Source organism: Kosakonia sp. BYX6 (assembly GCF_038449125.1).
Taxonomy (GTDB): domain Bacteria; phylum Pseudomonadota; class Gammaproteobacteria; order Enterobacterales; family Enterobacteriaceae; genus Kosakonia; species Kosakonia calanthes.
Window position 1 is genome coordinate 2917030 of record NZ_CP151800.1, and the last position, 115343, is coordinate 3032372.

The 115343-nt window shown below is 50.4% G+C and carries 105 protein-coding genes, 1 tRNA gene and 6 pseudogenes (2 of these 112 only partly in view); 46 read left to right on the plus strand and 66 right to left on the minus strand.

All coding sequences use genetic code 11. The features are described 5' to 3' along the window. Positions 1–571 (plus strand): annotated as a pseudogene (locus AAEY27_RS22440) (DUF3289 family protein) (it extends 193 nt beyond the left edge of the window). Continuing rightward, the gene (locus tag AAEY27_RS13740) at positions 564–1007 is read left to right on the plus strand and encodes a DUF943 family protein (RefSeq protein ID WP_342321163.1); all 444 of its coding nucleotides are present in this window, start codon (positions 564–566) and stop codon (positions 1005–1007) included. The pseudogene AAEY27_RS22440 and the gene AAEY27_RS13740 overlap by 8 nt, the downstream one beginning before the upstream one ends. 120 nt (positions 1008–1127) lie before the next feature. Here the strand turns inward: AAEY27_RS13740 and AAEY27_RS13745 are convergent, their stop codons facing one another. From AAEY27_RS13745 to AAEY27_RS13770, 6 genes are all read right to left on the minus strand, one after another. Next, positions 1128–1730 (minus strand): SIS domain-containing protein, encoded by a 603-nt coding sequence (locus AAEY27_RS13745; RefSeq protein WP_342321164.1) that lies wholly within the window; start codon positions 1728–1730, stop codon positions 1128–1130. Continuing rightward, entirely contained in the window at positions 1727–3364 is a 1638-nt protein-coding gene (locus tag AAEY27_RS13750) for an FGGY-family carbohydrate kinase (protein ID WP_342321165.1), read from the minus strand. Before AAEY27_RS13750 ends, AAEY27_RS13745 begins: the two co-directional genes overlap by 4 nt. Positions 3365–3380: 16 nt before the next feature. Beyond that, positions 3381–4334: an ABC transporter permease gene (locus AAEY27_RS13755; protein WP_342321166.1), complete on the minus strand. Its 954-nt coding sequence runs from the start codon at positions 4332–4334 to the stop codon at positions 3381–3383. A 1-nt stretch (position 4335) separates the two neighbouring features. Then, the gene (locus tag AAEY27_RS13760; RefSeq protein WP_342321167.1) at positions 4336–5325 is read right to left on the minus strand and encodes an ABC transporter permease; all 990 of its coding nucleotides are present in this window, start codon (positions 5323–5325) and stop codon (positions 4336–4338) included. After that, positions 5318–6817 (minus strand): sugar ABC transporter ATP-binding protein, encoded by a 1500-nt coding sequence (locus AAEY27_RS13765; protein ID WP_342321168.1) that lies wholly within the window; start codon positions 6815–6817, stop codon positions 5318–5320. Before AAEY27_RS13765 ends, AAEY27_RS13760 begins: the two co-directional genes overlap by 8 nt. A 106-nt stretch (positions 6818–6923) precedes the next feature. After that, positions 6924–7907 carry an autoinducer 2 ABC transporter substrate-binding protein gene (locus AAEY27_RS13770; protein WP_342321169.1) on the minus strand — a complete coding sequence of 328 codons (984 nt, stop codon included), beginning with the start codon at positions 7905–7907 and terminating at the stop codon, positions 6924–6926. Between the two features lie 415 nt (positions 7908–8322). On the opposite strand from AAEY27_RS13770, the gene AAEY27_RS13775 reads away from it, so the two are divergent. Beyond that, positions 8323–8718, plus strand: coding sequence for a lysozyme inhibitor LprI family protein (locus tag AAEY27_RS13775; protein WP_342321171.1), 396 nt, complete (start codon positions 8323–8325; stop codon positions 8716–8718). Here AAEY27_RS13775 and rutR read toward each other — a convergent pair. Then, the gene (gene rutR, locus AAEY27_RS13780) at positions 8715–9353 is read right to left on the minus strand and encodes an HTH-type transcriptional regulator RutR (protein WP_342321172.1); all 639 of its coding nucleotides are present in this window, start codon (positions 9351–9353) and stop codon (positions 8715–8717) included. The two genes, AAEY27_RS13775 and rutR, sit on opposite strands and share 4 nt — an antisense overlap. Positions 9354–9633: 280 nt before the next feature. Between rutR and rutA the strand changes: the two genes are divergently transcribed. The 6 genes from rutA to rutF are packed head-to-tail and all read left to right on the plus strand — an operon-like array spanning position 9634 to position 13722. After that, the gene (rutA, locus tag AAEY27_RS13785; RefSeq protein ID WP_342321174.1) at positions 9634–10725 is read left to right on the plus strand and encodes a pyrimidine utilization protein A; all 1092 of its coding nucleotides are present in this window, start codon (positions 9634–9636) and stop codon (positions 10723–10725) included. After that, positions 10725–11417 carry a pyrimidine utilization protein B gene (gene rutB / locus AAEY27_RS13790; RefSeq protein WP_342321175.1) on the plus strand — a complete coding sequence of 231 codons (693 nt, stop codon included), beginning with the start codon at positions 10725–10727 and terminating at the stop codon, positions 11415–11417. The genes rutA and rutB overlap by 1 nt, the downstream gene beginning before the upstream one ends. 11 nt (positions 11418–11428) lie before the next feature. Beyond that, positions 11429–11815 carry a pyrimidine utilization protein C gene (gene rutC, locus AAEY27_RS13795; protein WP_342321176.1) on the plus strand — a complete coding sequence of 129 codons (387 nt, stop codon included), beginning with the start codon at positions 11429–11431 and terminating at the stop codon, positions 11813–11815. Between the two features lie 7 nt (positions 11816–11822). Then, positions 11823–12635 carry a pyrimidine utilization protein D gene (gene rutD, locus AAEY27_RS13800; RefSeq protein ID WP_342321177.1) on the plus strand — a complete coding sequence of 271 codons (813 nt, stop codon included), beginning with the start codon at positions 11823–11825 and terminating at the stop codon, positions 12633–12635. Then, positions 12632–13222: a malonic semialdehyde reductase gene (locus tag AAEY27_RS13805; RefSeq protein WP_342321178.1), complete on the plus strand. Its 591-nt coding sequence runs from the start codon at positions 12632–12634 to the stop codon at positions 13220–13222. Before rutD ends, AAEY27_RS13805 begins: the two co-directional genes overlap by 4 nt. 8 nt (positions 13223–13230) lie before the next feature. Further along, positions 13231–13722, plus strand: coding sequence for an NADH-dependent FMN reductase RutF (rutF, locus tag AAEY27_RS13810; RefSeq protein ID WP_342321179.1), 492 nt, complete (start codon positions 13231–13233; stop codon positions 13720–13722). Positions 13723–13800: 78 nt separating this feature from the next. Here the strand turns inward: rutF and AAEY27_RS13815 are convergent, their stop codons facing one another. Continuing rightward, positions 13801–13974, minus strand: a complete 174-nt coding sequence (locus AAEY27_RS13815; RefSeq protein WP_342321181.1) for a general stress protein — start codon at positions 13972–13974, stop codon at positions 13801–13803. Positions 13975–14369: 395 nt separating this feature from the next. Between AAEY27_RS13815 and wrbA the strand changes: the two genes are divergently transcribed. Continuing rightward, complete coding sequence (wrbA, locus tag AAEY27_RS13820; protein WP_342321182.1) at positions 14370–14966, plus strand: NAD(P)H:quinone oxidoreductase; 597 nt, start codon at positions 14370–14372, stop codon at positions 14964–14966. 19 nt (positions 14967–14985) lie between these two features. Beyond that, the gene (locus AAEY27_RS13825; protein WP_342321184.1) at positions 14986–15213 is read left to right on the plus strand and encodes a YccJ family protein; all 228 of its coding nucleotides are present in this window, start codon (positions 14986–14988) and stop codon (positions 15211–15213) included. 35 nt (positions 15214–15248) lie between these two features. Here the strand turns inward: AAEY27_RS13825 and agp are convergent, their stop codons facing one another. The 3 genes from agp to AAEY27_RS13840 form a co-directional block, all read right to left on the minus strand. After that, positions 15249–16487 (minus strand): bifunctional glucose-1-phosphatase/inositol phosphatase, encoded by a 1239-nt coding sequence (agp, locus tag AAEY27_RS13830; protein ID WP_342321185.1) that lies wholly within the window; start codon positions 16485–16487, stop codon positions 15249–15251. 169 nt (positions 16488–16656) lie between these two features. Continuing rightward, a complete protein-coding gene (locus AAEY27_RS13835) occupies positions 16657–17496 on the minus strand; it encodes an SDR family oxidoreductase (RefSeq protein ID WP_342321187.1) in 840 nt (279 codons plus the stop codon). A gap of 10 nt (positions 17497–17506) precedes the next feature. Further along, positions 17507–18223, minus strand: coding sequence for an SDR family oxidoreductase (locus AAEY27_RS13840; protein ID WP_342321189.1), 717 nt, complete (start codon positions 18221–18223; stop codon positions 17507–17509). Between the two features lie 161 nt (positions 18224–18384). Here AAEY27_RS13840 and AAEY27_RS13845 point away from each other — a divergent pair, with 161 nt between their 5' ends. Then, the gene (locus AAEY27_RS13845; RefSeq protein WP_342321190.1) at positions 18385–19278 is read left to right on the plus strand and encodes an AraC family transcriptional regulator; all 894 of its coding nucleotides are present in this window, start codon (positions 18385–18387) and stop codon (positions 19276–19278) included. A gap of 1 nt (position 19279) precedes the next feature. On the opposite strand, the gene AAEY27_RS13850 is transcribed toward AAEY27_RS13845, so the two are convergent. After that, positions 19280–20662 carry a diguanylate cyclase gene (locus AAEY27_RS13850; protein ID WP_342325579.1) on the minus strand — a complete coding sequence of 461 codons (1383 nt, stop codon included), beginning with the start codon at positions 20660–20662 and terminating at the stop codon, positions 19280–19282. 443 nt (positions 20663–21105) lie between these two features. Here AAEY27_RS13850 and AAEY27_RS13855 point away from each other — a divergent pair, with 443 nt between their 5' ends. Further along, positions 21106–21645, plus strand: a complete 540-nt coding sequence (locus AAEY27_RS13855; RefSeq protein ID WP_342321191.1) for a helix-turn-helix transcriptional regulator — start codon at positions 21106–21108, stop codon at positions 21643–21645. Between the two features lie 58 nt (positions 21646–21703). On the opposite strand, the gene AAEY27_RS13860 is transcribed toward AAEY27_RS13855, so the two are convergent. The 17 genes from AAEY27_RS13860 to AAEY27_RS13940 all read right to left on the minus strand — a co-directional run bounded on the left by AAEY27_RS13860 (position 21704) and on the right by AAEY27_RS13940 (position 41017). Beyond that, entirely contained in the window at positions 21704–22777 is a 1074-nt protein-coding gene (locus AAEY27_RS13860; protein ID WP_342321192.1) for a hypothetical protein, read from the minus strand. Beyond that, positions 22716–23648 (minus strand): ACP S-malonyltransferase, encoded by a 933-nt coding sequence (locus tag AAEY27_RS13865; RefSeq protein ID WP_342321193.1) that lies wholly within the window; start codon positions 23646–23648, stop codon positions 22716–22718. Before AAEY27_RS13865 ends, AAEY27_RS13860 begins: the two co-directional genes overlap by 62 nt. Before the next feature lie 11 nt (positions 23649–23659). Further along, positions 23660–25048: a hypothetical protein gene (locus tag AAEY27_RS13870; protein WP_342321194.1), complete on the minus strand. Its 1389-nt coding sequence runs from the start codon at positions 25046–25048 to the stop codon at positions 23660–23662. Further along, entirely contained in the window at positions 25045–25773 is a 729-nt protein-coding gene (locus AAEY27_RS13875; RefSeq protein WP_342321196.1) for an outer membrane lipoprotein-sorting protein, read from the minus strand. Before AAEY27_RS13875 ends, AAEY27_RS13870 begins: the two co-directional genes overlap by 4 nt. Before the next feature lie 66 nt (positions 25774–25839). Further along, on the minus strand, positions 25840–27150 hold the full coding sequence (locus tag AAEY27_RS13880; protein ID WP_342321197.1) for an ABC transporter permease: 1311 nt from the start codon (positions 27148–27150) through the stop codon (positions 25840–25842). Further along, positions 27151–27807 (minus strand): hypothetical protein, encoded by a 657-nt coding sequence (locus AAEY27_RS13885; protein ID WP_342321198.1) that lies wholly within the window; start codon positions 27805–27807, stop codon positions 27151–27153. It abuts the gene before it with no gap. Beyond that, positions 27791–28498: an ABC transporter ATP-binding protein gene (locus AAEY27_RS13890; RefSeq protein WP_342321199.1), complete on the minus strand. Its 708-nt coding sequence runs from the start codon at positions 28496–28498 to the stop codon at positions 27791–27793. Before AAEY27_RS13890 ends, AAEY27_RS13885 begins: the two co-directional genes overlap by 17 nt. Next, the gene (locus AAEY27_RS13895) at positions 28495–29493 is read right to left on the minus strand and encodes an ATP-binding protein (RefSeq protein WP_342321201.1); all 999 of its coding nucleotides are present in this window, start codon (positions 29491–29493) and stop codon (positions 28495–28497) included. The genes AAEY27_RS13890 and AAEY27_RS13895 overlap by 4 nt, the downstream gene beginning before the upstream one ends. Further along, a complete protein-coding gene (locus AAEY27_RS13900; RefSeq protein WP_342321203.1) occupies positions 29490–30716 on the minus strand; it encodes a beta-ketoacyl synthase in 1227 nt (408 codons plus the stop codon). The genes AAEY27_RS13895 and AAEY27_RS13900 overlap by 4 nt, the downstream gene beginning before the upstream one ends. Positions 30717–30720: 4 nt before the next feature. Further along, complete coding sequence (locus AAEY27_RS13905) at positions 30721–33279, minus strand: beta-ketoacyl-[acyl-carrier-protein] synthase family protein (RefSeq protein WP_342321204.1); 2559 nt, start codon at positions 33277–33279, stop codon at positions 30721–30723. A gap of 87 nt (positions 33280–33366) precedes the next feature. Beyond that, positions 33367–34527 carry an aminomethyltransferase family protein gene (locus tag AAEY27_RS13910; protein ID WP_342321206.1) on the minus strand — a complete coding sequence of 387 codons (1161 nt, stop codon included), beginning with the start codon at positions 34525–34527 and terminating at the stop codon, positions 33367–33369. 32 nt (positions 34528–34559) lie between these two features. Then, on the minus strand, positions 34560–34841 hold the full coding sequence (locus tag AAEY27_RS13915; RefSeq protein WP_342321207.1) for a phosphopantetheine-binding protein: 282 nt from the start codon (positions 34839–34841) through the stop codon (positions 34560–34562). Positions 34842–34860: 19 nt separating this feature from the next. After that, positions 34861–35409, minus strand: a complete 549-nt coding sequence (locus tag AAEY27_RS13920) for a 3-hydroxyacyl-ACP dehydratase FabZ family protein (protein WP_342321208.1) — start codon at positions 35407–35409, stop codon at positions 34861–34863. Between the two features lie 3 nt (positions 35410–35412). Then, positions 35413–36168, minus strand: coding sequence for an SDR family oxidoreductase (locus AAEY27_RS13925; RefSeq protein ID WP_342321209.1), 756 nt, complete (start codon positions 36166–36168; stop codon positions 35413–35415). Between the two features lie 19 nt (positions 36169–36187). Then, positions 36188–36559: a holo-ACP synthase gene (acpS, locus tag AAEY27_RS13930; RefSeq protein WP_425294634.1), complete on the minus strand. Its 372-nt coding sequence runs from the start codon at positions 36557–36559 to the stop codon at positions 36188–36190. A gap of 17 nt (positions 36560–36576) precedes the next feature. Beyond that, positions 36577–38223: a ShlB/FhaC/HecB family hemolysin secretion/activation protein gene (locus AAEY27_RS13935; RefSeq protein ID WP_342321211.1), complete on the minus strand. Its 1647-nt coding sequence runs from the start codon at positions 38221–38223 to the stop codon at positions 36577–36579. A gap of 58 nt (positions 38224–38281) precedes the next feature. Further along, a complete protein-coding gene (locus AAEY27_RS13940) occupies positions 38282–41017 on the minus strand; it encodes a filamentous hemagglutinin N-terminal domain-containing protein (RefSeq protein WP_342321213.1) in 2736 nt (911 codons plus the stop codon). Positions 41018–42262: 1245 nt separating this feature from the next. On the opposite strand from AAEY27_RS13940, the gene ecpA reads away from it, so the two are divergent. The 7 genes from ecpA to AAEY27_RS13975 all read left to right on the plus strand — a co-directional run bounded on the left by ecpA (position 42263) and on the right by AAEY27_RS13975 (position 50080). Then, complete coding sequence (ecpA, locus tag AAEY27_RS13945; RefSeq protein WP_342321214.1) at positions 42263–42844, plus strand: common pilus major fimbrillin subunit EcpA; 582 nt, start codon at positions 42263–42265, stop codon at positions 42842–42844. A gap of 63 nt (positions 42845–42907) precedes the next feature. Beyond that, positions 42908–43576, plus strand: a complete 669-nt coding sequence (locus AAEY27_RS13950; RefSeq protein WP_342321215.1) for a hypothetical protein — start codon at positions 42908–42910, stop codon at positions 43574–43576. A 24-nt stretch (positions 43577–43600) separates the two neighbouring features. Beyond that, positions 43601–46129, plus strand: coding sequence for a CS1-pili formation C-terminal domain-containing protein (locus AAEY27_RS13955; RefSeq protein WP_425294635.1), 2529 nt, complete (start codon positions 43601–43603; stop codon positions 46127–46129). Continuing rightward, complete coding sequence (ecpD, locus tag AAEY27_RS13960; protein WP_342321216.1) at positions 46119–47762, plus strand: fimbrial adhesin EcpD; 1644 nt, start codon at positions 46119–46121, stop codon at positions 47760–47762. Before AAEY27_RS13955 ends, ecpD begins: the two co-directional genes overlap by 11 nt. Beyond that, positions 47752–48429: a hypothetical protein gene (locus AAEY27_RS13965; protein WP_342321217.1), complete on the plus strand. Its 678-nt coding sequence runs from the start codon at positions 47752–47754 to the stop codon at positions 48427–48429. Before ecpD ends, AAEY27_RS13965 begins: the two co-directional genes overlap by 11 nt. 309 nt (positions 48430–48738) lie before the next feature. Next, positions 48739–49608, plus strand: coding sequence for a winged helix-turn-helix domain-containing protein (locus AAEY27_RS13970; RefSeq protein WP_342321218.1), 870 nt, complete (start codon positions 48739–48741; stop codon positions 49606–49608). Next, entirely contained in the window at positions 49598–50080 is a 483-nt protein-coding gene (locus AAEY27_RS13975; protein WP_425294681.1) for a hypothetical protein, read from the plus strand. Before AAEY27_RS13970 ends, AAEY27_RS13975 begins: the two co-directional genes overlap by 11 nt. Before the next feature lie 376 nt (positions 50081–50456). On the opposite strand, the gene AAEY27_RS13980 is transcribed toward AAEY27_RS13975, so the two are convergent. The 3 genes and pseudogenes from AAEY27_RS13980 to AAEY27_RS13990 all read right to left on the minus strand — a co-directional run. Next, positions 50457–51101, minus strand: coding sequence for a hypothetical protein (locus AAEY27_RS13980; protein WP_342321221.1), 645 nt, complete (start codon positions 51099–51101; stop codon positions 50457–50459). A gap of 2 nt (positions 51102–51103) precedes the next feature. Continuing rightward, complete coding sequence (locus AAEY27_RS13985; RefSeq protein WP_342321222.1) at positions 51104–51403, minus strand: pyocin knob domain-containing protein; 300 nt, start codon at positions 51401–51403, stop codon at positions 51104–51106. A 540-nt stretch (positions 51404–51943) separates the two neighbouring features. Continuing rightward, positions 51944–52877, minus strand: a pseudogene (locus AAEY27_RS13990) (terminase); the annotation flags it as partial. A 184-nt stretch (positions 52878–53061) separates the two neighbouring features. Here AAEY27_RS13990 and AAEY27_RS13995 point away from each other — a divergent pair. Both AAEY27_RS13995 and AAEY27_RS14000 read left to right on the plus strand, forming a co-directional pair. Beyond that, positions 53062–53592, plus strand: a complete 531-nt coding sequence (locus tag AAEY27_RS13995) for a DUF2778 domain-containing protein (protein WP_342321223.1) — start codon at positions 53062–53064, stop codon at positions 53590–53592. Then, a complete protein-coding gene (locus AAEY27_RS14000; RefSeq protein WP_342321224.1) occupies positions 53558–53827 on the plus strand; it encodes a hypothetical protein in 270 nt (89 codons plus the stop codon). Before AAEY27_RS13995 ends, AAEY27_RS14000 begins: the two co-directional genes overlap by 35 nt. Before the next feature lie 92 nt (positions 53828–53919). Here AAEY27_RS14000 and AAEY27_RS14005 read toward each other — a convergent pair. From AAEY27_RS14005 to AAEY27_RS14025, 6 genes and pseudogenes are all read right to left on the minus strand, one after another. Next, positions 53920–54659: pseudogene (locus AAEY27_RS14005) on the minus strand (terminase small subunit); the annotation flags it as partial. Positions 54660–54732: 73 nt separating this feature from the next. Then, a pseudogene (locus AAEY27_RS22445) lies at positions 54733–54816 on the minus strand (DUF1367 family protein); the annotation flags it as partial. A 74-nt stretch (positions 54817–54890) separates the two neighbouring features. Further along, positions 54891–55550 (minus strand): hypothetical protein, encoded by a 660-nt coding sequence (locus tag AAEY27_RS14010; RefSeq protein ID WP_342321225.1) that lies wholly within the window; start codon positions 55548–55550, stop codon positions 54891–54893. Positions 55551–55833: 283 nt separating this feature from the next. Next, a pseudogene (locus tag AAEY27_RS14020) lies at positions 55834–56033 on the minus strand (DUF1367 family protein); the annotation flags it as partial. A 548-nt stretch (positions 56034–56581) separates the two neighbouring features. Next, the gene (locus tag AAEY27_RS22450) at positions 56582–56824 is read right to left on the minus strand and encodes a hypothetical protein (protein ID WP_425294636.1); all 243 of its coding nucleotides are present in this window, start codon (positions 56822–56824) and stop codon (positions 56582–56584) included. Between the two features lie 339 nt (positions 56825–57163). Beyond that, positions 57164–57535 (minus strand): DUF977 family protein, encoded by a 372-nt coding sequence (locus AAEY27_RS14025; protein ID WP_342321226.1) that lies wholly within the window; start codon positions 57533–57535, stop codon positions 57164–57166. On the opposite strand from AAEY27_RS14025, the gene AAEY27_RS14030 reads away from it, so the two are divergent. Both AAEY27_RS14030 and AAEY27_RS14035 read left to right on the plus strand, forming a co-directional pair. Next, a complete protein-coding gene (locus AAEY27_RS14030) occupies positions 57529–57732 on the plus strand; it encodes a DUF4224 domain-containing protein (RefSeq protein ID WP_425294637.1) in 204 nt (67 codons plus the stop codon). The two genes, AAEY27_RS14025 and AAEY27_RS14030, sit on opposite strands and share 7 nt — an antisense overlap. Before the next feature lie 2 nt (positions 57733–57734). After that, positions 57735–58754 (plus strand): annotated as a pseudogene (locus AAEY27_RS14035) (tyrosine-type recombinase/integrase). Between the two features lie 70 nt (positions 58755–58824). Here AAEY27_RS14035 and AAEY27_RS14040 read toward each other — a convergent pair. Next, positions 58825–58912 (minus strand) — tRNA-Ser (locus AAEY27_RS14040). 143 nt (positions 58913–59055) lie between these two features. Further along, the gene (locus AAEY27_RS14045) at positions 59056–60684 is read right to left on the minus strand and encodes an ABC transporter substrate-binding protein (RefSeq protein ID WP_342321228.1); all 1629 of its coding nucleotides are present in this window, start codon (positions 60682–60684) and stop codon (positions 59056–59058) included. Positions 60685–60957: 273 nt separating this feature from the next. Here AAEY27_RS14045 and yccA point away from each other — a divergent pair, with 273 nt between their 5' ends. Together yccA and tusE are read left to right on the plus strand one after the other, a co-directional pair. Next, positions 60958–61617 (plus strand): FtsH protease modulator YccA, encoded by a 660-nt coding sequence (gene yccA / locus AAEY27_RS14050; RefSeq protein WP_342321229.1) that lies wholly within the window; start codon positions 60958–60960, stop codon positions 61615–61617. Positions 61618–61705: 88 nt separating this feature from the next. Continuing rightward, positions 61706–62035: a sulfurtransferase TusE gene (gene tusE / locus AAEY27_RS14055; RefSeq protein ID WP_342321231.1), complete on the plus strand. Its 330-nt coding sequence runs from the start codon at positions 61706–61708 to the stop codon at positions 62033–62035. Here tusE and yccX read toward each other — a convergent pair. Then, positions 62032–62313 carry an acylphosphatase gene (yccX, locus tag AAEY27_RS14060; protein ID WP_342321233.1) on the minus strand — a complete coding sequence of 94 codons (282 nt, stop codon included), beginning with the start codon at positions 62311–62313 and terminating at the stop codon, positions 62032–62034. The genes tusE and yccX overlap by 4 nt on opposite strands. A 92-nt stretch (positions 62314–62405) precedes the next feature. On the opposite strand from yccX, the gene rlmI reads away from it, so the two are divergent. Together rlmI and hspQ are read left to right on the plus strand one after the other, a co-directional pair. Further along, positions 62406–63596, plus strand: coding sequence for a 23S rRNA (cytosine(1962)-C(5))-methyltransferase RlmI (gene rlmI / locus AAEY27_RS14065; RefSeq protein WP_342321234.1), 1191 nt, complete (start codon positions 62406–62408; stop codon positions 63594–63596). 60 nt (positions 63597–63656) lie between these two features. Next, positions 63657–63974 carry a heat shock protein HspQ gene (gene hspQ, locus AAEY27_RS14070; RefSeq protein ID WP_342321235.1) on the plus strand — a complete coding sequence of 106 codons (318 nt, stop codon included), beginning with the start codon at positions 63657–63659 and terminating at the stop codon, positions 63972–63974. Between the two features lie 26 nt (positions 63975–64000). Here hspQ and AAEY27_RS14075 read toward each other — a convergent pair whose 3' ends face one another. After that, positions 64001–64414 carry a CoA-binding protein gene (locus AAEY27_RS14075; RefSeq protein WP_342321236.1) on the minus strand — a complete coding sequence of 138 codons (414 nt, stop codon included), beginning with the start codon at positions 64412–64414 and terminating at the stop codon, positions 64001–64003. A gap of 136 nt (positions 64415–64550) precedes the next feature. On the opposite strand from AAEY27_RS14075, the gene mgsA reads away from it, so the two are divergent. Next, the gene (gene mgsA / locus AAEY27_RS14080) at positions 64551–65009 is read left to right on the plus strand and encodes a methylglyoxal synthase (protein WP_342321238.1); all 459 of its coding nucleotides are present in this window, start codon (positions 64551–64553) and stop codon (positions 65007–65009) included. A gap of 26 nt (positions 65010–65035) precedes the next feature. Here mgsA and helD read toward each other — a convergent pair whose 3' ends face one another. Next, positions 65036–67090, minus strand: a complete 2055-nt coding sequence (gene helD, locus AAEY27_RS14085; RefSeq protein WP_342321239.1) for a DNA helicase IV — start codon at positions 67088–67090, stop codon at positions 65036–65038. Positions 67091–67212: 122 nt separating this feature from the next. On the opposite strand from helD, the gene AAEY27_RS14090 reads away from it, so the two are divergent. After that, positions 67213–67659: a YccF domain-containing protein gene (locus AAEY27_RS14090; RefSeq protein WP_342321240.1), complete on the plus strand. Its 447-nt coding sequence runs from the start codon at positions 67213–67215 to the stop codon at positions 67657–67659. Positions 67660–67676: 17 nt separating this feature from the next. Next, positions 67677–69809: a YccS family putative transporter gene (gene yccS / locus AAEY27_RS14095; RefSeq protein WP_342321241.1), complete on the plus strand. Its 2133-nt coding sequence runs from the start codon at positions 67677–67679 to the stop codon at positions 69807–69809. Here the strand turns inward: yccS and AAEY27_RS14100 are convergent. Beyond that, a complete protein-coding gene (locus tag AAEY27_RS14100; RefSeq protein ID WP_342321242.1) occupies positions 69806–70426 on the minus strand; it encodes a TfoX/Sxy family DNA transformation protein in 621 nt (206 codons plus the stop codon). The two genes, yccS and AAEY27_RS14100, sit on opposite strands and share 4 nt — an antisense overlap. Before the next feature lie 218 nt (positions 70427–70644). Here AAEY27_RS14100 and sulA point away from each other — a divergent pair, with 218 nt between their 5' ends. Continuing rightward, positions 70645–71154 carry an SOS-induced cell division inhibitor SulA gene (gene sulA / locus AAEY27_RS14105; protein ID WP_342321243.1) on the plus strand — a complete coding sequence of 170 codons (510 nt, stop codon included), beginning with the start codon at positions 70645–70647 and terminating at the stop codon, positions 71152–71154. Positions 71155–71521: 367 nt separating this feature from the next. Continuing rightward, a complete protein-coding gene (gene ompA / locus AAEY27_RS14110) occupies positions 71522–72571 on the plus strand; it encodes a porin OmpA (RefSeq protein WP_342321244.1) in 1050 nt (349 codons plus the stop codon). A 93-nt stretch (positions 72572–72664) separates the two neighbouring features. Here the strand turns inward: ompA and matP are convergent, their stop codons facing one another. Then, complete coding sequence (gene matP / locus AAEY27_RS14115) at positions 72665–73123, minus strand: macrodomain Ter protein MatP (RefSeq protein ID WP_342321246.1); 459 nt, start codon at positions 73121–73123, stop codon at positions 72665–72667. A 182-nt stretch (positions 73124–73305) separates the two neighbouring features. Between matP and AAEY27_RS14120 the strand changes: the two genes are divergently transcribed. After that, positions 73306–75060 carry a Lon protease family protein gene (locus AAEY27_RS14120; protein ID WP_342321247.1) on the plus strand — a complete coding sequence of 585 codons (1755 nt, stop codon included), beginning with the start codon at positions 73306–73308 and terminating at the stop codon, positions 75058–75060. 75 nt (positions 75061–75135) lie between these two features. Further along, positions 75136–75654, plus strand: a complete 519-nt coding sequence (gene fabA, locus AAEY27_RS14125; protein ID WP_342321248.1) for a bifunctional 3-hydroxydecanoyl-ACP dehydratase/trans-2-decenoyl-ACP isomerase — start codon at positions 75136–75138, stop codon at positions 75652–75654. Between the two features lie 72 nt (positions 75655–75726). Here fabA and rmf read toward each other — a convergent pair whose 3' ends face one another. The 6 genes from rmf to rlmKL all read right to left on the minus strand — a co-directional run bounded on the left by rmf (position 75727) and on the right by rlmKL (position 83656). Continuing rightward, positions 75727–75894 carry a ribosome modulation factor gene (rmf, locus tag AAEY27_RS14130; protein ID WP_017456222.1) on the minus strand — a complete coding sequence of 56 codons (168 nt, stop codon included), beginning with the start codon at positions 75892–75894 and terminating at the stop codon, positions 75727–75729. A 254-nt stretch (positions 75895–76148) separates the two neighbouring features. Then, positions 76149–76721, minus strand: coding sequence for a membrane integrity-associated transporter subunit PqiC (gene pqiC / locus AAEY27_RS14135; RefSeq protein WP_342321250.1), 573 nt, complete (start codon positions 76719–76721; stop codon positions 76149–76151). Further along, positions 76721–78358: an intermembrane transport protein PqiB gene (gene pqiB / locus AAEY27_RS14140; protein ID WP_342321251.1), complete on the minus strand. Its 1638-nt coding sequence runs from the start codon at positions 78356–78358 to the stop codon at positions 76721–76723. Before pqiB ends, pqiC begins: the two co-directional genes overlap by 1 nt. Next, complete coding sequence (pqiA, locus tag AAEY27_RS14145; RefSeq protein ID WP_342321253.1) at positions 78348–79616, minus strand: membrane integrity-associated transporter subunit PqiA; 1269 nt, start codon at positions 79614–79616, stop codon at positions 78348–78350. Before pqiA ends, pqiB begins: the two co-directional genes overlap by 11 nt. Positions 79617–79627: 11 nt before the next feature. Continuing rightward, positions 79628–81535 (minus strand): ABC transporter ATP-binding protein, encoded by a 1908-nt coding sequence (locus AAEY27_RS14150; RefSeq protein ID WP_342321254.1) that lies wholly within the window; start codon positions 81533–81535, stop codon positions 79628–79630. Positions 81536–81547: 12 nt separating this feature from the next. Beyond that, positions 81548–83656 (minus strand): bifunctional 23S rRNA (guanine(2069)-N(7))-methyltransferase RlmK/23S rRNA (guanine(2445)-N(2))-methyltransferase RlmL, encoded by a 2109-nt coding sequence (rlmKL, locus tag AAEY27_RS14155; protein WP_342321255.1) that lies wholly within the window; start codon positions 83654–83656, stop codon positions 81548–81550. 100 nt (positions 83657–83756) lie between these two features. Between rlmKL and AAEY27_RS14160 the strand changes: the two genes are divergently transcribed. After that, positions 83757–84866: a YcbX family protein gene (locus AAEY27_RS14160; RefSeq protein WP_342321256.1), complete on the plus strand. Its 1110-nt coding sequence runs from the start codon at positions 83757–83759 to the stop codon at positions 84864–84866. Here AAEY27_RS14160 and zapC read toward each other — a convergent pair. Together zapC and pyrD are read right to left on the minus strand one after the other, a co-directional pair. Further along, complete coding sequence (gene zapC, locus AAEY27_RS14165) at positions 84863–85405, minus strand: cell division protein ZapC (protein WP_342321257.1); 543 nt, start codon at positions 85403–85405, stop codon at positions 84863–84865. The two genes, AAEY27_RS14160 and zapC, sit on opposite strands and share 4 nt — an antisense overlap. 167 nt (positions 85406–85572) lie before the next feature. Continuing rightward, a complete protein-coding gene (gene pyrD / locus AAEY27_RS14170; protein WP_342325581.1) occupies positions 85573–86583 on the minus strand; it encodes a quinone-dependent dihydroorotate dehydrogenase in 1011 nt (336 codons plus the stop codon). Positions 86584–86831: 248 nt separating this feature from the next. Here pyrD and ssuE point away from each other — a divergent pair, with 248 nt between their 5' ends. Genes ssuE through ssuB form a run of 5 tightly spaced genes read left to right on the plus strand, consistent with a single transcriptional unit; the run spans position 86832 to position 91082 of the window. Then, positions 86832–87407, plus strand: a complete 576-nt coding sequence (ssuE, locus tag AAEY27_RS14175) for an NADPH-dependent FMN reductase (RefSeq protein WP_342321258.1) — start codon at positions 86832–86834, stop codon at positions 87405–87407. Then, positions 87400–88371: a sulfonate ABC transporter substrate-binding protein gene (locus AAEY27_RS14180; RefSeq protein ID WP_342321259.1), complete on the plus strand. Its 972-nt coding sequence runs from the start codon at positions 87400–87402 to the stop codon at positions 88369–88371. Before ssuE ends, AAEY27_RS14180 begins: the two co-directional genes overlap by 8 nt. After that, positions 88368–89513, plus strand: a complete 1146-nt coding sequence (gene ssuD / locus AAEY27_RS14185) for an FMNH2-dependent alkanesulfonate monooxygenase (RefSeq protein WP_342321260.1) — start codon at positions 88368–88370, stop codon at positions 89511–89513. Before AAEY27_RS14180 ends, ssuD begins: the two co-directional genes overlap by 4 nt. Positions 89514–89520: 7 nt before the next feature. Then, positions 89521–90309, plus strand: coding sequence for an aliphatic sulfonate ABC transporter permease SsuC (ssuC, locus tag AAEY27_RS14190; RefSeq protein WP_342321261.1), 789 nt, complete (start codon positions 89521–89523; stop codon positions 90307–90309). After that, positions 90306–91082: an aliphatic sulfonates ABC transporter ATP-binding protein gene (ssuB, locus tag AAEY27_RS14195; RefSeq protein ID WP_342321262.1), complete on the plus strand. Its 777-nt coding sequence runs from the start codon at positions 90306–90308 to the stop codon at positions 91080–91082. Before ssuC ends, ssuB begins: the two co-directional genes overlap by 4 nt. Positions 91083–91172: 90 nt before the next feature. On the opposite strand, the gene pepN is transcribed toward ssuB, so the two are convergent. Beyond that, positions 91173–93785, minus strand: coding sequence for an aminopeptidase N (gene pepN / locus AAEY27_RS14200; protein ID WP_342321263.1), 2613 nt, complete (start codon positions 93783–93785; stop codon positions 91173–91175). A gap of 264 nt (positions 93786–94049) precedes the next feature. Here pepN and pncB point away from each other — a divergent pair, with 264 nt between their 5' ends. The 4 genes from pncB (at position 94050) to AAEY27_RS14220 (ending at position 99879) form a co-directional block, all read left to right on the plus strand. After that, the gene (gene pncB, locus AAEY27_RS14205; RefSeq protein WP_342321265.1) at positions 94050–95252 is read left to right on the plus strand and encodes a nicotinate phosphoribosyltransferase; all 1203 of its coding nucleotides are present in this window, start codon (positions 94050–94052) and stop codon (positions 95250–95252) included. Between the two features lie 159 nt (positions 95253–95411). After that, the gene (gene asnS / locus AAEY27_RS14210; protein ID WP_342321267.1) at positions 95412–96812 is read left to right on the plus strand and encodes an asparagine--tRNA ligase; all 1401 of its coding nucleotides are present in this window, start codon (positions 95412–95414) and stop codon (positions 96810–96812) included. Positions 96813–97413: 601 nt separating this feature from the next. Beyond that, a complete protein-coding gene (gene ompF, locus AAEY27_RS14215) occupies positions 97414–98502 on the plus strand; it encodes a porin OmpF (protein ID WP_342321268.1) in 1089 nt (362 codons plus the stop codon). Positions 98503–98688: 186 nt separating this feature from the next. After that, on the plus strand, positions 98689–99879 hold the full coding sequence (locus AAEY27_RS14220; protein WP_342321269.1) for an amino acid aminotransferase: 1191 nt from the start codon (positions 98689–98691) through the stop codon (positions 99877–99879). A 43-nt stretch (positions 99880–99922) separates the two neighbouring features. Here the strand turns inward: AAEY27_RS14220 and AAEY27_RS14225 are convergent, their stop codons facing one another. The 7 genes from AAEY27_RS14225 to cmoM all read right to left on the minus strand — a co-directional run bounded on the left by AAEY27_RS14225 (position 99923) and on the right by cmoM (position 110567). After that, complete coding sequence (locus AAEY27_RS14225; protein WP_342321271.1) at positions 99923–100570, minus strand: MBL fold metallo-hydrolase; 648 nt, start codon at positions 100568–100570, stop codon at positions 99923–99925. Between the two features lie 26 nt (positions 100571–100596). Then, entirely contained in the window at positions 100597–101145 is a 549-nt protein-coding gene (locus tag AAEY27_RS14230) for a YcbK family protein (protein WP_342321273.1), read from the minus strand. Positions 101146–101334: 189 nt separating this feature from the next. Continuing rightward, positions 101335–103140, minus strand: coding sequence for a L,D-transpeptidase (gene ldtD / locus AAEY27_RS14235; RefSeq protein ID WP_342321274.1), 1806 nt, complete (start codon positions 103138–103140; stop codon positions 101335–101337). 184 nt (positions 103141–103324) lie between these two features. Next, positions 103325–107773, minus strand: a complete 4449-nt coding sequence (gene mukB / locus AAEY27_RS14240) for a chromosome partition protein MukB (protein ID WP_342321275.1) — start codon at positions 107771–107773, stop codon at positions 103325–103327. Then, positions 107773–108477, minus strand: coding sequence for a chromosome partition protein MukE (gene mukE / locus AAEY27_RS14245; protein WP_342321276.1), 705 nt, complete (start codon positions 108475–108477; stop codon positions 107773–107775). The genes mukB and mukE overlap by 1 nt, the downstream gene beginning before the upstream one ends. After that, entirely contained in the window at positions 108458–109780 is a 1323-nt protein-coding gene (gene mukF / locus AAEY27_RS14250; protein ID WP_342321277.1) for a chromosome partition protein MukF, read from the minus strand. The genes mukE and mukF overlap by 20 nt, the downstream gene beginning before the upstream one ends. Beyond that, positions 109773–110567, minus strand: a complete 795-nt coding sequence (gene cmoM, locus AAEY27_RS14255; protein WP_342321278.1) for a tRNA uridine 5-oxyacetic acid(34) methyltransferase CmoM — start codon at positions 110565–110567, stop codon at positions 109773–109775. The genes mukF and cmoM overlap by 8 nt, the downstream gene beginning before the upstream one ends. Positions 110568–110685: 118 nt before the next feature. Here cmoM and elyC point away from each other — a divergent pair, with 118 nt between their 5' ends. After that, entirely contained in the window at positions 110686–111465 is a 780-nt protein-coding gene (elyC, locus tag AAEY27_RS14260) for an envelope biogenesis factor ElyC (RefSeq protein ID WP_342321279.1), read from the plus strand. Here elyC and AAEY27_RS14265 read toward each other — a convergent pair. From AAEY27_RS14265 to lpxK, 5 genes are all read right to left on the minus strand, one after another. Continuing rightward, positions 111442–112335 (minus strand): YcbJ family phosphotransferase, encoded by an 894-nt coding sequence (locus tag AAEY27_RS14265; RefSeq protein ID WP_342321281.1) that lies wholly within the window; start codon positions 112333–112335, stop codon positions 111442–111444. The two genes, elyC and AAEY27_RS14265, sit on opposite strands and share 24 nt — an antisense overlap. A gap of 133 nt (positions 112336–112468) precedes the next feature. Continuing rightward, positions 112469–113218, minus strand: a complete 750-nt coding sequence (gene kdsB / locus AAEY27_RS14270; RefSeq protein ID WP_342321282.1) for a 3-deoxy-manno-octulosonate cytidylyltransferase — start codon at positions 113216–113218, stop codon at positions 112469–112471. After that, positions 113215–113397, minus strand: a complete 183-nt coding sequence (locus AAEY27_RS14275; RefSeq protein ID WP_342321283.1) for a Trm112 family protein — start codon at positions 113395–113397, stop codon at positions 113215–113217. Before AAEY27_RS14275 ends, kdsB begins: the two co-directional genes overlap by 4 nt. A 53-nt stretch (positions 113398–113450) precedes the next feature. Further along, positions 113451–114680 carry a winged helix-turn-helix domain-containing protein gene (locus AAEY27_RS14280; protein ID WP_342321285.1) on the minus strand — a complete coding sequence of 410 codons (1230 nt, stop codon included), beginning with the start codon at positions 114678–114680 and terminating at the stop codon, positions 113451–113453. A gap of 45 nt (positions 114681–114725) precedes the next feature. Beyond that, a protein-coding gene (lpxK, locus tag AAEY27_RS14285) for a tetraacyldisaccharide 4'-kinase (RefSeq protein WP_342321287.1) crosses the window boundary here: on the minus strand, positions 114726–115343 show its 3' portion. Its footprint extends 360 nt past the window's final position; only the last 618 of its 978 coding nucleotides appear in the window; its start codon lies off the right edge, out of view — the gene reads right to left on this strand; it ends in the stop codon at positions 114726–114728.

Below are 115343 nucleotides of genomic sequence, written 5' to 3' on the forward strand. Positions count from 1 at the left end.
GAAAACTGACGTTACCATTCTCATTTTACGGTTCTTATAGTGGGATTATTAAGCAACTATTTACGCATATGCAGACCATGAACGGGCAAAGTTTCAGTAATGCGACTTTAAATGCAGCACTTAATCACACTATTGTTTCAGATAAGTCATCCAACAACTCCATTATAAGAATCAAAGAAATTCTTGATAAAAATATCGACTACAAAAAAAGATATTGCCTGGAGACGCTATTCCTCAAATAACATTAAATATAAAAGGCGGTATACTGCCGAAATTTACGAGGATTCAAGATAATTTCAATGGATTAGGTTTAGCTGTGCATGATACCTACAGCACAGAGATTTATCTTAGTGACCTTGATATTAACAAAAATGAGTACAAGGCATTGATAAGATACAGAGTTCAGGATCACTTTGGATTAGACCAGATTGATATTAAAAACTGGAAATTTAACCAGTTCTATTTCTTTAAAACTTGGTTTATATTACAACGTTCAAGAAATTATGGATTCAAACCTTTTTTTACCAACATGGAAACGTGTTTAGAAATAAAAGGATCAAAAAATGATTAAAACTAAAGTGCTAATTTTCACAATCTCTGTATTAGTGGCTTCCATCATCTATATAAATTTTTCCAGGCAAACTGAGATTATGATAACCGATCAAAATTTGAATTTTTCCAACGTTGCGGTGAAAAACTTCCCATTAACCGAGAAAGGAAAAATAGAGTGGTGGAAAATAAACAAAGCAACATTGCAAAAAAAATTCAATATCCCTGCCCCGGCAAAAGATGGTGATTGGTATATCAGTATATGGAACTACGGTGATGGTTTTAAGGCGAAGCCCAAAGGGGACATTAAAGTTTTCAACTCAGACACGCAAGATATGATGTGTTTTAATAATGACAGCGAAAAATGCATAGACAAAGATCTTATTATGCGAATTAAAAATAATAAAAGTGGTGGTGTTGATATTCAGCTTGGCGATAAAAAAATAAACCTCGATTAATCCATATCTGAATAGTCGAGGATGCGTTTTATTGAGAGTTATAGATTCACGCCCAACAAGCTCATGTAGTGATGATTGTGTAGGCCGGGTAAGGCGAAGCCGCCACCCGGCGTTGTGTTTTTACGGCGCTTTGGTTCGTAATGTTAAGCCGACATCGCCGCCGGGGTGCACGGCGAGCAATGTCTCTTTCGAATAACCGCTTTCGCTCATCAGGCAGCCGCAGGCGGCGTCGAAAATGGCGAGCGCCAGCACAATCGAGGTGGTGGCCAGCATATTCAGCGGATCGATCTCCCGCTGCACGCCAGTAGAGATAACCAGCCGCGACGCCAGCGCAATCGCCGAAGCGTGGTTTTCCGTTACGCAAATAATCGGGATATCTTTTACCGCCAGACCGGGCAGCAGGCGCGTCAACTCTTCGGAATTGCCGCCGCGCGACAGCATGATCACCAGATCATGCTCATCGAGAAACCCTAAATCGCCGTGCGCCGCATCGGTGGCATTGAGATAAATCGCCGGGCGCTCGACGCAGGCCAGCATATGGGCAATTTTACGTGCCGCAATGCCGGAAGTGCCGACACCCGTCACCGCAATCTTCCCTTTGCAGCCGCGCAGTTCCGCCATCAGCGCCGCCCACGTTTCCTCGTTAAGATGCTGGCTGAGCGCTGCCAACTCTTCGCTGTAAATCTGCCAGGCACCACAGGCCTGACGCCAACTGTCGGTCATGCCTCCTCCTGCATCAATTTGCGGTACTTCATATGATCCTGATACATCTCGTGGAACACGGTGTATTTGCGATCGTAATACTGCTTAATACGATTGGTCTGCGGGGTCACGGTTTTACCAATCCGGCTCATTGCCGACATCGCTTCCGGGAAACTGTCGAACACGCCCGCCGCCACGGTGCCCATCATCGCCCCGCCGAGCAACATCGCTTCACTCTCTTCCGGCAGCAACATGGCGCAGCCGGTGGCATTAGCGTGCTCCTGCACAAAGATCGGATTTTTGGTGCCGCCGCCGCTCGCCATCACCGTATCGATGCTGTAACCACTTTGATTCATGGTTTCGATGATATGCCGCGTTCCCAGAGCGATTGCCTGAATCGTCGCCAGATACTGCAGCGCCATATCTTCCGGCGTGCGCGACAGCTTCAGGCCGCTGATCACCCCGGTCAATGTCGGGTTCGCGCGTGGCGAACGGTTGCCGTGGAAGTACGGCAAAATATGAATATCGCGGGTCAGGAAAGCGATATTCTCCGGCTCGCCCGCCATCTTACGTAGCAGCGCGTTCAGCACTTCATAAATGGTTTGCCCCTGCGCTTTCGCCTGGCCGAGCAGCGTTTCATAACAAGGATGGGACTGAATAATATGATCGATAAGCGCCCCGGTGGCCGACTGCCCGCCTTCATTCAGCCAACTGCCCGGCAGCACCGCCGAGTAATAGGGCCCCCACACGCCGCTGATAAAACGCGCCTGCGGTGAAATCGCCATATGCCCGGTTGACGTGCCGCCAATCAGCGCGACGCGGCGGTCAAAATCCGCCACTTCGCCGGAAGGTCCGCTGGCGCCAAGCGTGCCGAGCGTGCCCGCGTGAGCATCAATAATCGACACACTCACCGCCGTGCCTGCCATCAAGCCCATCTCCGTCGCGGCGCGCTGCGTCAGGCCGCGCCCCAGCGGTTCGCCCATGGTTTTCACATAGCGACCAATTTTTTCCGCATCGTGTTCCAGCAGATCTTCAAGGCCAATCTGGCGGAAATAACTGGTGTCCCACTTATCTTCGTGGCCCATATACGTCCACTTACACACCGTCGAACACAGCGAGCGCGTATCATCGCCCGTCGCGCGCCAGGTGAGGAAATCCGGCAGATCAAAATAATAACCCGCGTTCGCCCACGTGTTCGGCATATGCTGTTTCAGCCACAGCAGTTTTGGCGTTTGCATCTCTGGCGAGATGATCCCGCCGACATAATCCAGCACCCGGTGATGGGTGGCATTGATGCGATCGGCCTGCGAAATCGCCCGGTGGTCCATCCACACAATGATGTTCTGCTCGCTGCGCCCGGACGGGCTAATGGTCAGCGGGTTGCCCTCTTTATCAAGCACCACCAGCGAACAGGTCGCGTCAAAACCCAGCCCTTTGACCTGAATCGGGTTGATATCCGCCTGGTTCACCGCGTCACGCACGGCGTTGCACACCGCCTGCCAGATGTTGTCGGACGATTGCTCGACAAAATCCGCCTGCGGACGGTAAATCTCAATGGCCCGGCTCGCCTGGCTGACCATCCGGCCAGTCAAATCAAAGACGCCTGCGCGCGCACTGCCGGTCCCCACATCCACACCAATAAAATAGCTCGCCATTCTTTTACTCCTGCAATCAGGCTTTACGATTCTGTAATGCGATAAAGAGGATCAGCACCGCGCCCCAGAGCGCCATCGTCAGATAACTGCTGATACCCAACAAGTTAAAGCCGCTTTCCAGCATCTGCAGTACCACCAGCGCCAGCACCAGACCGAGTACGCGACCAAAGCCGCCGTCCGGGTTAATGCCGCCGAGCACCGAGGCCAGAATGGTCACCAGAAGATAGGACTCGCCATAGCCCGCTTTCGCCGAGTTGAACTTCGCCATCATCAAAATGGCGGCCACCCAGCCGAGAATCGCCGAAATGACATACACCGCGATTTGCACGCGTACGGTGTTCACACCGCTGTAGCGCGTGGCCTGCTCGTTGGAACCCACCAGATAGAGGCTGCGCCCCAGCGTGGTGTGTTCCAGCAGCACCCACAGCAACAGCGCCACCAGCAGAAACAGCAGCAGCGCCACCGGAATGCCGGCAATCGTGGCATTTCCCAGATATTGAATAGCCGCCGGAAAACCGGAAATCACCGTGCCGTTGGAGAGCAAAATATTCAGGCCGGAAATCAGCGTCATGGTGCCAAGCGTCGCAAGAATCGGCGAGACACCGACCCACGCCACCAGCGCGCCATTCAGCGCACCAATCGCCACCGCCACCAGCAACCCGGCGAGCAGCGCCAGGCCGAGAAACAGCGGGTTATCCGGGTGGCTGACAATCACCGCCGCCATCACCAGCGAACAGGCGTTAGCGCCCGCAATGATCGATAAGTTAATGCCGCCGGTTAGCATGGTGATGCCCATGCCGAGCGCCAGCATGCCGAGGATCGGCAGTTGTGAACCGATGGACTGGAAGTTGGCGACGCTGAAAAAGCGCCCGCCAAGCAACGCGGAAAACACCACGGCAACGACGATGATAATCACGCATTGCAAGCGGATGATGGCATCACCGGGCAGAATTCGGACGATGGATTTCATCTTAAAGCTCCCTTGCGAGTTTGCGTTTTTCATGCCACGCGGTCGCGCTGATGCTCACCAGAATAATCGCGCCGCTAAATACCATGTGCCAGTAGGACGAAACGCCGAGCAGCGTTAACCCATTTTGTAAGAAGGCCAGCAGAATAACCCCGAGTAACGTGCCGGTTAAGGTTCCGCGGCCGCCGGACATGCTCGTGCCGCCAAGCACCACCGCCGCTAACACCGTCAGTTCAAAACCGAGCAGCGAGTTCGGCGCGACCGACTGGGTAATTTGCGCCTGCACCACCGCCGCCACACCGGCGAGAATGCCCATATAGCCGTAGACGTAAAAATGCAGCTTCAGCAGGTTCAGCCCGAGGCGCGACGCCGCGTCACGGTTGCCGCCCATGGCATAAATCTGGCGGCCCAGGCGGGTATAATTCATCAATACGGCGGTGAAAATAATGGTCGCGGCAAGGCACAGCAACGGCAGCGTTAAGCCGTAGTCGTAGCCATCGGATCCGGTAAAGGAGAACCAGTTAATGCCGTTCATAAACCAGTCCGGGAAGCCATACAGCCAGGTGCCTTTGGTGGCGTACACCAGCAGGCCGTAATAGACGTTCAACGTGGCGATGGTGATGATGATCGCCGGAACGCGCAGCCAGTAGACCAGAAAACCGTTGATCAAACCGAGCAGCAGCCCGACCGCCATCGACAAAGCCAGCGCCAGCGCGAAGTTGCCGCCGTGGGCAATGACCCAACTGGCCATGGCGTATTGTGCAATCGCTGTCATCGCCGGGAATGAGATGTCGATCCCACCGGAGATCAACACCACAAACAATCCGCAGGCCAGAATGCCGAGAATGGCGTAACTGGTGGCGACATCGGTCAGGTTGCCGAGGGTTAAAAACTCATCGGTACGGATGCTGAGGCCAACCGCCAGCGCAATCACCAGCAGGCCCAGCCAGAATTCGTGTTGCCCTACCAAACGGGCAAGCGAGGCGTTACGCATTGACCACCTCCGCGATCTCCTGTTCTGTACAACGGTGCGGGTTAAACTCCGCCACCAATTCCCCCTGGCGCATCACCAGCACGCGATGGCTGTTGTAATAGGCTTCCGGGATTTCATCGCAAATCATCAGCACCGCCATCCCCTGCTCCGCCAACTGGCGGGCAATCTGATAAATACCCTCTTTGTTGGCGATGTCGACGCCAACGGTGGGCGAATCGAGGATCAAAATTCGCGGCTGTGTGGCGACCCATTTGGCGATAGCGATACGCTGTGCATTACCACCGGAAAGGGTTTTAACCGGCAACTGCGGATCGGACACTTTGATATTCAGATTGCGAATCAGGTCATTGACCAGTTGCCCGGCTTTGGCGTGATCAAGCAAGCCGCTGCGGGTGTGTAATTTGTCGAAGACGGTGACGATGGTGTTGTCATAGATCGATTGCTCCATGATCAGCCCCTGTGTCAGACGGTCTTCCGAGACATAACCGATACCGTGACGGATGGCGTCATGGTTGTTGCGCAGTTTGACGGGCTTATCATTGATGCGTATTTCGCCATCTTCCGGCCTCGTCATGCCAAACAAGCTCATGCACAACTCGGTGCGCCCGGAACCCAGCAGACCGACAATTGATACGATTTCACCGCTGCGCAGCGCAAGGTTGATGTCGCGGTACTTGCCTTTGCGGCTCAAATGGCGCAGCTCAAGCATCGGCGTTTGTTCCACCGGCGGTTTTTCCGGCAGTGGGCTGTAGTGAAAGCGCTGCCCGGTCATCAGATACGCCAGCTCGTGGCTATCGAGTTCACTCGCCGGCCAGGTGCCGATCAGTTTGCCGTCGCGCATTACGCTGATGCGATCCGCCACTTCCATCACTTCGTCGAGGCGGTGGCTGACAAACACCACGCAAATACCGGCTGCTTTCAGTTCGTTGACCACGCGCAGCAAACCATTCACTTCCTGACGGGTCAGCGACGCCGTCGGTTCGTCCATAATCACCAGCCGGGCATCGGCGGCGATGGCGCGGCAAATCGCCACCAGTTGGCGGTCGGCAATCGAGAGTTTTTCGACTTTTTTATCGGGGTCGAGGCGCACGCCAATGCGCGCCATCGCCGCCAGCGCTTGCGCGCGCATTGCGCCACGGCGCACCCAAATGTCGCCGCCGGGCAGATAGCGGTGCAGAGCAATATTTTCTGCCACGCTGAAATTGGGGAATAACGACAGATCCTGGTAAATCACCTGGATGCCGTAATGGGCGGAAAGCGGCGGCGTCAGGTGGTGAAACAGCTTGCCGTCCAGTGCAATACTGGCGCCCTTTTCCGGGTGATAAACGCCGGAAATGACCTTGATAATCGTGCTTTTTCCGCAGCCGTTTTGCCCTGCCAGACAGTGAACTTCGCCTTTTTTCAGCGTGAGATTCACGTTATCCAGCGCCAGCACGCCCGGGAATTGCTTGCTGATATTCTCAAGAGTGATAAATGCGGTGGTGTCGGTCATCGACAATACCTCTGCCAGCGCCTGTGATGGACGCGAGGTTAAAATCTGCGGCGGAAGAGCCGGCCTGACGGCCGGCGTTCCGGTTCCCTGGTGTGGCCTGAAAGGCTCAGAAACCGAGTGATTGTGCGTTTTCTTTTGTAACTTCGAGGATCTTATTAAAGCGGATCACTTTCTTATCCATATCAACATCGGCTTTGCCCAACCCCTCAATGGAGAGATCGGACGTGACTTCTTTTCCTTGCAACAGCTGATCGGCGACGGTCACCAGTGCGTAACCGGCATCACGCGGGTCCCACAGCAGGGCTTTTTTGATGTCGCCGCGCATCAGATACGGCGCAGCCTGGCCCGGCATGGCGATACCGACCACAGCCAGTTTGTCTTTCGCACGTTTCTTCTGCACTGCCTGACCCGCGCCAATCGGCCCGAGCGAACCAAAACCAATCACGCCTTTCATCTGCGGATAGGTTTTCATCAGGTCGAGGGTGGTGGCGTAGGATTTATCAATGCTTTCCGCCACCGGCAAACGCGAGGTGACTTCAAACATATCCGGGTATTTTTCTTTCTGGTATTTGATAGCGTAATCGGCCCATGCGTTATGTAACGGCACGGTCAATGAGCCCACGTAAATGGCATAACCGCCTTTGCCGCCCATATCTTTCGCCAGCTCATCGACGTTCGCTTGCGCGTATTTTTCGCTGTCGATGGTTTCAATATCCCACTGACCAATTTGCTGATCCGGAGATTCGTGGGTCAGAACGACAATGCCTTTGTCGCGGGCTTTTTTCAACACCGGCTCCAGCACTTTCGCATCGTTCGGCACCACAATGATGGCGTTGACGTTTTTGGCGATCAGATCTTCAATCACTTTCACCTGCTGCGCCGGATCCGGCGTTGAAGGCCCGGTCTGGTAAGCATTGACGTCCAGTTTTTTCGCGGCTTCGTTAACGCCGGTTTCCATACGGTTGAACCACGGAATACCGGTGACTTTCGCAACGACAGCAATTTCATACTTTTCGGCGGCAAAAGCCGAACCGGACACCATGCTGGCAGAAATCAGAGCGGCGCTGAGTAAGGCGAGTTTGAATTTCATAGTTGTACCTTTCTTGTAGACAGAGGAAAGTCGCGAAAAGAAGTTAACAACGATTGGAAGAGGCAAAACAGCAGGCTTTTTAAAAATGTGATCAATGCCCACAAATGTTAATTTACAGGAAAATACTGGTTAATTTTTAGTTAAAAACAACCATAAGATAAATCAATACCCATTAGTAACTGTTAAATAATTCGCTAATCTATACATTTATTTAACAAATATTTATCATTTGTGGCTTTTAGATGTCGCTGTTGTGTCCTTTTCGTAATTTGCCTGCGGAAAAATGTTTTCAAATTTGAGAACTGAAACGAGCAAGGCAAAACCGCGAAAACGTGATTTTTCCTATTAAGTGACTTTCGACCAGGGCTATGTTAATAAATCCGCTGAATAAAACCTTGGTAAAAAGGGGAAGCGAATGAAACGAACTCTGCTGGCGCTGTCTGCGCTCTTGCTCAGTAGCCCGCTGTTAGCCGATGAGTGTGATAACGCCTCCACGCAGTCGCAACTGAACAGTTGCACCGCCGGGCAGTATCAGGCTGCGGATAAGAAACTCAACCAGACTTACCAGGAAGCGATTAAGCGCTCAACCCCGCCGCAGGCGGCGCTGTTGAAGAAAGCGCAGCAAACCTGGATTACCCTGCGCGATACGGACTGCGCCTTTGTCAGTTCGGGTGTGGAAGGCGGCAGCGTGCAGCCGATGGTGCAAAACCAGTGTCTGGCAGATAAAACCAGCGAGCGCGAAGCCTGGCTCGCCTCGCTGTTGCAGTGTGAAGAAGGCGATTTAAGCTGCCCGTTGCCGCCAGGCAACTAACGCACGCGGATGCCTTCAATAATCATGCGTTGCACATTATCAACGGTGCGCTGAAAAAAGGCCTCGTCCTGTAATGTCGCGCCGGTCACTGCTTCCACCTGGGTGGCGAAATCGGCGTAATGCTGAGTAGCGGCCCAAATCATAAAGATCAAATGATGCGGATCGACGGCGGCCAGTTTGCCGTCTTCGATCCAGCCCGCAATAATCGCCGACTTCTCATCCACCAGCACCTTAAGATCACCGGTTAACTCGGCTTTCAGCAGCGGCGCGCCTTGCAGCATCTCCTGACAAAACAGTTTCGATGCCTGCGGATTATCGCGCGAGACCTCCAGTTTCAGGCGGATGTACTCTTTGATCGCCACCAGCGGCGTAAAGTCCGCGCGAAACGCTTTCAGCGGTGCCAGCCAGATATCAAGGATTTGGCGCAGCACGTCGACATACAGCGCTTCTTTCGACGGGAAGTAATAGAGCAAATTGGTTTTCGACACGCCCGCCTGCTCCGCCACCTGCTCCAGGCGTGCGCCATGAAAACCGAGGCGGGAAAAGACTTCCAGCGCTGCCGTTAAAATTGCCTGACGTTTTTCACTGACCGCCCGTGTGCGCTTACCTGCACCCTTCCCCGTACCCTGTGCCATGTTTGCTCTCCTTTTGGTTCGCTGCAGCATAGCAAATGGCGCTGACGGACTCGACCCTGTGCACCCTGATTGCGCATCAACGCCTGTTTTTTGTGCACTGTTTTTGACCATTTAGTCCACTTTTTGAATTTCATTTTGCAAACTTTTCGTTAACACATTAATAACACTGACTTTTTCAAAACTGGCACTCCCCTTGCAACTCGTTGATTGCGAGGCTGAAAAAGGAGAGTGCAGGATGCACCGCCCCGCCAGACATTCACCTGACGATGCGAGGTATGCGATGAAAATTGGCGTTTTCGTGCCGATTGGCAACAACGGCTGGCTTATTTCGACCCATGCGCCCCAGTACAAACCGACTTTTGAGCTGAATAAAGCGATTGTGCAGAAGGCGGAGCATTACCACTTCGACTTTGCGCTCTCGATGATTAAGCTGCGTGGTTTTGGCGGCAAAACCGAATTCTGGGACCATAACCTGGAGTCCTTTACGCTGATGGCTGGACTGGCTGCCGTCACGTCGCGCATCCAGATTTACGCCACCGCCGCCACGCTGACATTGCCCCCGGCGATTGTGGCGCGCATGGCATCGACCATTGATTCGATCTCCAACGGACGTTTTGGGGTGAACCTGGTGACCGGTTGGCAGAAGCCGGAATATGAACAGATGGGCCTGTGGCCCGGCGATGACTATTTCTCCCGCCGTTACGACTACTTAACCGAATATGTGCAAGTGCTGCGCGATCTCTGGGGCACCGGCAAAAGCGATTTCAAAGGTGACTTCTTCACTATGAACGATTGCCGCGTCAGCCCGCAGCCCAGCGGCCCCATGAAAGTGATTTGCGCCGGGCAGAGCGATGCGGGAATGGCCTTCTCGGCAAAATATGCGGATTACAACTTCTGTTTCGGCAAAGGCGTCAACACGCCAACGGCCTTCGCGCCCACCGCAAAACGCATGCAGGAAGCCGCCAGCGCCACCGGCCGCGATGTCGGTTCTTATGTGCTGTTTATGGTGATCGCCGATGAAACCGACGAAGCAGCGCGGGAAAAATGGGAACACTACAAAGCCGGGGCCGATGAAGAAGCGCTTTCATGGCTGACCGAGCAAAGCCAGAAAGATACCCGCTCCGGTGCCGACACCAACGTGCGCCAGATGGCCGATCCCACCTCCGCGGTGAATATCAATATGGGCACGCTGGTCGGATCCTATGCCACCGTCGCACGTCTGCTGGATGAAGTCGCCAGCGTACCAGGTGCCGACGGCGTGTTGTTGACGTTTGATGATTTCCTGCAAGGGGTCGAAACCTTCGGCGAACGCATCCAGCCGCTGATGCAATGCCGCAGCCATATTCCTGCTCCCACCCGCGAGGTCGCCTGATGATTACGTTGAATGCACGCCCGGAAGCGCTTGATTTTTCCCCTGAGCAAAGCGCGCTGATTGTGGTGGATATGCAAAATGCCTACGCCACAGTGGGCGGTTATCTTGATTTAGCGGGGTTTGATGTCTCTGCCACCAAACCCGTGATTGAAAATATCAACACCGCCGTCACCGCCGCACGCGCCGCTGGCATGTTGATTATTTGGTTCCAGAACGGCTGGGATGACCAGTATGTTGAAGCCGGTGGGCCAGGCTCGCCGAATTACCATAAATCCAACGCGCTTAAAACCATGCGCAAACGCCCGGAATTGCAGGGCAAGCTGCTGGCGAAAGGCGGCTGGGATTATGAACTGGTCGATGAACTGCAACCGCAGCCGGGCGATATTGTGCTGCCGAAACCCCGGTACAGCGGTTTCTTTAATACGCCGCTCGACAGCATTCTGCGCAGCCGCGGCATTCGCCACCTGGTGTTTACCGGGATTGCCACCAATGTCTGCGTGGAGTCGACGCTGCGTGACGGCTTCTTTCTGGAATATTTCGGCATCGTGCTGGAAGACGCCACTCATCAGGCTGGCCCGGCGTTCGCCCAGCAGGCCGCGTTATTCAATATCGAAACCTTTTTCGGCTGGGTGAGCGATGTGCAGACCTTCTGTACCGCCCTGTCACCGCAAAAAATGGTCAACGTTGCATAAGGAGCTTCACGATGCCAAAGCAGGTCATTATTCCACCGGGCACCACCACCCCAATCGCCCCATTTGTCCCCGGAACGCTGGCAGACGGCGTGGTGTATGTCTCCGGCACGCTACCTTTCGATAAGCAAAATAACGTGGTGCATGTCGGCGACCCAAAGGCGCAAACACGCCACGTGCTACAGACCATTCAGCGTGTTATCGAGACGGCGGGCGGCACGATGGCGGATGTGACATTCAACAGTATCTTTATCACCGACTGGCAAAATTACGCCGCGATTAACGAAGTCTATGCCGAGTTCTTTCCTGGCGATAAACCGGCGCGTTTCTGCATTCAATGCGGTCTGGTCAAACCGGATGCGCTAGTCGAAATCGCAAGCGTTGCGCATATCGGTAAGTGAGGTCGCCATGAAGCTAACTGTGAGCGAGCCACCGTTCGCCAACGCACCGGTGGTCGTGCTGAGCGCCGGGCTTGGCGGCGCGGGCAATTACTGGCTGCCGCAACTGACCACGCTGGAAGCCCATTACCAGGTGGTGCGTTACGACCAGCGTGGCACCGGCAATAACCCCGACGCGCTGCCGGACGGCTACGCCATGCAGGATATGGCGGCGGAGCTGTATCACGCGCTCCAGGCGGCAGGCATCACGCGATTTTACGTGATGGGTCACGCGCTGGGCGCACTGATTGGCATGCAACTGGCGCTGGACTTCCCGCTGGCGGTGAGCGGCCTGGTGCTGGTGAATGGCTGGCTTCAGCTTCACGATCACACCCTCCGCTGTTTCCAGGTTCGCGAGCGTTTACTGGAAGCCGGCGGCGCGGAGGCCTGGGTGCAGGCACAGCCGCTGTTTCTCTACCCTGCCGACTGGATGGCGGCCAATGCGCCGCGCATGGAGGCCGAGGAAGCACTCGGGCTGGCGCATTTTCAGGGCACGCACAATTTGCTGCGTCGCCTGAGCGCGCTGAAAAACGCTGATTTCACCGCGCGCGCCGCGCAGATCCGCTGCCCGACGCAGATTATCTGTTCGCGCGACGATTTGCTGGTGCCTTCGGCGTGCTCTCAGCAATTGCATGACGCCATTGCCGGTAGCCAGCTTTGCGTGATGGAACGTGGCGCGCACGCCTGCAACGTGACAGAAAGCAGCACGTTTAATCATCTTTTACTCGACGGGCCTGGCGCGATGCAGCCCGCATTGGCCCCGGCATTGAAGGAGAAGGTATGAGCGAAGCCGTTACCCCTGCGGCACTGGACGCCCTGTTCACCGGGGCGCGCACCCACAATGGCTGGCAGGCTCGCCCGGTCAGCGATCACACCCTTCAGCAGGTTTACGACCTGCTGAAAATGGGGCCAACATCAGCTAACTGTAGCCCGGCGCGGTTTGTGTTTATTCGCACTCCCGCGGGCAAAGAGAAACTGAGCCCGGCGTTATCCGGCGGCAATCTGGCGAAAACCCTCAGCGCGCCGGTCACCGCCATTGTTGCGTGGGATAGCGAATTTTATGAGCAGCTTCCGGCGCTGTTTCCTCACGGCGACGCGCGCAGTTGGTTTACTTCCAGCCCGCAATTAGCGCACGAGACAGCGTTTCGTAACAGTTCGATGCAGGCGGCCTACCTGATTTACGCCTGCCGCGCGCTGGGGCTGGATACCGGGCCGATGTCAGGGTTTGATCGCGAAAAAGTCGATGCGGCGTTTTTTGCCGGGACGACATGGCACAGTAATTTATTGGTGAATATTGGGTATGGCGACAGCAGCAAGTTGTTTGGCCGCTTGCCGCGTCTCTCGTTTTCCGACGCCTGCCAGCTAGTGTGAGGTCTGTGATGAGCATTGATACACAAACGTTCCGCGACGCCATGGCCTGCGTGGGCGCGGCAGTGAATATCATTACCACTGATGGCCCGGCGGGACGCGCGGGCTTTACCGCCAGCGCGGTTTGTAGTGTGACTGATTCGCCACCGACGTTACTGGTGTGCCTGAATCGTAGCGCGTCGGTCTGGCCGGTCTTCAGCCAAAACCAGGCGCTGTGTGTGAACACGCTGACGGCGGGACAGGAAGCCTTATCAAATATCTTTGGTGGCAAAACAGCGATGGTTGAACGCTTTTCCGCCGCCGACTGGCAACAAGGCGAAACCGGCTGCCCGCGGCTGGTTGATGCGCTGGCCTCGTTTGATTGCCGGGTAAGCCAGGTGGTGAGCGTTGGCACGCATGATATTTTATTCTGCGAGATTATCGACATCACCCGGCATGCCACGCCAGAAGGATTAGTGTGGTTTGACCGCCGTTATCACGCCCTGTCGCGCCCGGCTGGTTAAAACGCAGGCACAAAAAACCGCCGGGTTTCCCCGGCGGTGGGCTTAGGCGACAACCATTAACGTTGCCTGCCATCCGCGCTAGCTGTTGCGGCTACCGTGGCTATTTTTGCCCCCTTTTTTACCGGCTTCCGAGGCGCGCTGAGGATCGTTTTTAAAATTACCCCCGCTTTGTTGACCACCTTTACGGCCTGCGGCTGATGCTCTTTCACGGTCTTCAGCGAAGTTACCTGAACCACCACGATGATTTGCCATGCCTCACCTCCAGCTAAGTGAAATATCAGACATCCTACTGCATTCAGTAAAAGAGGATTCTTTCACCTCACGACGTAAAGGCCGGGCCTTTATCTGCGCCGCGTGACACTAATCTTAGTAAAATGCGGCTAATCAGCCAGCGGCCATTAATATTCTGCAACAGGTTGCGCGCCTGATATCGCATATTCCCTAAGCGAAACCGATAAGCCTCTCTTATGTCTTTAAAAATACGCACCCGCAAAAATGTGTCAAATTGCAACAGAAACGCCTTTGAATTTTAATGCTTATTTATCAGCTATCTGGCGCACTCATTTGCACTCTGGCTATCACGTCATACGCTTAATAGATGGCGCAGCGAATCGCTGTGCAAATCGCAAAACAGGAGTGATGCAAAAATGGCAAAAGTGTTGGTGCTTTACTATTCGATGTATGGACACATTGAAACGATGGCGCACGCAATCGCGGAAGGTGCGCAGAAAGTGGACGGCGCTGAAGTGGTAATTAAACGCGTGCCGGAAACCATGCCTGCCGAACTGTTTTTGAAATCCGGCGGCAAGACACAAAACGCACCGGTTGCCACGCCGCAAGAGCTGGTTGACTACGACGCCATTATTTTTGGCACGCCGACTCGCTTTGGCAACATGAGCGGACAAATGCGCACCTTCCTCGACCAGACCGGAGGGTTATGGGCCTCAGGCGGATTGTACGGAAAACTGGCGAGCGTCTTTAGTTCAACCGGCACCGGCGGCGGCCAGGAACATACAATTACCTCAACATGGACTACGCTTGCACATCATGGGATGGTCATTGTTCCCATTGGTTATGGCGCACAAGAACTGTTTGATGTGTCTCAGGTTCGCGGCGGCACACCTTATGGCGCGACGACTATCGCCGGGGGGGATGGTTCACGCCAGCCAAGTGCTGAAGAGCTGGCGATTGCCCGTTATCAGGGCGAATACGTCGCCGGCCTGGCAGTGAAATTAAACGGCTAACTTCTACAGGAGGACGCAGATGCCAACTCAGGAAGCGAAAGCTCATCGCGTGGGTGAATGGGCAAGTTTACGCAACACGTCACCGGAAATCGCAGAGGCTATTTTCGAACTTGCCGACTACGACGAGGTTCTCGCGGAAAAAATTTGGGAGGAAGGCAGCGATGAAGTGCTGCTACGCGCCTTCGAGAAAACCGACAAAGACGCGCTCTTTTGGGGTGAACAAACCATAGAGCGGCAAAACGTGTGACTCCCCTGCTCCCCCGCTTTCGCGGGGGACTTTTTTTATTTCGCCGCCTCGCCCAACAGCGTATTGAATTTATCTATTGGGCAGAAACCATTGCTGTCCGTCGGGCAACCTTTCAGCGAAAGCGTAAAGCGCTGCACGGGCGAATCGAAGCCGAGTTTGTCAAAATCGCGCATCTGTTCAGCTGTGTAGTAAAGATATTCAATCTTCATCAAATCGCGGTTGCTTTGCGCATCATGCCAGCGCTGAAACATCACTTTGCCGCTAATCGGCGTCAGTTCGAACTGGCCAGGCAACTGATACGGTTGCACATCAAGCGCCGAGAGCAGTGAAGCGATATTTGAATCATGCCCTACCAGCAAAGTGACTTTCGGCGCGCTCGCCGCCTTCTTCACCAGCGTGTTGTTGAGATATTGCAGCAGCGGTTTCGCCACGTTGCGCGCCACATCCGGTGTGGTGAACAGAATTTGCTGATAGCTGTTCTTCAGCTTCTCCAGCAGTTGCCATTGTTTGTCGCTCTTAATCCCGCCCCAGGCCACCTGATCCATTGGCAACCCCTGGTAATACTGCATCGTGAACGCATCCACCAGCGAATTGCCCGCTTTTAACGGCCCGGATACATTCGGCTCCAGCCGATAATTGGCGCTAAAGGTATCTTTGCCTTGCGTGAGCGAACATTGTTGTTTCTCTTTGCAGGCAGGTGAATTGCGGTAATCAACAATGCTTTCCAGCAGTTTAAAACTGTCGTCAAGGGCGTATTTTTGCCGCTCGGCTTCCATGTCGCTGACCGCTTTCTGGCGAAACTCAGAGGAGTTTTCCGTAATAACCGGGTTAAAAAGCGGGTCCATTTTGCCCATTTCACGCTGGTGAAAGACGGGAACATCACAGGCGATAAACGTGTTGCCGACAAAAAACCGGGCGGTTTCGTAGGTGCGTTGCAGGCTGTTGGCCCATGCATAAAACTGTGCCTGCGTGGGGCATTCATCGGTCGATAACACCTTCTCTTTTACCATCCACTTGCGCAGGTTGTTCGCAAGATAGACTTCAATGACGCCGCCTCTGTTGGTCAACTCGCCACCGGCGACATCCCACGTTGGCCACGACTTTGAGGTTGATTGTTGCAGCACGCTGCCGTTATTGGCGAGCGGCGCGCGCACACCATGTCGGCTCAAAATCAGAACTTGTTGTAACGTGTAGCCCTGCGGGGTTGATTGCGCGAATGCCATCGGCGTTGCCAGGGTGGCGGCCATCGCGCCCAGCCATAATAAGGTTTTCATCCGTTTTCCTTGTCTCTGTGCCCGAAGATGAATTGTGACACAGTTATGACAATTCGTCGGTAAACGTGCCGGACAGCATTAACGTTTTAATTCACCGCCATGGCTGCGCATCCATTCAGCCAGCGGGTGACCAATGGGCAAAAGGAGCCGTTTCCAGCTCCTTTACAATTCAATAATCCGTCGACTCGGCGGTGCCTTTCCAGCATTCGAGATCGTCGTTAACAGCGGCCATTTTTTCCTGCGCCAATTGATTAGCGATGGTACCGCAGAACAGATGAAGCGGGGGGTTATCCACATTTGCTGCCTGAATAATCAGCAATGCCAACTTATCGGGATTTCCTGCCTGCCGTCCATCAAGCTCATTGAGATGCAGCTCCAGTGACGCCCGCGCCGCGCCGTAATCCGTCGGCGTATTTTGCGCGGTCAACAAAGACTGTTTTGACAGAAAACCGGTACGCGTCGGGCCGGGATAAACCACCGTCGCACGAATCCCCAACTCCGCGACTTCCGCCGCCAGTGATTCCGTCAGCCCCGCCAGCGCAAATTTGCTGGCCACGTAGCTGCCCCACCCCGCATAGCCGCCCTGAAAACCGGTGATCGACGCAATATTGATAATATGCCCACTCCGCTGCTTGCGCAGATGCGGCAGTGCGTGGCGCAGCACATGTAACGGCGCGAACACGTTTACATCAAAATTGCTGCGCAGTTCCGCATCGGAAAGCGATTCGATAGTGCCAAATTGTGCATAACCGGCGTTGTTCACGACCACATCGATTCGGCCAAATGTGGCGACAGTCGCATCGATAGCCTCTTTGACGCTGGCTTGCGACACGAGATCGACCTCCAGCGCCAGAAAGCGATCGCTGTCCGTGCCGAATGCCTGATGTAAGCTTTCGCGGGTGCGCGATGTCGCTGCGACCGCATCCCCTTGCGCCAGCACATGGCGCGCCAGCGACAACCCCAGCCCACGCGCGGCGCCGGTGATAAACCAAATTTTACGTTTTTCCATGATGATCTCCTCAGTGCGGGCTTTTGATATGGCGAACGATGATCTCGCTGACATCAACACTATCCGGCTGGGCGATGGACCAGGCGATGGCCTCAGCGATAGCGTCTGCCGGTAACGTGATGCGTCGGAAATCACGCATCGCCTCGATCGCGGTTTCGTCGGTAATGTGATCGGCCAGTTCAGATTCCACGGTACCCGGCGTGATGACCGTTACACGTATGCAATCTGTTTCCTGACGTAACGCATCCGAGATAACGCGAACGGCGAATTTGCTGGCGCAATAGACCGCCGCCAGGGGATAGATGACATGCGCGCCGATAGACGCAATGTTGATAATCTGCCCTGCGCCCTGCTGTTGCATGGCCGGTAATACCGCAGCAATGCCGTTTAAAACACCATGAATGTTGACGTCGATAGTCTGTCGCCACTCCTCTGTTTTCAGCGCCGCCAGCGGCGAGAGTGGCATGACGCCCGCGTTGTTGATCAGCACGTCAATGCGCCCATAGTGTGACAAAGCGAACATGGCCATCTGCCGCAAATCTTGCTCCTGCGTCACATCTACAGGTAAACAGTCGATGCTGCCTAACTCTTCGCTCAGCGCAACCAGGCGATCCATCCGCCGGGCGCCCAGAATCAGTTGATGCCCATCGCGTACCAGCCGCCGGACGGTGGCTTCACCAATGCCGCTGCTGGCGCCGGTAAGTAGAATAATTTTGCCGTTGTTCATTGCGTGCCTCCTGTGTTGGTCACGCAAACAGGTTAAACAGCAGCGTGCTGGCAAAATAGGCGCATTCTTATCCGATGATTGCCTGTTCCTATTTATCTTGTTCACTTGTTAAGCGTAAATGGGCAGAATGTTTGCTCAAACATCGCCAAATGGAGAGTGAAATGACAGATGAGATGGTCGCGCTGCTGCGTGAGCTGGCGCCCAACGAGGGTTACACCCGCTCATTGCTGGAAACCGTGCGCTTTATGCGCTCGGATCGCCCGCTGGGACGCACACCAGTGGTGTATGAACCTTGCATTGTAATTGTCTGTCAGGGGCATAAACGGGGTTATCTCGCAAACCGCGTCTACCATTACGACAAGCAGCACTATCTGGTGTTATCGGTACCGCTTCCCTTTTCAACCGAGACGGAAGCCAGCGCCGAGGAGCCATTGCTGGCTATCTCTATCGGACTGGATATGACGGTGTTGTCGGAACTGGTGTTGGAGCTGGATTACCCGCCAGGCCGCGCGAATGCGGCACCGGAAGGGATTATGTCGACGCCGCTAGCGCCTGCGCTGGCGCAGACGACGCTGCGGCTTTTGCAGGCGCTTTCGTCGCCTCAGGAAGCGAAAATCCTCGGACCGCAAGTGGTGCGCGAGCTGTATTACCGGGTGCTAGTCGGTGAACGCGGCGACGCCCTGCGCGCAGCGCTGGTGAATCAGGGGCAATTTGCCACGATTTCCAGGGTATTACAGCGTATTCATCGCCACTTTTCGCAACCGCTCCAGGTAACCACATTGGCGAGTGACGTGGGATTGAGCGTGCCGGCTTTCCATAAGCATTTTAAATCCGTCACCGGGACGTCGCCGTTGCAATACATTAAATCGGTGCGGCTGAACCAGGCGCGGCTGCTGATGATCCGCGATAACGTGACCGCGGCTGGCGCGGCGTTTCGCGTCGGTTATGAAAGCCCATCACAATTTAATCGGGAATTTCGCCGTTTGTTTGGCCGTAGCCCGGGTGAGGAAGCCAAAGAGATGAAGGCGGCGTTTTCGTTGTTTCCCCCGGTCTGAATTACAGCAGCGCTTTCCATAATTCCACGCAATTACGCCCTCTTTTCTTCGCGATATAAAGCGCTTCGTCCGCCATCTGGATCAATCGCTCGTAATCGGGATGGCCACTAAACATAGCGGCACCAATGGATAGTGAAAGCTGAATATTTTCACCTGTTGCTGACTGAACACTGATTTTTTCGACCCGCGAGCGGATACGTTCAGCAATTCGTAATGTGTCGAACTCCGTGGCCTCGGTTAATATGATGACGAACTCATCACCGCCATAACGGAATACATAATCACTGCTACGCACATTGTCATAAAAAGCACCGGAAACTTTACGCAATATTTCGTCACCCATATGATGACCCCAGGTATCATTAATTTTTTTGAATTTATCCACATCGATAATTAATACCGAAAGAGGGGTTCCGGCTCGATGCGCCTGGGCAATTTCGCGTTTAAAAATGGTCGGCATAAATCGTCTATTCAGGAGTTTTGTTAATACGTCCATACCGACTTCATGGCGAGAGACTTCTTCAAACAATTCGCGTAATAAAGTAATAATTTGCGAAACGGTATTCCTCACCTCTATTAAAAATTTCACGCGCAATGTTCGGTTACTTAATGCCCGAGGGGTATTGCGGGTTGAACGGAAAAGCTCATCCAATTCCTGAACCAGGCGAGAAATATGACCTACCTCGGCAATACCACTAAAATAATGCCGACCTTTATGGTTAAACCACAGCCCAAAGTCGGATTGACTCATGGACAGGCTATTCCCTATATCCGCATCCATAATAATTTTGTAGATAAGGTTGATTTCCCAGCTCAGCAGTGCGGAAATTTGCCGTTCCTTCTCTTCCTCGGCATTTTCCAACAAAGAGAAAATACGATAGTTTTCATCCTCTTTCGCCGAGCTGTGCTCATTGAATGAGAACGCGCGCGACATCACTTCCATTGCTAAATCAATACTGTTAATGGCGTAATGATACATTTGTAGTTTTTCGGTAGGTTCATAAGGCGCGGCGATAATAACCGGGTAGAGTAATTTTTTTAGTACGCGAAAGCCCATTTCCACCAGTTCAACGGAGATGCCGATGCGCGCATGGACTTCGGCAACTGCATGTTGTTCCTCAATAAGACGGTCAATATCATCAGCCTGGCATGAGAGAACTTCTTTGACCCAGCGTTCGAGCGCGGATTTCAAATGTCTTTCAACTTGCTCGTTGGAGAGAAATTCCTCGGCATGCGGATCGGTAAGAACGATACGATAGAACTCCTCACTCAGCATATAGGCATGATTTTTCGCCATGTCCGCAGCGAGAAGACGAATGGACGGATCTGTTTTTTCAAGCAGGCCGAGCCATTCACTTTTCATCGATTTAAGATAAGTTTCCATCATTCAAATCCTTACAGTGGTTAACGCATTTTCCGCTAATGATTATTCGAAGCGGCAAATCTTCGATGCAAATCCACGCAGCGAAAAATGATAGTTTTGGCCGCCTCCCCTTCTAAATAGAAAGCTCCGAATAGCGTCATAAACTATAAGACTTCAAAATTTAGAAAAATTAACGAGTTAAAATTGAATCAAACCCCACAGTTACGCATTTATCAGAAACGCACCGAGATAAAGTATAGTTCGTTCAATCGTAATCACAACATTCCGAAATCATATCCAATGTAAGAATTAAGATCTTATTTAAGACTATTTAATTACAGGTTCCATAATGTTCAACTTACAATTCAGGCTCACTTCCAACGTATTATCCAATATGGTTAATCAAAAAAATGAAGATCTATACGATAAGCGACGATATTTATTTCCAAAAAGGAATTATTTCATTGGCCGATGCGAAAAGCTGGGATATTGAAGCGCATGAATTAAACACCTTCCAGCTCGACACATTAACATTAGAAGACGTGGTTATTCTCCATCTCGACAAGAAAAACATGGCATATGCAAAAGCCATTTCCTTCCTCAATAAAACATGCAAGCTATTAGTCATTTCCGGCGCCACCAGAAATATCATTATTGATGACGCAGACATTGTTATAAAAGCGCAAGACTCACTTTGCGAAATAGGCCAAGCCATTACGCAACTGGTAATGATGAAAAAGGAAATCATCCATAAAGAGAATGTATTGAGTGATATCGAAAGGATTATTTTGAATGAATCACTGAAAGGAAAAAACATTCATCTAATAGCAAAGTTATTAAGTATCACACCCAAGCGCGTATATGCTTACCGAAATAAAGCATGTAAAAAAATGGGCGGTAAAAAGATAAACGATTTACTACTGATAAAAGATAATTTACTGGAAAGATCAAACCCTGCAATGACATATTCCTACAACAATAAAACACCCGATCGCGGCTTATAAATAATGCAAACGCTCACTGATTCCGTCTGTAGTATTTTCAACTACAGACGGATTAGGGTTACCAGAAGCTCATTTGCTTGTTGATCTCTCCCCAGCGAAAGTACATATCACACGCCATTAAAAAATCACCGTGCCACAACCTATAAATATGCAGGTAACTGTAGGCAAGACAGGGCAACAGGCAGAGTAAAAAGTACATTTCGAAAACAACCGGCCAGGCCGGCAGCGACAGCAGCATGCTGACCAATAAGATCCACACAACTTCCACAACCAGTAACAGAACCATCCTCAGCCAGAGCGGCATTTCAAGCAGTACTCTGCCCGGTAGCGAAGGTGAAAAATAGAAGTCGATCTCGTTTAAAAACAAGCGCCCAAGAAAAATATACCGCCGGGATAAGCGCACAAATAACAGATTCATTACCAGCACAATGGCGCACAACACCAGCATGGCAACCATTAATGGCGCTGAGAAGAAGCCTTCTTGCAGCGAGAAGTCCGCATGATATTTCAGCGGGGAAACGGTCAGCATATTCAAACAAACGCTCAGCAAAAGATAAGAAGCCACATAGCGATAGAGATGCTTGTAGCGAACTTGCTCAACGGACGCACTGCCCACTTGTTTTATGTAACTGGCCCGGATGAACCGAAACACAAAATATAGAAAGAGTGGCGAAATCGCCCCCAGACAAGCCAGGGCATAGACAGGTGAGGTAAACAAAAAACAGACTGTTGCCGCTGCCCAAAAGACCAGCCCAAACAGGAGGCTGGTAATGGCTGGATGGGTTAACAGCAACTCTTTTCGCCCGGCCTGCTTTCCGGCGAAACAAGAAAAATCAATATTTTTAACGACACATTTATAGGCCCAGTAAGCTTTCAACTCATATATAAACGTGAACAACACAATCACCAGTATGCCGCTGATAAACCCGGCATCACGCGCGGTGAAGGTATATCCGGCATTTTTCCAGTAGAAGCCCAGCAGGATAAAAACAATGAAAAAGAAGAACGGAATAATCTTCCTGTCCTGAAAACGAATGAATGTTAAATAATCGGGTATCACAACAGCGACCTCAATTCGATAAAAGCGTTTTGCAATGCGCGATTTTGTCCGGACTGAAGCCAATGAAATCATTAAGCATTTGCCCCAGATATGCTTTGTTGCTTATTTCGACAAACAATACCGGTGGTTCGTTTATCAAGAATTGATCCATCGAATCGGTCCATTTCACGGTGTGTGTCAGATGCAAAGACAAGTTCTCTTTGATGCATTCAGGATCTTGTTCCGCCTTGCCTGTGACATTCATCAACACAGCATGCTGCGGACAATCAATATCCACACTGGCGAGATAATCTCTCATCAATGGCACGCCGTCGGCCATCAACCGGGTATGCCAGGCACCGCTCACCCCTAACTTGACCGATTCATAACCCGTATCAAGCAACACCCGTGAGAATGCGCCAAGCGCATCACTCTCGCCACCCACTACCTGTTGATGGCGGCTATTATCGCAACTGATATCTATCGCCATTCCGCTATACGTAATCAGATTTTGCAGACGCTGGTGATCGATGCCTTTTACCGCCAGCATATGGCCTTTATTACTGTGGCTAAGGTCATTCATCACATTGGCGCGAAAATGAATCATTTGAAATAACGTTTCCAGAGAGATCGCGCCAGCTGCGTACAACGCGCTGTATTCGCCGACACTGTGGCCACAGGATCCGACGATTTCAAACGAGTGAAGTTTTTCGCGACACAGCGTAAAAAGCGTCACATTGATTGCCGTAACCGCCACCTGTTGCACCGTGGTTTGTATCAGACGATTCATTGGCCCTTTCAAACACAACCGGCGAATATCCATACCCGAAATATCGCTGGCACAATCCCAAATACGCTTTGTGGCTTGATTCAAATCCCATAGATCAGCCCCCATCCCAATGACCGGGTTGCCCTGCCCCGCAAATAGCAATGCGACAGGTTGCTCTTCTTTATTTTTATTCATCTGTAATGTCCTTATAAAAGATATTTAAACCCGAAATAGACGCCCAGGGTTTTACCAAAAAGAGAAAACTCCGCGTCATCCCTGCCCAGCGCAGCCCAGCTCCCGGCATAGAGCTCAAGGTTTTCATCAAAACGTTCCAGCGGCGTGGAATAATGCAGGCCGAGCATGGTGCTGTAATCGACCATATTCAGCACCATAAAGGGTTGAACCGTCGCACCATTTTCATACCGCAGGCTGGCGTAGGTATTAAGGTAGTGCTTCCCTTGCAGGTTTCCTCTGTTGGCGGCATTGCTTATTTCGGCGGCCATCAGATATTTATAGGCGTCAAAAGCGTCATTGAGCGAACTATATGGCGTTTCGGTATTCAGATAACGCACAAAATCAGCGTGTTGTTGCCACTGCGCGCGTGAATAACCTTCGCTCTGGAAATAATATTCCACACCCAATACATCAAAACGGTCAGTCGTATATTGGCCGCCAATGGCCAGCTCGACGCCCTCTTTATCCTGCGTGCCATAGAGTGATGAAGGAAAGGCGTAGCCCTCAACTTCAGCAGCCTTTTCTGGCGAAAAATGCCGCCATTGCTGCGTACTATGTAAAGCTAACTCAGCATTAATCACGAACTGCGGCGTAGCATTGAAGCTATCTGAAAGCGCGATGGAGCGTGAATCGCCCAACAACAGATTGACGGATGGCGTATGGCCAGCCAAACGATAATCCGTATAGCTCAACAGATAACGTTCGCTCGCGTTAGCACGCTGGTTCGAGGACCAGTTGCTGGAAGATTCATAGCGTTGGCGAATCTGCGCTAACTGCGGTGCAACGGTCAAAGACAGTGTGTAATCGCGGCTGTCTTTAATCAGCCTCGTGCCCCACAGCGACTCTGAATAGGCAGACTTCATAGCCGGATCGTACAGGCGACTCTCTTTAAACCCAGCGTAGTAATTACTTAGCAGTGATGAGGGAGATTTCAAAAAGAACATGCCCGTTTTGGGCTGAAGTTTCCCGCCTTCCAACCGAAGATCGTCTGAAAGGGTGTACTCAAGTTGTAGCTGATCGAGCAGTATGCGCGAGCGATGGTTATCTTTTTCAAACCAGCCTGGCATCTGCCACGAGTAATATGTCAGGCCATAGAGAGAAAAATCCAGGTCCAGCTTATTTTCGATAACAGCACACCGGCTGTTAAATTTTACGCCAGCATCATGAAGAACATTTTTTGCTGTATAGGCATTTTCACCCGCAATTTTCCATACCGATGGTGTCCGGTTGATATAGGAAGTTTGTAAGAATAAAGCCGCATCCCGATTCTCAATAACCTCATCGCCAGAGAGACAAGAAGCCTGGAGGTTTAATGAAAATAGAGAAAAAGGGATGACCAGAAACATCAGACGAGTTTTCATTTTATACCTCGCTGAATAGATTCCCGGGTAAATCGCGATTCTGGTAAAGATTCTAATCTGACGTCACTGTAATCCATTACGGTAAACCCTTTGCTATATCGGAGATCCTTCACAATAATTTTCATTGGTCTCTCTTTTCCCAGTACGTATTGATAGTTTTGATACAGTACGTCTTTCAGTAATTTCCCATCCTGCGCGTAGTAGCGAGCCTGATAAGGTCGGTAATCATTCTTTTCAACCTGGTAAACAATTTTCGGATAAGTGACCTCTTCGGATTTTCGCTCCAGAGATAATTCGTGGCAGATCTTTTCGCCACAAGGCACTTCACCGAGTAATGTTGCGTTATAGGAATAATCAAAATTCGTCACAATGACATCGCTATTGGATATTTGCCCGACGAGCCGTTGTTCCCTGGAGATCGGCATTGGTCGCCGCAGATCTGGCGAGTAAAACCACAACGCGTACCAATCTGACAGCATGACTTTACCTTTATCCCGTGGTGGATAAATAAAGCGAGCAATTGAACGAGCGTCTGCGGGCTTGCCATTTTCCGGTTTCATAAAACGCATAGAGATGTCGAAAATCTGCTTATTCACTTCCTGTGTTGTGTCCTCTTTATATTCGCGAACTGTCACGGTATAGCGAAAAGGCTGATTGGGGGAACGAATTTCATCTGCGCGGCGAATAATATCTTGCGCCTGGCTGGCATTTGCGGCCATTGGCATTATTGCTCCGAACACTGTCAATATTAAGAGATAAAAAGAAGAGAAAGGCATATTCACAACCTGTAATTATGAGAATTTAAATGCATCGGATAAATTAAGTTTTGCTGCCCGTAGCGACGGAAGGATAGAAGCAACCGAAGCCGTTAATACAGGCAATACAAACGTTATCCAGATAATGTTGGGATTCGATGTTTTAATAAATGCAGTATAACCTTGCGACTGGCCAGGCGAAGGTGGCATCGCAATGCCATGTAAATTGATGATATATGAAAAAGCCAAACCCATTGCCAGACTTCCCACCGCACCAATAACGCCAATAAAAATACCTTCGAGAAGAAATAGTCGCGTCACATGTCTTGATTTAAGCCCAATCGCTCGCAAGGTGGTAATTTCACGAGTACGTTCCACGATATTCATCGTCAATGAATTACCGATCATAAACACAACAATGACTGCGACCAGCAGTTTAATAAAGAAATAAATCCCTGATAATAAATCTTCAACCTGTTGATAAAACGGTGACACCTCTTTCCACTCTTTAACAATAAGAGGCAATTTTTTATCAGCAATAAATTTCCGAAGCTTAGTGGTAAAAGCAGCGACATCGTCGGTTTTTAATAGAACTAATATTTTACTAACGCCCTCAGTCCCCATTAACTGTTGGGCCGTCGCCAATGGCATTTTCATAGCTGCATCGTCATAATCTTTGATACCAGAGGAAAAAACACCCCGCAGTTTCAGTGAGATCGCCCCCTGTCCACCGTGTGCATTGACAACCATAATATCCAGCCAATCGCCATATTGGGCATTCAGCGTTTTTGCCAGCCCACTTCCCATCGTCACCTGATCAGTTTTAATACGTGAGAGGTCGCTGCCGGTAATAAGTTTATCGAAGGAGCCCAACTTCAATGCAGGTAAAGGTTCGACACCCAGCCCTGAAAAATAGCTGGATGTCTCTTTTTCATATTGTGAAAGTACACCGCTAAACTCAAGTTGCCCGGAAATAGTTGCAATATGTTCAGACAATGATTTATCTGCAAGCATCTCATTTTTCAGCGATGCGTAATCATCAATAAGACTTTGACTCTTATTAGACGTTTCAAAATAGTCCGGATTATAAATTTGCACATGGCCAATATTGGTGCGAATGGTTTGCTCTTTTAATATCCAGAAAGAGTAATCAATAAAACCGCCATACAGAAAAATCGATACACCACCTAATATAATGGCGGCAATAGTCGAGAACGAACGTCTTCGATGGCGAAAAAGGTTCAGGAAAGAAAATTTCGCATCCTGGAATTTAAACACCAGGCAAAAAAGTACAAATGCCAAAATGATGACCATGGCAAAATTAATCAATAACAAATCACGGGTCATTTACTCACCTTTTAATAGCGGCATCACAATCTGCATCACTTCGTGCATATTCCAATCCGGCGCTGATGTTGAATCTAATGTGAGATATTTTGCTGCGAGAGTTCCCTGTACCTTAATTTTCTCTAGTAACAGATTCGCCCGATGATGCTCATTACAATTCATTAATGCGCGGTAACGCATATAACGAATATGATTCACCAGGTCATTATCAAAAAGCTGCGATTTTGCTAATAACTGTTCGGTATCTTGTAACGTAACAACACAACGTCCCATATCGGCAGATAAATAAGCATCGATGCGCGCACGCAAATAGCGAACCCGCAGATTGTCTTCGTTTGCATCCACGGCTTCATCAAGATAGAACAAACCGGTTTTGGCATATTCCGCGGCGTGAATAAAATCATTTACCGTCGAGAAGGATTTTGCCTGGCGCAACAATCCATAGGAATAAAAAATGAGTGAAGCGACTGTTTTCTTGCGGGTATATTCGGCAAACAATGCCGTCGTGGTATTAGCTAGCGCTTCTGGCTGCTGCGGAAAACCCTGTTGTAATACCTTGTCGACCTCCGGCGTTATTGTGGCATGAGCCGAGTTAACCATCATGGCCAGCAACAGAGACAAAACGTAAAGCCATCGCCATTTACCTGGCTGAGTCATAAGCTAATTCTCCATCCGTGATTTCAATAACCCGCTGTGCCCGATCCTTGAGCTGGCTTGAATGTGTGGAAATAATAAATGTTGCTTTGGTTTGCTGATTTGTCTTTAACAACAGATCCAAAATGGCTTCCCCGGTCGCCAAATCGAGATTGCCTGTCGGCTCATCGGCAACAACCACACTTGGCTCATGCGCGAGTGCGCGCGCGATCGCCACGCGTTGCTGCTGGCCGCCAGACAACTGACCGGGTTTGCGGTCCACCAAATGAGCTAAGCCGACGCTGTCGAGAAAATGCAATGCCCGCGCTTTTGCCTCTTTTCTATCGCAGTGCCCATTGAGTACGAGCGGATAAAAAACATTATCAAACACACTTAACACAGGGATCAGATTAAAAAATTGAAAGATAAACCCGAGATGTTTGCTACGGATGTGCGCCAGCTTGTTCTCCGACAGGTCATTAAGCGCATTATTCAAAAAAATAACCGTTCCAGCAGAAGGTTTATCAATACCAGAAAGTATATTCAGCAGCGTACTTTTGCCGCTACCAGAGGGACCGCATAATGCAAGGAACTCCCCTTTAGCAATCTCGATGTTGATATTTTTCAACGCGTCAACGCGGTTTTCACCTGCGCCAAAGCTTTTTGAGATATCGCTTAAAAGTATTGCTGGCAGAGGTTTTACTCTGTTTTTCATACCAGTTTCTCCCCAGTCTCATACCAGGTGTCGAAATAACTGCAACCACCAAAATTATCTGGAACTATGGTGCGCATCGCTGCCGCTGAGAGAGGCTGCTGCTTGAGATACTCCCAGCTCAATGCCGGGGTCAGAAAACCGCTTGCACCAAAAATATCCGCGAGATTAATCGTCCTTGCGGCGAATTCGGGATCAATAGGATGTCGCTTATACGCTTCGCCAGCATCTGAAAAAAGTTCAATATTTGGCGCATTGAGGAAGATATCGCCATACGCATGCACACCATTTTGTGGAATAAGATAATGCCCACAGCGCACTTTAAACTCACCCGGCCGACGGCTAAAGATAAAGCATCCTGTGCGTTCAACCGTGAGATTGATACCACCTTTATGCGCTGGTTTTTTATTTTGTACCTCAGCAGAAAAATCTTCATCTGAGAAAACCAGCGTAGGGATCGCGCGATAAGCAGCGCAGATCACCACATAGTCAAAAACATCCCATTGAAGATAATCTTGTGCCCATTGCATTGCTTCGAGGAGCGACATTTTTTCGCCGCGCATTTTGCAACTCACCTCTTTCACTGAAAACTTTTTCAGCAAATTCTTAGGTAGAGTATCAATTGTTGATGTATGCAAGGCGCTGGTTATATTTTCAAAAACAGCAGACTCCCCCCATGCGTCAACATAAATAAATGCCGTGCGCGATTTTAATAACAGCATTCTTTCTTTGGTGGGCATCTCTTGTAATGCCCTATCAGATGCCTGCTCCAGCGCTTCAATGTAATTAATGTAATCAGGCTTGCGCACCATTTCCCGCGCGTAGATATCTTTGGTTGTCCCAAAGCGCTTAAAACCCCAGCCACTTTTGGATGTTGATTTCAATGCCTGGTTGTATAAATGAGACTCCCAGGCATTTAACCAACCCGGATAATAAAGATAAAACGTTTCATCCGGTTCCGTAATGGAATATGAGGTTAAGTACATTCCATTATTCATATCACTGTTCCTGCAGCGCCTATATCTGACATGACGATACCGATAATAGAACCATCTACGCCCAACCCCATTTTAAGTAAATGTTGTTTGTCGTGTGAAATAACGCCTCGGTCGAGAAGAATGTAATTCGCGAGGTCATCAATAATTTCGTCATTACCGACAGGGGTAATTAATTCACGATGGCGAACGGAATAATCGCCAATGATCAAATCAACAATACCAGAGCCGGTCGAGGTGTAACCCAGTTGCCCTTTATAGGCGAGCACAGGAAGGGATTGATTTCCCGCCAACATACTGATGGCTTTTGCCTCGGCTTTGTCACTGATTGATGAACCATTACCGTGTGGAATAATGCCGCTTAAATCGTCCAGCGTAATATCAGCGTCTTTTAAGACGTTACGCATGACTTTGAGCATATTGGTGCTAAGCCATGCGCTGTCATTGCTTCTGTTAGCGCTAATTTGCGTATAAGAAGATTTCAGACGAACACCGCCGCGCATTTTTCTGGCGCGGCGATGCCCACTACGCTCAAGCAGCATGACGGCAAAACCCTCGGCAAATAAAACCGCTCTGCTGTTTTTACCAAACGGCTGTACCTGTTCGCTGTCAAGCATCGACTGATTTTCGAGATACCAAATATCCTGGGTTTTGATTTTCGAGCAATTAATAATGCACACCAGATCAATACCACCTTGTTCTATCGCCTGACAGCCAAGATGCACAGCGGTCAGTGAAGAGTTACTGGTGCAATGCATATTCGGCGGAAAATAATTGAGGCCGTATTTACGCGCAATATTAAAAGCCAGATTATCCTGAGACATATTTCTGATATGCAGATTACTGACAGAAGTTGTTAGCGTAATATCTTCGATGTCGTTATGGTCGTAAAACGACTTATAATCCATGCCGTCAACGCGCGGACCTAACCCCGTTAAATAGACACGAACATTATCGCCGCGCAGACAATTTTTATTCAGCATTGCTTGCGCGAGCGTTTCATCGATCAATTTGTATATCAGATCAAATGCATTGTCTGGGCCAGGCTCAAGCCTGGCCACGAATGTGTTGCCCTTAAACCCGCATTTAATGGCTTCTTCATCCGAGGAAAACCAGGCGTTTTTTTTGACGCGAACGCCCTGCTTCAGATTTTCAATTAACTGCGCAGGATTTTTCGCGTACGGTAAAAAAAGATTATAGCCGGAAATAATTGTCGCATTGTCCACGGCATTATCCCTTAATTACCACGGCATAATAGTTTCCACCTTCTGTCGCGCCAATCAACAGCGCATGCTTGACGGTGATATTCAGCGGTTGGCGGACAAAATTCACACGAGAATCAAAAAATTCGCCAGTATAAGGAATAGCCGGAACCGACTGTGTTTTGATGCACTCAATAAGAACCAGCAGATTTAGCAACCCGGCAACCGACGCGACAAAGCCAAAACAGGCGTTATAGTTCACAACCGGAACCTGGGGATTTTCTTTTGCAAAAATTTCACAGAGCGCGTCTATTTCGATTTGCGAATTTTCTCGGCCGCCATTACTGCTGCCGCAGACCAGATCGATCTCTTGCGCGCTAATACCTGCATCGGCCAGGGCTCGTTCAATGGCCAACGACATGGAGGAGGATTTTTCACCCAACTGCGTTGCGTCAAAATAGCTGTTGCTACAAGATTTACCGTAACCTGCGATTTCAGCTAACACCTCGGCCCCGCGTTCGCTTGCGGCTTCGGGATCTTCGAGCAGCAACATGCACGCACCTTCTCCTGGAACAAAACCTTTCGCTTCTTTGCCATAAATTTGGTAATCGCGGGCATCAGACGTCATGTGAATTTTTTGCGTGACGGCGTCCATATAGAGCGACATTGATGGGAAGAATTCGTCCGCGCCGCCAACAATGACCTGCGGCTGCACATTTTGACGAACTATCTCATAACCATAAGTCAGCGCGCCGAGTGCGGAGTTTTCGCCTGTTGCCAGCGTTGTCGTATAGCCTTTAATGCCTTCAGAAATGCCGCAAAATGTCGCAATAGCGTTCATCAACGAACCGGGGAATTCTGAAGTGCGAACTTTGCGTGGGTCCGGTTTCAGGCTTTGCAGATATTTGTAAGTTGTTTCCTGCGGTCCACGCGACATTCCCATCACCATGCCAAGATCCTCGCCGTCACGCTTGATTTTGCGCTTCGCCGTGTTCAGCGCTTCGGATAACGCCACCAAAGCAAGGGTGCCACCGCGGGTCGCTTTACGTGAATCAAACCGGCGCAGATATTTTCGCGGGTCAAGGTTCATCACTTGAAAGGTTTTGAAGTACTCTTCATATTCCGGCAATTTTCCCGTGTCGCCCGCATAATGGCTGCCGAACATCTCCGTTAGCTGGTTCGTTTGCACCAATACCGCCAGCAACTCTCTGGCTTCCGCCAATGTATCGGCAGGGAATGTCACATTGCCGAGCGTGGCAGCGGTATTGTTTTGCCAGATATTTTGCAAAATGTCCGAGAGGCTATGACCAATAGCCGTAACCGCTCCATGCCCGGTAATTGCAACACGTTTTCGGATATAGGTGCTGACTGGAACAGAAGCAGGCTTAGTACTCACAATCATGCAGCAGTTATTACCGCCAAACGCATAATTGTTTTTCATGAAGAGATTAATGTCTTTTTCTCTGAACTCGTTTGCAACATAGTCCAGATCGCAATTCGGGCGCGCGACAGAAAAATTAAGCGTAGGCAGAATCTTATTATCCGGCAGCGTCACCAGGCAGGCGATCAATTCGACAATTCCCGCGGCGCCAATGTTGTGGCCAAAATAAGATTTCGTTGAGCTGACAAGCAGGTCTTCACGATGTGCGAAGACCTTGTTCATCGCCATCGTTTCGATTCTGTCGTTGGCTTCGGTACCGGTACCATGCGCGTTGACATAATCAATCTGCTCAGGCGTCACGCCTGCGTTTTTCATGGCTTTCAGCATGACCTGAACCGCACCGCTCGCACGCGGATCAGGCCCAGTTTCATGGTAAGCGTCACATGAGGTCGCATAGGAGAGGATTTCGCCGTAAATTGTGGCGCCGCGTGCAACAGCATGTTCATACTCTTCCAGCACCAACGCGCCGGCGCCCTCACCGATTGACATTCCGGGTTGACCAGAGAACGGCGTACAGGAATCGGGATGCATGACATTGAGCGCATAAAACCCGGCGAACGTCGGTAGGTAGATGGGCTCAGTCCCAACCGCCAACATCGTTTTGCTCTTGCCGTTTTGCAGATAATCAAATGCCATACCGATGGCATTTGGACTTGCTGTGCAGGCTGTCGCGACTAATTCAACGCCGCCTTTAAGGCCAAGTAAGGTGGACACACTGGAGCAACAGGATGAGAATCCCCCGGAATAGATGGCCTTGCGCAGCGAGAAATCCTCCATGCGCTGCTCAAAAAGAGGCAGAAAAGCTTCGGTGCCAGCAGACGATACGCCGACAATTAAGCCGGTATCTTTGAGACACGTTTTATTGTTAAATAAGCCCGCCTGACTCAGCGCATCCTTGCCGACTTTATAAGCCCACAGCGCAGCATTATCTAAAGATTGCACGATCTCGTCGGGGAGTTCTGAATAATCGATGTCGTGCAATATCTCTGCGGCGCGAGCATTCTCAAACCATGTATTAAAACGTTGGCTGTCAGCGACACCACATTTTTTATCTAATAACGCCTGCTTAAAGTCTTGAAGGTTTTCAGCCAGAGATGACAATATCCCCATCCCTGTAATAACCACTCTCTTTCTATTGGTCTTCATAATTATTCTCTGAGCTATAGCGATACACAAACTGCAAGCACGTAATAAATTGAATGATGATGCCGATACGTACTTTACTATTGCCATTTATGAGGCATGGCGGGCCTTAGAACAATCAATATAACTATGCTCAGTAGGACTAACTAACATGCTTAAGTTATAAAGAAACGGGACACTCTGCGTTTTCGCTGAAACATTACCGGCAGCGGTGTGAATATCGAAACCTTCAATATCGGACCAGGCATAATCCTGTTCAATTAACGCCAGTGCGATGAATGATTGCAAAGCCGGGGAATAGACCGATTTGACGATAATCCCAACCTCTTTGTCGCCGACCAAAACTTGGTCATCTGGAGCAATGCCGGCGCATTCAACAAGCGGACGGATCCCAATAAGTTTGCGCTTCGCATTTTCTTGAGAAAGTTCAGTTATCATGGATTTCCCGATAAAGTCCTCTTTGTCGTACTGCACGGCCCATTGCATCTGCAATTCAACGGGGTTACGGCTATAGTTGGCATAAATAGTTTCGTCCCAACTCGTATTTTCTATACGAACGGTATTTTGATATTCAAGGCCACCGGTTTTAAGAAGAAATTTTTCGCCTTTATCCAGAAGATTCGCCCATAGCTCAACAAGTGCTGTTTGCTGGCCCAACACCATATAGGCGAATTCGCCATGTTTACCGCAACGAAAAACAAGCAATCCATCGTCTTGATTAATATATTCATGGTAGGGCAAGCCGATAATATCGAAGCCATAGACTTCAGCCAGAATCTCCCATGAATAAGGACCTTCCAACATGATGGCACCCCAATCATCGTGCTCCATAGATTTAATTTCAGGGATTTCTAAAATATCCATTTCTTCAGCACGCTCTAATATTTCACTGAGGCATGCAATAATTTCTGATGCTGGAATGTTTTCGGAAATGATGTAGTAACCGTCCGGTGTGCATAATGTATAAATATCGCCACGGATTGAACCATCTTCGCGTAATACTAAAGAATACATCCCTTGCTCATCACGAATAATGGAAATATCTGCGGAGGCCATATGGTTAACTAATGCCCATGCATCGTCCCCCATCACGCTAATAATCGACATGTGAGAATAATCAACGAGTAATGCATTTTCGCGAACAGCTTTGTATTCAACGATAGCATCGTTATAAACGGCGGGAACGGTCCGATTGTTATAGACACCCATTTGGGCGTTATGCGATAAATGCAAATCATGTAGAGATTTCATAATAATCCTTATCCAAAGCTAGTTAGCAGAAATTATGCCTGTCGTTTCGTGATAACAAATGAGGCCAAATTATTGACACTGCGCATATAAGAAGGGTCATCACTTTCACTGACTTGAATGCCGAAGACTTTATCGAGCAGGACGACAATTTCTGTAGCGTCAACCGAATCTAATTTAAGGCCATTGCCAAATAACGGGGTATCATCATCAATTTGCGAGGGTTCACGTTGAATATTCAAACGCTGGATAATTTCAGTTTTAATAGTAAAGAGAACGTCTTTACGTTCATTGATTCGTTCATGCATTAATGACATATGTTTTTTCCTTTATGGTTTATTTACTTTCGCGAAAATTAACTATCGTTCCCTGACTAATGAGCTTTTTACCTACATTTGCCGTTACTGAATAATGTTTAAATCCGCCTGGATCAGAAAAAGCCAATTTGCTTACCACTTCAATGGTATCGCCTGGGTAAGCGATATCTTTGAATTTCAAATTCTGAGCGGCCAGAACACCACGCACCTGCGCGCGACGCGTACGGATAATATTAAGTAATTCCGGCTCATGGATTCGCGCAAAAATGTCACGCAATGTTTTTAGTTCTGTACCAAAACGCTCAAAATAAATATCGCAAACATCTGTTAGAAAAGAGAGATATTCACTCGCTTGACCGAATATTTCCGCAATAATGACCCCTGGCATTATTGGATCCTCTGGGAAGTGTCCGAGGAGATAAGGTTCATTGTAGGTCACATGCTTGATGACATGGACAAAACCATTTTCACCATATTTATAGTCTTCGATTCTATCGACCATTAATAAGGGCTGACGCCAGCCGCCCATTTCAAGAAATATTTTTGAAGGAATAGCATATTTGGACATAAATCACCGCATGACCAGGCCGCCATCGATGACGATGGTCTGGCCAACAATGTAACTGGACGCAGAAGAACTTAAATAAACAATGGTATTTGCAACTTCCTGGCAATTTCCCAGACGCTTGAGCGGAATCGAATTCGTCACATCCCGCACCACGGTTCTCGATACCTTCTTGACCATCTTCGATGCAATCATCCCCGGAGCTACCGCATTGACACGTACCCCGCGCGGGGCCAGTTCTGCTGCCAATGTCCGGGTAAAGCCGAGCAATGCCCCCTTGGAAGCACTGTAATTTGCTTGTCCCACGCTGGGAATAATGGCAGCGATGGAGGCGACGTTAACAATGGTTGAACTCTCAGCACACCGGAGTAATTTCAACACCTCTTTTGTGAGCCTGAAGGTACTGAGCATATTTGTATTAATGACCGTACTAAAATCATCAAAATTCATCGAAGCAAAAAGATTATCTTTAACGATGCCCGCATTATTAACCAAGACATCGAGCTGACGAATTTTACGCGCCAAATAAAGGCCTAACTCATTGACGCTGTCCGAGTCTGCGAGATCACAATGCAAAATACTTAAACACTGTCCCTGCGCGTGCTGCGCCTTTAATTCTTCGAGCGCCGTGTTGTTCGTATTATAAAGAGCATAGACATGACAACCCTGCTCAAGGAATTTTTCACAAATCGCGATACCAATATCGCCACTCGCACCAGAAACCAGGACATTTCTTTCATTCAAATCATCGTATTTATACATATCCACTTCACGTAGTTAATTAGGAAATAATGGTGACCGCAATAGCATAGGTGCGGCAGTGCGAAATACTGAGTGATATTTCTGTAATACTTCGCTCAGTGATAATCTCTTTTAAGCGCCCTGAAAAGACAAAATATGGGCACCCCATTAAGTCATGTCGAATTTCAATATCTTGGAAACTGATTCCATCACGAAAACCCAGTCCGACAGCTTTAACTATGGATTCTTTAGCGGCCCAAAATCCGGAGGCCCGTTCATAATTTGGGTTCACTGCGTCAATTAAGATAATTTCTTTTTCCGTAAACACACGATGTAAAAATAGCGCTTTTCCATTTTCTATCGCCCTGGCAATTCGTTCTACTTCAACAATATCCGTACCAATACAGATCATTACATTTACCTTGCCATTCAAAGTTGATAGGAAATATTAAAGCTTGTCGTCACCTTATCAACACTCAGGTTAGACGGGTAAATAAGTGGTACGGAGAGCGAAAAATCATACCCCAGAGATTGAAAAGTGCCTTTTATTCCTGATACTGCGCCCAAGAGGTTTTCACACCCATATGCTCCTTGCGAATATCCACTATTATTTATCAAACCATAATCTGCACCAAGATAAGCAGTCATGCTGTCGTAATTAGTGGCGAAATTAAGCGTATTTTGCATATAAAAGCCTTTATTTCCGTCAAGACCTGTGCTGTTCTCAAAACCTCTTACACTCCACCGATTACCTATCGTAAATTGATCTTGTAATGTCAGCGCGGCTTGGGTGTATTGTGCACCTAAATTTATTTCATACCAGGATTGAACAGGCAATGCATTCAACCATTTTGTATATGTCAGATTCAGGTTGAATAAATGACTGGCGCTATCTGCGTCGCCCGATAACATATCTGGCGTTTTGCTTCCGCCAAACCACGTTATAAAACGCTGCCAACTGATTGTTGAATCCAGGGTTGCATCACTGAAATTTTGCTTATAGTTTAATGCTAACCGCAGATTGCCCATATCGCGTTTTTGTAGTGCCAGCTCAATACCGTCAAGTTCATAGGCGGATTTGCGCCTCAACATTTCGAGGCTACCCGTGATCTTTTTATCCATATCACGATAAAGCGTTCGTGAACCTTTTAGGCTGAGATATTCATTTATACCTATATAGTCATAATTCCAATGACCTATTGCAATACCTTGTCGCGATTCACTATTGCTGTACAAAACCTCATAATCCCAAAAGCCAAATGGGAAATTGTACCAGGCACTGACATTTTTATATGCTCCGGTGGTACTGCTAGTACCCGATAAATAGAAAACATCGTTTAAGCCCGCAACATTATATAAATATCCGGCACCGCCCGCCAAAAATTGCCCAGTACTTTTATCTCCCCAGTTATTGTATGCCGTTCTAACGTTCCAAGCTTTCGTGCGATTAGTATTAATGACAATATTGCTGTAACCGCTCTTACTCCCTGGAACAATATTGATCTTTACATCAGAATTGGGGGTTTTCTGTAAATTTTCAAGCCCTTGCTCGATGTCTCTCAAGTTAAGTATTTCGCCTTCGATAAAAGGTAATATTATTTTTCTTACATCATCATTGCCAATCAAGACCTTTTCAATTCGCCCAGGAATGACTTGCAGTAGCAGTTTACCCGACGCTAAGTTTTGCGTAGGCGTTTCAATGCGCGTCGTCACGTAGCCAGCATTGATATAATAGTCCTGAACGAGCGTTGCAACGCGTTGAATTCCATTTACACCAAGACAAGTCTTTGCGACTTTCTTTTTTATTTCGGTTAAAGTCTGATCATCTAAAAAATCATCCTTAATAGATAACTCATCTATTTTGTAGCAGACCTCATCATTGGGTATTTTAATATTCTCGATAAAAACATCTTGCTTACTAGAGAAGACGTCTTTTCTTTCAACTCTATTTTCTCGAAGAGTATTATTATCATTTCGCTGCTGGTCTTTTACCAGACGATCAAATTGCGCTTCTGAAAATGCATTTACGCTAAAAAATAAAAAAATAAAAGTTATTAAAGAAAATCGCGATTTCATAATCTCTCTCAGAGAAATAAAGCAGCAGCAACGCTGCTGCTTTAAGAGTGGGATTTAATTACAAGCCTACAATGGTTCCTGTACCGCTTGCTTTATCAGCATTAAGTTCAAGCCCCTCCACACCACCTAATACTGCGTTGCTGCCGCTATTAGTGACGGATTTTGCATTAATAACTGCATTCCCTTTGGTATACATATTTTTGTAGTTATAGATATTACGATCGGCGCTGACTGATAAGAAGTCATCAGCAACCATATTGCCGTGGTTAGTCACATCATAATCTGCTTCGATATAGGTTGATTTACCCACCATATTGCTGCTACCGCCATTGTAGATATCATCGTCAGACTTAATAGTCAAAGCCCCACCCGAAACAATATCTTTATAGTTGGTTAATGTCTTTTTGGTATCCATATTTAATGCACCATCCGCAGTGATGGAATTATGGTTGTAGAGTGAACCTGCTACACGCACGAGACCATTTGCTTTGCTGCTAATCCAACCATAATTGGTGAAACTGCTGCCCACAATTAGAGACAGATCTTTATCTGCGGCAATAATGCCTGTGGCGTTATTGTTCTCAACTGAACCGGAACTCCGGTTGGATAAATTGGTTACATCGATATCGACATTACCAGCACTATAAATTGTGGAGTAGTTATTACTTAAGGTATCCGCTTTGATACTAGAATCACCACCACTGACCATCAAAGCATGGTTATTATAAATTGTCCCGGCGACGTTCATGTCGAGTGCGCCTTTCTCAGAAACAATGCGACTATAGGTGTTATCCACCTTATTAGCAGTGATTGAAATACCGGTGCGTCCAATCATGCCACCTAACTGGCCTTGCATACCAAAGTATTTCCCGTACCAGTTACCGAATTCATCGCCGTAAGTATTATTAATATCCGTGAGAGCGTCGATAGTTAAATACTTATTAGCCACCATCAGCCCGAAGCTGTTAACGAGATTGGAAGATGAAGTAATATCAATATTTTCACCTAACATCATGCCGCCGTCGTTATTAACACCCTTCGCTTTAATCTCAATATCACCATACTCTGAGCGGATAACGCCAATATGGTTATTGAGAGCACCAGTAAGATCAATTTTGACACCCTGATCTCCCAGTACTTGACCTACATATAAGCTATTGCTCAATGCTCCGCCTTTAATGGAGACAGTGCCTTCAGACCAGATCCTGCCACTTGAGTTCTCAATATTGCCTGTGCTAGACAATGACACATCTTTATTGGCTGAGATTTTCCCGGTATGGTTATCAATCGTGGTAGCGCTTTCTACGGAAATAGTGCCAGAAGAACCAAGTTTACCAGTACGGTTGTTTACTGTTGCAGCTTTGACTTTAATCCCGCCGACACCCGCCAATACACCTAATGAGTCTGAACTGGCGGCATCAGCTGTAATATTTTCCTTATTGATAAATGTCTTAGCAGTTTCAATATGAATGCCTCCAATTTGTGAACGGATCAGCCCTTTACTGTTATCAATATTGCCCGTGCTGTTTAAATCGATATCAGCAATAGACTCAATAATACCGCTAACGGTGTCGATCTCAGAAGATTGCACGCCAACATAGCTGCCATGGATTTGACCATTACGATTATTCAGCTTGCCCATTTGCAATGCGACGATGCCGGCTTCAATACCAGCAGTCTTGCCTTTACCAGTATTCGTCAGCGTATTGTTGTTAGTATTCAATGCAAGCAAACCGCCAGAGGAAACTTTGCCATTTGTATTATTAAATGCGCCACTGTCGACATAAATATCAGACTCTGCCGAGATATTACCTGCATTGGTGTTGGTGAGCGTATTTTTGGTCGTATTGATGTAGATTTTGCCTTTACCTGCGATGCTCCCGGTAATGTTTTCCATTACACCGTTCGTTTGGATTCGGGTATCGCCAACTGCTTTGACTTGGCCGTTGTTGTTAATGAACTTACCATGGCTATCGATAAAGATACCTTTAGCGCCACCAGCGATAACACCAGCATTTCGCACACCAATGCCACTTTCAGTACTCAACAGGCTAATGCGGTTAGCGTACATTCCACCCAGTTGGGAAACATCAATGCCGTACGTATTTCTTAGCCCTTGCGCAGGCGCTGAGCCTAATACTTTAGCATCGGTGTCAATGTAGTTATTACCCGCGACAACAGCGAGTTCGTCTGTGTTAATTTGGCCATTAATTACTACAGAACGAGCGAGGATTTCTGTTGGTGAGGCGCTTTGCAGCCCACCAACTGTCACAATTCCGCCACCCACGGAATATCCTTTGAGCTCGCCATTCTGCATATCCGGCTTAGCGGTAGTAATCGTTGCCTTCTCTGTATTGATGAAGCCACTCCCTTGCGTTGATATGCCATTCGGGTTTGCGATAATCAGATGTGCTTTATCACCAGCAACTTCCATCATGCCGTTGAGGGTACTTTTTTTATTGGAAGTGACTTCGTTCAGAATAACTTTTGCTGTACCCGCTGTAAGGTTACTGTTACCTGCAATGTCTCCGCCAAGGATAGTCTTGGCTCCCGAAGTACTGTTGTTGAAAATCACGCCGTTTTTATCGACATTAAAATCGTCGTAGATATTATGGGAAATACCATTACCATTAGGCGTGGTGATATTAATGACTGGAACACCATTTGCGTTCAGGGTTGTTCCATTTTTGATATTCAGGTTAGCGGCTTGTGCCATGAAGGGCAGAGACAGCAAAATTGAAGCGGCCACTGGATTAAACTTCATTAGCGCACGCGCATTTTTTTTACTCTTCATTATTACCTACCAATTACGGTTATGTTTTAAGTTCTGGCAAGGAGGTTCGCTCATATGACAGCAAAGTTGTTGTTATGCACGAGCCATAACATGCCGGCCATGTTAATGGTTTTCAGGCCATTAATTCTCATCATTTATTTAGATGTATTGTCAATATATGCACTATAACTATATATATTACCGATAATTTCAACCACTAATGTTGCTGGCTTATAACGCATAAGCGTTTGTTCTTATAACTACAGACTCCGAAAGCGAATAAATTGGTATTGGCATTATGTAATAACACGAGCATTCTTCAAAAAAATCGGAAGGTTATAGGATTAAAAAAACACAAATAACCATTCATTTTCAATAATGCAGGTGTCGCTAAGAATTTTTCAATTATTACTAGCAAACCAACAAAAACAAGTGAATTTTTCTTAAAAAACAAATTCAACGCCATTATCACGCTTTAAGATACACGAATTTATTCCTTTAGATTCAGTAGGATACGTATTTAAATTCATGAAATAGATCTTAATTAACACGTTCTGTCTCTTTTTAAATATTGTCAAACGCAACCGATGAACTATATGCAATCTATGCTGAAACATTTTTTCCTAATAACTATGCGTCTGTCGTGATGTTACAAACTTACTGTATTGCATTACTCCCCTGAAAAGATTCTTGAAAAAGAGAGAACCGCTGAATACTAAGGCTACAATAATTGCTTCACTCTCTATTTGCATCCTTCATGATCGCTAAATACCCTCTACGCAATCCCCCCAAAGGCCATACTCAGAACATAACAAAATATAAAATACTCGCTATCATCTACTCGCCGAAAATCTTAAATGATAATAATAAGTCGCTTTGCCACATACGTTTAAAGTTAAATTAATGTGATAAAATCGTCTCACAACCGCAGGATACAGCCTAACTGCAAATGCTGAAGTTTTTACATTTATTATTTAATCAGAGAATAATATTTTTTTACTAACCGATAATATTTACCATGACTACTATTCTGTGGCGAAACAAAGCATGTAGGTTATAGCAGCGATGAGCCGAGCAATGACCAGGTTTATTATCAGCTATGTGATAAGCATGAATTTTCATGAATGCTTTATCGATTCTTGTTCCGCTTGTAGCTATCTCTCGTTTGAAGCTGAGTTTATGTGAAAAATAAACCCAGTGAATAAAGTACCCTTGCAAGCGCAAGGATTTATCAGGATAAATAGTTTTCTAAAATAGGTACTATTAATGAAGCGTAATTTATTAATACTTGCATTAATCACTTCTTTTGGCATGGGTGTCACTCAGGCTGCAGATATCACCGCCAGTGCGGTAGCAACCTGGGCTGCTACCGCTAAAAAAGATACCACCAGTAAATTAATCGTTACTCCGCTAGGTAGCCTGTCTTTCCAGTATGCTGAAGGTGTTCGAGGCTTTAACACACAAAAAGGCTTATTTGATGTCGCAATCGAGGGGGAAACTTCCGCAACATCATTCAAGCTGACATCTCGCCTGGTGAGCAGCACCTTAACTCAACTGGATGGTTCTGGCTCAACTTTGGAAGTTGGCGTCAATTACATGGGTGAAGCGGTTGGTAAGGCATCTGATTTAGTCATGATTGACACTGCAAATGGGAAAAATGTCGGGTTGGGCGCACTGGCAAATAATTATGCACAGAGCGGACGTGTTACTGCTCAAGACGCATTCACCTTCTCCGTTGTAAACGCAACGACTGATGGTTCGACTCCGGCAAAAGATTTGAGTGTTCTGCCGGAAGGTATCTGGAGCGGTGATGTCAGCGTTCAATTTGACGCAACCTGGACCAGCTAAATCACATACCTAAATGAACAGGAGCGAGGGACTGCTCCTGTATTTATTATTGGCGATAACACAATGAAAAAACTTATCCTGGCGTTTAACTTTTTATTATGTAGTGCTATGCCGACATGGGCATTAGATGTCGGGGATATCTCTTCGTTCATATATAGCGACAGCACCATACTCAGCAAAGAAATTAGAAACGCGACGGCCACTGGACGTCTAGTGAATATACGTATCGAAAAAATTACGAATCCACTAGAGGGTGGAAAAATCATTCCTATGCAAAGGAAAGATGAGTTACTACTTAGCCCCGAAAGCGTATTGCTCCCTGCTGAAAGTAATGAAGTTATTCGTTTTTATTACAAGGGACCGGATGATCATATTGAAAGATACTACCGCATTATTTGGTCTGATCAGGCATTGAGTGAAGTACAGAAAAACAGTGCCACACGGCACGCTCTGGCTACAGCATCTGCGGTTATCAGTACCATTCTGGTCGTTGCTCCACGTAAAGTTAAATATGACTATAAATATACCAACGGCACGCTGGAAAATACAGGTAATGCAACACTAAGAATAATCGCTTATGGGCCATGCTTAAGACTCGCTGACGGAAAATCATGCAAAGAGAACTATTATCTCATGCCGGGAAAATCACGCACTTTCTCACAAGTCGACGTTGAAAATAAAAATGGCCGGGTCTCTTTCTGGCAAGCAAATCATTTTGTTTCTGTTAAATAACATCTCACTGTGGAGTTCAATATTGTGCGTATCTTGGACAATAAAACCCTGCAAGCATGCATTGCTTATGGTGCAATTTTATTTACTGGAGTAAATAATGTTGCTGCGGCCAGGATAGAAACCCTACATATCGGTGGGATCATGCTCCCTGATGCCTTTAGGAATGCATTACGTGATGGTATGAATATTCCGCTTTATATTCATTTAAACGGAACAAAGGGCACGCAGGACGATCAACGTATAGGCAACGCTTCAATTTGGTTAGATAGCAATACGCTTAGAGTTCGGCTTTTACAATTACAAGATCAAGATGGCAATGCATCACTTAATGATAATACTCGTTCAAAAATAGTTGAGCTTGCTGATACTGCTTTCGACCGTGATTTTAAAATCCCACTCACGCAACATGCTTGGCTTCATTTAAATTTCCAGCAACTCGCATTGCAGCTGGTTGTTAATCCGCAAGCACTCACGACACTTCTCCGTTCGAGGGGCGAAGATATTGGCGTATCAAGCGTGAATAATCTTAGTAGCACTCTGGGTTATAACCTTGGCGTTTATAACAACAAAATGCGTGGTGGTAATAACAATACCTCCAGCTATCTCTCCCTGGATTCGGTAACGGCGTTGCGAGAACATCATGCCATATTGGACGGAACACTCTACGGCATCGGTTCAAATAATCAGCAAACAGAACTGTATAGGGCTATTTATGAGCGTGATTTTGCTGGTTATCGCTTTGCGGGAGGGATGTTAGATACCTGGAATTTGCAATCTCTTGGTCCGGTAACAGCGCTACCCTCAGGAAAAATTTATGGCTTCTCATGGGGAAATCAGGCTCAATCGACAATATTCAATAATTCCCATTCGGTCATCCCTGTTGTTGTTTTCTTGCCCTCAGCGGGAGAGATACACCTTTCACGCGATGGCAAATTACTTAGCGTACAAAACTTCGGCATGGGTAGCCATGAAGTGGATACCACTGAATTACCGTATGGCATTTATGACGTCAATGTTGATGTCGTTGTTAATGGACAAACAGTAAGCAAAACGGTCCAGCGCATAAATAAATTATTTGCGCGTGAGGGGTCAGCAGGTCTGCCATTGAGATGGCAGATTTGGGGTGGCAATATGCATATAGAGAGTTGGGATCCTGGTTATGGGAAAATCCAACGGTCTGAAGATAGCCTCCTCATGGGTATTTCGGCGTCAGGTGGGATCCAATCTGTAGGCTGGATGGCTTCAACGTATGGGTACAACTCCACTGCCGTAGGTGAATTCCATTTTTCGTGGCCAATTGCCGATTATCTCCAGATTAATACACAAAATATGTTAGCAACTGACGGTTCATGGAGCGCCATTAATAGTCTAAATGCTACTCTGCCGGGGAACTTTAGTTCTATTTGGCTAAGCCAAGAAAAAACGTCCGCTGGCAACAAACTTCGTCGCAGCGATGCCAGCAATGTTGCTGTTGGCTCATCACTCAACTTAAGACCACTGTGGTCAAAGCTGGGCACGCTAAGCGCAAGTTATAATGAAGATCGCCAACATAATTCTCATTATTACACTGCCGATTATACCCAGACGTTATACAGCGGAGGGTATGGTTCAGTTGGATTGCGCGCAGGTTTGCAGCGTTATCAGAACAGCTTTAGTTCCAATGTAAGTACTATGCAAAAGTACATTGCACTTGATTTTATGCTCCCGCTTGGAAGTCTGTTTCGTGCGGGGCTAACGCAGCAAAATGGCTATTCAATGGCTAATCTTTCTGCACAAAATCAATTTAATGATGGAGCCATTCACGCTGTGGGTGCGGACATTTCTCGTGCCATTTCGGGTGTAACAGGCAGCAACAAGAGTTTGAATGCGGGTGCATGGACGCAATACGAAACGCGCTATTCTGCTGGTACGCTAAGCATCAATAGCGGTGTTGATGGCTACGTCAGTACCAATCTGACATCCAGTGGTAGCCTCGGCTGGCAAGGAAAAGAGTTCGGTATCAGCGGGAATAGTGAAGGTAACGCAGGTGTAATTTTGCGTACTGATGTGGAAGATGATGGACAGTTAACAGCCAAGATTAACGGGCGTGTTTTTCCATTGAAAGGTAAGCGCAACTACTTGCCATTGGATCCGTACGGTCGTTATGAGATCGAGATCCTCAATAGCAAGAATTCACTCGACAGCTATAACATTTCTGGCGGCAGGAAAAACCATCTCACACTTTATCCAGGCAATGTTGTCCTGATTAGCCCAGAAATAAAACAGATGGTAACAGTATCCGGAAGGATTCGTGCTGAAAATGGCACGTTGCTTACCAATGCACGCATAAACAACCATATCGGCAGAACCCGAACAGATAGCAATGGTGAATTTGTCATGGATGTTGATAAAAAGTTTCCAACTATCGATTTTAATTACGATGAAAATAAAGTTTGTGCGGCCGAATTTGACATTAGTAAAGCTCGCGGCGCGGTATGGCTTGGTGACATTATTTGTCAGGGACTGAAGACATTCGCCAATGTGATGTCTGATGGAGTGAACAATGAAATTTAATGACTATTCTTTTCTTCTTTTCATCCTATTATCTTTCTTAACCGAACCCGTTAGCGCTGTCGTTAATAAAACAGTATATCCTGATGCTCCAACACGAGAATATGTCTTCGTCGAAAACAGTAATGATGACAACTTTTTCGTAACCCCGGGTGATGACCTGAATCCAAGAATGACAGGAACTAATCGCTGGACTGGCCTCAAATACACAGGATCAGGTTCTATCTACCAGCAAAGCCTCGGGTATATCGATAATGGCCGCAACACCCTTTTATCGAGCAATCGAAGATTTGATATGTGGCTGGAGAATGCGCCAGCATCATATCCTATTAAGGGTCTACGTTGTATCAACTGGTACAAGGGTTGCGATATGGCGACAAGTCTGATCCTACCTGCCGCAATCGATATGCATGGATTTTATGGTGTAACGGTTCCCGCAGGCGGCGCGAAATGGATGCACGGAATGATGTCGAATCATTTTTATCAGTATCTGAATAGCGCCCCTGTTGGCAGTAATTTCACAATGACAATTAATACTTGTGAGACCACGGAATACTATAGTGCTCAGCATGGCCAGCGGTGCCGTTATATGGGATCCGGGAATTGGGATGTGCGTAAAGTATCATTTACTAAAGGCGCACATCTGAAATTCCAAAATATTAATGCAATGTCTGAAGTTTTCATTAACAGTGATGGCATACCTACGCTTGGTGAGGGAAATTCAGACTGTTATCCTCTGGTGAGAGGTCAACGCTCGGGCTTGGCTTGTAAAATGGTAAGTTACAATCTAAGTGATAATGGATTGAGCAATTCGACCATTAAAGTTTTCCCGGCAATGAATCACGCTGCTCTCGAATCAGCTATAGACACCGATGATATGCAATTTAGTCTTGATGGTGCATCCTGGAAGACAGTGAATGGTAAGGCTCATTACTACACTTTCAATGACCTAAAAAGCAAAAGTAATATTTACATTTTTTTGTCGAGTAACTTTTTTAAACAAATGGTGAAGTTGGGCATTAGCGATAACAATACTCACGATTTGTTCAATTTCCGTATGTACAATATTCTCGCACCAGAATCCGGATGGTACGAATTTTCAGCATCAAGCAAATTGATCATTAAACCACGCGATTTCAGCGTAAGTATTATTTCCACAGATCATCAGCGAAACCCTACTCGAACGGGGAAAATCGGTAAGAAAAGTCCCTCGCTAGATTTCGACTACATCGTGACAGCAAATGGCAAAACTGCCGCTGATGAAGTTTTGGTAAGTGTGACTGGCCCAACGCAAACAATCCAGGGGCGCGCGTGGTGCATATTTGCATCATCAGATGGCTTGATCCAAGTGCCCTTCCCGGCATTGCTGAGCTTTAAGACACAAAATGGCGTTAATAAAACTTATGATGTTGGCTGTGATGGCCAATGGCGCGATATGACTGACGCATTTTGGATAACAACACCCTGGATAGATACAAATGGCACTAACGGCGTAATGAATAAGTCCACGGTTCGTTTCTCCATACCTATGAATGCTGAGCAATCTTTGAACACAACAAACCAGACGTCCTGGTATGGAGACGTTAGCGCATCTGGTGAAATACGTGTAAAGGCGACATGGCGCAATGTTAGATAAACTTATCAAAACAACATGTGGTTTATTGGCTCTATGGATGCCATTTCACGCAGAGGCAATTTATGTCGGCAACCAGACATTTTCCATGGATCCGGAAAGCAGAATGGTTGCCAAATTTGTCGTTAACAATAACAAAGAGCCACGTATTTATAGAGTGGCAATCAGAGCCATCAACAGCCCTGGTGAAGATGAGATAAATACAAAACCAGCCGACGGCGAGTTATTGTTTGCTCCGCGCCAGTTGACACTGCAGCCCGGGAGCGGAGATTTTTTCAAGTTTTTTTACCAAGGACCGGAAGATGGCAAGGAACGCTATTATCGAGCTGCTTTTGAAGAGATCCCCCCCCAAAACAGGACCCTTAATCGTACTGAGGATAGTGCCGTGAGTCTGATACCCGTTGTTGTAATGGATACTATCCTCGTCGTTCGTCCTCGAGATGTTAATTTCAAATGGTTTTATAATCGCGCACAAGGCGAATTGAGCAATAGCGGAAATACATGGTTCAAGCTGCTGCTAAAACCGAGCTGTAGTTCAACTGAAGATGAGAGTGATTCATGGTATATCCGTCCAGGAGATAGACTCCGACGCAATACACTCAAATCGGCTGCGGAACTTTTCATAATTTATAATGATAGATTCATTAACATTTATGATGAATGCAGTTAATTCATGCTTTTTACTTTCACTTCTAAATAATTCCTTAATATTTATTTTTGGTACTTTAGATATGTAATATTCAAAATATGTAACAACCAGCCCTTGCATTATCGTAAAAGTTATTGCACGGAAAACTTCACCATTAGAAAAAAGATTAATATTTGTTCAGCATTGAGTGCTTTCATCAATCTTTGTTGCAAATTTAAAAAAATATGGAAATTAGTTTCCTGACGTGCTGAAATCATTAAAGGAAATAAAGTTCTTCTTAAATACGCAATGCTGATAAGGAACTCAGCCCCTGGCTGCGTTATTAAATATATGTACTGGATTATCAACGAAAACATTGAATTCAGGCCGGGAATAAAAAAATTGACTTCAGCGCACAACCCTGAAGTTAATGTCACCTTAACGACACCGGCTAGTCGTTGCCTTCTCTTATTGCTCGAAGCATCGCCCAATGTTGTATTACAGCAAGATTTTTTCAAAAAAGTCTGGGAAGAAGAAGGGATGCTGGTCCCTGCTAATACGCTATATCAGAACATTTCTATCGTTCGCCGCGGCCTGCGCGCGGTTGGCGAAACTGATCAGAAATTAATCGCAACGATACCCCGTAAAGGGTTTCAAATCGATGGCGGAGTAAAAATTGCCATAGAAGAAGAGATTGTTCAACCCACACCTACCAGCATTCACATCATTAATAATGATGTCCAGAATATGATCCCTGGCATATTTGATCCTACCGATGAACACATACATCATGAGTTACATCCCGCATCTGCAGTTGTACCAAAAAAAATTCCAGTGACATGTAACGAAAAATTCCGCAGCTGGCAGATATCTGCGCTTGTTATTGTTATTTCATTTCTTGCAGGTTTTTTTTCAACAAACGCTATCTGGAATATGAACAAAGAGTCTGCTTTTTTTGACAGTTATACGTTGGTCGAGAGTGATAATGGCTGCCATTTTCATACCAAAGATGATAGCCATAGCAGTAACACTCCTTATCTGAAATATAAGTCATTGATCTTAGATTCTGGTTTGAACTGTAAAAACTATCCTTGGGTGTATTTTCCTACATCGTTGACATCACCAACGCTAACTGCATTGGTATGCAGGCATGAATATACAACGAAGTCATCTCCAGGCTGCATTTCACTTTATATTACTGGAGTGAATGATGATAACTAAGAGAATGGCTGTGCTTATTCTGATTTTTCTAATCATCGGCTTTTCGATTGGCTGCCTCTACGCGTTGATCGTGACAAAATTCAGAACCACGGAAACATGTACAGCCTCGGTGGTTGTTTTTCATAAAGAGGTTCAAGCTAATTTCACTCTGGATTTTATGTATAACAAAAAAAAACAGAGCGGCATTGTCTCAATCAGTGGGAGTTTCCATCAGCGGAACCGTGCTGAGGGGACAATCAGAAGAGATATTTCCTACAGTTGGATAGAAAACAAGAACACCTACCACCTCTTGTCAACCAACATAGATAAAATCGAAAACGTTGAAACTTTACCTGATGAAGTGATAGCGACTGTCTTACCTGCTTTTTATGTTTATCCTAATAAAAGGGTTAACTACTCTATCAAGTCCCAAGGAAATAGTGGCTTTTTATTCACCGTCGGCAAACGCCCGATATTTATTTGTGCTCGCTAGTTAAAGGACGAAAAATCGGGTGTATTCTGGGCAGACCATAGCGGCTAAAGGGAATTTTGCGCGGTTTGCCTGGCAGGGATAGTTTATCCAAAAAACAAAGGGGTTACCTTTCGGTAACCCCTTGTCAAATATGGCGGAAGCGCAGAGATTCGAACTCTGGAACCCTTTCGGGTCGCCGGTTTTCAAGACCGGGTTAATTCATTGTAAAATAAACAACATAAGCATTATATATGATATAACTTATATTTTACACTCTTATATTTCAATGAATTACGCGCTTCCCAAGATGCCTATTCTACTGAGTTTAAGGCCATCGACGTCACAAAACTGCTCTTAGCTACCACATTTAATAAATAAAATCGACAATATAGCGACCTTATAATGACTTTTTCAGTGTAAACGGTGGGAAATTGTAATAATACCGTTGCCCACCAATGACCCATTCCCATTCCATTTTAACAAGGATTCCCAGTGGATATTCCTTGCGGCGGATTGTTGGAGGGTTGCTGGAAGTTCCTGTCATATAAGTGACCCCATTGACCACAACGTACTGGAGGATATTCAACTGCTCATCGGCAATACCATGAAGAATGATGTCAGCAGATGATGTGCCGGCTGTGCCTGTAAGTTCAGACCCTTTCCCCGTGGGGATGACCATGCCATTATTATCACGCAGGCGAAAGACACTACTCTGTAAGACGGGTATATCCGAACCGGCCAGCGGCAGTCTTGGCGGAGGAACATCATTGGTGTAATTTTCACTGTATCTGCCTGCCATGAACCCCACCTCCGCATATGTTCCTGAACCCCAGCGGAGTGGGTTCATGGAGCCCTCTGCGCCACTGACATCATACAGTGGCGAGTCTTCAGCATTTACCGGCTCAGCTTTAGGAAATACACGCTTAAATACCTTACCATCATTAATCCAGGCCGACGTAACGGACCTGAATTGCCCACCGTCATTGACGTTCACTGAGTTAACGGGAACGAAGATGCCCCCGGATTCACGAAATACCGGCATGGCTACTCCTCAACCTGAGACCATATATGACCAACAGCGTATCCGCTCGCGTCAGTGGGAGCCACGTCTGATGAAATGGTGTAACTCACCCCAATGTTTTGCCGCACCGTTTCGGCGTCGTCCACGTCAGAGAGGTTATTCCCCGCCTCAAGATAATCCCCCGCGCCATTCAGGGACCAGGCGCTGAATACCGGCGCAACCGCCATATCATCCTCACAGTAGCGGTGATAAACATCAGTATTGTTGTACGGGTAGTAAATCTGCCGGATGCCGGTCTCCGTGGTTCTGATAACGTCCAGCATACCAGCCAGCGATACCGGATAATGGCGTGCCGGAGTGGCGTTGCTCGTCAGTGACTGAAATTTACGCCCCGGAGAAACAATGGTTCCAGATCTGCCGTGCCGAGCGATTGCGCGTCCTGCGGAACCGCATCAACCTCCGGGCATCTTTCGTTGTCAGCTCCCCAGCCCCAGGTTTTCGCGCGCGTCCGCCTGTGCATCCCCGCCGCCAGCCGCAATTTCGGACAGGTTGTTGGTAATCAGAAGCCGGGTTTCCTGGATAACCTCTTCCGTTGCCGTAATCGTGATCGAATCCGTGACACCGGAGCTAACTCCGGTCAACGTCAGCGTAACCGTGCCCGCGCCGCTGATGGTCAGTGTGGCGTCCTTGTCCAGAGACGCCACACTTGAATCGGTCGTATCCGCGCTGACCGACTCGGTATAACCGGTCGGGGAGTAAGTCACCAGCACGGAATAGGTATTGCCGGCCAGGAGTTCAGTCGGTGCGCCTCCTATCGTAATGGATGTCAGATAAACCTGTTGCGTTATCGTGGCTGTGGCGGTTAGCCGTAGCAAGTCGCCGATATACTCATTCTCTGGCCAGTAAGACCAGTAACGAACGCCGGAGACCACCACGCTTTCAGTATTCTTTACAGCGAACCAGCAAAGAAAGCGAACGCCACGGCTCTGGCAGGGAATCTATATATTCCTCACTGACCAGCGCCGGGATCGTAACGTAGTGGAAATCCATGCCCATGCCGCCCGCCAGCATGAAGCCAGTGGCGTCGTCCGTTTGCAAACGCTGCTGGATGCTGACAAACGGCGTCGGATGATCTTTCGATTTATCGCCCCGGCGGGAACGTATGGTGTTCACCAGCAGGCGGTTGGCATTCTCGCGCTTTGTTGTGCTGAACATGTCCTCGGGTTTGTTGTAATCGTCGAGGCAAACAAACCCGGAAAAATCAGGACCGGGATAACCCGCGCGATCACCAGTGATTTGCCCGCCGCTGGAGCGAGAAACTGTCTAGCCAACTGTGCGCCCGAGGCGGTTTACGACTTCCCACTCTTCCGCCTGGTTGACGCCGAATTTACACGGCCACAGCGCCTAGTATTTCGCGCTGGCGATAATGTCACGCGTGCGTCGGCTGTTACGCTTTACCAGCGTGTCAGCAAACGAGATGTTCAGATTGCGGAAGCGGCGCAGCTGGCCTGTCTGCACCAGCATATTGATATACGCAGGCAGATGAACCGAAACAAACTCGGTTTTTGTCCCGCCCGGTGGCACGTTGATAATCAGGTTGCGCGGCAGCAGTCTACCCGCGACCAGATCATCAATTTTGCTGACCACCATTTTGTGATGCCAGTTCACAAGCAGCCGATCACTTTGCAGTGTTTCAAACCACAGGCGGGTGAAATTCAGGAACGATTTTTCTGATTTTGATTTCAGTGCCACCCGCGCCGGGAAATCCAGATTTTCCCATTCGAGTAGCTGTGACATTTTTCAACCTTATAATTTTCAGATAGTTGCGGGAATCTGATGAACTCACCGTTCAACGATCCACTACATACCGGCTTCGTTTCGCGCTTAATCCTCTCCATTTCTGGTAATGGTCAGCAAATAGATCATTTGCCGCTTTCAGGTTACGATAGCCGGAATGGATATTTAATAAATAAGGAATAACATGGCGTTACATGGCACGTTTGTTCTTAACGGGGCGGATTATGCTCCGCTCTTCTTTCCCGGAATAGGAACGTTCATGGCATTCTCTGGCAATGGAGCCAATCGGAACCGCGCAGGCTGCGCACACGTTCCGACAGTAGGTCCACTTCCTACCGGTAAGTACTGGATAGTCGACCGCGCTCAAGGTGGTCTGTTGTCACAGGGTCTGTCTGCATCGAAAGATATCTACAACAAATTATTCCGTGGTGCGGAGTTTGGCCATTCTGACTGGTTTGCTCTGTGGCGCGATGATATGAGCATTGACGACTGGACATGGATAAACAGCGTAAAACGAGGCAATTTTCGGTTGCACCCAGGCACGATTTCGGAAGGCTGTATCACGCTCTCACGAAATTCTGACTTTGCGATGATTCGAAATGAATTACTCAGGACACCGCTCATCGATGTTCCCTGCATGAAGAATCTGAAAGCCCGTGGCTCAATTGAGGTATCAAGTTATGCGAATGGCGACACTTGCCCGACGACTCGCTAAAACCGTTCTGTTTATCGCGCTATTTTGCCTGTTTGCCAGAATGATCGATGCGTCGCAGTTTATTAGCCTTGATACGGCGAATAACTTTGCCACATGGTTGCACGGCAATGCGAACCAGGAGAACTACGACGATCTCTGGTTTTTTACTGATGTGATTTCGTCATTGCTGGCCGCTGTTGTTGCGTATAACGTTCTGATACTGGTGGTGAGAAAGTTACGCACCTCGAGGGTATAGGTCGAGGCTAGCCCGATTATCAATATAACCCCAATTTGATTCTGCTCACCGCTCAGCAGTTAAAGGTTACGTTTCAGGCTTCAACTGCTGATTTAATCCAGGTCGGGTAATTGTTTCTCTAATTCAGTCTGCGCTTGGGCGTAATCTTCCGGCGTATAATTAACCTGGTTGATGGGGCCGCCGTCAGCACCAGTCAGTTCGGTGCGGTTTTCAGCATCCCCAAATGCTGGGCAACCATCTTCAGGGCGTCGTCCTGATTGCGCATCTGAACTTCCAAGCCGAAGCGCCCTTCTTTTACCCCAGCGTACAATCGACGAGCTGCGCCGTGTAAATCCCGAGTATCGTGGAAATAAGCCCTGCTTACCCCCATCCCGTTACAACGGGAACATTCGGGATTCGGATCAAGGGTGGCATCGAACCCGTAGCCTCCATCATCGCGCGGAGCGGCTTTTTTCTTTGCCTTTGCCTCTGTACCGGCTTCTTCGAATTCAACCGCATCGCGCCACTGATACTGGAAACCAAAACCCCAGCAATGACGGCAGCACAATCGACGATGTTCGGTGATTTGCGTTGCATCTGCTGTCGCAAGTTTCCACCACATTTTCAGCACGGCGTCTTGCGTGATTTGAGTGCACAGCTCTCTCGCTGCCTGAGCATCGCGAATCGCCCGGCTCACCTTATCGTTTCTGTACATTCGCGAGGCTGCGACATACGCAGTGTTCCCCTCACCTTTTCCACCGGCGCGCTTATAAGCCGCCACGCGGTTCATATCGATGAGGTACTCGCTAACGAACCGGGCCTGCATGTCGTTAAGCCCGTATTCATCAGGGTTTAAACTCCATTCATCGGCGGTGTTTTCAGGTGGCAAGCAATTTGAATCAATTTGATTTTCAATTTGGGGAATTAGAATGCAAGAAATCGCTGGTCTCCGGCGTCGCCGGGATCAGGATCCCTGAGAAATGCTTGATAAGTTGTAGCTGCGCCATAATGTCCCCATTTGGCGCATAAGGTTGTCAGTTGTTCAGGCTGACAACTGGCATTATGAACAGCAATTGCTGGAAAATCAATTCGACTCGGGCATTTCTATATTATGATCGATATCCAAAATTTCTCTCTTATGAAGCTCATTAATCAACCAGAACGCACCCAGCGTCGTACAACAGAAAGTGGCTGTTGTTAATTTACATATTTTAATTCTATTTAACTCAAGACCAGCTGGTAGTTCTCGCATTAACCTTACAGAATCGATACCATCATTTATCATGGGTTGAACGCGTTCCGGATTTAAGAACCCACCATGATTTATCTCTTCAATTTTAACTTTTTTGATTCCATCTGTGACCTCATTTATCATCACATCCATGGCTACAAAATCAAGGTCATGGGCGTATTTGTTCCGGATTTTATTCATACTTACTATGCAATCGGCTATGCTTACCGGCATTCCTAAAGCCACAGCAGTCTCAATGTTAGCGGAGAAATATCGCTTCACTTTAACGTAGCGTTCAGTGTTCTCGGGGCGAAGCAACTCAATAACTACTGTAATTAAATTCTCTAGAATGAGATTTAACTTAATAACCGCAGATGATTCATCATCCATATTGGCAATTGGTACAATTTTATTTACATCCAGGAAAAAATCTAATTTATGATTTATTCTAACCATCCCTGATAATTCCTTTTGGGATCTTTTGGGCATTTGCTCTATACGGCTAAATTTCATGTTTATCTCCAGTTAATGAGAATAAATACTGAATCGACACTTGGTTCAAGTTTATCAAAATTTACAAGAACAACATAATAGCTTTGATGTGTAATCGCTTAAGCTGCTTTATCTTGCTCAATGCACATTTCTAGCAAATTAGCCCTTACCAGCGCTTCAGTGAATGGCGGCGGCACTGCATTACCACAGGGGGGCCACTTGTTTATCCTTCGCATACTTCGTGCAGGTGTAGTCCTCTGGTTAATGATGTACCACTCGGGAACCCCTTGGCGCCCCAAGCTTCACCGATTGGCTCCCAGTATTCCAATCCGAGGTTTAAAGTGCGAAGAATTTGCGGTGAAAAGCAGGATCGCGGACCTTCGTAAACTCAGCCACCAACACGATACCGAGCTTAATTTTTGATTGTAGGTAATCGCTGCTCTCCGGCGTGGCTGGGATCAGGATTCCTGAAGAGTGCTTAATAAGTTGTAACTGCGCCATAATGTCCCCATCTGGCGCATAAGGTCGTCAGTTGTTCAGGCCGACACTGACATTATGAACAACTAATGAGTGAAAAGAAAAATACTAATATTACTCATTGATTTCATAAGGCTTTAGATTATGAGTAGCGATAGCCAATTCAATTTCCGATTGCCTCGGTCTCGCATCTAACCCATGAGCAATTAAATAGACCATTTCTTTACCGGGTTCAGTCAAAGAAAAGCGCCCTACTCGACGATTTTGCCACTGACCATTAACGAGGAAAGAACATCTTATTGATCTTCTCTAACTTGTATTAATTGTGGATCTTCACCGACAAAAAAACTATACAATCGTAACTCATTTGCTTTCATCCTTTTTAGTGGCATAGATTTATACGCTTTGGTTAACAGCAGCCTATTATCGCTATATCAACTAAGTCGTCATACATAAACCATGTAAATAATCATATCATTCAATAAAATCAGAAAATTAGGGGGGATTTATTTATTCTTTCTTTGTTACTTAATGAATTACCTTGTGAAAATTCACCTTATCACAGCAGGTTCATTTCAAGGGTCAACTTCAAAATATGTAACATTAGCTGTCACAAATCGGTTTCTAACATTAAACTTATTTACTAGTGCTATCATGCCAACATTTTGATTAGCAACCACCATTTTTAACAGCGTTCGCTTCTTAAGCAACTCATAAAAAACTAAAGTTCCGATTCCGTTATTCTGCATCGACTTAGCTATATGCATATCATGAATAAACAAATACACCTCGTTGGGCATTTTTATGTCAAAATCCATCCATTCAATTTCAATATAGCCAACTATATTGTTATATATACTCTATAAAATATACATTACCTATATTATTTTAATTATATGTCTTTGAGGAGAGTGTATAGCCCGCCCTATAGGCATTCAGGACAGAAAGTTTATTTGAAATAGTATCAGGATAGGAACTAAAATCGACGAAAGAAACCATGCCCCCGCACTTGGATTCATTTTTTTCGCAGATAAAGAATGGTTATGATCATTTCAATTTGATTCATCCAGTAACACTGGACTGGCATAACCACTAGTTTGCAAATACAAAAAAAATGAGAAATCTAAGAAACTCCCCTAAAACAAAAACCAAATCAATTAATGTTTATTTTTATAAAAAAACCAGCAAATAATAAAATGAATGCATTGTTTTTTTTTACGATTATCCTTGCGTGTAATTATGAGCTGCGCCGTTGCGGTCGGTACATAACGAGCCGCATGCTCAGCGGCAGCGATAAGTTGTTGATTGGTCATAATCGTAAATACTCCAAGATTTGGTGCGATATCAGGCCCGTGACGTATGAGATTACCTTTGCGAACGGCCTCTCGAATGTATTTCTCGGCGGTGCTCCGGTGGAGTTTGAACATATTCATCACATCACCGGTGACCAGCCGACCGCGATACCGCGTTTCGTCGATGGTTACGTTTATGCAGGCCTCGCGCTCCTCGGGGGTGTTTGGTCTTGGCATCTCGTTACGCCCTCCCCTTAAAACCGTGCCAGTTCCCGTCTAAGCAGTGCGAGGCGCTGGCCCGTTCTGGTATCTCATTCGTCAGGCGCCGGGACGGACGCCCGCGAGTGACATGGACACATGTAAACGCAACATTGTCAGGCGCAAGAGAACCGGCAGCCTCAATGGATGAACAACCCAACTTTGACGCAATTTGATTATGGCCAGAAGAAGAAAAAACCCTGACGACAATAAACTGCCGCCAAGAGTTTATAAAACGAAATATTGCTATTACTACAAGCCGACGTCTAAAGAGAGCATTTCACTCGGCAAGTTAACAATGACAATGGCACAGCTGTGGGCCAAACACGATGCCTTGTTGCTGGAAATGTCCGACGTAATGACGTTCGAAAAACTGTGGCGGAAGTTTCTCAACAGCCCGGCATTTGCAGACCTGAGCGCGAGAACGCAATCGGACTACCATCAGCATGAAAAAAAGCTGATCGCAGTGTTCGGCAAAGTAAAAGCCGACAACATTAAACCAGAGCATGTACGGGCCTTCATGGATAAACGAGGTATGCAAAGCAGAACTCAGGCCAACCACGAGATGAGCAGCATGTCACGCACTTATCTCTGGGGTTATGAGCGTGGCTACGTCAAAGGCAACTCATGCCAAGGCGTGAGCAAATTTCCAAAGGTTGATCGCGACGTTTATATTTCAGATGAGCACTATTATGCAATTTATGAGGCAGCAGTAAAAAAGCTAAAAATAGCAATGGAGATCTCATATCTTTGTGCAGTTCGCGAGGGTGATATTTTCGATCTTCAATGGGGAGATATCAGAAAAGAAGGGATCTTTATTGAGCAGAACAAGACAGGGAAAAAACAAATTAAACAGTAGACTGACCGGCTGGCAGTCAGCATCAATATGGCGCGCGAATGGGCAAACGGAAACATGACGGGATTTGTCATTCCGGGGCCGACCGGCGGGCGAATGAATAAACGGACCTTTAACAAATGGTGGGTAGCCGCGAAAAGAGAAGCAGAGAGGAAGCTGGGTTGCAGCATAACCGGAACCTTTCACGACATAAAAGCAAAATCGATATCGGATTACGAGGGCAGCAGCAAAGACAAGCAGTTATTCAGCGGGCATAAAACAGAAGGGCAGGCGCTGGTTTACGACCGTAAAACAAAGATCACACCAACACTACAACCAACCACTGAACGGTCGGATTTGTGAAAAATATTCTACGAACATTCTACGAAGCCAAAAAACAAGGGGTTACCTTTCGGTAACCCCTTGTTAAATATGGCGGAAGCGCAGAGATTCGAACTCTGGAACCCTTTCGGGTCGCCGGTTTTCAAGACCGGTGCCTTCAACCGCTCGGCCACACTTCCGGTGTGAGGCGCACTATAAACATCCCTGAGTCTCCTGTAAAGCTTGAGTATGTTTATTTGCCTGAAAAATCATCAAAAACGCGTTGTTCGCCTGAAATATCAACACAATGATCATTTGTGCAGCACAATTGATGCTAAATCACTCAATGCTTCTTGATGTACATATCCTTTGTCAGGAAGTAACCCAAGCTATCAGGATCAAAACCGCCTACCCAAGGCTTCACAAGATGCGTACGCACATAGTGATAGATAGGGATAGCAGGTACATCCTGGCCCAAAATCTCTTCTGCTTGCTGATAGTATTTACCGCGTTCAGTAACGTCCTTCGCTTTCGCTGCATTGTGCAATGCTTCGTCGTACGCAGGATTACTGTATTTGCTGGTGTTTTCGCTATCGCCAGTACGGAAGTTATTCAGAAAAGTCGCTGCATCATCATAATCGGCAATCCAGGCATAGCGCACCGCGTCAAAGTTACCGGTGTGCATTGTATCGAGCATGGTTTTCCACTCTTGATTCTGCAATTTTGCCTCAACGCCAAGGTTTTTCTTCCACATTGAGCTGGCTGCAATCGCAATACGCTGATGGGTTTCCATGGTGTTGTAGAGCAGATTGAAACTGAGTGGATGAACATCATTGAAGCCGGCCTCATTAAGCAGCTTTTTCGCTTCCGCGAGGCGCTTTTCCCGTGGCCAGAAGGCGTAATCCGGCGAGGCGATTTTCACACCACCGATTTCCGGCTGGCTGATCGCCCATGCCGGACGCTGCCCCTGCCCCATCACTTTATCTGCGATGATATTTTTATCCAGAGCCATATTAAGTGCGCGGCGCACTCGCGGATCGTTAAATGGCGGCTTTGTGGTATTGAACTCGTAGTAATAGGTCGCCAGTTGAGGGTCAACATGCACCTGGTCGCCCAACGTTTTTTGCAACTGTACGAACTGGTTCACGGGAATAGTATTCGTAATATCGATCTCACCGGCTTTATAGCGATTAATATCTGCCGTTTCAGCATTGATAGGAAGGTAAGTGACTTTGTTTATTACTGTTGCTTTGTTATTCCAATAACGCGCGTTGCGCTCGGCAACAATGCGTTCATTCACTACCCAGCCAGTGACCTTATAGGCGCCGCTAGTCACAATATGTTCCGGTTTCGTCCATTTTTCACTGAATCGATTAACCAACACTTTATCCACTGGCACCAGAGAGGGATGCGCCAGCATCGGCAAAAAAGAGGCTGTCGGTTGGGTTAGTGTGATTTCCAGTGTCGAATCATCCAGTGCCTTTACCCCCAGCGTATCGGGAGACATTTTGCCTTGCGCAATCTCGGTCGCATTAACGATATGCATATTGCCAGGATAACTGGCGTACGGCGATGCGGTTTTCGGATCAACCAGACGCTGCCAACTCCAAACCACATCTTTCGCGGTAATGGCGGTACCATCAGACCAAGTGATACCGGGGCGTAGGTGGAATATCCAGACAGTGTTGTCTTTGTTTTCCCATTTTTCTGCCAGCCGAGGCTCAATGGAGCCGTCTTTTCTGACCGCCACCAGCCCATCGAATATGTCGCTGATAATATTGAATTCGACATCACTCTCCACTTTATGTGGATCCAGAGATGCGGGTTCGCTGCCATTGTTACGTACCAATTCCTGTTTATCCGCCAACTCAGTCCCAGCTGGCACCGTCGCTGCATAAGTGCCAGTACAAACGCACAAGATGCTGACAGTTAATAAAGAGCGAGCAATGTGATTTCGTGTTTGTTGTTTCATGTCCCTTTCGCCTTAGAAATTAATATTATGACAATGCGTTTACACTCTTAGCGTTCTAAAGGTTAGACGGCAATAAATTTCAGTGACATATAAGACACAAATATGGATCTCGCTCACATTTACCTCTTTACGCCATTTTTTGGCAGTTTCAATACTGGAACCATTGTCGCAATGGGCTTGACGTATGAGTAAAGATGGGTAAAACAGCTTTGTCAGTAAGCGAGTCTTTCCTAGACTCCAGTGCTAATTACATCTGTCATAAGAGAGTGACTCATGGATCGTCTTATTACTTCTTCGCGTGAACGCGCATCCCTGCTGAGCACGCACAAAGTCCTTCGCAATACCTATTTTCTTCTCAGTCTAACACTGGCATTTTCCGCTATCACAGCAACGGCCAGCACAGTGCTCATGCTGTCTTCTCCGGGTTTAATCCTGACGCTGGTGGGTATGTACGGCCTGATGTTCCTGACATATAAACTGGCGAACAAACCGAGCGGCATCCTGGCTGCGTTCGCATTTACTGGTTTCCTTGGTTATATCCTGGGGCCAATCCTGAATGCTTATCTGTCGGCCGGAATGGGCGACATCATCGGGCTGGCGCTTGGCGGCACTGCGCTGGTGTTCTTCTGCTGTTCCGCTTACGTACTAACAACGCGCAAAGATATGTCATTCCTCGGCGGTATGCTGATGGCGGGCGTTGTCGTAGTGCTGATCGGTATGGTAGCGAACATTTTCCTGCAGTTACCCGCCTTGCACCTGGCGATTAGCGCGGTATTCATCCTGATTTCCAGCGGCGCAATTTTGTTTGAAACCAGCAATATCATTCACGGCGGTGAAACGAACTATATTCGTGCCACTGTTAGCCTGTATGTATCGCTATACAACATTTTCGTGAGCCTGCTGAGCATTCTGGGTTTCGCCAGCAGAGATTAAACAAAAATCCTACGCCTCAAGCCTCGCTTATGCGGGGCTTTTTTTTTTGCTACACTCCCGCCGTTATTGACTGATGTTGTGAAAACCTATGTTGATCTTTGAAGGCAAAGAAATAGAAACCGATAGCGAAGGTTATTTGAAAGACACCTCGTTGTGGAGCGAAGCACTGGCGCAAGTTATCGCTGCAAAAGAGAGTATTTCACTCTCGGCTGAGCACTGGGAAGTGGTGCGATTCGTGCGTGACTTTTACCTGGAATTCAATACATCCCCCGCCATCCGCATGCTGGTGAAAGCCATGGCGAATAAATATGGCGAAGAGAAAGGTAACAGCCGTTATCTGTATCGCCTGTTCCCGAAAGGGCCGGCTAAGCAGGCGACAAAAATCGCCGGCCTGCCAAAACCGGTGAAATGCATTTAATAGCGGATACCGAAGTCAGGCCATTCTCTATCGGGTTGATATGGTTCGCTCAGAACTCTGTCAACCCGAGCACTGCGAGGTCCACCGGCTTTCAACCACTCAATTAATTTATCGACGTTTTCCGCCTCACCGCAGGCAACAACCTCTACGCTGCCGTCATCCAGGTTACGGGCATAGCCTGTCAGTCCCAACCGCTGTGCTTCATGCTGCGTGGTATAACGGAATCCAACACCCTGCACGACTCCGTGTACCCAGGCGATTGTGCAAACTTGTGTCATCTCTATCCTCCTTTCAATGCGGGCACATTGCATTTGCCCGGCGAACCCGTGACAATAGCGCCCATTTTCTTCAGTTTTCAGAATAGCCGAATATGAGTGTACGTTTAGTGTTAGCCAAAGGGCGCGAGAAGTCATTGTTGCGTCGTCACCCTTGGGTCTTCTCCGGCGCCGTCGCGCGAATGGAAGGCAAAGCCAGTCTCGGTGAAACCGTAGATATCGTCGATCATCAAGGTAAATGGCTGGCGCGGGGTGCGTTGTCACCCGCATCGCAGATCCGTGCCCGCGTCTGGACCTTCGATAAAGATGAAAGCATTGATATCGCCTTCTTTTCGCGCCGTTTGCAACAGGCGCAGCAGTGGCGCGACTGGCTTGCTCAGCGTGATGGGCTTGATAGTTATCGCCTGATTGCAGGTGAATCCGACGGATTACCAGGCGTAACAATTGACCTCTTCGGCGATTTCCTCGTAATGCAATTACTGAGCGCGGGCGCAGAATACCAGCGTCCGGCCATAATTTCCGCGCTACAAACGCTCTACCCACAATGCGCTATTTATGATCGCAGCGATGTCGCGGTACGTAAAAAAGAGGGGCTGGAGCTGACACAAGGTCCGGTTCTGGGCGAATTGCCTCCAGCATTGCTCCCGATTGAAGAGAACGGCATGAAACTGTATGTCGATATTCAGGGCGGGCATAAAACCGGTTATTACCTCGATCAGCGCGATAGCCGGCTGGCGACTCGCCGCTACGTGGCGGACAAACGTGTTCTGAACTGTTTTTCTTACACCGGCGGTTTTGCCGTTTCCGCATTGATGGGCGGCTGTCGCCAGGTTGTCAGCGTGGATACCTCGCAGGAAGCGCTGGATGTCGCAAAACAGAACGTTACACTGAACAAACTGGATCTGAACAAAGCGGAATTTGTGCGCGACGATGTATTCAAACTGCTGCGTAAATACCGCGATCAGGGAGAAACATTCGATGTGATCGTGATGGATCCGCCGAAGTTTGTGGAAAACAAAAGCCAGTTGATGGGCGCATGCCGCGGCTATAAGGACATCAACATGCTTGCGATTCAGTTGCTGAATCCGGGCGGTGTGCTGTTAACTTTCTCCTGTTCAGGTTTGATGACCACAGATTTATTTCAGAAAATCATCGCCGATGCCGCATTAGATGCTGGTCGTGATATACAATTTATAGAGCAGTTCCGTCAGGCCGCCGATCATCCGGTGATCGCTACCTACCCGGAAGGGCTCTATCTGAAAGGGTTTGCCTGTCGCGTCATGTAACTTGAATTTTGGAGCCGCGCCCCCACATTTGAGGGTATCTAAGGTTCCCGGGAGGTGACAATGATTGCCAGCAAATTCGGTATCGGTCAGCAGGTTCGCCACTCACTGCTGGGGTATCTTGGCGTAGTGGTCGATATCGACCCTGAGTATTCTCTTGATGAACCATCAGCAGATGAGCTGGCGGTAAATGACGAGTTGCGCGCACTACCCTGGTACCATGTGGTGATGGAAGATGATGACGGTCAACCCGTCCACACTTATCTGGCTGAAGCGCAGCTCACCAGCGAAGTCACGGATGAACATCCAGAACAGCCCTCAATGGACGAGCTGGCACGCACCATTCGCAGACAACTTCAGGCTCCACGCCTGCGTAACTGAATATACCCCGCATCAGCGGGGTATATTTATTTCGCTAAACCCAGCCGTGGGATTTCAATCGCCGGGCAACGATCCATCACCACTTGCAACCCTGCTTCACGAGCCAGCACAGCAGCCTGTTCGTTAATAACGCCCAACTGCATCCACAGCGTTTTCGCGCCTACAGCGATAGCTTCCTGCGCTACGCTCCACGCGGCCTCCGAGTTGCGGAAGACATCGACCATATCAATTTTTTCCGGCACATCAGCCAATGTTGCATAACCCTGTTGTCCCAACAGTGTGCCACCCGCTACTTTTGGCGAAACGGGGATCACATGATAGCCCTGATCCAGTAAGTACTTCATTACGCGATAGCTTGGACGGTCAGGTTTGTCACTTGCCCCGACCAATGCAATTGTCTGAGTCGATTGTAAAATCTCGGCGATATCGGTTTCTTTCATGGTTTCCTCCGGGCGATTTCACAAAGTGTAAATCAAACGGGCAAACTCGACCATTTTCCGTTTTTTTTACCGGCTTCTCTTGCAGCATCAGGCGCTTCCAGTAATCTGTAGCAAAAATCACTGATGGAAGCGGATTATGGAATTAACAACTCGCACTTTACCTGTGCGCAAACATATTGCGTTGGTCGCACATGACCATTGTAAGCAGATGTTGATGAAGTGGGTGGAGCGGCATCAGCCCGTGCTGGCTGCGCATGAACTCTACGCGACCGGCACAACCGGTAATTTGATTCAGCGCGCAACCGGGCTTAATGTGAACGCGATGTTGAGTGGGCCGATGGGCGGCGATCAGCAGGTAGGCGCGCTGATTTCGGAAGGTAAAATCGATGTCCTGATTTTTTTCTGGGATCCGTTAAATGCGGTGCCGCACGATCCTGACGTGAAAGCGTTACTGCGTTTGGCCACAGTTTGGAATATTCCGGTCGCGACTAACTTGTCTACCGCCGATTTCATTATTGAATCCCCACAATTCAACAATAGCGTCGACATCCTGATCCCGGATTATCAACGCTACCTTGCCGAACGGCTGAAATAAATACGGGCGGCCACAGCCGCCTGTACTCACGGTTTTCTCGCCACAGGCACATCCAGCGATTTGAGTATTTCGACAAAGCGCGATGGCTCCTCTTTATCAAAAAGTAACCAGACACGTTTACGTGCACGCGTTAGCGCGACGTAAAGCAGCCGGCGCTCTTCCGCATCAGGAAACTCTTCCGCCTGGGGCAGCAGCGCTTGTTCCATAATCGATTCACGCGCCGGCGCAGGAAAACCGTCTTGCCCTTCTTTCAGCCCTACCACAATCACATATTCCGCTTGTTGACCTTTGCTGGCATGTACGGTCATAAAATCGAGCTGCAGTTTCGGCCAACGGGTAGCGGCTTTTTCCAGGCTGGCGGGTTTCCCGTGGTGATAGCGAGCCAATACCAGGATCCTGTCTTCCGGTGTCGCATAGCCGCTGAGCTTATCAAGCAATGCATCAAGCTGCCCCTGGGCCAACAGTGTCACGGCTTTTTTATCCCCTGCCGTCAGGCTGTTAAGGGGTTTCGGAAGTTGCCAGGGGTTTTGTTGGATAAAGCGGTTGGCAACCTCCCCAATCCGCGAGTTGAAGCGGTAAGTGGTATCAAGCGCACAGAGATCGCCTTCGCCAAAATAGTCATGAAACGCGGTCGTTAGTGAGAGTTGCGCCCCACTGAAACGGTAAATAGCCTGCCAGTCATCGCCCACGGCAAACAAAGTGGTTTGCGAATTCTGCTTGCGCAATGCCGACAGCAGAGCCGCGCGTTGTGGCGAGATGTCCTGAAACTCATCCACCAGAATGTGTTTCCAGGGACTAATAAAGCGCCCTTTCTCCAGCACATTGATCGCCTGATGAATCAGCCCAGAGAAATCCACGGCATTTTCCGATTTGAGCGCCGTTTTCCAGGCTTTCATCAATGGAGCCATCAGCTTTATGCGCTTACTAAACAGGTCGCGGACTTCTTCCGGCGCACTGGCAATCATCTCCGCCTGCGCACCGCCATGCATACGCATCAGACCTATCCAACGATCTAATCTGGGTCCAATTCGCCGTTGCAACTTGTCGTCCTCCCAGAAATTCCCTTCCGGGACGTTCCACTCCATCTCCTCTTCAAGCCACTGTCGCCAGCCTTTCGCCTGGGCTTTTTTCTCACTGCACTGCTGGCTCCAGGTTTCTGTTAACAGCGTCAAACGCACGGCAGTATTGCTTTCCAACTCGCTTAGCACGGGCACTTTTTTGCTACCTTGCTGGATGATATGTAGCGCCAGGGCATGGAAAGTACGGGCAGTAACCTCATCGGTATGCAGTCGCTCGCGGATGCGTTCATCCATCTCCTGTGCAGCTTTCCGGCCAAAGGCAAGCAATAGAATTTGATCGGCGGCCGCCTCACCACGCGCGAGTAACCATCCCGCTCTGGCAACAAGTACCGAGGTTTTACCGCTACCAGCCCCGGCAAGCACCAATAATGCCTGCTCGCCATTAACCACAGCGCGCGCCTGTGCAGGATTTAACGGTGAAGTTTCAACCTGCTCAAAAAAGGCAGCGTATTGCGTCAACATCATCTCTGTGTAGGTTTGATTGTGCTGTGCCCGGCGGCCTTCCACATCGTTAAGCCACGCCTGACATTGCCGCCAAAGCTCGCGACAATTATCGAATTCCGTCAGGCGACGGGTTGGCATCGGCAGCGCATCGAATGCCTGGTGCAACTGGCGTTGTAAGCCCAGGACCTGTTTACGCGTTAGCCATTTGGCTTGTTCGATGCGCCCGGAAATGAGTTCCAACTGTGCGGATAACACCCCTGCCGCCACCTCGCTCATCTCAGCACTCCAATTGCTCCAGCGCTCATTGAGTAGATGATAAAAACGCTGCGTCTCACTCCATTCCGTGCCGTGCAGACGGACCACTTTATTATCAGCAAGCTGGAATTCCATTTCTCCCCAAACCAATCCACGTTTGCACTCAATTGCCAGCAACTGATTGAACGGGATAAGGTATTCATGCCGGTCGCCTGCCACTTTGATACCCGCGTTTAGTATGCTCGCGCGATCGTAAGGGTGTTGCGCCAGACGTTTTCCCAGTGAAGTCGCTTTCAGTTCCATGACTTATTGTTCTCAGCTTGTGACAATAAATGCCAGTTTACCTGTCAGAGAATTGGTGCTCCAGTCTAAAAAATCGTTACAATTGCCAGGCTTCTCTACTCACAGGATTGTACTGAGGTTTTATGCGTACCATTTTGAATATACTGAACTTTGTGCTTGGCGGTTTCGCCACAACGCTGGGCTGGCTGCTGGCAACGTCGGTGAGCATTTTGCTGATTATCACCCTTCCACTAACGCGTTCCTGCTGGGAAATAACTAAACTTTCGCTTGTTCCATGGGGAAATGAGGCAATTCACGTCGATGAGCTCTCACCGCAGAGTAAAAATGGTTTACTCAACGCAAGTGGTACTTTGTTGAACATTATCTGGTTTGTCCTGTTCGGCTGGTGGCTTTGCGTCATGCATATTGTTGCCGGAATAGCTCAGTGTCTGACCATTATTGGTATCCCCGTGGGCGTGGCGAATTTTAAAATTGCCGCCATTGCTCTGTGGCCAGTGGGACGCCGTGTGGTTTCTGTCGAGACGGCCCGTGCGGCACGAGAAGCCAACGCCCGCCGCCGCTTTCAGTGATGGGATCTTCTGCCCCTATGTTAAGTCCCCTGCTTCGCCGTTACACATGGAACAGTGCCTGGCTCTATAACGTCAGGATCTTTATCGCCCTTTGCGGGACTGCCGCGCTACCGTGGCTGCTCGGCGAGGTAAAGCTGACCATTCCTTTAACACTCGGAGTCGTGGCTGCCGCGCTGGCCGACCTCGATGATCGCCTGACCGGGCGGCTAAAAAATCTCATCATCACACTGATCTCGTTTTTTATCGCCTCAGCTTCGGTGGAGCTACTGTTTCCATGGCCGTGGCTGTTTGCTCTCGGTCTTGTCAGCTCTACCATTGGTTTCATTCTGCTGGGCGGGCTTGGACAGCGTTATGCAACCATCGCTTTCGGCGCACTATTGATAGCGGTTTACACCATGCTGGGTATCTCGCTTTTTGAGCAATGGTATCAACAACCGCTGCTTCTGCTTGCCGGTGCAGTGTGGTTTAACCTGCTGACGTTAATAGGGCATTTAGTCTTTCCGGTCCGCGCACTTCAGGACAACCTTGCACGCTGTTATGAGCAGTTAGCACACTATCTCGAGTTGAAATCTCGCTTGTTTGACCCGGACATAGAAGATGCAAGCCAGGCACCGTTATACGATCTCGCACTGGCAAATGGTCAACTGGTCGCCACGCTGAATCAGACCAAGGCGACCATGCTCACCCGCTTGCGAGGAGACCGTGGGCAACGTAGCACGCGGCAGGCGTTGCATTATTACTTTGCGGCGCAGGACATTCATGAACGGGCAAGCTCATCGCATATTCAATACCAGATGCTGCGAGAACATTTTCGCTATAGCGATGTGATGTTCCGCTTCCAGCGCTTGCTATATATGCAGTCTCAGGCGTGTGCTCAACTTTCCCGCGCCATTTTGTTACGCGTGCCGTATCAACATGACGCCCGCTTCGAACGCGTTTTTGTCCATCTTGATGCCGCATTGGATCGCATCCGCGTAAGCGGGACGACCAAGACAGAACATCTAAAGGCGCTTGGTTTTCTGCTCGATAACCTGCGTGCTATCGACGCACAGCTGGCAACTATCGAATCGAGGCAACCACAGCCCCAGTTGCCAAGTGAAACCGAAAATCAGCTCGCTGATGACAGCTTGAGCGGTTTCAACGATATCTGGCTGCGGCTACGCAATAATTTTGCGCCAGAGTCGGCACTTTTCCGCCATGCAGTTCGTATGTCAGTAGTGCTCTGTATCGGCTATACCTTTATTCAGATTACCGGTTTGCAGCATGGCTACTGGATCTTGCTTACAAGCTTGTTTGTCTGCCAGCCAAACTATAATGCCACTCGCCATCGTCTGAGCTTGCGTGTTGTCGGTACGCTGGTCGGCGTTGCTGTGGGCTTACCGGTGCTGTACTTTGTCCCTTCACATGAGGGACAACTGGTGTTGATTGTCATCACTGGTGTTTTGTTTTTCGCCTTCCGCACGGTGCAATACGCCCACGCCACAATGTTCATTACCCTGCTTGTTTTGCTATGTTTCAACTTGCTGGGCGAAGGTTTTGAAGTGGCTATCCCGCGAATCATTGATACCTTGATCGGGTGCGCTATTGCCTGGGCTGCCGTCAGCTTTATTTGGCCAGACTGGCGCTTCAGGGATCTGCCACGCGTGACAGAGCAAGCTTTTGATGCCAACTGCCGTTATCTTGACGCCATACTTGAGCAGTATCACCAAGGGCGCGATAACCGGCTGGCATACCGCATTGCGCGTCGCAACGCTTATAACCGCGATGCGGAACTGGCATCTGTCGTCTCGAATATGTCCTCGGAACCCGGGACTTCGCCTGAACTTCGCGAAACGGCCTTTCGTTTATTGTGTCTAAACCATACTTTCATCAGCTATATTTCCGCATTAGGCGCACATCGCGAACAGCTAACCCAACCGGACATCTTGCGCCTGCTCGACGATGCCGTTTGTTATGTAGATGACGCACTCCATCATCTACCAGCCGATCAAGATCGTGTGCAGGCTGCGCTTATCGATCTGTCACAACGCATCAAAAACCTGGATCCGCGCCCTGACAGCAAAGAACCGCTAGTTCTGCAACAGATTGGTCTGTTGATAGCGTTATTGCCGGAAGTATGTCGCCTGAAAAGTCAGATTATTAAGAATTAGAAAGGGTTAGCCCCTTTCTTCATCACGTCGTTGAACCAATCGATCAACTCCTGGCGGCGGTTTGCCGGGAGTGCAGCCTCATGGACCCCAACGATGGCTCCTTCAAGCGCAAAGAGCACTTTCACACTCAGTTGCTTGTTCATTTTCCGTAGCCTTAGCCAGCAAACTTTCGCACCGAGCATACGAAGCGTCTGCGCATCCTGGATGCCAGCTTCGTGAAGGAGAATCTCAAGCTGGCAGGAAAGATTGGGTAAATCACGCAGGCGCAACTGAGCTTCACGCTGCGCTTTTTCGCGCCGTGCCGCATCAAGTGCAAACGTGGAAAGTTGCAACAACAACGAGCGATCGCCCCACAAGCTGTCGCTGACAAAATAGTAATTTAACGATAACTGACGGCCCCTCTTGTTGAACATCAACAAGGGAGCTTGTTTGGCTACAGCATATTGCGCACTTTCATCACAGGCGCGTAAGTAAAGTTCCCCCTCTGCTACCATCGCGAAAACAATTCTATCCACTGACAGGCTATAACCACCGAAGTGGGCTCGATAGCTAATTTGCCCGAGTGAATTGAGGTATTCGCGAGACTGATATATCCGTTGATAAGACAGGTCTTCCATGATTTTTCCTATATAAATCACCAAGTAAAGTACGATTTTTTACGAGCGGATCCAGTAATCAGGAAAATAGGCAACTGTGAGCAGGACGGCAAGCGAATTTTTCATTCCGAGTGAGAGATAAAACAAAAATGCGAGTTAGTTTCAGAAAATGAGGTTGATCTTTGAACATTCAGAGGTTACTGTACATTTATACAGTAACCCACAGGGCTGGATTGATCATGCACACTGCAAACTATGCTAACCGTTCAACAACATTCGCTTCCGCACTCAACACATTGAACCATGTTGAATCCACTAGCATTGCTACCGGGCTGATTAGCGAAGTGGTCTATCGAGAAGACCAGCCCATGATGACTCAGTTACTTTTACTACCTTTGCTACAGCAGCTTGGCCAGCAATCTCGCTGGCAGTTATGGCTTACACCCCAGCAAAAACTGAGCCGCGAATGGGTTCAATCCGCTGGCTTGCCCCTTACCAAAGTCATGCAGATCAATCAGCTCTCTCCCGGCTTGACGCTGGAGTCAATGATTCGTGCTTTGCGAACCGGCAATTACAGCGTCGTCATAGGCTGGCATGCCGATGAACTAACCGAAGAAGAGAATCTGAGATTAGCGGCGGCAGCAGAAGAAGGTAACGCAATTGGCTTCGTTATGCGTCCCATCCGCCATGATCCTCTGGCTGCGAGACAGCTTTCCGGGATAAAAATTCACTCTAATTTGTATCATTGAGTAAATTTAGGAGTTTTCCTGGCATTATTTTTATCTATTACCGGCTTTTCAAATTTATTAGTGAAATACAGCGGCAAAGCCTGTGTGGCGTGGTTTGTAGATAATCAGTGTCGTACAGTTCTTCATCACAATTGTTAAATATTGTGTACACAAAGCCTTTTTTTTCATATGCCTGACGGAGTTCACACTTGTAAGTTTCCAACTACGTTGTAGACTTTACATCGCCAGGGGTGCTCGGCATAAGCCAAAGATATCGGTAAAGATATCTGCAGAGTTGTCAGTGAGCAATGCCCCCGGTGAAGGATTTAACCGTGGCATCTCTTCGAGATTTCCATGGCGATTTTTGGATGATAACGAGGCGCAAAAAATGAAAAAGACAGCTATCGCGATTGCAGTGGCACTGGCTGGCTTCGCTACCGTAGCGCAGGCCGCTCCGAAAGATAACACCTGGTATACAGGTGCTAAACTGGGCTGGTCTCAGTTCCACGATGTTGGTAACAACCAGATCCCTAACAATGGCCCGACTCACGAAAGCCAGTTAGGTGCTGGTGCGTTCGGTGGTTATCAGGTTAACCCGTATGTTGGCTTTGAACTGGGCTACGACTGGCTGGGCCGTATGCCGTACAAAGGCAGCGATGTAAACGGCGCATTCAAAGCTCAGGGCGTTCAACTGACCGCTAAACTGGGTTACCCGATCACTGATGACTTGGATCTGTACACCCGTCTGGGTGGTATGGTTTGGCGTGCAGACGCTAAAAACAACCAAGGCTTCAAAGATCACGATACCGGTGTTTCCCCGGTCTTCGCTGGTGGTGTTGAGTGGGCAGTTACCCGCGATATCGCTACCCGTCTGGAATACCAATGGACTAATAACATTGGTGACGCGAACACCGTTGGTGGTCGTCCGGACAACGGTCTGCTGAGCGTAGGTGTTTCCTACCGTTTCGGCCAGCAGGAAGAAGCTGCTCCGGTAGTTGCTCCGGCTCCAGCCCCAGCTCCGGAAGTACAGACCAAACACTTCACCCTGAAGTCTGACGTTCTGTTCACCTTCAACAAAGCGACCCTGAAACCAGAAGGTCAGCAGGCGCTGGATCAGCTGTACAGCCAACTGAGCAACCTGGATCCGAAAGACGGCTCCGTAGTGGTTCTGGGCTTCACCGACCGTATCGGTTCCGACGCTTACAACCAAGGTCTGTCTGAGAAACGTGCTCAGTCCGTTGTTGATTACCTGGTTTCCAAAGGTATCCCGGCGAACAAAATCTCCGCACGTGGTATGGGCGAATCCAACCCGGTTACTGGCAACACTTGTGACAACGTGAAGGCTCGTGCAGCTCTGATCGATTGCCTGGCACCGGATCGTCGCGTAGAGATCGAAGTTAAAGGTATCAAAGACGTTGTAACTCAGCCGCAGGCTTAAGTTCTCCGTCAGAAAAAACCCCGCCATTGCGCGGGGTTTTTTGTTGTCTTGTTTTTAGTGTCGAAGAGCCATGGCGGCTGAGAGAATTAATACCTACTCTTTCTCTTTACCCAGCAACGCCTGCAAGTCGTGTTTCAGCGTCGACATTTTCGTTGCATACTTTTCTTTATGCTCCGCGTCTTCAATCAACTGCACAATTGTTTCAGAGAGCGTTTTACCTCGCCGCTGTGCCAGGCCCGCTAATCTTTGCCAGACAACAAACTCCAGGTCGATAGATTTTTTACGCGTATGCTGATGCTCAGCGTTAAAATGCCGCTTGCGGCGAGCGCGAATGGTTTGCTTCATCCGGTTAACCAACGCGGGGTTCATATGTTGCCCAATCCAGCTATTGACCTGCACCGGTTCATTTTCGAGGGTCAACAATACATCGACTGCATCTTTAGCAGCACTGGCTTCTATATAGCGCGTGATTAATTCCCCTTCACGATGCTTTTTGACCAGATATTTCCATTTCCAGCCGCTTTCGAGATTTTCCAGTTGTTGATATTTCATTGCTTTCTCAACGTTACCGCGTAACTCAGTTCAGAATATCAGTTTTTTCTAACTCTGCTCAGAAGAAATCGCCACCTGTGAACCTTACCCACGCTTCCCAAAGCCGAAGCGCGTAATCCGTGTGTGCTGCACGTGCGTTTACGGTATAATCCCGCCTTTTACAGCCGACTAAAAAGACGACTTTGACCATTACAAAACTCGAATGGAACGACCTGGTTCCTGATACCGACAGTTATCAGGAAGTGTTTGAATCGTCCGCATTAGCGCGCGAAACGGACTTCTCACTGGCCGATACACAACCCCGATTACAATACGCGCTGGAGCAACTGCTCTATCCGCAGGCAACGTCACGCTTTTTACTGGCCAAAGCGCCTGAAGAAGCCGAATATCTGGCGCTCATTGCCAACGCTGCCACCCAGCTGATCCCTGAAAACCGCCCACTCGCGGGTGGTGAGTATCATATCAACGGTTCGACGATCCACTTCGAACCCTCTACTGACGCGCATTCTACCTTCGCGGGCAAACAAGCCACTGCTATTGCCGATTGGGTTGAAGCTGAGCAGCTCTTCGGCTGTCTGCGCCAGTTCAATCAGGAGATCACTCTTCAACCTGGTCTGGTTCACAAGGCTAACGGCGGCGTATTAATTATTTCATTGCGCACGTTGTTGGCCCAACCGCTGCTGTGGATGCGCCTGAAAACCATGGTCACGCAGCGCCGTTTCGACTGGGTTTCTTTTGACGAGTCGCGTCCGCTACCGGTCATTGTGCCATCTATGCCGCTGGATCTTAAAGTGATTCTGGTCGGTGAGCGCGAATCACTCGCCGAATTCCAGGAGATGGAGCCTGAGCTCGCCTCACAGGCTATTTACAGCGAGTATGAAGAAACGCTGCAAATCGCTGACAGCGAAACGATGGGCGTGTGGCGTCAATGGGTTGAACAAATCGCACGCGAGGCGCAATTACCCTCCCCGGCAGCAGATGCATGGCCGACATTAATTCGTGAAGCCGTGCGTTATACCGGTGATCAGGAAACGTTGCCTCTTTGTCCATTGTGGCTGTCTCGCCAGCTACGCGAAGTGGCCGCTCTGTCTGACAGCGCTTCGTTCAGCAGTGAATCGTTGCAAGCGATGCTCGCGCAGCGCGAGTGGCGCGAAGGGTTCCTGGCTGAACGTATGCAGGATGAGATCCTGCTAGAGCAGATCCTGATTGAAACCGAAGGTGAGCGCGTCGGTCAGATTAACGCACTGTCGGTAATCGAATTTCCTGGCCATCCGCGCGCATTTGGCGAACCATCGCGCATCAGCTGCGTGGTGCATGTTGGCGACGGTGAATTCAACGATATCGAACGTAAAGCGGAGCTGGGCGGTAACATTCACGCCAAAGGCATGATGATCATGCAAGCGTTCCTGATGGCAGAACTGGAGCTGGAACAGCAGATTCCCTTCTCCGCCTCGCTGACGTTTGAGCAATCCTATAGCGAAGTCGATGGTGACAGCGCGTCAATGGCTGAACTCTGCGCATTGATGAGTGCGCTGGCAGAAGTGCCCATCAATCAAAGCATTGCTATTACGGGCTCGGTGGATCAGTTTGGTCGCTCGCAGCCCGTCGGTGGGTTGAACGAGAAGATCGAAGGGTTTTTCGCGATTTGCCAGCAGCGCGAATTGACAGGTCAACAAGGCGTCATTATTCCGTCGGCAAATGTTCGCCATCTATGCCTGCATCAGGACCTGCTGAATGCTATCCAGGCGCAGCAATTCTTCATTTGGGCAGTGGACGACGTGATGGATGCACTACCCTTATTAATGGGCCTGGCATGGGATGCCGAGGGGCAAAACAACCTTAAGCAAATCATTCAGGAACGTATCGCGCAGGCAACGCAGCAGGATGCACGCCATCGCTTCTCGTGGCCGCTGCGCTGGTTAAATTGGTTTTCGTAAAACTGATCGGACTTGTTCAGCGTACACGTGTTAGCTATCCTGCGTCCGAAATTACAAATAAGGCTTACTGAGAACATGGTAGATAAACGCGAATCCTATACAAAAGAAGATCTTCTAGCCTCTGGTCGCGGCGAACTGTTTGGCGAAAAGGGCCCGCAATTACCGGCTCCTAGCATGCTGATGATGGACCGTGTGGTCAAAATGACCGAGACCGGCGGTAACTTCGATAAAGGTTATGTGGAAGCCGAGCTGGATATCAATCCGGACCTGTGGTTCTTTGGCTGTCATTTCATTGGCGATCCGGTCATGCCGGGCTGCCTCGGTCTGGATGCCATGTGGCAGCTGGTTGGTTTCTATCTGGGCTGGCTCGGTGGCGAAGGCAAAGGCCGTGCGCTGGGCGTAGGTGAAGTGAAATTTACCGGTCAGATTCTGCCAACGGCGAAAAAAGTCACCTACCGCATTCACTTTAAACGCATTGTTAACCGTCGTTTGATTATGGGCCTGGCAGATGGTGAAGTGCTGGTCGATGGCCGCGTTATCTACACTGCAGCCGATCTGAAAGTGGGTCTTTTCCAGGATACTTCTACTTTCTGATAGAGGGTCACACACCCGCTATATGCGCGAAACCTCCGCCATGCGGAGGTTTCTTTTCCTAAAGAGACAGAATCAGGCAATTACGGCCCTGTCTTCCATGGCTTCCCGCCAGCCTCCCAGCCACTCGGACCTTTGATTCAGGGTTTGGTAAGGACACATTTCCTTAGGGCGTCCGGTAATACCAGCCTGATATCCACGTTGATGTGCCCGTTCCAGGCGATCTCGTTTTTGTCTCTTCATGCCTCGTTTCCCTCATTATGTGATCTGGTGGAAAAGAAAACAGTGGTCACTAAACGTGCAGCCACAGGTCAGAAATACCTTGAATGAACCTTGCCGTCAATGCGCAAAATTCACGCCAGTGTCATAAATGTGAGCTACACGAAAGTTCATTTGTACAAAAACTGTGAACCAGCACAAGTAATGAATTGAGCATAAAGACAAAAAAAACCGCCACAGCTTTTGCCTGTGACGGTTTTTTCATTCATAAAATCAACTTATGGCAGACGATTTAGCTCAGCCGCGATACTGACCGCTTCCTGCTGCCAACCCTGCGCCAGCATTTTAACCATATTGTCATAACCATCCTGCTGCTGCTTAAGTTCAATATGGAATGGTCGTTTGATCAGCCGTCCCTGATGTTTGAGCAGCCATTCACCGCTGACAATAACCCGCCCGTCGTAGCGCCCGTGAAAACCCGTCACCGTAACATTCAGCGTATCTTGCTCACTGCCCAGCGGCTGCGATGCAACCACCCAACCCGGCAATTGGTTGCTGAGATTAGCCACCAGCGTGTTACGTAACTGCTGATCGAGCGGGCTGGCCCAAAGATTGTTATTGGCGATAACATACTGCACATCGCTGGTTTGATACACCACGCCATTGCCTGCCAGATAATCCGGTACTGACACCTGCTCAACCCACAGTTGGCGATTTCCCTGCTCCTGCCCGGTATTAGACTGCACCGTGGTGAGCGGCGGCGAAGGCAGTTGATAGTAACTTTTGTTATCGTCACCACTGCTACAGGCAGTCAGCAGCAACGCAAGCATAGCCAATGCGCACTTTTTCATTATTTCGCCCTCTTCGGCTGCGGATCGTCTTTCCCTTTCGCTTCGAATACCAGCGCGTTGCTCTTATCGTTAAGCGTTTTCAGTACCGGCTGCAGTTCGCGCAGCACCTGATCCAGACGCTGCATATCCGCCACCATCTTGTTATAGGCGGCCGACCCAGGCTGGAAGCCCTGCATACTGCGGTTGAGTTCGCGCAGTGTCGTTTGCATATCCGCCGGAAGTTGCTGCATCGACTGGCTAGCTGTCAATTTGTTCAGATTATCCAGCGTTGTTTGCAGGCGCTTAAGCGTTTGCTGGCTTTCCGACAGTGTATTTGTCGCCTGTTGGATCATAGGGTTTAGCGGCAGATTGTTGATCTTATCCAGCGTGTCCATCAGCCTCTGCTGGATTTGCGCCAGCCCGCCGCTCATGGTCGGGATAATCGGGTAACCGGCAAACTCACGCATTCCGTCGACCGGCGGCGCATTAGTGTAGAAGTCCAGATCCACATACAGCGCGCCAGTGACAATGTTGCCCGTTTTCAGCGAGCCGCGCAGGCCGCGTTTGAGCAACGCATTCAGGTGTGCGGTCATATCCGGATCTTCGCCCAACTGGTTAGCCAGCCGTTCCGGTTCAATACGGATGAGGATCGGAATCCGGTAATCGTCGTTCAACGCCTGCCGCATGCTCGATGTAAAGAACGGCACTTTGCTCACTGTCCCCAGACGAATGCCGCGAAACTCCACCGGCGCGCCGGGTTGCAGCCCACGGATAGAATCTTTGAAGAACATCAGGTAATCGATATGGTCGGTATAGAGCGAGTCCTGAATGCTGCGCTGATCGTCATACAGTTTGAACGCAGCTTTCTCCGCTACCGGCTGGCCTAAATCCATGCCATCCGGCACATCAAAACTGACACCGCCGCCAAACAATGTGGTCAACGAACCCATCTCTACCCGCATACCTGCCGAGGTGAGATCGACCGCAATACCGCTGTCTTTCCAGAAACGCACATTGCTGGTTACCAGCCGATCGTTTGGCGCATTGATAAAAAGCTGGTAGCTCATGGTGCGTTTTTGCGTATCAAAGGTACTGGTTTCGACCGAGCCAACACGATAACCACGGAACAGCACCGGATCGCCCGCAGCCAGTTGGCCGGCTTTGTTACTGTCGAGGATCACGCGGATCCCTTTAGCATCTGGCGGTGCCAGCGGCGGTGAGTCGAGCAAATTGTAGCGTTCAGGTGCATTGCCTTTCACGCCGGGCTGGAGTTCGATATACGCACCGGAAAGCAGTGTGCCCAATCCGCTGACGCCCTCGCGACCGATCTGCGGTTTAACCACCCAAAATACCGAGTCGTTATGCAACAGCTTTTCCATGCCGGAATTCAGCCGCGCTTTGATTTCAACGTGGGTTAAATCATCCGTCAGTGTCGTGCTTTCCACCACGCCGACATCGACACTGCGACTTTTGATCGTCGTTTTGCCGCCGACAATACCTTCCGCATTATTGGTAATCAGGGTCACTTCCGGCCCCTGGTGGCTGTAGTGATAGAAAAGTATCCACGCGCCAATCAGCGCAGTCACAATCGGGAAAATCCACACCGGCGACCAGTTTCTCACTTTCTGCACGTTGGCTTCCCCATTTTTATTCCCCATGTTCTAACGGCTCCTCATGGTGCGTTTGTGGCTCACGATCCCAGCTCAGGCGCGGGTCGAAAGTCATTGCCGCAAACATCGTAATAATAACGACCAGCGCAAACATAAGCGCACCCATCGCAGGATAGATATTCATCAGTCCGCCCATTCGAACCAGCGCGGACAGTACAGCAATAACAAAGACATCAATCATCGACCAGCGCCCGACGAACTCCACCACTTCATAAATAAAGTGCATACGCTCGCAGTCGCGCTTGCCGTGACCTTTCGCATCAATACACAGCCAGGCGATACCGATCATCTTCAGTGTCGGCACCATAATACTGGCGATAAAAATGACCAACGCCACCGGATAAGACCCTTCGCTCCATAACAGCACCACGCCGGCCAGAATGGTCGAAGGCATACGGTCGCCAAGCAAATCGGTCACCATGATCGGCAAGATATTAGCAGGCAGATAAAGCATCATCGCCGTCACCAGTAGTGCCAGCGTCCATTGAACGCTATTACGCCGCCGGGCATGTCCCCGGGTATGGCAGCGCGGGCAAACCGGTTGATCAATGGCGACGATCGCCGTGCAACACGGACAGGAGCGAAGCCCCTGGCGGATCCCCGGCACACCAACTTGAACATGTTGGTCAAGCTTCGGCGCGGGCGCGATATCGTCCCACAGCCAGTGGCGATCGACGCACTGAAACGCGCGCAATTGCAGCAGGCAAAACAGGCACCAGGGGAGAAAACTGCTGCCGATCCCCACATCCCCGTACGCCATTAATTTAACGAAACTGACCAGCACACCAGCGAGAAAGATCTCGGCCATGCCCCAACTTTTTAGTTGGAACAAGATCCGCGCCAGCGCGATTTTCAGGCGAAAATCCATCCGCACACGATTAACCAGCAGCAGAATAGTGACCAGGCAGAATGCCGGGACCAGTTGCACGAATAATAGGAAGAAAGTGCCGAGGCTGGCGTAGTCTTCCGAAAACATCACGCCGGGGATTTGCAGCAGCGTCACTTCACTGGCGACGCCTGCCACTTTCATATTCACGAAGGGAAAAAGGTTGGAGAGCAGTAACATAAATAGCGCAACGATCGCATACGCGGTGGGACGCTGCCGCGGCGCGTCCCACTCGGTTGTCAATGTTGTGCCGCAGCGCGGGCAAGCCGCTTTGTGTCCATGTTGCAACGGCGGCAACGCCGCCAGCATGTCACATTGCGAGCAAAGAATATGGCGAGTGGCGTTGTGATGTTCACACATACAGGCTCCCTTTATGCGCCGTTTTTAAGAGCCTCCAGATACTCCCAGCGTTCAAACGCTTCTTCCAGCGCCTGCTCCGCCGAAGCCATATCAGCTAAGACTTTCTGCGTATGATCGTGAGGCTGGCTGAAAAAGTTAGCATCGGCCACCTGTGCCTGCAACGTTTCCAGTTGTGCTTCCAGTTGTTCCAGCTTCTGCGGCAACTGTTCCAGCTCACGTTGCAGGTTATAGCTTAGTTTGTTCGTGTTGCGTTTGACAGTTTCGCCTTTGGCAGCAGGCGCTTCCGCGCTTTTTTGCGCAGCGGCCTGTTTATAGGCTTGCGAAGCGCTCTGCTGGCCACGGGCGTCATGGTAACCGCCAACATACTGGCCGATACGGCCCTGACCTTCAAAAATCCAGCATTCGGTCACGGTATTATCAACAAACTGACGATCGTGGCTCACCAGCAACACGGTGCCCTGATAGCTGTCGATCAACTCCTCCAACAGTTCCAACGTTTCGACGTCCAGGTCGTTGGTCGGTTCATCGAGAATCAGCAAGTTGCTGGGTTTGAGGAACAGACGCGCCAACAGCAAACGGTTACGTTCCCCGCCAGAGAGCGCACGCACCGGCGTCATTGCCCGTTTCGGGTGGAACAGGAAGTCCTGCAGATACCCCAAAATGTGGCGCGGCTTACCGTTGACCAGCACTTCCTGCTTCCCTTCCGCGAGGTTATCCATCACGGTTTTATCAGGATCCAGCTCAGCACGGTGCTGATCGAAATAAGCCACTTCCAGCTTGGTACCGACGTGAACACGTCCGCTGTCTGCTTTCAGTTGATCCAGCATCAGTTTCAACAGTGTGGTTTTGCCGCAGCCGTTCGGGCCAATCAAAGCAATTTTGTCGCCGCGCAGCACCTGCGTAGAGAAATCATGCACCAGCACTTTTCCATCAACGCCGTAGTTAACGTGTTCCATCTCGAAGACAATCTTGCCGGAGCGGGACGCTTCTTCGACCTGCATTTTCGCACTGCCCATCACTTCGCGACGTTCGCTTCGCTCGTGGCGCATCGCTTTCAGTGCGCGAACGCGCCCTTCGTTACGGGTACGACGTGCCTTAATGCCCTGGCGGATCCACACTTCTTCTTGCGCCAGCTTGCGATCGAACTCGGCATTTTGCAGCTCTTCCACGCGCAGCATTTCTTCTTTTTCCAGCAAATACTGATCGTAATTGCCCGGATAAGAGACCAATTTGCCGCGATCGAGATCGACAATGCGCGTCGCCATATTGCGGATAAACGAACGGTCGTGCGAGATAAAGATAATGGTGCCGCCAAACGACTTCAGGAAACCTTCCAGCCAGTCGATGGTTTCGATGTCCAGATGGTTAGTCGGTTCGTCGAGCAGCAACACGCGCGGCCCACTCACCAGCGCACGCCCGAGCGCCGCCTTACGCAGCCACCCGCCGGAAAGCGCAGAGAGCGACATATCTGCCGTCAGCCCCAGTTGCGCCAGCACTTCGTTAATCCGGTTTTCCAGCTGCCACAGGCCGTGGTGATCCAGCATTTCCTGCACCCGCGCCAGCTCGGCGAGGTTTTTATCGCTCGGATCGCTCATCACCAGATGGGAAACTTCGTGATAACGCTTCAGGTACTCTGCCTGCTCTTCAATACCTTCGGCAACGAAATCGTAGACACTTCCGCTGACGTTACGAGGCGGATCCTGTTGCAGGCGCGCCACGACTAAATCTTGTTCATACACAATGCGACCATCGTCCAGGTTAATTTCCCGGTTGAGGATCTTCATCAGTGTCGATTTACCCGCGCCGTTACGTCCGACCAGACAGACGCGTTCGTTTTCTTCGATATGCAGCTCTGCATTATCGAGAAGCGGTGCGTCGCTGAACGACAGCCATGCGCCATGCATACTGATTAATGACATTTATTTATCCTTTCAGGCTGCGGTAATCAGCCAGCAGTTGTGGATTTGACGGTTGCGGGCAAAATCCTGCGACTGCGTTTTTTGAGTAATTTCTTGTGCCTGCAGACCCAGTTTCGCCAGCCCGTCGTGATCCATACGGAAACCGCGTTTGTTATTGGAAAACATGATGGTGCCGCCCTTACGCAGCAGACGCTTCAGATCTTCCATCAAACGCATATGATCGCGCTGCACATCGAAAGAGTCTTCCATACGTTTCGAGTTGGAGAAGGTCGGCGGATCGATAAAGATCAGGTCGAACTGCTCGTCAGTTTCGCGCAGCCAGCCGAGGCAATCCGCCTGGATCAGCCGATGTGCACGCCCGCTCAAGCCGTTCAGGCGCAAGTTGCGTTCAGCCCATTCCAGATAGGTGCGTGACATATCCACCGTGGTGGTGGAACGCGCGCCGCCCAGCCCTGCGTGCACACTGGCGCTACCGGTGTAGGAGAAAAGGTTGAGAAAATCTTTGCCTTTACTCATTTGGCCCAGCATACGGCGGGCGATACGGTGATCAAGGAACAGACCCGTATCCAGATAATCCGTCAGGTTGACCCACAGACGAGCGTTGTATTCGCTCACTTCCATAAAGTCGCCCTTCTCGTTCATCTTCTGGTACTGGTTACTGCCCTTTTGACGTTCACGGGTTTTCAGCACCAGTTTGTTCGGCGCAATACCCAGCACCTGAATGGTGGCGGCAATGATGTCGAACAGACGCTGACGCGCTTTTTGTGCATCGATGGTTTTTGGCGCGGCATACTCCTGCACGACCACCCAATCGGCATAGCGATCGACGGCGACATTGTAATCCGGCAGATCGGCATCATACAGACGGTAGCATTCGATACCTTCCTGACGCGCCCATTTCTCCAGTTTTTTAACGTTTTTGCGCAGGCGGTTTGCATAATCTTCCGCCATCGCCGGGACTTTCGCTTCGCCGGTGCTTTCCGCCAAATGGTAGTTTTTCTGCACGCAATCCAGCGGGCCGTTTTTGGCTTTAAATTGACGCTCGGCGCGCAGTTGCAAGCAGTTGAGCAGATCGACCGAAGCGCTGAACAGCGACAGGTTCCAGCCGCCAAACTGCGTTTTCAGCAGACGCCCCAGCAGGCTGTGTAAGGCGATGAGCGCTGGTTCGCTCTCCAGACGCTCGCCATAAGGGGGGTTACTGATGACCGTACCGTACGGGCCGCTCGGTAACGGATTGCTGAGTTGAGCGACATCTTTCACATCGAAGGTGATCAGTTCGCCAATTCCGGCGCGACGGGCGTTTTTACGGGCAATATCGATCACGCGCGCATCGCTGTCGGAGCCATAGAAACGGGATTCATAACCGGCGAGGCCCTGACGAGCGCGCGTTTGCGCCTCAGCCTTCACCTCTTGCCAGAGCGCTTCATCGTGCTGAGCCCAGCAGCTAAAACCCCAGTGACCACGGTGTAAGCCCGGCGCGCGATCGGTTGCCGCCATCGCGGCTTCGATCAGCAGCGTGCCGGAACCACACATCGGATCCAGCAGCGGTGTTCCCGCCTGCCAGCCGGAACGCATGACAATCGCCGCAGCAAGGTTTTCTTTAATAGGCGCAAGACCAGCACGATCGCGGTAGCCGCGCAGATGCAGGCCTTCGCCGCTCAAATCAAGGGAGATATTCGCCGTATCCTGATTCAACCAGACATTAATACGCAGGTCCGGCAATTCGCGCTCGACGTTCGGGCGCGGCAGGTTTTTGCGGGTGAAGCTGTCGACGATGGCGTCTTTTACTTTCAATGCACCGTACTGGCTGTTGCGGATCTCATCATTCAGACCGCTGAAATGCACCGCGAAGGTCGCGCCCGGATTGAAAATCTCTGTCCAGTTGATCGCCTGCACACCGAGATAGAGGTCAAGATCGCTATAAACCTTGCACTCGCCAAGCGGCAGCATAATGCGCGAAGCCAGGCGACTCCACATCAGGCTTTGGTACAGGAGCCGTGTGTCACCTTCAAAATGGACACCACCCTGAACAACGCGGCACTCTACGGCACCGAGTTTTTCCAGTTCAGTTTTTAACAGCTCTTCCAGCCCACGGGCCGTACTGGCAAACAGAGAAATCATAATGTCACTTACACTCAACGAAAATTGTTGCGCATTATAGCTAATCTGGCGTGCATGTCATAAAGTTGAGGGCCATTTTTCGTCTAACAGGGAGGAAGACGTGCCTACGCTTTCACGTCTTTATATCCATCCGGTGAAATCCATGCGCGGTATCGGCCTGACGCATGCGCTTGCCGACATTAGCGGCCTCGCCTTCGACCGTGTTTTTATGGTCACTCAGCCCGATGGCACCTTCATTACTGCACGCCAGTTTCCGCAAATGGTGCGCTTTATGCCATCACCGTTAACCGACGGTTTGCATTTGACCGCGCCGGACGGTAGCAGTGCGGTCATTCGCTTTGCGGATTTTGCGCCCGAAGGCGCGCCGACGGAAGTGTGGGGCAACCATTTTACGGCGCTTATCGCACCCGTAGAGATCAACCGCTGGCTTAGCGGCTTTTTTGGTCGCGACGTGCAGTTACGCTGGGTTGGCCCGCAATTGACCCGCCGCGTAAAACGCCACGACGATGTGCCATTATCGTTCGCCGATGGGTTTCCTTATTTATTAACCAACGAAGCTTCGCTACGCGATTTGCAAAACCGCTGCCCGGCCAGCGTGAAGATGGAACAGTTTCGCCCCAATCTGGTGGTTACGGGCGCACCAGCGTGGGCAGAAGATAGCTGGAAAGTGGTGCGCATTGGCGAGGTAGTGTTTGATGTCGTCAAACCGTGCAGCCGCTGTGTGTTTACGACCGTTAGCCCGGAACGCGGGCAGAAACACCCTTCAGGTGAACCACTCACCACGCTGCAAAGTTTCCGTACCGCGCAGGATAACGATGAAGTTGATTTTGGGCAGAACTTGATTGCGCGTAACAGCGGCGTGATCCGCGTGGGTGATGAAGTTGCCGTTCTGGCAACGGCGCCGGCGAAAGTGTATGGCGCAGGCGAAGTGGCCGAATCCTTTGAACCGGATATTCAACCGGCAGATACCGTAGAAATTGACTGGCAAGGGCAAAAGTTTCGTGGCAACAATCAACAGGTGTTGCTGGAGCAACTGGAAAACCAGGGCATTCGCGTGCCTTATTCCTGCCGGGCGGGGATTTGCGGCTGTTGCCGGATTCGTTTAGTGGAAGGTGAAGTCAATGCAATGAAGAAATCAGCGATTGCGCAGGATGGGACGATCCTCAGTTGCAGTTGCATTCCGAAAACATCGCTGAGGCTTGAAGCTTAAACGGCCTGCTCGAAACGGAGACTCGCGGCGCGAAGCTGCGGTTTCAGGCGATCGTTCATAATTTTGATGGCATCGCCCAGTTGCATTGTGCGCCCGGCAATCACCACGCCGGGTTGCGCCAGCAGGCACAATGCGGCGTTTTCGCCCGGTTCAACCACCAGCAAATTCACGCACTCTTGCGTGTCGCTTAACCAGACACAAGCACCTTCACCGGTGACCGGCGACCACAGCGCTTCGTGGGTCATAAAATGCCAGCTTTTCGGCATTTGCGGTTTGAGGAAACGAATGGCAACCAGCGCGTTGAGCACCAGTTCGGCGCGCTGCTCATTAGATAATTCTAAATCGCGGCATTTTTCATCGAAGGAGAAATAAAGTGCGGCGTCATCAACGCAAAAACCAGATGGCGAGAAAGCATCTGGTGTCAGCATTTTACGAGCGAATCGGGAGCGAAATAACATGCCATTGGCTAAATCGAGCATCATGCGGTCATGCTCATCATCGAAATACCAGCGCCAATTATCGTCAGGTTTAATTTGCATTTCTCTCTCCCCTTCCTTTAAACATCCTGTAACTTTTTCATCCTGTTTGCCGCCTCGTTAATTAATCTAATAATAAAAGACTAAAATGTTTAAATTAGCAACAGTGACGGAATATAAAACAACCAGGGCTGGAAATAAAGCCCTGGATGCAAAGGATGGGAAAAAGATTAGATATGAGTAACGATTTCTTTAATCAGCGGCGGGCCTTTAAAAATAAAACCAGAATAAATTTGCACCAGTGTCGCACCTGCCGCAATCTTCTCGCGGGCGGCGATCACCGAGTCGATACCGCCGACGCCAATAATCGGTAAGCGACCATTTAATTCCTGCGACAGTCTTCGGATTATTTCTGTACTTTTTAATTGCAGAGGACGGCCACTTAAACCACCCATTTCTTCGCAATGTTTCATTCCCTGCACTAACGATCTTTCCAGAGTTGTATTGGTGGCAATAACACCATCAATATTGTGGCGAACTAAACTATCGGCAACCTGGATCAGTTCTTCCTCAGAAAGATCCGGTGCGATCTTCACAGCCACCGGAACATATTTATGGTGGAGTTTTTGTAGATCGTTTTGCTTATTTTTAATTGCCGTCAGAAGATCGTCCAGCGCTTCGCCATATTGCAGCGTGCGCAGCCCCGGGGTATTAGGCGAAGAAATATTAATTGCGATATAACCGGCATAAGCATAGATTTTTTCCATGCAAATCAGGTAGTCATCTTTACCTTGCTCTACCGGCGTATCTTTATTCTTGCCAATATTAATCCCCAGCACACCGTCAAAATGCGACTTTTTAACGTTCTCGACCAGGTTATCCACGCCGAGATTGTTAAAGCCCATGCGGTTGATCAGGCCCTCGGCATCCACCAGCCGGAAGATCCTCGGCTTGTCGTTGCCCGGCTGCGGGCGTGGCGTAACGGTACCAATTTCGATGGAGCCAAACCCCATCGCACCCAGTGCATCAATGCATTCGCCGTTTTTATCCAGACCGGCCGCCAGGCCCAACGGGTTTTTAAAGGTCAGCCCCATACATTGAACGGGTTTTTCCGGTACGCGTTGGCGTACAAGGGCTTCAAGCGGCGTGCCGGTAATGCGGCGCAGTTGTTGAAACGTCAATTCATGAGCGCGTTCTGGATCGAACTGGAAAAGGGCTTTACGAACGAAGGGATAGTACATGAACTCTCCTGGATTCCCGGTGTGCAAACCGGGGGCGTATTATCAGCGAAAGCGCGCGGAAAAGGAATTGACCTGCGGCAAAAAAAGACAAATCGACGCAAACGTTTACCTTCTTCGCTTTCCTTTATGCAAATTTCGGCAATTTTTCTTCGAATAAATCATTTAGTGGAATAAATCGCCTCTGTCACACTGCGGCTAATTGTTATCAATGTTATCTAAAAGCAAACAATTGGTTATAAGGAGCGATTATGCGAGTTGTCACCCTGGCCGGAAGCCCACGCTTCCCTTCCCGCTCCAGCGCACTACTGGAGTATGCCCGCGAGCGGCTAAATGCGCAGGATGTTGAAGTGTGTCACTGGCATCTGCAAAACTTCGCACCGGAAGACCTGCTCTACGCGCGCGTTGATAGCCCGGCGTTGCAAACCTTTATTGAACAGTTGAAAGGCGCCGACGGGCTGATTGTCGCCACGCCTATCTATAAAGCCGCTTATACCGGCGCGCTAAAAACGCTGTTGGATCTGCTGCCCGAACGGGCGCTGGAAGGCAAAGTTGTGCTGCCACTGGCAACGGGCGGTACCGTCGCCCATATGCTCGCGGTCGATTATGCATTAACCCCCGTATTGAGCGCGCTCAAAGCGCAAGAGATCCTCCACGGCGTTTTTGCTGATGACAGCCAGGTGCTGGATTATCAGCACAAACCCCATCTCACCTCCAACTTGCAAACCCGCCTGGATAACGCGCTGGAAACCTTTTGGCAGGCACTGCACCGCCGCGATATTCAAGCACCGGATTTCCATTCCCCGCAAGGAGTCGCCCATGTTTAAGCATCTCAAACGCTCAGCGCACGGGCTCGTGCTGAGTAGTTTATTCGCTTTTTCCGCCTTGTCACACGCCGCCGAACCTGCGCCAGATGCGTTACGGATCGGCTACCAAAAAGGCAGCGTCAGTATGGTGCTGGCGAAAAGCCACGGGCTGCTGGAAAAACGTTACCCGAACACCAAAATCTCGTGGATTGAGTTCCCGGCCGGGCCGCAAATGCTGGAAGCACTGAATGTCGGCAGCATTGATCTTGGTAGCACAGGTGATATTCCGCCTATCTTTGCACAGGCTGCAGGCGCCGACCTGCTGTATGTCGGTGCTGAACCGGCCAAACCGAAAGCCGAAGTGATCCTTGTTGCACAAAACAGCCCAATTAAAACCGTCGCCGACCTGAAAGGACGAAAAGTCGCTTTCCAGAAAGGCTCCAGTTCGCACAATTTATTGCTGCGCGCGCTGCAACAAGCGGGATTGACATTCAGCGATATTCAGCCCGTTTATCTCAGCCCGGCGGATGCCCGAGCAGCGTTTCAGCAAAACAATGTCGACGCGTGGGCCATTTGGGATCCTTACTACTCCGCCGCGCTGTTGCAAGGCGGCGTGCGTGTGCTGAAAGACGGCGAAACCCTGAAGCAGACCGGATCCTTCTATTTGGCCGCGCGCCCGTATGCGGAGCAAAACGGCGCCTTTATTCAAGGCGTGCTGGATACCTTTAGCGAAGCCGATGCGCTAACCATTAGCCAGCGTGATGAAAGCGTTGCGCTACTGGCGAAAACCATGGGTCTGCCGCAACCGGTTATTGCCACCTATTTCGATCATCGTCCACCCACCAAAATCACACCGGTCAACGACGCCACCGCCGCGTTGCAGCAGCAAACCGCGGATCTCTTTTACGACAACCATCTGGTACCGAAGAAAGTCGATATCCGTAGCCGTATCTGGCAGCCAACCTCACAAGGAGCGAAATCATGAGCCTGAATCTTTTCTGGTTTTTACCTACCCACGGTGATGGTCACTATCTTGGCACCGACCACGGATCGCGACCGGTGGATCATTCATATTTACAGCAAATCGCGCAGGCTGCCGATCGGCTGGGGTTTAGCGGTGTACTGATCCCGACCGGGCGTTCCTGTGAAGATGCCTGGCTGGTGGCAGCATCGCTGATCCCGGTAACCCAGCGGCTGAAATTCCTTGTCGCTCTGCGCCCAAGCGTTATTTCACCGACGGTGGCGGCACGTCAGGCGGCCACGCTGGACAGGCTGTCGAATGGCCGCGCGCTGTTTAACCTGGTGACCGGCAGCGATCCGCAGGAACTGGCTGGCGACGGCGTGTTTCTTGATCACACCGAGCGCTATGAAGTGTCGTCAGAATTTACCCATGTCTGGCGGCGTTTGCTGGAGGGCGAGACGGTCGATTTCGAAGGCAAACATATTCATGTGCGCGGCGCGAAGCTCTTTTTCCCGCCCATCCAACAGCCGCGCCCGCCGCTCTATTTCGGGGGTTCATCGGATGTCGCGCAGGATTTGGCGGCTGAGCAAGTGGATCTCTATCTGACCTGGGGCGAGCCGCCGGAGCAGGTAAAAGAGAAGATTGCGCAGGTGCGGGAAAAAGCGGCGGTGCGCGGGCGCAAAGTGCGGTTTGGTATTCGCCTGCATGTGATTGTCCGCGAAACCAATGCCGAAGCCTGGCAGGCAGCGGACAACCTGATTTCTCATCTGGACGATGCCACTATTGAGAAAGCGCAAGCGGCTTTTGCGCGCCAGGACTCCATCGGCCAACAACGCATGGCGGCGTTGCATAGAGGCAGACGCGACCAGTTGGAGATTAGCCCCAACTTATGGGCCGGCGTCGGGCTGGTGCGCGGCGGCGCGGGAACGGCGTTGGTAGGCGATGGCCCAACCGTAGCGGCCCGCATTAATGAATATGCGGCGCTCGGCATCGACAGTTTTATTCTTTCTGGCTACCCGCATCTTGAAGAGGCGTATCGTGTGGGCGAACTGCTGTTCCCGCATCTGGATGTCGCCATTCCCGAGATCCCGCAGCCGCAACCGCTGCAGCTTCAGGGCGAAACGGTGGCGAACGAGTTTATTCCCCGCAAGGTGGCACAAAGCTGAGGCATATATGGTTGCACAGAACAAATGGTTGTTGCGCCTGGCGCCCTGGCTGTTGCCAAGCGTCATTGTGGTGATCTGGCAGATTGCCTCTTCGGTCGGCTGGTTATCTACGCGTATTCTTCCTTCACCAGAAGGCGTCGTGGAAGCATTCTGGACACTGAGCGCCAGCGGTGAATTGTGGCAACACCTGGCGATCAGTTCCTGGCGCGCACTGATTGGCTTTTCAATTGGCGGCAGCATTGGCCTGGCGCTCGGGCTGATTAGCGGCCTGTCGCGCTGGGGAGAACGCCTGCTGGATACCTCAATTCAGATGCTGCGAAATGTACCGCATCTGGCGTTGATCCCGCTGGTTATCTTGTGGTTCGGCATCGACGAAAGCGCGAAAATTTTCCTTGTCGCGCTCGGCACGCTGTTTCCGATTTATATCAATACCTGGCACGGGATCCGCAATATCGACAGAGGCCTGCTGGAGATGGCGCGCAGTTATGGGCTTTCTGGCTTTGCCCTTTTCACCCATGTAGTTCTGCCCGGCGCGCTGCCGTCGATTATGGTCGGCGTGCGCTTTGCCCTTGGTCTGATGTGGCTGACCTTGATTGTCGCCGAAACGATTTCAGCCAACGCGGGGATCGGTTATCTGGCGATGAACGCCCGTGAATTTCTGCAAACCGATGTGGTGGTGGTGGCGATTGTTCTCTACGCCCTGCTCGGCAAACTGGCTGACGTCAGCGCGCAGTTGCTTGAACGCCTGTGGCTGCGCTGGCATCCCGCTTACCATGTGAAGGAGGCAACGGCATGAAAACCGCCCGACTCAATCAAGGGATCCCGCTGTTGTTAAACGGGGTGACCAAACGCTACGGCGATAATCTGGTCCTGAATGCGCTGGATTTGCATATTGCCGCCGGACAATTTGTTGCAGTTGTGGGTCGAAGCGGCGGCGGAAAAAGTACTCTACTGCGGCTGTTAGCCGGGCTGGAATCCCCCACTGCCGGTGAACTGCTGGCGGGAACGACCCGGCTGGCGACCATTCAGCACGACACACGCATGATGTTTCAGGATGCGCGGCTGCTGCCGTGGAAATCGGTTATCGATAATGTTGGACTGGGGCTGAAAGGCCGCTGGCGTGATGCCGCGCAAAACGCGCTGCAATCAGTAGGCTTAGAGCAACGGGCAGCGGAGTGGCCTGCGGCGCTTTCCGGCGGGCAAAAACAACGTGTCGCGCTGGCGCGTGCGCTGGTTCATCAACCAGGTTTGCTGCTGCTCGACGAACCGTTAGGCGCGCTGGATGCGCTGACCCGGCTGGAGATGCAGGCGCTGATCACCGAATTGTGGCAAGCGCAAGGGTTCACGGTGGTGTTGGTGACGCATGATGTCAGCGAAGCGGTCGCCATGGCGGATCGCGTTTTACTCATAGAAGAAGGGAAAATCGGTCTCGATTTGACCATCGACCTGCCGCGCCCGCGCCGCCTGGGATCGGTAAGGCTGGCGGAGCTGGAAGAGCAAGTGCTGAACCGGGTAATGCAGCGCGGCGAATCAGAAAGCGTTGTTTTGCCTCAAACCCGCCACGCTTGATGGAATATCGCCGGATGGCGGCTGCGCCTTATCCGACCTACGAAGCAAACGTAGGCCCGGTAATCGCAGCGCCACCGGGCAATTACATCATTACGCCAGCGCTTTGCTAACCTTCTCGTACAGATCGCCGGAGAGATTCGGCAGCGCTTTCAGTTGCTCCAGCGCGGCTCGCATCAGGGCCTGGCGGTTTTCGTCATAGCGTTTGAGGCGAATGAGCGGCTCAATCAAACGCGACGCCACCTGCGGGTTGCGGCTGTTAAGTTCCGTCAACATCTCAGCCAGGAACTGATAACCACTGCCGTCCTGCGCATGGAACGCCGCCGGGTTGCTGCCCGCGAACGCGCCAATCAGCGAGCGAATGCGGTTCGGGTTGCTGAGCGTGAATGAACGGTGTTTCAGCAAACCACGCACGGTTTCCAGCACATTGGCCGCCGGGCTAGTGGCTTGCAGCATAAACCATTTGTCCATTACCAGACCGTCGTGATGCCACTTATCATCGTATTCCTGCATCAGCGCATCGCGGCATGGCAGTTGTGCAGCGACGGCCGCAGAGAGTGCGGCCAGCGCATCGGTCATGTTGTCCGCTTCGTGATACTGCTGGCTGATCAGCTTGTCGGCCAGTTGCGCATCACCAAACGCCAGAAAACGCAGGCAGGTGTTGCGCAAAGAGCGCTTGCCGATATCAGCGTGTTCAACCTGGTAACTATCAAGTTTGTGCGCGTTGTAAATCGCCAGGCATTCATCGGCAAGCTCGGTGGCGAGCGTGCGCGTCAGTGCTTCTCTTACGGCGGCGATAGCAATCGGATCGATAATGTCGAACAGCTCGGCAATTTCGTTCGCCGACGGCAGCGTCAGGATCTCGGCTGCCAGCGCCGGATCGATCTGCTCATCCAGCAGGATCGCCCGGAACGCATCCGCGACATGCAGCGGCAGAGAGAGTGGCTGCCCTTGCTGGTGGCGGGCCACGTTCAATTTAATGTGCGTCGCCAGCAGACTTTGCGCCGCATCCCAGCGAGAGAAGTCATTGCTGGCATGGCGCATCAGGAACGTCAGTTGCTGATCGCTCCATTTATATTCCAGTTTCACCGGCGCGGAGAACTCACGCAGCAGCGACGGCACCGGCTGGAAGTGGACATTATCAAAGACAAACGTCTGCTCCGCTTGCGTCACGTTTAACACGTTGTGCACCGGATGGCCGTCTTTTTGCAGCGGGATCACCTTGCCATCGTTGTCATACAGTTCGATATCGAACGGAATATGCAGCGGCTGTTTCTCCTGCTGCTCTGCCGTCGGCGGCGTGCGCTGGCTGATGGTCAGCGTGTACTGTTCGGTGTTCGGGTTGTAATCATCCTGCACCGAGACAATCGGCGTGCCGGCCTGGCTGTACCAGCGGCGGAAATGGGACAAATCGATATTCGAAGCGTCTTCCATCGCCTGCACGAAATCATCACAGGTGGCGGCACTACCGTCATGGCGTTCGAAATAGAGCTGCATCCCTTTCTGGAAGTTTTCTTCGCCCAGCAGCGTATGCATCATACGAATCACTTCCGCGCCTTTTTCGTACACCGTCAGAGTGTAGAAGTTATTCATTTCAATAACTTTATCTGGGCGGATCGGGTGCGCCATCGGGCTGGCGTCTTCGGCGAACTGCAAGCCGCGCATGGTGCGCACGTTGTTGATGCGATTAACCGCGCGGGAACCGAGATCGGAACTGAACTCCTGATCGCGGAACACCGTCAACCCCTCTTTCAGGCTTAGTTGGAACCAGTCGCGGCAGGTCACACGGTTGCCGGTCCAGTTGTGGAAATATTCATGGCCGATCACGCGTTCAATATCGAGATAATCTTTATCGGTTGCGGTGTCGGTGCGGGCAAGAACATATTTCGAGTTGAAGATGTTCAACCCTTTGTTTTCCATCGCGCCCATATTGAAGAAGTCGACGGCGACGATCATATAAATGTCGAGGTCATACTCCAGGCCGAAACGCTGTTCATCCCACTTCATGGAATTTTTCAGAGAGGTCATCGCCCACGGCGCGCGATCCAGGTTGCCACGATCGACATACAACTCCAGCGCCACTTCACGCCCGGAGCGGGTTGTGAAGGTATCGCGCAGCACATCGAAATCACCGGCGACCAGCGCAAACAGGTAGCACGGTTTCGGGAACGGATCCTGCCACTGCACCCAGTGACGGCCATTATCCAGCTCGCCCTGATCGACACGGTTGCCGTTGGAAAGCAGGAACGGATAACGGGTTTTATCGGCAATCAGCTTTGTGGTAAAACGCGCCAGCACGTCGGGGCGGTCAAGATACCAGGTAATGTGACGGAACCCTTCGGCTTCACACTGCGTACAAAGCGCTTCGCCGGATTGATACACCCCTTCCAGCGCGGTATTCGCCGCCGGGCTGATTTCATTGACGATGCGCAGCGTAAACCGCTCTGGTAAACCATCAATAACCAGCTGGGAGCCTTCTTCTTTATAATTGGTCCAGGGTTCATCATTTACATGAATGGAAATCAAGGTCAGTTCGCCGCCATCCAGGCGCAGCGGCACAGCAGAGGCGCTATGGCGTGACACTGTACTCAGCGCGGTGACGACGGTTTTTGCGGCGTCAAGGTCGAAGGTCAAGTCAATATCACTAATCAGGTATTCCGGCGCACGGTAATCGTGGCGGTATTTAGCTTGTGGCTGTTGTGTCATAAAAAACCTTTAGCATCTTCTGTTGATTACGATTCCAGTCTATTCCGGTTGCCCCAAACGCGCCACGCGGAATGTTCATCTTTTCAGAGGGAAAAGCTCTGTCTGCTACATTTTTCTAACAAGCGGCACGAAATGCCATCGACCCTTTCAACACGATGTGTTGTGATCGGGGTTCAATAAATTGGTAAACAAGGTATACTCCAGCGACTTACCTGCTTTGTTTATTGTACTAAACGCTCCTGTAAGAGGATGCTACTGCGCGCCATGACTCAACACGCTTTTTCTGGTCTGCAAACGCTGCTGGATACCGACGCCTACAAACTGCATATGCAGCAAGCGGTGTTCCACCATTATTATGACGTGCACGTCACGGCTGAATTCCGCTGTCGCGGTGATGATCTGCTCGGTATTTATGCCGACGCCATCCGCGAACAGGTGGATGCGATGCAGCATCTGCGCTTGCAGGATGACGAGTACCTTTGGCTGTCCAGCCTCCCCTTCTTTAAGACCGATTACCTCGACTGGCTACGTAACTTCCGCTACGACCCGCAACAAGTCACCATCAGCAACGATAACGGCAAACTGCATATTCGGCTTTCCGGCCCATGGCGCGAAGTGATTATGTGGGAAGTGCCGCTGCTGGCGGTTATCAGCGAAGTGGTACACCGTTGCCGCTCGCCGCGGGTCGGCGTAGAGCAGGCTCTGCTGCATCTGGAAGAAAAACTGGCGGATTTCGCTGTGCGCACCGCCTCGCGGGATATGTCCGGTTTCCGGTTGATGGACTTCGGCACCCGCCGTCGTTTCTCCGCTGAAGTGCAGCAAGCAATTGTCGAGCGCCTTCAACAAGAACCGTGGTTTGTCGGCACCAGTAATTACGATTTGGCGCGCCGTCTGTCGCTGACGCCGATGGGGACGCAGGCCCATGAGTGGTTCCAGGCGCACCAGCAAATCAGCCCGGAACTGGCGACCAGCCAGCGCGCGGCTCTGGCGGCCTGGCTGGAAGAATATCCGGATCAGTTGGGTATTGCATTGACCGACTGCATTACCATGGATGCGTTTTTACGCGACTTCGGGCCGGAATTCGCCACTCGTTACCAGGGGCTGCGCCATGACTCCGGTGACCCGGTTGAATGGGGCGAAAAAGCCATCGCCCATTATGAAAAACTGGGTATTGATCCATTGTCGAAAACATTAGTTTTCTCCGACAATCTCGATCTGAATAAAGCGTTGGATCTTTACGAGCATTTCGCCGCCAGAGTTAATCTTGGTTTTGGTATCGGTACCCGTTTGACCTGCGATATTCCAGGCGTAAAGCCGTTGAATATCGTTATTAAACTGGTGGAGTGTAACGGTAAACCGGTGGCGAAATTATCCGACAGCCCTGGCAAAACCATTTGCCACGACAAAGCATTCGTCCGCGCCTTGCGTGAAGCTTTCGATCTTCCTCAGGTCAGAAAGGCCAGTTAATCATCAGGGAGCCACGCGGCTCCCTTTTTTATCGACAAATTCTTAATGCTTCCTGCGAATTCTGCTTGTCTGATGGCGCTCGCCAGGTAACATAGGTCATCCCTCCCGTTTCGGGCGGACAAGTGTTTATTTTTTCCGACTATTAATAGAGAGAATATTATGAGCGTTGTGCCTGTAGCCGACGTATTCCATAGTCGCGTAGCTGTTGACAGTGAAGTCACCGTACGCGGATGGGTGCGCACCCGCCGAGATTCTAAAGCTGGCATCTCCTTCCTCGCCGTTTATGACGGCTCCTGCTTTAATCCTGTACAGGCCGTTATTAATAATTCTCTGCCCAATTACAATGATGAAGTCCTGCATCTGACCACCGGCTGCTCCGTGGTTGTGACCGGCAAGGTCGTCGCTTCTCCGGGCGAAGGCCAGAGTCTGGAAATTCAGGCAACGTCGGTCGAAGTGACCGGTTGGGTTGAAGATCCGGATACCTATCCGATGGCGGCAAAACGCCACAGCATTGAATATCTGCGTGAAGTCGCGCACCTGCGCCCGCGCACCAACCTGATCGGCGCTGTTGCTCGCGTACGTCATACGCTGGCGCAGGCACTGCACCGCTTCTTTGATGAACAAGGTTTCTTCTGGGTCTCTTCCCCGCTGATCACCGCGTCGGATACAGAAGGTGCAGGCGAAATGTTCCGCGTTTCCACGCTGGATATGGAAAACCTGCCGCGCACGGCGCAAGGCAAAGTCGATTACGATAAAGATTTCTTCGGCAAAGAAGCGTTTCTGACGGTTTCCGGCCAGTTGAACGCTGAAACTTACGCGTGCGCACTTTCTAAGGTTTATACCTTTGGCCCCACGTTCCGCGCGGAAAACTCCAACACCAGCCGCCACCTGGCTGAGTTCTGGATGCTGGAGCCGGAAATTGCCTTTGCTAATCTCGACGATAACGCCCGCCTCGCTGAAGCAATGCTGAAATATGCCTTTAAAGCGGCACTGGAAGAACGTCTGGACGATCTGCAATTCTTTGCAGAACGCGTGGATAAAGATGCGATTGGCCGTCTGGAGCGTTTTATCGCAGCAGATTTCGCGCAGGTGGATTATACCGACGCGGTTGCCATCCTTGAAAAATGCGGTGAGAAGTTCGAGAACCCGGTGTACTGGGGCGTGGATCTGGCTTCCGAGCATGAGCGCTACCTGGCCGAGAAACACTTTAAAGCGCCCGTTGTCGTGAAAAACTACCCGAAAGAGATCAAAGCGTTCTATATGCGCCTTAACGACGACGGTAAAACCGTTGCGGCGATGGACGTGCTGGCCCCGGGCATCGGTGAAATTATTGGGGGTTCCCAGCGTGAAGAACGTCTCGATGTGCTGGATGCGCGTATGGCCGAGATGGGTTTGAACAAAGAAGACTACTGGTGGTATCGCGATCTGCGCCGTTACGGCACCGTACCGCACGCTGGCTTCGGTCTGGGCTTCGAACGTCTGATCGCCTACGTTACCGGCGTACAAAACGTGCGTGATGTTATTCCCTTCCCACGCACCCCGCGTAACGCGACATTCTAATGCACTCTCAAGGCCAGCAGCTCTGCTGGCTTTTTTCTTTCTCTTCGCTGTCAACTTTCCTTAACAACTTTGCGACATTGCTCTCGCATTTAGCGCGCTGCTTACGCTTCTTTGCCTGTTTTTACGTCTGAAATACCTGTGTACAAAAAATAACCCCTACGAATATTGCGGGATGTTTCATTCGGATAATTAGCACATTTGGGTAAAATTCACACAGCTATCTGGATGGCTAAACACAAATATAAGAAAAACCCAGATGAGAACCGTTCCTGGATAAGGAAAGCCTTTATCTCAATTAAATATAAGTAATTCATATAAATAGGAAAGGAAACGCTCATTTTGCCAGCAGTCTGTTCGGAATTTTGAGATGGTTCACAAAGTTCCGTTAAATTCACAAAATATTACACAATATTTCTTTTTGTTACTCCTTTAAGACATTTGTAGCACTTTCAGGCTAGCGAAACGTTTACATGTTTGGAAAGATGCCTCTCAGACACAGAAAGACACCAAACTCTCATCAATAGTTCCGTAAATATTTATTGACGGAATTTATTGGCGGCAGTGGCAGGTGTTCAAAAAAAACCAATGAGGGTAATAAATAATGATGAAGCGCAATATCCTGGCAGTGGTTATCCCTGCCCTGCTGGTAGCCGGTGCAGCTAACGCTGCAGAAGTTTATAACAAAGACGGCAACAAAGTAGATATCTACGGTAAAGCTGTTGGTCTGCACTACTTCTCTGACAACGCTGGCAACGATGGCGATCAGACTTATGCTCGTCTGGGCTTCAAAGGCGAAACCAAAATCAACGATCAACTGACCGGTTACGGCCAGTGGGAATACCACTTCCAGGGTAGCAACTCTGAAGGCGGTACTGATGCGCTGAACGGCAACAAAACCCGTTTGGCATTTGCTGGTCTGAAATTTGGCGATGCAGGTTCTTTCGACTACGGTCGTAACTACGGTCTGGTCTACGACGCAATCGGCATCACCGATATGCTGCCAGAGTTCGGTGGCGAAACTGGCGCAAGCGACAACTTCTTTGCTGGCCGTAACGGTGGCCTGGCTACCTACCGCAACAGCAACTTCTTCGGCTTGGTTGACGGCCTGAACTTCGGTGTTCAGTACCTGGGTAAAAACGAGCGCGCAACAAGTGCTGTTACAGATGATCTCTCTGATATCCAGCGCTCTAACGGCGACGGCTGGGCGACCTCTCTGAGCTACGATTTCGAAGGCTTCGGTATCGTGGGTGGCTACGGTGCAGCAGACCGTACCGACGCACAGCAGAGCCCTCTGGTTCGTGGTCACGGAGATAAAGCTGAGCAGTGGGCCGCTGGTCTGAAATATGATGCTAACAACATCTACCTGGCAGCACTGTATGGTGAAATGCGCAACGCAGCTCGTATCTCTGGCGGCCTTGCTAACAAAACCCAGGATTTCTCTGTCGTTGCACAGTACCAGTTCGACTTCGGTCTGCGTCCGTCCATCGCTTACTACAAATCCAAAGCGAAAGATGTTGAGGATGTTGGCAACGAAGATTACCTGAACTATATCGAAGTAGGTGCGACTTACTACTTCAACAAAAACATGTCCACCTATGTTGACTACATCATCAACCAGATCGATGACGACAACAAACTGGGCCTGGCTTCTGACGACACCGTTGCTGTAGGTATCGTTTACCAGTTCTAATCAGTCAACCTCGACTGTTATATGCATATCAAACAGGGCTTCGGCCCTGTTTTTTTATGTCTGCGAGATAAAGACTTAAGACTTTTGAAAAGTGTCGCGCTTTTTATCGCAAACGGTTGGCAATTCCTGTGTCAGCCGTTAACCTGATAACGGATTTCCCTTCTGTCATCAAAATGGAACCTCGTCATGTTTGAGAATATTACCGCTGCCCCTGCCGACCCTATTCTGGGCCTGGCCGATTTGTTTCGCGCCGATGAACGCCCTAATAAAATCAACTTAGGTATTGGTGTCTATAAAGACGAAACCGGTAAGACCCCGGTCCTGACCAGTGTGAAAAAAGCAGAGCTTTATCTGCTGGAAAATGAAACCACCAAAAATTACCTCGGCATCGACGGTATTCCTGAATTTGGCCGTTGCACGCAGGAACTGCTGTTCGGTAAAGGCAGCGCGATTATCAATGACAAACGAGCGCGCACGGCGCAAACCCCTGGCGGTACCGGTGGTCTGCGCGTCGCAGCAGATTTCCTCGCCAAAAACACCACGGCAAAACGCATTTGGGTCAGCAACCCAAGCTGGCCGAACCATAAAGGCGTGTTTAATTCCGCCGGTCTGGAAGTGTGTGAATACACTTATTACGATGCGCAGAATCACGCACTGGACTTCGACGGCCTGCTGGCCAGTCTGAACAAGGCGCAGGCAGGCGACGTGGTGCTGTTCCATGGCTGCTGCCATAACCCGACGGGTATCGATCCTACGCTTGAGCAGTGGGAAACGCTGGCAAAGCTTTCTGTAGAGAAAGGCTGGCTGCCGCTGTTCGATTTCGCTTACCAGGGCTTTGCGCGCGGTCTGGAAGAGGACGCCGAAGGTCTACGGGCGTTTGCCGCGCTGCATAAAGAACTGCTGGTCGCCAGCTCATTCTCGAAAAACTTTGGCTTGTATAACGAGCGTGTCGGTGCCTGTACCCTAGTTTGCGCCGATGCAGAAAGCGCCGATCGCGCATTCAGCCAGATGAAAGCGGTGATCCGCGCTAACTATTCCAACCCGCCGGCCCACGGTGCATCTGTGGTCGCAACCATCCTCAGCAATCCGACACTGCGTGCTATCTGGGAACAGGAGCTGACGGACATGCGCCAACGCATCCAGCGTATGCGTCTGCTGTTTGTGAACACATTGCAGGAAAAAGGGGCTAATCGTGATTTCAGCTTTATCACCCGACAGAATGGGATGTTCTCATTCAGCGGCCTGACCAAAGATCAGGTGCTGCGTCTGCGTGAAGAGTTTGGCATCTACGCCGTGGCATCCGGGCGTATCAACGTCGCGGGCATGACGCCGGACAATATGTCTCCGCTATGCGAAGCGATTGTCGCTGTGCTGTAAGCCGCGCAAAACAGAAAGGGTCGCCTGGGCGACCCTTTTTTATTTACCAAACCGGTTGTTCATCTTGCAGGAAGGGGTTGTGTAACCGCTCATTCCCCAACGTTGAGAGAGGACCGTGCCCCGGAATAAAGGTCACGTCATCGCCCAGCGGCAACAACTTACGTTTGATTGAATCAATCAGTTGCGCGTGGTTACCTTTCGGGAAATCGCTGCGCCCTACACCGCCTTTAAAGACCACGTCGCCGGAAACCAGCAAACGCGACTGCGCGTCGAAGAACACAATGTGCCCCGGCGTATGCCCTGGGCAGTGCAGCACTTGCAGGTTGACCTTTCCTACCGTCACGCTGTCGCCTTCATTCAACCAGCGATCGGGCGTCAGCGGCTGGCATTCATCCAAACCAAACATACGGCTCTGAGCGGGTAAACCTTGCAGCCAGAACTCATCTTCTTTTTCCGGGCCGATAATCGGCACACCATAATGCTGCGCTAATGCAGCCGCTGCGCCTACGTGATCGAGGTGACCATGCGTAAGCAGGATTTGCGTCAGCGTCACACCGGAAGCGTCCACTTCCTGAATAATGCGTTCTGCGTCTCCGCCGGGATCAACCACGGCAGCGAGTTGCGTCTGTTCACACCAGATAAGCGAACAATTCTGGGAGAACGCGGTAACCGGAATAATACGATAGTTCATACTGCTCCTGTAGCTCAGCCTGAGTTTTACCAGTGCCTTACCGGCCCGGTATCAATATGCACAAAGTTGCTGCTGGGGTAGTATCCTACACCACCAGCGCGCAGAGATAACGCAGCTTTGCGAATATTGCTCAGAGAAATCCCTTCGATGTGGAAATCCATGGCCTGACCTTTGGTGTGATAGCTGTGCTTTGCTACCCCGCGACTATGCGCGCGAAGATCATTATTGGTGCCTAATGAGCGGTAACCCGAGATCAGTTGCACGGGTTTGCTTGTTCCCAGCAGCCCTTGCAAACGGAAAAGATGGTCGAATAACTGAGGATCGATGCTTTTAATTTTGTTCGCGCGGTAATCACGGAAAAAATGGTTAAGCTTTGCTAATTCTTCCTGAATATAGCCTTTACCATCAAAGAACTCAGCTTTAATAGATTCCCCGGTATGCAGATTATTCAGCGTCAGAATACGCGGGCGCGGCGTGGAAAGGGTGGCAAATGCCGATGTTGGTAGCATGGCGGCACCGAGAGCGGCCCCACCCAACGCCAGCAGTTTGCGGCGATTAGCGTCAAATTTATCCATGATAATCAGGTCTACAGATAAAACAGAATTGAACGTTATTTATGCACTTCTTTAGCGCACGAGAGGCACCTTACCGGGCAAAAAACGCCGCGTCAAGGCTGCCTCTTCCCAGCAAATACGGGCTCTGTAGACTAAAAGGCCCGTTATTTGCCTGTTTTTACGACAACAGAATGTCGCAAACTGCTTCATTTACCTGATTAATTGTTCAGCTTTTGGCAAGATTTGTGCGCCCGATCGCGCTGTCAGATCGTAATTGTAAATATCTGTACGATATTGCGTGCGACCATCAGCACCGACAAACGCCGTCAAATAATACAGATTGACAGGAATATCATGGCGAATATTAACGTAGCGGGTATTCCCCTGCTTTAACGCATCGGAAATCCGCGTGTCATTCCAGCCCGCATCCTGCAAGAGCATGTTGGCCAATTCAGAGGCCTTATTCACCCGCACGCAGCCAGAACTCAGCGCGCGCGCCTGTTTCTGGAACAAGTTATGGTTCGGCGTGTCATGCAAATAGATTGCATCTGAACTCGGCATGTTGAACTTATAACGCCCTAACGAGTTCTGCACGCCCGGCGCCTGCTGGAAGCGGAACGGTAAGTTGGATGGCGTAATGGTGGCCCAGTCGACCATCGCCGGATCAATCGGTTCTTTGCTGTTCCAGCCACGCAACACTGTGTAACCATGGCGTTCAAGGTAAGTCGGGTCGTTCCAGACTTTCGGCAAAATGTCCTTACGCGCCAGCGTCGGCGGCACGTTCCACGGCGGGTTCACCACTACGTTATTCAACGCACTGCTCATCATTGGCGTTTTACGATCCGGGCGACCTACGATGACTCGGGAAGCCAGAACCTGGTTACCGTTGAGGTAATAGACCAGTGAATATTCCGGAATGTTAACCATAATGCCGGTGGAGAGCGTGGCCGGAAGCAAACGCAAACGCTGGATATTGAGCGCCAGCAAACCCGCACGCTGCGCCGGGCTGACATTCAGCCAGTCACGCGTCGCCTGACCAATCGCGCCGTCAGCATGCAGCCCTTGCCAGGACTGAAAGCGTTTAACCGCGTCCACCAACGTACGGTCATAGGCCGCGCGTGTTTGCTGCGTTTTCTTCTCAGTCTGCGCGGAAGGGCTGACAGCAACGTTGTTATCGCCAGGCAAGGCGATGTCCGGCCCGCCATCCAGCATGCCGGTGCGTTGCAGAATCTCGCGCAGCGCAGGCACATCTTTGCTCCACTGGCCCGGTCGTAACGTTGTCGTACTGGTGATTTGCGGCCACGGGCGGGAATCTCCCACCAGCGTCAGTAAGGACTGATGCATGGCCGTATATTGCGGATGGTGCGGCGCAAGGCTGTCAATAAATGACGGCAGCGAACCGTTATCGAGCGCTAATTGCCACTGATTGATCACGGAGATAGCCGGCGTAGCAAGCGTGTAAGGTTTATCGCTGTAGAGCCAGCGTTGACCTTTCGCCTGGATACCGGCGACAAAATGCAAGTACCCCATCATCGCGTCTGAGAGCACAACGTCTCGCGCCATACCCGTCACGCTAGGATCGGTCAACAATTCTACCCAAGTAGTGAATTGCGGCTGGAAACCGGCAATCGCCACTTCGGCCAGCTGCTGTTGGAATGCCTGCACCGCATCGCGGTTTTCCCACATCAGCTGCTGCCCACGCGCCGCGTACAGCGCCGCAAGCTGATCCATATAGACCGGCGTCCAGTTGGCGGGCAATTGCGATTGCAATTGTGCGCGCGCATCAGCAACGGAAACACCGGCAGGGAAAGGTTTCACGCCGATCATCATCGCGGTCGCGGGAGATTGTTCCAGCGGCTGCGGTAGCATCGTCGGTTGTTCACCCGGCGTTGCCGAGGTGTCCACCGGGACTATTTCAGGCTCATCGGCCTGCACGTTAAACAGTGGAGCGAATGCAAATGCCAGACACAAACTTAATGCTGACATTCGACGACCATACGACTTCTTAAGCAACATCCCTTGCCCCCTGTTCTCTCACATTGCATGTGACGGGTTCGTCACCTTTCTCTCAGTATATAAAGACAAAAAAGCATTTGCCTTCCCTAGTGTAAAGAAGTTTAAAGATTAAACATCGGCTGGCAACGATTTTCAGATAACAAAAAGGGCGGCATTTCTGCCGCCCTTATATCAAATAATGCCGTTACGACGCATCCGCCGTGCCAGGCAACGTTTCCGGAAGCTGTGCGGCGAACCCGCGCAGCCCGACAACGTGTACATGCTCGTTATTTTGCACGACTTTACGCACCAGTTTATAGGTGGTGCCTTTTTCCGGGCTGATATTTTCCGGCGCCGCGATAATCAGCTGCATCTCCAGACGCTCGCACAATTCAAACAGCGTTGCGATTGAGCGAGCATCAAGACGTGCCGCTTCATCAAGGAACAGCAGACGACAAGGCGAAATATCTTTGCCGCGCAGACGACGGGCTTCATCTTCCCAGCTCTGCACCACCATTACCAGAATCGACATGCCGGTACCGATCGCTTCCCCGGTCGACAACGCGCCCGATTCCGCACGCAACCAACCGTCGGAACCACGGTTAACTTCCACTTCCATCTCCAGATAGTTGCGGTAGTCCAGCAGCTCTTCACCGATGGTTTGCGGCGTGCGTTGCCCCATATCGATTTGCGGATTCAGGCGTTGATACAGCTTCGCCAGCGCTTCCGAGAAGGTCAGGCGGCTGCTATTAAACAGATCCTGATGCTGCTCGTGCTGTTCAGAAAGCACCGTCAGCAATGTGGCATGGGTTTCCCGCACGTTCACGTTGAGGCGCACACTGTTCACCTGGCCAAAGGAGACGCTTTGCAGCCCTTGGTTCAGCATGCGAATGCGGTTCTGCTCGCGCTGGATGGTTTTACGAATGATATTTGCCACGCTGCGGGAACTGATCGCCAGTTTCTGTTCGCGGGAGGTCAGCTCTTCGGTCAGACGACTCAGTTCGATTTCCATCTGTTCGATGGCTTCAACCGGATCGTCGGTGCGAATAATATCCTGGCGGATACGCTCGCGCAGATGCTGATACACAGCAACGAAGAACTGGATCTTACGTTCCGGGCGTTTCGGATCTTCCGACATGCGCAGCACATCGCGCAGATGCTCGTTATCGGCCACCGCCAGACGCAACGCGCCGAGGGCTTTATCCGACATGGAACGCAGTTCGTCGGCGGAGAGATACGCCAGCTCGCGGCGGTGCAAACGACGCTCAACGCCGTTGTCTTTTACCATGCGCATCACCGCGCACCAGCCCGCTTTGGCGGTCACTACTTGCTCACGCATTTCGTGGTAATCGCGCTCAAGGCGGCGCAATTTCCGCGTCAGGTTGTCCATTTCCGCTTCGCAGAAGGTGATTGCTTTCTCCAGCTGGTTACGGCGCGCACGGTTGGAGGAAAGCTGCGCATGCAGTTCGTCGCGGCGAATGCGCGCGCGCTCTTCCGCGCCGCCGTCGGCGCGAACGCCGATATCCTGCAACTCTTTTTGCAGATCGTTAAGCAGCTCTTTTTTGGTATCGAACGAACTCTTCAGCGACGCCAGGACTTGGTTGTACTGACCGAACTGCGCGGCATGGCTGCGCATCGCTTCGCGTGCTCGGGTACGTTCCGCTTCCGCGTGTTCCAGCCGCTGACGCAACTTCTCGTTAAGATCGTTGTTGCCGTTAAACATTTCGGCCGAATCGGAATAGCTGAAGTGCGCACGGCGCTGCACCACTTCCGCCAGCGCAAAGGCTTGCTGACGGGCATCGCGCTGCACCTGCTGAGACGTCGCATAATCGGCCTTTAACTGTTCAAACTGCTCCGGATCGCTTTGCAGCACGGAAACCATCGGTTCGAGTTTCGCCAGTTGGTTACCAAACTGCTGAATAAAGCGCGCCGCTTCCTGGGCTTCATCCAGACGCTCCTGGATTTCGTCCACGCGATCCGCGAGAGTATCGTCAGCCAGCAGGCTTACGCGAGGCAACAGGCGGTTAAGCTGGGCAACGCCCTCTTTCGCCTGTTCAAACTGCACGCGGTTCTGCTGATTGTCGTTTTCATGATTGCTGATAGCCCGTTCCAGCTCGCCACGGCGGCTGCTCAGCGTGCGGATTTCCGCTTCCGGATCGTCTTCAAACGCAACGGCCAAATGGCTGCCGATAAAACGGCTGAACGCCTGATGCAGGCGCTGCGTTTTCTGCACATCAAAAGAGAGCGTGGCAAAACGTTCCGCCAATTCTTCGCGCTCTGCATGCAGGCTTTCGATACGGTTTTCGCGCGCGGCGCGGCCAAACAGCGGCAGCGTCGGGAAGCGGGAGTAACGCCACTGGCGATCGGCGATTTTCACCACCACCGCTTTTTCCATCTCATCGACACTAAACACGCTGTCATCGAAGGACTGCGGATCCCCTTCGATCAAATAGAGATCTTCCGGGCAATCTTCCAGACCTTCTAACATCTCCGAAATCTGGGACAGATCCGGTACGACGATCGCATGGCGCGACGGACCATACAGCGCCGAGTAATACGGCGCATCGTCGAGGCTAACATCGTCATAAATTTCCGACAGCAGCACGCCGCCAAAACGCTCGGCCAGCGCATTCAGACGCGGATCTTCCGCACCGCCTGGCTGACTTAAGCGTTCAATTTCATCATCGACCACGCGTTTACGCGCGCCGATTTCGTCACGTTCAACAATGGCTTCGCGCTCACGCTCCAGCAATTGCTGCATATATTCCGTAACATCCTGACCGGATTCGAACTGCTCACCGCTCTGCTCACACAATTGTGTCAGGCTGCTTTGCGCCGCCAGCCACACTGGCGCACGTTTGGTTAGCAACTGAATGCGCGACTGCAACTGCTCCAGCTCCTGGCGCAACGCCATACGCTGTTCGCCTGCGGCGGCGACGTTGTCAGAGAGCGCGGCGATTTGCGCTTCCAGTTCCTGATGCAGCGTTTCCAGCTCTTCGGCGTCAAACTGTTTACCCTGCCGTTTGCAGAACTCAGCCAACAAACGCTCGGCATCCTGTTGCTCGCGCAGACGCTGTTCCAGCTCGGTCAAACGCATGCGCAGCGGCTGAACCTGCTCCGCCAAATGGCGCTGGTTCACGCCATCGCGCAGCAATTCGCGCGCCACTTCCCAGGCGTCATTACGGGCCAACGGACCGTTAATGGCCGCCACCAGTTGATAGGCCTGCTCAAACTGGCTGTGCGCGGTTTGCGCGACGCTGATTTTTTGATCCAGCGACAGCAGTTTTTCCGTTGCTTCTTGCTCTTTAGCCTGGAAGGTTTCCAACCATTCATCGGCGCTTTCCGCCGTCAAATCCGGCAATTGGCAAAGCGCTTTCGCCCGCTCCAGTGCCTGCAATGCCTGGTTGTATTGGATCGCGCGAGTTTGCTGAACATCGAGCGCCTGCTGGTAATCGGCCAACTGGTTTTTCAGCTCATCCACTTCCAGCTCGGCGGCTTCGGCGCGGGCTTCGTTATCTTCCTGGCGCTCGGCGGCTTCCGCCACCACCTCATGCTGTTCTTCGAGACGGATTTGTAGCTCTTCAAGATCCGTTTCGTAACGCTCGATTTTTTCTTGCTGACGCAACGCGGTTTGCACCAGGTTCAGGTGATCGCTGGCGGCTTGATAATCCGCTTCCAGATCCCCTTCGGCACCGGCATGTTCAGAGAGCTCGCGCGCCATATCGATGTGTTTATACTGCTCCGCCGCCAGCTGCTGACGCGAGCTAAACAGATCCCGACGATACTCCAGCGCTTTGTCCAGATGCACCCGACGCTCGTTGGCGTGGCGCATATAATCCGCCGCCACATAGTTGGTGGCTTCGCTGATCAAGTGCTTAAACAGGTCACGATCGGACTGCGTGACGCGGATCGCTTCCAGCGTCATGCGGTTTTCGCGCAGTGCCGCTTCCATATCCTGGAAGGCTTTGCGCACGCCGCTGTTTTCCGGCAACAAATAGTCGCGCAAAGAACGGGTAATGGCGCTGGAGATCCCGCCGTACAGCGAGGCCTCAATCAGGCGGTAGAACTTGCTACGATCCGACGCGGAACGCAGGCGACGCGCCACGATGCCCAAATCGAACATCAGCGCGTGGTAATCGGTGATGGAGTTGAACTGCTTGAACTGCACCCCTTCCATGGCGTCGAGTTTGTCTTTCACTTCTTGCAGCGATAGCACGCGCGCCTGGCGCTCATTCAGCGTTTCCGTCAGCAGTTGTGTTGGCAATACAGACGTTGGCAGCCCCTGAATCGCAAAGGGTTTGATATCCACTTTGCGATCGCGACCGGCAACCTGCTGCAAACGCACGCCCACCAGCACGCGCTGATGGCGGGAGTTGATCACATCCAGCACGGAATAACAGACGCCCGCTTTCAGCTTACCGTGCAGGCCCTTATCACGAGAGCCAGAGGTCGCGCCCGCTTCGGTGGTGTTACGAAAGTGCAGCAACGTCAAATCGGGGATCAGCGCCGTAACAAACGCCGCCATGGTGGTGGATTTCCCGGCACCGTTACCCCCGGAAAGCGTGGTAACCAGCTCATCGAGGTCAAAGGTACGGGCAAAAAAGCCGTTCCAGTTAATCAGCGTAAGCGAACGAAATTTACCGCGATCAATCATTACTCTTCCTCCGAGCTATCCGGCTGATTGTCTTCAGGCTCATCATTGAGCTGCAGATGGTTTTCGACAGGCATCGCTTCACCGTCGCGGATCATACGCAGTTGCGCTTCGCGCGGATCATCGCCCGAACGCACATCCGCGCCAAAGCGGAACACGGATTCGGTGATACGAAACTTGCTGCTGTCGTTGCCTATAAACCAGATCATGCCAAGACGGCGCAGGCGGTTTAGCGAAGAGCGCACTTTTTCTTGCAGCTTTTGTTTATCGAGATCCGAACCGGTAGAACGGTTGTTTACCAGCTTCAGCAACTTCGGTTCGTCTGCCAACGACAGCAGTTCGTCGTACAGCTCTTGCTGGGTGAAAATCCCTTCGTTGGCCAGGCGTTCCGGGCTGAGATAGAGATAACAGAGAATTTTGCCGACCATCATGTCCAGCTCGGAAAGCACCGAACGTGGAATGAGGGTGGTGGAGCGTGGACGCAGGTAGAAGAAACCTTCCGGTGCGCGGATAAGTTCAACGTTATAGCGCGCGTAAAACTCTTCCAGATACTCCTGGAAATCCATCAGAAAGGCGTGATTATCCAGCTCGTCGAGGCCGATATGTCTTCCTGAGCGCAATGCGCTGTCCAGCGCCGGAAACAGAGAGTTTGCCAACGCCTGTGCCAGTTTAACCGGCATCACTTGTTCAATATTTGTCGATGACATGCGCCTGTACCTTGGCTCCGTAATCATTAATCGGCTGCCATTTCGGTGGCAGGCCGGTGAAATCTGCTTGCGCTACGCCAAGGCGTACCGCCTGATCAACCACGATGCGCGCAATGTCGAAATGACGCACGCGCGGATATTGCGCCAGATACTCGCGGGCTACCAGGCCGAGATCCAGCGGCACACCTTTGGTTTTGTAAATCGCCAGTTGTTGCTCAATCAACGCCGCCAGTTGCTCGCGAATTTCGTTAAATTCCTCGAACTCCAGATCCGGCGGCAGCTCGCCGGTGACTTCCTCGTCACGCAGCGCCATCTCTTCATCGCGCATATCCAGCAGCCTGTCGGCGCTGGCATAGGTCAACGCCCACGGCGCATCGAAATAGGTTTGCACCGACTGACGCAGACGCTGCGCAAAGACGCGGTTTTTATCCATATCAATCGCGGTACGGATAAATTTGTGAACGTGGCGATCGTAACCAATCCACAGGTCAATCGCCTGCTGGCCCCAGCTAACAATGCGGTCCAGCTTGCTTTGCAAGTTGAACACCAGTTGATCGAGGAACTCCAGATCATCGCGGCCCATTGTCGCATCCTGGATGCTCAGCAAATTGGTTTGCAGCTTATCCCCGGCGGCTTCCAGCGTATCCTGCAATTCGCGCAGCGTGCCGGAAGTTTCTGACAATAACAGTTCGCAACTGGAAATCGCGGCGCGCCAATCCTGATTCAGTAACTGCGCGATATCGTCTTTCACTTGTTGCTGTTGTTCATCCATCACGCGCTGAGTCAGATCGATACTGTCGAAAATCTCCGCGACGGAATATTTCAACGGTGCGTAGACGTTGCGGTGCCAGTGAAACTCGTCGCCCCCCTCTTCTGCGGCATCGGCGGCGCGTTTCAGTTCGCCCGCCACAATCGACAGTTGCATGGAGAGGCGCAGCGTGGAAAATTCGCGCTGGCGAATGTAGTAATCCGTGATGCCAATGCCCAGCGGTGTCAGGCGATAAATGGCATTGCCTTCCGTCAGTTCGCTGGTAAAGCGGTTCAACAAACGCTGGCGCACCATATCGTTGATGGCATTGTTAGCGCGCTGAGTGATGGTTTCGCTGGTTTGCTCAAACGCTTCACTGACGTGGCGAAAAGCATCGACCAGTTCACCTTCGCTCATCTCTCCGTCCAGACGCTCACCGTTGAGCGTGGCGACGGCCAGCAAGAAAGAGAGCCTGTCGACCGGCAGCGAGATGGAGAAATCATTTTTTCTGGCCCAGGCAACCAGTTCGGGGACTGTCTGGGAAAATTCACTCATCGTTTGTCCTTCCATCGATTTGTGGCTTAAGCGCTGTCACGTGAATATAACGGCCGAGACTAATATAAGGTTCCTGGCGGCAATAACGCGTTTCAAGTTCGAGTAACGCGTCGAAACAGTCATGCTGCTGGTGCTTTTCACGAAGGTAATCGTGAAAGACGCGCACACCGGTTTTGCCCGTGATACGCCAGCCAATCTGCTCAAGCCAGGCATAAACGTCCGCTGGTGCACGCGGATAATCTGGGGAAAGAGTACGTTTTTTACGTTTCGGCATACCGACTTGTACGTAGTCAAAATTCCCCGCCACCATGTTGTGCATCAGCAGACCGTCGGCATTGTAAAACATTAACGACAACGTACCGCCCGGTCTTAAAACCGACCATAAGATATTCAGTACATTGATGGGTTCCGCGATCCATTCAAGCACCGCATGGAACAATATCAGATCAACGGGGGATTCCAAATGCTGAGCAACGTCCTGAACGGCGCATTGTACAAAATGCATGTTACCGCTCACACCTTTCTCGTTTGCCGCAGCCTGAGCGCGGGCGATCATCTCTTTCGACACATCGCATAACGTCACGTTATGACCCAATTGCGCCATGCGGATCGCCGTTTGCCCTTCTCCACCACCGGCATCAAGCACATGCAGCGGGCCGCTGCCCATTTTCGCCAGCAGCGCGTCGAGATCCTGCCACAGGATCGCCTGGCGAAGCTTGCCTTTGGTCGTGCCGTAAATATTGCGCGAGAATTTCTCAGCGATGTCGTCGAAATTGCGATCCTTCATGGACGCTCCACGCTCCTGGCAAAACCGCTATTTTGTCACAGCCGTGCCGATAATGAACCCATCTGGTGTAAGATCGGCCGAAAACGCCTGCTGTATGCTCAAAAAGGAGACGGATACGGTGCTTTTCACGCTCAAAAAATACATTGGCGGCTTGATGCTGCCCCTGCCATTTTTGCTTTTGTTGATAGGCTTAGGCATTGCGCTGGTCTGGTTTAGCCGTTGGCAAAAAACCGGCAAGGTGTTCATCAGCCTCGGCTGGCTGGTTTTATTCCTGTTGAGCTTGCAACCCGTCGCGGATCGCCTGTTAAAACCCATCGAAGATACCTACCCCACCTGGCGCGGAACCCAGCAGGTGAAATACATAGTGGTGCTGGGCGGCGGTTATACCTGGAATGACGCCTGGGCGCCGAGTTCAAATCTGATTAGCAACAGCTTGCCGCGCTTAACCGAGGCGATTCGTCTGTGGCAGGCCAACCCCGGCGCGAAGTTGATCTTTACGGGCGCGGCGGCGACTACCAACCCGGTCAGTACCGCAGAAGCGGGCGCCCGCGTCGCGGAAAGCCTGGGCGTACCGCGCAGCGAGATCATTACGCTGGATCAGCCAAAAGACACCGAACGAGAAGCAATAGCGGTGAAACAAGCAATTGGCGATGCTCCCTTCTTGCTGGTGACCTCGGCGTCCCATCTGCCGCGCGCGATGATTTTCTTCCAGCATGCCGGGCTGAAACCGCTACCCGCACCGGCAAACCAACTGGCCATCGCCTCGCCGCTCAACCCGTGGGAGCGCGTGATCCCGTCCCCGGTCTGGCTGATGCACAGCGACCGGGTCGGTTATGAAACATTGGGACGGATCTGGCAGTGGCTAAAAGGTAGCTCAGACCAGCCAGGGGATCAGTGATTTCGAAGCCAGATCAAAGTTGGTGCGGTTGAACCGCCCGGTATTGACTAACTGCGCCACTTCATCCCACAGCAGATAAAGCCAGCGCCGCCAGAGGAAAGATTCCGCGACGGGCGCGCGCTGCAAGTAATGCCAGAGCAGGCCTTCCGCCTGTGGCCCTTCCACCAGGCGAAACAGTTCATATTCACGCGGTGCCCATAACATTATGCCGGGGCCAACCATCGCCAGTAACTGATCGCTGCGGGCGTCTTTGAGCATACTGCGCAGATTAAAACTGCCGTGTACCAGCACGCAGTTGTCGTTAAAACCATCGAACAACGCAGGAAGACATTCGCGGGTACGAAACAGCAGGCGTTTGTCCTGCATCGTTAACCCGGTGTTTTGATATTGATTAAGCGTGGTCCAGAGCACTTCTACGCGCTGACGGTACCAGGAAGGCCAGATATTTTCCTGCGTGCTGTCGACGGTGCCGACACAACCGTGGCTGTCTTGCCGATGCCAGGAGAGCAGCCCTTCAACGATTTGATCTTTAAGTTGTTCCCAACGCTCTGGCGTGCGAGCAGGCGCTTCAACGGGCACGCCGCGCAGACGTTCAATCAACAACACATCTGGCCCAGGATGCTCTTCGTGTGTCATTACGCCATACACGACCGGCATGCGCACCGTGCCGCCTCGCGCCAGCATCGAAATCTTCCATGCCAGCTGTCGTGCGAGGCCTGGCGTAGTGAAACTTCTTGCCAGCAGCGGCATGGGGTTTCCGTGGCTGTCATACAAAGACCAGAGTGCCGAATCAGGTTTTTCGCTGACGCACTCCATGCGGCTTAATTTTTCTCCCAGCAGATGACTTAACTCGGCGCGCAGTTGTTCCATAGCAGATTGCCCCTACAAAGACGACTGCTTTTATAATGAGCGCCACTTTCACAGATGTCACCCTGATGAGATCAAATCAGCGTGATAATTTGGCCTGAATGGCAAATCCCCCCCGGGCGGAGGGGATGGGAAATTAACGCAGTTCCTGGCGGACGCGTTCCAGATCTTCGGGGGTGTCAACACCTGTGCCGGGGACGACGCTTGCCACCGCAACGTGGATCTTCTCGCCGTACCACAACACACGCAGTTGTTCCAGCATCTCAATTTGTTCGAGCGGGCTGGTTTGCCAGCTGACATAGCGGCGGATAAAACCCGCGCGGTAGCCGTAAATACCGATATGGCGCAGGAACGTCTCGCCAATGGTCTCGCGGGAAAGCGCAAAACGATCGCGATCCCAGGGAATGGTGGCGCGCGAAAAATAGAGCGCGTAACCTTCGGCATCCATGACCACTTTCACCGCATTCGGGTTGAATGCTTCTTCCGCACTGTGGATAGGAACAGCCAGAGTGGCCATGCCGACATCGCGGCGCGCGGCGAGGTTTTCCGCCACCTGGCGAATGATTGCCGGTGGGATCATCGGCTCATCGCCCTGCACGTTTACGATGACGGTATCATCGCTAAAGCCGCATTTCTCAACGACTTCCGCAAGGCGTTCCGTTCCGGACTGGTGATCGGCGCGAGTCATACAGACTTCGCCCCCGACGGCTTGCACCGCGTGCATCACTTCTTCGTTGTCCGTGGCGACAATAATGCGATCGGCGCCGGATTCGCGGGCACGCTCCAGCACATGCACCACCATGGGTTTGCCGTTGATATCAACTAACGGCTTGCCCGGCAAGCGCGTAGAGGCGTAGCGCGCGGGGATGATGACAACAAAGCTCATGGACGACTCTCTTCCGCGGTTAATGAACGGGCTTCGGTTTCCAGCAACACCGGAATGCCTTCCCGCACGGGAAAGGCAAGGCTGTCGACTTTGCAGATCAGCTCTTGCTTATCCTGGGTGAAGTTGAGTTTGCCGTTACAAACCGGGCAGGCAATTATTTCGAGTAAACGGTGATCCATCTTTCCTCCTGATACACCGACGATGAACGGGTTCTGCTTATCATATTCATTTCTCACGCCGCGTCTATGTCCAGCCCGGCACGGAAGGCGGAAAACAGGCCATCCGGCAGACGTGAAAAAGTGACGCGCTGCGCGCCCTGCCAGCGTGCAAATTCAGTGATGGCGTTTTGCAGCCCCTTTTCCAGCGTAAGCCCCGGCTTGATTCCTTCTTCCAGGTAAAGCGCAATCACTTCCAGCACACCCTCTTTACGATGCATTTTGGCATCCATGCGCCCAACCAGGCGGCCACGATGCAATAAGGGAAGAACGAAATAGCCGAACTGGCGTTTGGGCGCGGGGGTATAACACTCCAGCCGATAGCTGAAATCAAACAACTGCTCCGCCCGTTTACGATCCCAGACAACCGGGTCAAACGGAGAAAGCACAGCGCTGTGTGTCGCGGTGAGTTTGTCTGCCTGCGCTTGTTCCAGCAGCGTTAGCAGAGAAGCGTGCAGCCAGGCCGGGCCGAGCCCCTCAACATTGACCGGATAAATCTGTTGCGCCTGCTCGAGTTTTTCCAGCATGAGCGGCAATGCGAGTTGGCGCAGGCGGTAGTAATCCGCCAGCCATTGGGCGCGAAAAAGCCCTAAACTGCGGGCGCTGTTTGCAAGCATCTGGTATTCGGCATCTTCCTGCGACAATAAATCCCGTTCGTCATCCCAATGCGGCATCACCCTGTCCATCAGGTCATAAACGCGTTGAAAATTGCGACGTTCCACCACCATCACTTTCCCGGCGGTAAATAGCCCTTCGAGGTGGCGTTTATGCGGTTTCCACTCCCACCAGCCGCTGGCGCCTTTTCGCGGGTGTTCAAAGTCAGCCGAACGTACCGGACCGTTTTGCTGGATATGGGCAATGAGTTGCTCAATCTCACTGGCATGCTCGTGCATCCACTCTTTGCGATACTTCCAGCCCATCTTATCCGGCGCCAACATACGGTGGCGCACCAGGGCAAAATCATCTCGTGGCAGAAAGCAGGCTTCGTGCGCCCAGTATTCCATCAGATCCCCGTGACGCAAAGCCTCATCCAGCCAGTGTGGCGCGAATGATCCAAGGCGGCTGAACAGCACCAGATAAGGGCTACGTGCGACAATGTTGATGGTATCAATTTGCAGCAGCGACATGCGCCGGATAGTCGGCAGGATATCGTCTGGTTTGGCGCGCCGGGAAGGTTTACGCAGTAATCCTTGGGCGGCGAGATGTAAATGACGAGCGGCGGTCAATGAAAGTTGCGGCACAGACATAGGAGTTCCTGTTAAGTGAACAGGGCGCAGCCGATGCAACCATCGTCAGCGCGCCAGAGTGAGCAATTCCTGCAATAGTTTTTCCACCTGTGGCCCTTCAAGCTGTGCATCCACAGGTAAATACCACCAGTTATCCTGCGCAAAAGGGCGGCACTTGACGGCATCTTTTTCGGTCATCACCAGCGTCTGACCCGGTTGCACCAGGGCTTGGACGCCCGCCAGCGAGAGTGCCTGGTGATCGGCAAGCGCAACGGTCCGTTGCAAGGTTGCGCCGCATTGTGCAAGCGTTGCGAAAAAACGCGGCGGATGACCGATACCGGCCATGGCGACAATATTCGTCAGTTCATGTACTTCGCAACGCTCACCTGTCACCAGGTTCACCGCCAGCCCAGGACGCAGATACATTGGGATTTCGCCCGCGTGGGCTACGCCGCCGTTGGTGATAACTGCATCCACACTTTTCAATCGCGAGGCGCGTTCACGCATCGGCCCGGCGGGTAACCACCAGCCGTTGCCAAAACGTCTGACGCCATCCACCACAACGATTTCCATATCACGGGCCAGCCGGTAATGCTGCAAACCATCGTCGGTGACAATAATCTGTACGGGATGTTGCGCCAGGATCGCGCTAACGGCATCGCTTCTAACCGGGGAAACCGCGAC

Excerpts from the sequence above, each read along its gene's own strand:
- AAEY27_RS13740 (WP_342321163.1), top strand. The coding sequence starts at position 564 with ATGATTAAAACTAAAGTGCTAATTTTCACAATCTCTGTATTAGTGGCT.
- AAEY27_RS13745 (WP_342321164.1), bottom strand. The coding sequence starts at position 1,730 with ATGACCGACAGTTGGCGTCAGGCCTGTGGTGCCTGGCAGATTTACAGC.
- AAEY27_RS13750 (WP_342321165.1), bottom strand. The coding sequence starts at position 3,364 with ATGGCGAGCTATTTTATTGGTGTGGATGTGGGGACCGGCAGTGCGCGC.
- AAEY27_RS13755 (WP_342321166.1), bottom strand. The coding sequence starts at position 4,334 with ATGAAATCCATCGTCCGAATTCTGCCCGGTGATGCCATCATCCGCTTG.
- AAEY27_RS13760 (WP_342321167.1), bottom strand. The coding sequence starts at position 5,325 with ATGCGTAACGCCTCGCTTGCCCGTTTGGTAGGGCAACACGAATTCTGG.
- AAEY27_RS13765 (WP_342321168.1), bottom strand. The coding sequence starts at position 6,817 with ATGACCGACACCACCGCATTTATCACTCTTGAGAATATCAGCAAGCAA.
- AAEY27_RS13770 (WP_342321169.1), bottom strand. The coding sequence starts at position 7,907 with ATGAAATTCAAACTCGCCTTACTCAGCGCCGCTCTGATTTCTGCCAGC.
- AAEY27_RS13775 (WP_342321171.1), top strand. The coding sequence starts at position 8,323 with ATGAAACGAACTCTGCTGGCGCTGTCTGCGCTCTTGCTCAGTAGCCCG.
- rutR (WP_342321172.1), bottom strand. The coding sequence starts at position 9,353 with ATGGCACAGGGTACGGGGAAGGGTGCAGGTAAGCGCACACGGGCGGTC.
- rutA (WP_342321174.1), top strand. The coding sequence starts at position 9,634 with ATGAAAATTGGCGTTTTCGTGCCGATTGGCAACAACGGCTGGCTTATT.
- rutB (WP_342321175.1), top strand. The coding sequence starts at position 10,725 with ATGATTACGTTGAATGCACGCCCGGAAGCGCTTGATTTTTCCCCTGAG.
- rutC (WP_342321176.1), top strand. The coding sequence starts at position 11,429 with ATGCCAAAGCAGGTCATTATTCCACCGGGCACCACCACCCCAATCGCC.
- rutD (WP_342321177.1), top strand. The coding sequence starts at position 11,823 with ATGAAGCTAACTGTGAGCGAGCCACCGTTCGCCAACGCACCGGTGGTC.
- AAEY27_RS13805 (WP_342321178.1), top strand. The coding sequence starts at position 12,632 with ATGAGCGAAGCCGTTACCCCTGCGGCACTGGACGCCCTGTTCACCGGG.
- rutF (WP_342321179.1), top strand. The coding sequence starts at position 13,231 with ATGAGCATTGATACACAAACGTTCCGCGACGCCATGGCCTGCGTGGGC.
- AAEY27_RS13815 (WP_342321181.1), bottom strand. The coding sequence starts at position 13,974 with ATGGCAAATCATCGTGGTGGTTCAGGTAACTTCGCTGAAGACCGTGAA.
- wrbA (WP_342321182.1), top strand. The coding sequence starts at position 14,370 with ATGGCAAAAGTGTTGGTGCTTTACTATTCGATGTATGGACACATTGAA.
- AAEY27_RS13825 (WP_342321184.1), top strand. The coding sequence starts at position 14,986 with ATGCCAACTCAGGAAGCGAAAGCTCATCGCGTGGGTGAATGGGCAAGT.
- agp (WP_342321185.1), bottom strand. The coding sequence starts at position 16,487 with ATGAAAACCTTATTATGGCTGGGCGCGATGGCCGCCACCCTGGCAACG.
- AAEY27_RS13835 (WP_342321187.1), bottom strand. The coding sequence starts at position 17,496 with ATGGAAAAACGTAAAATTTGGTTTATCACCGGCGCCGCGCGTGGGCTG.
- AAEY27_RS13840 (WP_342321189.1), bottom strand. The coding sequence starts at position 18,223 with ATGAACAACGGCAAAATTATTCTACTTACCGGCGCCAGCAGCGGCATT.
- AAEY27_RS13845 (WP_342321190.1), top strand. The coding sequence starts at position 18,385 with ATGACAGATGAGATGGTCGCGCTGCTGCGTGAGCTGGCGCCCAACGAG.
- AAEY27_RS13850 (WP_342325579.1), bottom strand. The coding sequence starts at position 20,662 with ATGGAAACTTATCTTAAATCGATGAAAAGTGAATGGCTCGGCCTGCTT.
- AAEY27_RS13860 (WP_342321192.1), bottom strand. The coding sequence starts at position 22,777 with ATGATTTCATTGGCTTCAGTCCGGACAAAATCGCGCATTGCAAAACGC.
- AAEY27_RS13865 (WP_342321193.1), bottom strand. The coding sequence starts at position 23,648 with ATGAATAAAAATAAAGAAGAGCAACCTGTCGCATTGCTATTTGCGGGG.
- AAEY27_RS13870 (WP_342321194.1), bottom strand. The coding sequence starts at position 25,048 with ATGAAAACTCGTCTGATGTTTCTGGTCATCCCTTTTTCTCTATTTTCA.
- AAEY27_RS13875 (WP_342321196.1), bottom strand. The coding sequence starts at position 25,773 with ATGCCAATGGCCGCAAATGCCAGCCAGGCGCAAGATATTATTCGCCGC.
- AAEY27_RS13880 (WP_342321197.1), bottom strand. The coding sequence starts at position 27,150 with ATGACCCGTGATTTGTTATTGATTAATTTTGCCATGGTCATCATTTTG.
- AAEY27_RS13885 (WP_342321198.1), bottom strand. The coding sequence starts at position 27,807 with ATGACTCAGCCAGGTAAATGGCGATGGCTTTACGTTTTGTCTCTGTTG.
- AAEY27_RS13890 (WP_342321199.1), bottom strand. The coding sequence starts at position 28,498 with ATGAAAAACAGAGTAAAACCTCTGCCAGCAATACTTTTAAGCGATATC.
- AAEY27_RS13895 (WP_342321201.1), bottom strand. The coding sequence starts at position 29,493 with ATGAATAATGGAATGTACTTAACCTCATATTCCATTACGGAACCGGAT.
- AAEY27_RS13905 (WP_342321204.1), bottom strand. The coding sequence starts at position 33,279 with ATGAAGACCAATAGAAAGAGAGTGGTTATTACAGGGATGGGGATATTG.
- AAEY27_RS13910 (WP_342321206.1), bottom strand. The coding sequence starts at position 34,527 with ATGAAATCTCTACATGATTTGCATTTATCGCATAACGCCCAAATGGGT.
- AAEY27_RS13915 (WP_342321207.1), bottom strand. The coding sequence starts at position 34,841 with ATGTCATTAATGCATGAACGAATCAATGAACGTAAAGACGTTCTCTTT.
- AAEY27_RS13920 (WP_342321208.1), bottom strand. The coding sequence starts at position 35,409 with ATGTCCAAATATGCTATTCCTTCAAAAATATTTCTTGAAATGGGCGGC.
- AAEY27_RS13925 (WP_342321209.1), bottom strand. The coding sequence starts at position 36,168 with ATGTATAAATACGATGATTTGAATGAAAGAAATGTCCTGGTTTCTGGT.
- acpS (WP_425294634.1), bottom strand. The coding sequence starts at position 36,559 with ATGATCTGTATTGGTACGGATATTGTTGAAGTAGAACGAATTGCCAGG.
- AAEY27_RS13935 (WP_342321211.1), bottom strand. The coding sequence starts at position 38,223 with ATGAAATCGCGATTTTCTTTAATAACTTTTATTTTTTTATTTTTTAGC.
- AAEY27_RS13940 (WP_342321213.1), bottom strand. The coding sequence starts at position 41,017 with ATGAAGAGTAAAAAAAATGCGCGTGCGCTAATGAAGTTTAATCCAGTG.
- ecpA (WP_342321214.1), top strand. The coding sequence starts at position 42,263 with ATGAAGCGTAATTTATTAATACTTGCATTAATCACTTCTTTTGGCATG.
- AAEY27_RS13950 (WP_342321215.1), top strand. The coding sequence starts at position 42,908 with ATGAAAAAACTTATCCTGGCGTTTAACTTTTTATTATGTAGTGCTATG.
- ecpD (WP_342321216.1), top strand. The coding sequence starts at position 46,119 with ATGAAATTTAATGACTATTCTTTTCTTCTTTTCATCCTATTATCTTTC.
- AAEY27_RS13965 (WP_342321217.1), top strand. The coding sequence starts at position 47,752 with ATGTTAGATAAACTTATCAAAACAACATGTGGTTTATTGGCTCTATGG.
- AAEY27_RS13970 (WP_342321218.1), top strand. The coding sequence starts at position 48,739 with ATGTACTGGATTATCAACGAAAACATTGAATTCAGGCCGGGAATAAAA.
- AAEY27_RS13975 (WP_425294681.1), top strand. The coding sequence starts at position 49,598 with ATGATAACTAAGAGAATGGCTGTGCTTATTCTGATTTTTCTAATCATC.
- AAEY27_RS13980 (WP_342321221.1), bottom strand. The coding sequence starts at position 51,101 with ATGCCGGTATTTCGTGAATCCGGGGGCATCTTCGTTCCCGTTAACTCA.
- AAEY27_RS13985 (WP_342321222.1), bottom strand. The coding sequence starts at position 51,403 with ATGCTGGACGTTATCAGAACCACGGAGACCGGCATCCGGCAGATTTAC.
- AAEY27_RS13995 (WP_342321223.1), top strand. The coding sequence starts at position 53,062 with ATGGCGTTACATGGCACGTTTGTTCTTAACGGGGCGGATTATGCTCCG.
- AAEY27_RS14000 (WP_342321224.1), top strand. The coding sequence starts at position 53,558 with ATGCGAATGGCGACACTTGCCCGACGACTCGCTAAAACCGTTCTGTTT.
- AAEY27_RS14010 (WP_342321225.1), bottom strand. The coding sequence starts at position 55,550 with ATGAAATTTAGCCGTATAGAGCAAATGCCCAAAAGATCCCAAAAGGAA.
- AAEY27_RS22450 (WP_425294636.1), bottom strand. The coding sequence starts at position 56,824 with ATGGATTTTGACATAAAAATGCCCAACGAGGTGTATTTGTTTATTCAT.
- AAEY27_RS14025 (WP_342321226.1), bottom strand. The coding sequence starts at position 57,535 with ATGCCAAGACCAAACACCCCCGAGGAGCGCGAGGCCTGCATAAACGTA.
- AAEY27_RS14045 (WP_342321228.1), bottom strand. The coding sequence starts at position 60,684 with ATGAAACAACAAACACGAAATCACATTGCTCGCTCTTTATTAACTGTC.
- yccA (WP_342321229.1), top strand. The coding sequence starts at position 60,958 with ATGGATCGTCTTATTACTTCTTCGCGTGAACGCGCATCCCTGCTGAGC.
- tusE (WP_342321231.1), top strand. The coding sequence starts at position 61,706 with ATGTTGATCTTTGAAGGCAAAGAAATAGAAACCGATAGCGAAGGTTAT.
- yccX (WP_342321233.1), bottom strand. The coding sequence starts at position 62,313 with ATGACACAAGTTTGCACAATCGCCTGGGTACACGGAGTCGTGCAGGGT.
- rlmI (WP_342321234.1), top strand. The coding sequence starts at position 62,406 with ATGAGTGTACGTTTAGTGTTAGCCAAAGGGCGCGAGAAGTCATTGTTG.
- hspQ (WP_342321235.1), top strand. The coding sequence starts at position 63,657 with ATGATTGCCAGCAAATTCGGTATCGGTCAGCAGGTTCGCCACTCACTG.
- AAEY27_RS14075 (WP_342321236.1), bottom strand. The coding sequence starts at position 64,414 with ATGAAAGAAACCGATATCGCCGAGATTTTACAATCGACTCAGACAATT.
- mgsA (WP_342321238.1), top strand. The coding sequence starts at position 64,551 with ATGGAATTAACAACTCGCACTTTACCTGTGCGCAAACATATTGCGTTG.
- helD (WP_342321239.1), bottom strand. The coding sequence starts at position 67,090 with ATGGAACTGAAAGCGACTTCACTGGGAAAACGTCTGGCGCAACACCCT.
- AAEY27_RS14090 (WP_342321240.1), top strand. The coding sequence starts at position 67,213 with ATGCGTACCATTTTGAATATACTGAACTTTGTGCTTGGCGGTTTCGCC.
- yccS (WP_342321241.1), top strand. The coding sequence starts at position 67,677 with ATGTTAAGTCCCCTGCTTCGCCGTTACACATGGAACAGTGCCTGGCTC.
- AAEY27_RS14100 (WP_342321242.1), bottom strand. The coding sequence starts at position 70,426 with ATGGAAGACCTGTCTTATCAACGGATATATCAGTCTCGCGAATACCTC.
- sulA (WP_342321243.1), top strand. The coding sequence starts at position 70,645 with ATGCACACTGCAAACTATGCTAACCGTTCAACAACATTCGCTTCCGCA.
- ompA (WP_342321244.1), top strand. The coding sequence starts at position 71,522 with ATGAAAAAGACAGCTATCGCGATTGCAGTGGCACTGGCTGGCTTCGCT.
- matP (WP_342321246.1), bottom strand. The coding sequence starts at position 73,123 with ATGAAATATCAACAACTGGAAAATCTCGAAAGCGGCTGGAAATGGAAA.
- fabA (WP_342321248.1), top strand. The coding sequence starts at position 75,136 with ATGGTAGATAAACGCGAATCCTATACAAAAGAAGATCTTCTAGCCTCT.
- rmf (WP_017456222.1), bottom strand. The coding sequence starts at position 75,894 with ATGAAGAGACAAAAACGAGATCGCCTGGAACGGGCACATCAACGTGGA.
- pqiC (WP_342321250.1), bottom strand. The coding sequence starts at position 76,721 with ATGAAAAAGTGCGCATTGGCTATGCTTGCGTTGCTGCTGACTGCCTGT.
- pqiB (WP_342321251.1), bottom strand. The coding sequence starts at position 78,358 with ATGGGGAATAAAAATGGGGAAGCCAACGTGCAGAAAGTGAGAAACTGG.
- pqiA (WP_342321253.1), bottom strand. The coding sequence starts at position 79,616 with ATGTGTGAACATCACAACGCCACTCGCCATATTCTTTGCTCGCAATGT.
- AAEY27_RS14150 (WP_342321254.1), bottom strand. The coding sequence starts at position 81,535 with ATGTCATTAATCAGTATGCATGGCGCATGGCTGTCGTTCAGCGACGCA.
- rlmKL (WP_342321255.1), bottom strand. The coding sequence starts at position 83,656 with ATGATTTCTCTGTTTGCCAGTACGGCCCGTGGGCTGGAAGAGCTGTTA.
- zapC (WP_342321257.1), bottom strand. The coding sequence starts at position 85,405 with ATGCAAATTAAACCTGACGATAATTGGCGCTGGTATTTCGATGATGAG.
- pyrD (WP_342325581.1), bottom strand. The coding sequence starts at position 86,583 with ATGTACTATCCCTTCGTTCGTAAAGCCCTTTTCCAGTTCGATCCAGAA.
- ssuE (WP_342321258.1), top strand. The coding sequence starts at position 86,832 with ATGCGAGTTGTCACCCTGGCCGGAAGCCCACGCTTCCCTTCCCGCTCC.
- AAEY27_RS14180 (WP_342321259.1), top strand. The coding sequence starts at position 87,400 with ATGTTTAAGCATCTCAAACGCTCAGCGCACGGGCTCGTGCTGAGTAGT.
- ssuD (WP_342321260.1), top strand. The coding sequence starts at position 88,368 with ATGAGCCTGAATCTTTTCTGGTTTTTACCTACCCACGGTGATGGTCAC.
- ssuC (WP_342321261.1), top strand. The coding sequence starts at position 89,521 with ATGGTTGCACAGAACAAATGGTTGTTGCGCCTGGCGCCCTGGCTGTTG.
- ssuB (WP_342321262.1), top strand. The coding sequence starts at position 90,306 with ATGAAAACCGCCCGACTCAATCAAGGGATCCCGCTGTTGTTAAACGGG.
- pepN (WP_342321263.1), bottom strand. The coding sequence starts at position 93,785 with ATGACACAACAGCCACAAGCTAAATACCGCCACGATTACCGTGCGCCG.
- pncB (WP_342321265.1), top strand. The coding sequence starts at position 94,050 with ATGACTCAACACGCTTTTTCTGGTCTGCAAACGCTGCTGGATACCGAC.
- asnS (WP_342321267.1), top strand. The coding sequence starts at position 95,412 with ATGAGCGTTGTGCCTGTAGCCGACGTATTCCATAGTCGCGTAGCTGTT.
- ompF (WP_342321268.1), top strand. The coding sequence starts at position 97,414 with ATGATGAAGCGCAATATCCTGGCAGTGGTTATCCCTGCCCTGCTGGTA.
- AAEY27_RS14220 (WP_342321269.1), top strand. The coding sequence starts at position 98,689 with ATGTTTGAGAATATTACCGCTGCCCCTGCCGACCCTATTCTGGGCCTG.
- AAEY27_RS14225 (WP_342321271.1), bottom strand. The coding sequence starts at position 100,570 with ATGAACTATCGTATTATTCCGGTTACCGCGTTCTCCCAGAATTGTTCG.
- AAEY27_RS14230 (WP_342321273.1), bottom strand. The coding sequence starts at position 101,145 with ATGGATAAATTTGACGCTAATCGCCGCAAACTGCTGGCGTTGGGTGGG.
- ldtD (WP_342321274.1), bottom strand. The coding sequence starts at position 103,140 with ATGTTGCTTAAGAAGTCGTATGGTCGTCGAATGTCAGCATTAAGTTTG.
- mukB (WP_342321275.1), bottom strand. The coding sequence starts at position 107,773 with ATGATTGATCGCGGTAAATTTCGTTCGCTTACGCTGATTAACTGGAAC.
- mukE (WP_342321276.1), bottom strand. The coding sequence starts at position 108,477 with ATGTCATCGACAAATATTGAACAAGTGATGCCGGTTAAACTGGCACAG.
- mukF (WP_342321277.1), bottom strand. The coding sequence starts at position 109,780 with ATGAGTGAATTTTCCCAGACAGTCCCCGAACTGGTTGCCTGGGCCAGA.
- cmoM (WP_342321278.1), bottom strand. The coding sequence starts at position 110,567 with ATGAAGGATCGCAATTTCGACGACATCGCTGAGAAATTCTCGCGCAAT.
- AAEY27_RS14265 (WP_342321281.1), bottom strand. The coding sequence starts at position 112,335 with ATGGAACAACTGCGCGCCGAGTTAAGTCATCTGCTGGGAGAAAAATTA.
- kdsB (WP_342321282.1), bottom strand. The coding sequence starts at position 113,218 with ATGAGCTTTGTTGTCATCATCCCCGCGCGCTACGCCTCTACGCGCTTG.
- AAEY27_RS14275 (WP_342321283.1), bottom strand. The coding sequence starts at position 113,397 with ATGGATCACCGTTTACTCGAAATAATTGCCTGCCCGGTTTGTAACGGC.
- AAEY27_RS14280 (WP_342321285.1), bottom strand. The coding sequence starts at position 114,680 with ATGTCTGTGCCGCAACTTTCATTGACCGCCGCTCGTCATTTACATCTC.